At 54.7% G+C, this 82,636-nt stretch carries 73 protein-coding genes and 4 tRNA genes (1 of these 77 running past the window's edge); 27 read left to right on the top strand and 50 right to left on the bottom strand.

Annotated elements, in window-relative coordinates; translation table 11 throughout:
- Positions 1–340 precede the first annotated feature (340 nt).
- The 4 genes from HALTITAN_RS18750 to HALTITAN_RS18735 form a co-directional block, all read right to left on the bottom strand.
- Positions 341–2,146 (bottom strand): acyl-CoA dehydrogenase C-terminal domain-containing protein, encoded by a 1,806-nt coding sequence (locus HALTITAN_RS18750; RefSeq protein WP_027958464.1) that lies wholly within the window; start codon positions 2,144–2,146, stop codon positions 341–343.
- Positions 2,147–2,393: 247 nt separating this feature from the next.
- Positions 2,394–3,161 (bottom strand): SDR family NAD(P)-dependent oxidoreductase, encoded by a 768-nt coding sequence (locus HALTITAN_RS18745; RefSeq protein ID WP_022522939.1) that lies wholly within the window; start codon positions 3,159–3,161, stop codon positions 2,394–2,396.
- Positions 3,162–3,260: 99 nt separating this feature from the next.
- Entirely contained in the window at positions 3,261–4,931 is a 1,671-nt protein-coding gene (locus tag HALTITAN_RS18740) for an AMP-binding protein (protein ID WP_009288032.1), read from the bottom strand.
- A 186-nt stretch (positions 4,932–5,117) separates the two neighbouring features.
- Positions 5,118–5,687 (bottom strand): TetR/AcrR family transcriptional regulator, encoded by a 570-nt coding sequence (locus tag HALTITAN_RS18735; RefSeq protein WP_035537983.1) that lies wholly within the window; start codon positions 5,685–5,687, stop codon positions 5,118–5,120.
- 125 nt (positions 5,688–5,812) lie between these two features.
- Between HALTITAN_RS18735 and HALTITAN_RS18730 the strand changes: the two genes are divergently transcribed.
- Entirely contained in the window at positions 5,813–7,000 is a 1,188-nt protein-coding gene (locus HALTITAN_RS18730) for an acetyl-CoA C-acyltransferase (protein WP_022522936.1), read from the top strand.
- A 47-nt stretch (positions 7,001–7,047) separates the two neighbouring features.
- On the opposite strand, the gene HALTITAN_RS18725 is transcribed toward HALTITAN_RS18730, so the two are convergent.
- From HALTITAN_RS18725 to HALTITAN_RS18715, 3 genes are all read right to left on the bottom strand, one after another.
- The gene (locus tag HALTITAN_RS18725; RefSeq protein WP_255200419.1) at positions 7,048–8,109 is read right to left on the bottom strand and encodes an SLC13 family permease; all 1,062 of its coding nucleotides are present in this window, start codon (positions 8,107–8,109) and stop codon (positions 7,048–7,050) included.
- Positions 8,110–8,264: 155 nt separating this feature from the next.
- Positions 8,265–9,965, bottom strand: a complete 1,701-nt coding sequence (locus HALTITAN_RS18720) for a methyl-accepting chemotaxis protein (protein WP_009288029.1) — start codon at positions 9,963–9,965, stop codon at positions 8,265–8,267.
- A gap of 24 nt (positions 9,966–9,989) precedes the next feature.
- Positions 9,990–10,403 (bottom strand): arsenate reductase ArsC, encoded by a 414-nt coding sequence (locus tag HALTITAN_RS18715; RefSeq protein ID WP_022522933.1) that lies wholly within the window; start codon positions 10,401–10,403, stop codon positions 9,990–9,992.
- A 151-nt stretch (positions 10,404–10,554) separates the two neighbouring features.
- Between HALTITAN_RS18715 and arsH the strand changes: the two genes are divergently transcribed.
- From arsH to HALTITAN_RS18700, 3 genes are all read left to right on the top strand, one after another.
- Entirely contained in the window at positions 10,555–11,292 is a 738-nt protein-coding gene (gene arsH, locus HALTITAN_RS18710) for an arsenical resistance protein ArsH (RefSeq protein WP_009288028.1), read from the top strand.
- 13 nt (positions 11,293–11,305) lie between these two features.
- Positions 11,306–12,385: an ACR3 family arsenite efflux transporter gene (arsB, locus tag HALTITAN_RS18705; RefSeq protein WP_009288027.1), complete on the top strand. Its 1,080-nt coding sequence runs from the start codon at positions 11,306–11,308 to the stop codon at positions 12,383–12,385.
- Positions 12,386–12,460: 75 nt separating this feature from the next.
- Positions 12,461–12,754, top strand: coding sequence for a CC/Se motif family (seleno)protein (locus HALTITAN_RS18700; RefSeq protein ID WP_022522929.1), 294 nt, complete (start codon positions 12,461–12,463; stop codon positions 12,752–12,754).
- Positions 12,755–12,809: 55 nt separating this feature from the next.
- Here the strand turns inward: HALTITAN_RS18700 and HALTITAN_RS18695 are convergent, their stop codons facing one another.
- The 17 genes from HALTITAN_RS18695 to HALTITAN_RS18615 all read right to left on the bottom strand — a co-directional run bounded on the left by HALTITAN_RS18695 (position 12,810) and on the right by HALTITAN_RS18615 (position 34,446).
- Positions 12,810–13,961, bottom strand: coding sequence for a trans-sulfuration enzyme family protein (locus tag HALTITAN_RS18695; protein ID WP_009288026.1), 1,152 nt, complete (start codon positions 13,959–13,961; stop codon positions 12,810–12,812).
- A gap of 270 nt (positions 13,962–14,231) precedes the next feature.
- Positions 14,232–15,398, bottom strand: coding sequence for an organoarsenical effux MFS transporter ArsJ (gene arsJ / locus HALTITAN_RS18690; protein WP_101148356.1), 1,167 nt, complete (start codon positions 15,396–15,398; stop codon positions 14,232–14,234).
- A 52-nt stretch (positions 15,399–15,450) separates the two neighbouring features.
- Positions 15,451–16,497 carry an ArsJ-associated glyceraldehyde-3-phosphate dehydrogenase gene (locus tag HALTITAN_RS18685; RefSeq protein WP_009288024.1) on the bottom strand — a complete coding sequence of 349 codons (1,047 nt, stop codon included), beginning with the start codon at positions 16,495–16,497 and terminating at the stop codon, positions 15,451–15,453.
- Positions 16,498–16,656: 159 nt separating this feature from the next.
- Entirely contained in the window at positions 16,657–17,496 is an 840-nt protein-coding gene (pstB, locus tag HALTITAN_RS18680) for a phosphate ABC transporter ATP-binding protein PstB (protein ID WP_009288023.1), read from the bottom strand.
- A 26-nt stretch (positions 17,497–17,522) separates the two neighbouring features.
- The gene (gene pstA / locus HALTITAN_RS18675) at positions 17,523–18,689 is read right to left on the bottom strand and encodes a phosphate ABC transporter permease PstA (protein ID WP_009288022.1); all 1,167 of its coding nucleotides are present in this window, start codon (positions 18,687–18,689) and stop codon (positions 17,523–17,525) included.
- An 18-nt stretch (positions 18,690–18,707) separates the two neighbouring features.
- Positions 18,708–19,958 (bottom strand): phosphate ABC transporter permease subunit PstC, encoded by a 1,251-nt coding sequence (gene pstC / locus HALTITAN_RS18670; protein ID WP_009288021.1) that lies wholly within the window; start codon positions 19,956–19,958, stop codon positions 18,708–18,710.
- Positions 19,959–20,053: 95 nt separating this feature from the next.
- Positions 20,054–21,067 (bottom strand): PstS family phosphate ABC transporter substrate-binding protein, encoded by a 1,014-nt coding sequence (locus HALTITAN_RS18665; protein WP_009288020.1) that lies wholly within the window; start codon positions 21,065–21,067, stop codon positions 20,054–20,056.
- Positions 21,068–21,197: 130 nt separating this feature from the next.
- Positions 21,198–21,929, bottom strand: coding sequence for a sulfite exporter TauE/SafE family protein (locus tag HALTITAN_RS18660; protein ID WP_051052139.1), 732 nt, complete (start codon positions 21,927–21,929; stop codon positions 21,198–21,200).
- Positions 21,930–21,975: 46 nt separating this feature from the next.
- The gene (locus HALTITAN_RS18655; RefSeq protein ID WP_009288019.1) at positions 21,976–23,163 is read right to left on the bottom strand and encodes a multidrug effflux MFS transporter; all 1,188 of its coding nucleotides are present in this window, start codon (positions 23,161–23,163) and stop codon (positions 21,976–21,978) included.
- A gap of 140 nt (positions 23,164–23,303) precedes the next feature.
- A complete protein-coding gene (locus HALTITAN_RS18650; protein WP_022522924.1) occupies positions 23,304–23,822 on the bottom strand; it encodes an STAS domain-containing protein in 519 nt (172 codons plus the stop codon).
- The gene (locus HALTITAN_RS18645; RefSeq protein ID WP_027958456.1) at positions 23,812–25,005 is read right to left on the bottom strand and encodes a PP2C family protein-serine/threonine phosphatase; all 1,194 of its coding nucleotides are present in this window, start codon (positions 25,003–25,005) and stop codon (positions 23,812–23,814) included. Before HALTITAN_RS18645 ends, HALTITAN_RS18650 begins: the two co-directional genes overlap by 11 nt.
- Positions 25,006–25,013: 8 nt before the next feature.
- Positions 25,014–25,838 (bottom strand): MlaA family lipoprotein, encoded by an 825-nt coding sequence (locus HALTITAN_RS18640; protein ID WP_035537982.1) that lies wholly within the window; start codon positions 25,836–25,838, stop codon positions 25,014–25,016.
- Positions 25,839–25,880: 42 nt separating this feature from the next.
- Entirely contained in the window at positions 25,881–27,002 is a 1,122-nt protein-coding gene (locus tag HALTITAN_RS18635) for a beta-ketoacyl-ACP synthase III (protein ID WP_027958455.1), read from the bottom strand.
- 127 nt (positions 27,003–27,129) lie between these two features.
- Positions 27,130–31,164 carry an ATP-dependent RNA helicase HrpA gene (gene hrpA, locus HALTITAN_RS18630; protein ID WP_039860119.1) on the bottom strand — a complete coding sequence of 1,345 codons (4,035 nt, stop codon included), beginning with the start codon at positions 31,162–31,164 and terminating at the stop codon, positions 27,130–27,132.
- 130 nt (positions 31,165–31,294) lie between these two features.
- Positions 31,295–32,965, bottom strand: a complete 1,671-nt coding sequence (locus HALTITAN_RS18625) for an AMP-binding protein (protein WP_039860116.1) — start codon at positions 32,963–32,965, stop codon at positions 31,295–31,297.
- A gap of 212 nt (positions 32,966–33,177) precedes the next feature.
- Positions 33,178–33,957 carry a class II glutamine amidotransferase gene (locus HALTITAN_RS18620; protein WP_027958452.1) on the bottom strand — a complete coding sequence of 260 codons (780 nt, stop codon included), beginning with the start codon at positions 33,955–33,957 and terminating at the stop codon, positions 33,178–33,180.
- 63 nt (positions 33,958–34,020) lie between these two features.
- Positions 34,021–34,446, bottom strand: a complete 426-nt coding sequence (locus HALTITAN_RS18615; RefSeq protein ID WP_039860115.1) for a hypothetical protein — start codon at positions 34,444–34,446, stop codon at positions 34,021–34,023.
- A 62-nt stretch (positions 34,447–34,508) separates the two neighbouring features.
- On the opposite strand from HALTITAN_RS18615, the gene HALTITAN_RS18610 reads away from it, so the two are divergent.
- The gene (locus HALTITAN_RS18610; protein ID WP_039860113.1) at positions 34,509–36,611 is read left to right on the top strand and encodes a S9 family peptidase; all 2,103 of its coding nucleotides are present in this window, start codon (positions 34,509–34,511) and stop codon (positions 36,609–36,611) included.
- A 15-nt stretch (positions 36,612–36,626) separates the two neighbouring features.
- Here HALTITAN_RS18610 and HALTITAN_RS18605 read toward each other — a convergent pair whose 3' ends face one another.
- The 8 genes from HALTITAN_RS18605 to grxD all read right to left on the bottom strand — a co-directional run bounded on the left by HALTITAN_RS18605 (position 36,627) and on the right by grxD (position 42,694).
- Positions 36,627–37,082 (bottom strand): YcgN family cysteine cluster protein, encoded by a 456-nt coding sequence (locus HALTITAN_RS18605; RefSeq protein ID WP_027958449.1) that lies wholly within the window; start codon positions 37,080–37,082, stop codon positions 36,627–36,629.
- Positions 37,083–37,113: 31 nt separating this feature from the next.
- Positions 37,114–37,692 carry an acyl carrier protein phosphodiesterase gene (locus tag HALTITAN_RS18600; protein WP_009288012.1) on the bottom strand — a complete coding sequence of 193 codons (579 nt, stop codon included), beginning with the start codon at positions 37,690–37,692 and terminating at the stop codon, positions 37,114–37,116.
- 12 nt (positions 37,693–37,704) lie between these two features.
- The gene (locus HALTITAN_RS18595; protein ID WP_022522914.1) at positions 37,705–38,019 is read right to left on the bottom strand and encodes a YcgL domain-containing protein; all 315 of its coding nucleotides are present in this window, start codon (positions 38,017–38,019) and stop codon (positions 37,705–37,707) included.
- A complete protein-coding gene (rnd, locus tag HALTITAN_RS18590) occupies positions 38,019–39,152 on the bottom strand; it encodes a ribonuclease D (protein WP_039860111.1) in 1,134 nt (377 codons plus the stop codon). The genes HALTITAN_RS18595 and rnd overlap by 1 nt, the downstream gene beginning before the upstream one ends.
- 47 nt (positions 39,153–39,199) lie before the next feature.
- Positions 39,200–39,805 carry a recombination mediator RecR gene (gene recR / locus HALTITAN_RS18585; RefSeq protein ID WP_009288010.1) on the bottom strand — a complete coding sequence of 202 codons (606 nt, stop codon included), beginning with the start codon at positions 39,803–39,805 and terminating at the stop codon, positions 39,200–39,202.
- Positions 39,806–39,808: 3 nt separating this feature from the next.
- Positions 39,809–40,135, bottom strand: coding sequence for a YbaB/EbfC family nucleoid-associated protein (locus HALTITAN_RS18580; protein ID WP_022522912.1), 327 nt, complete (start codon positions 40,133–40,135; stop codon positions 39,809–39,811).
- A gap of 75 nt (positions 40,136–40,210) precedes the next feature.
- The gene (gene dnaX / locus HALTITAN_RS18575; protein ID WP_039860109.1) at positions 40,211–42,181 is read right to left on the bottom strand and encodes a DNA polymerase III subunit gamma/tau; all 1,971 of its coding nucleotides are present in this window, start codon (positions 42,179–42,181) and stop codon (positions 40,211–40,213) included.
- A gap of 162 nt (positions 42,182–42,343) precedes the next feature.
- On the bottom strand, positions 42,344–42,694 hold the full coding sequence (gene grxD / locus HALTITAN_RS18570; protein ID WP_022522910.1) for a Grx4 family monothiol glutaredoxin: 351 nt from the start codon (positions 42,692–42,694) through the stop codon (positions 42,344–42,346).
- A gap of 261 nt (positions 42,695–42,955) precedes the next feature.
- Between grxD and argF the strand changes: the two genes are divergently transcribed.
- Complete coding sequence (argF, locus tag HALTITAN_RS18565; protein ID WP_009288008.1) at positions 42,956–43,876, top strand: ornithine carbamoyltransferase; 921 nt, start codon at positions 42,956–42,958, stop codon at positions 43,874–43,876.
- Positions 43,877–43,949: 73 nt separating this feature from the next.
- Here the strand turns inward: argF and HALTITAN_RS18560 are convergent.
- A tRNA-Ala gene (locus HALTITAN_RS18560) sits at positions 43,950–44,025 on the bottom strand.
- 196 nt (positions 44,026–44,221) lie between these two features.
- On the opposite strand from HALTITAN_RS18560, the gene uvrY reads away from it, so the two are divergent.
- The 7 genes from uvrY to nadB all read left to right on the top strand — a co-directional run bounded on the left by uvrY (position 44,222) and on the right by nadB (position 49,650).
- Complete coding sequence (uvrY, locus tag HALTITAN_RS18555) at positions 44,222–44,872, top strand: UvrY/SirA/GacA family response regulator transcription factor (RefSeq protein WP_009288007.1); 651 nt, start codon at positions 44,222–44,224, stop codon at positions 44,870–44,872.
- Between the two features lie 41 nt (positions 44,873–44,913).
- Positions 44,914–46,728, top strand: a complete 1,815-nt coding sequence (gene uvrC / locus HALTITAN_RS18550) for an excinuclease ABC subunit UvrC (protein ID WP_009288006.1) — start codon at positions 44,914–44,916, stop codon at positions 46,726–46,728.
- Between the two features lie 95 nt (positions 46,729–46,823).
- Complete coding sequence (pgsA, locus tag HALTITAN_RS18545) at positions 46,824–47,372, top strand: CDP-diacylglycerol--glycerol-3-phosphate 3-phosphatidyltransferase (protein WP_027958445.1); 549 nt, start codon at positions 46,824–46,826, stop codon at positions 47,370–47,372.
- An 84-nt stretch (positions 47,373–47,456) separates the two neighbouring features.
- A tRNA-Gly gene (locus tag HALTITAN_RS18540) sits at positions 47,457–47,531 on the top strand.
- 11 nt (positions 47,532–47,542) lie between these two features.
- Positions 47,543–47,616: transfer RNA gene (locus tag HALTITAN_RS18535), tRNA-Cys, on the top strand.
- Positions 47,617–47,685: 69 nt separating this feature from the next.
- A tRNA-Leu gene (locus HALTITAN_RS18530) sits at positions 47,686–47,772 on the top strand.
- A gap of 270 nt (positions 47,773–48,042) precedes the next feature.
- On the top strand, positions 48,043–49,650 hold the full coding sequence (gene nadB, locus HALTITAN_RS18525) for an L-aspartate oxidase (protein WP_039860105.1): 1,608 nt from the start codon (positions 48,043–48,045) through the stop codon (positions 49,648–49,650).
- Here nadB and HALTITAN_RS26085 read toward each other — a convergent pair.
- Together HALTITAN_RS26085 and HALTITAN_RS18515 are read right to left on the bottom strand one after the other, a co-directional pair.
- Positions 49,647–50,075, bottom strand: coding sequence for a hypothetical protein (locus tag HALTITAN_RS26085; RefSeq protein ID WP_230805493.1), 429 nt, complete (start codon positions 50,073–50,075; stop codon positions 49,647–49,649). The genes nadB and HALTITAN_RS26085 overlap by 4 nt on opposite strands.
- Positions 50,035–50,328, bottom strand: a complete 294-nt coding sequence (locus HALTITAN_RS18515; protein WP_039860102.1) for an FAD assembly factor SdhE — start codon at positions 50,326–50,328, stop codon at positions 50,035–50,037. The genes HALTITAN_RS26085 and HALTITAN_RS18515 overlap by 41 nt, the downstream gene beginning before the upstream one ends.
- Positions 50,329–50,534: 206 nt before the next feature.
- On the opposite strand from HALTITAN_RS18515, the gene HALTITAN_RS18510 reads away from it, so the two are divergent.
- The 3 genes from HALTITAN_RS18510 (at position 50,535) to lapB (ending at position 52,432) form a co-directional block, all read left to right on the top strand.
- Positions 50,535–50,831, top strand: coding sequence for an integration host factor subunit beta (locus HALTITAN_RS18510; RefSeq protein ID WP_008959540.1), 297 nt, complete (start codon positions 50,535–50,537; stop codon positions 50,829–50,831).
- An 89-nt stretch (positions 50,832–50,920) separates the two neighbouring features.
- Entirely contained in the window at positions 50,921–51,226 is a 306-nt protein-coding gene (locus tag HALTITAN_RS18505) for a LapA family protein (RefSeq protein WP_027958442.1), read from the top strand.
- Positions 51,227–52,432 carry a lipopolysaccharide assembly protein LapB gene (gene lapB / locus HALTITAN_RS18500; RefSeq protein ID WP_009288003.1) on the top strand — a complete coding sequence of 402 codons (1,206 nt, stop codon included), beginning with the start codon at positions 51,227–51,229 and terminating at the stop codon, positions 52,430–52,432.
- Positions 52,433–52,462: 30 nt separating this feature from the next.
- Here the strand turns inward: lapB and pyrF are convergent, their stop codons facing one another.
- Complete coding sequence (gene pyrF, locus HALTITAN_RS18495; protein ID WP_009288002.1) at positions 52,463–53,164, bottom strand: orotidine-5'-phosphate decarboxylase; 702 nt, start codon at positions 53,162–53,164, stop codon at positions 52,463–52,465.
- Positions 53,165–53,435: 271 nt separating this feature from the next.
- Between pyrF and HALTITAN_RS18490 the strand changes: the two genes are divergently transcribed.
- The gene (locus HALTITAN_RS18490) at positions 53,436–53,717 is read left to right on the top strand and encodes a ComEA family DNA-binding protein (protein WP_039860098.1); all 282 of its coding nucleotides are present in this window, start codon (positions 53,436–53,438) and stop codon (positions 53,715–53,717) included.
- Positions 53,718–53,795: 78 nt separating this feature from the next.
- Here the strand turns inward: HALTITAN_RS18490 and prpD are convergent, their stop codons facing one another.
- From prpD to HALTITAN_RS18460, 6 genes are all read right to left on the bottom strand, one after another.
- Positions 53,796–55,280 (bottom strand): 2-methylcitrate dehydratase, encoded by a 1,485-nt coding sequence (prpD, locus tag HALTITAN_RS18485; RefSeq protein ID WP_009288001.1) that lies wholly within the window; start codon positions 55,278–55,280, stop codon positions 53,796–53,798.
- Between the two features lie 54 nt (positions 55,281–55,334).
- Entirely contained in the window at positions 55,335–56,534 is a 1,200-nt protein-coding gene (gene prpF / locus HALTITAN_RS18480; RefSeq protein ID WP_051052137.1) for a 2-methylaconitate cis-trans isomerase PrpF, read from the bottom strand.
- Between the two features lie 87 nt (positions 56,535–56,621).
- Positions 56,622–59,231, bottom strand: a complete 2,610-nt coding sequence (gene acnD / locus HALTITAN_RS18475; protein ID WP_039860097.1) for a Fe/S-dependent 2-methylisocitrate dehydratase AcnD — start codon at positions 59,229–59,231, stop codon at positions 56,622–56,624.
- Between the two features lie 67 nt (positions 59,232–59,298).
- Complete coding sequence (gene prpC, locus HALTITAN_RS18470; RefSeq protein WP_009287998.1) at positions 59,299–60,426, bottom strand: bifunctional 2-methylcitrate synthase/citrate synthase; 1,128 nt, start codon at positions 60,424–60,426, stop codon at positions 59,299–59,301.
- A gap of 232 nt (positions 60,427–60,658) precedes the next feature.
- Positions 60,659–61,549: a methylisocitrate lyase gene (gene prpB / locus HALTITAN_RS18465; protein ID WP_009287997.1), complete on the bottom strand. Its 891-nt coding sequence runs from the start codon at positions 61,547–61,549 to the stop codon at positions 60,659–60,661.
- A gap of 48 nt (positions 61,550–61,597) precedes the next feature.
- Entirely contained in the window at positions 61,598–62,341 is a 744-nt protein-coding gene (locus HALTITAN_RS18460) for a GntR family transcriptional regulator (protein ID WP_039860095.1), read from the bottom strand.
- A 233-nt stretch (positions 62,342–62,574) separates the two neighbouring features.
- On the opposite strand from HALTITAN_RS18460, the gene pabB reads away from it, so the two are divergent.
- The gene (gene pabB, locus HALTITAN_RS18455) at positions 62,575–63,930 is read left to right on the top strand and encodes an aminodeoxychorismate synthase component I (RefSeq protein ID WP_039860093.1); all 1,356 of its coding nucleotides are present in this window, start codon (positions 62,575–62,577) and stop codon (positions 63,928–63,930) included.
- 117 nt (positions 63,931–64,047) lie between these two features.
- Positions 64,048–64,668, top strand: coding sequence for a phosphoadenosine phosphosulfate reductase domain-containing protein (locus tag HALTITAN_RS18450; protein WP_039860092.1), 621 nt, complete (start codon positions 64,048–64,050; stop codon positions 64,666–64,668).
- Positions 64,669–64,682: 14 nt separating this feature from the next.
- On the opposite strand, the gene cysB is transcribed toward HALTITAN_RS18450, so the two are convergent.
- Positions 64,683–65,657, bottom strand: a complete 975-nt coding sequence (cysB, locus tag HALTITAN_RS18445; protein ID WP_009287995.1) for an HTH-type transcriptional regulator CysB — start codon at positions 65,655–65,657, stop codon at positions 64,683–64,685.
- A 391-nt stretch (positions 65,658–66,048) separates the two neighbouring features.
- On the opposite strand from cysB, the gene trxA reads away from it, so the two are divergent.
- Entirely contained in the window at positions 66,049–66,372 is a 324-nt protein-coding gene (gene trxA, locus HALTITAN_RS18440; RefSeq protein WP_007113240.1) for a thioredoxin, read from the top strand.
- A 68-nt stretch (positions 66,373–66,440) separates the two neighbouring features.
- Here the strand turns inward: trxA and HALTITAN_RS18435 are convergent, their stop codons facing one another.
- A complete protein-coding gene (locus HALTITAN_RS18435) occupies positions 66,441–67,544 on the bottom strand; it encodes an AI-2E family transporter (protein WP_009287994.1) in 1,104 nt (367 codons plus the stop codon).
- A gap of 204 nt (positions 67,545–67,748) precedes the next feature.
- Between HALTITAN_RS18435 and HALTITAN_RS18430 the strand changes: the two genes are divergently transcribed.
- Positions 67,749–68,606 (top strand): SIMPL domain-containing protein, encoded by an 858-nt coding sequence (locus HALTITAN_RS18430; RefSeq protein WP_027958434.1) that lies wholly within the window; start codon positions 67,749–67,751, stop codon positions 68,604–68,606.
- Here HALTITAN_RS18430 and serS read toward each other — a convergent pair.
- A complete protein-coding gene (gene serS, locus HALTITAN_RS18425; RefSeq protein WP_027958433.1) occupies positions 68,551–69,828 on the bottom strand; it encodes a serine--tRNA ligase in 1,278 nt (425 codons plus the stop codon). The genes HALTITAN_RS18430 and serS overlap by 56 nt on opposite strands.
- 419 nt (positions 69,829–70,247) lie before the next feature.
- On the opposite strand from serS, the gene HALTITAN_RS18420 reads away from it, so the two are divergent.
- From HALTITAN_RS18420 to HALTITAN_RS18410, 3 genes are all read left to right on the top strand, one after another.
- Positions 70,248–71,495: a dicarboxylate/amino acid:cation symporter gene (locus tag HALTITAN_RS18420; RefSeq protein ID WP_009287993.1), complete on the top strand. Its 1,248-nt coding sequence runs from the start codon at positions 70,248–70,250 to the stop codon at positions 71,493–71,495.
- A gap of 162 nt (positions 71,496–71,657) precedes the next feature.
- Positions 71,658–72,248: a DUF4202 domain-containing protein gene (locus HALTITAN_RS18415; protein ID WP_009287992.1), complete on the top strand. Its 591-nt coding sequence runs from the start codon at positions 71,658–71,660 to the stop codon at positions 72,246–72,248.
- Positions 72,249–72,338: 90 nt separating this feature from the next.
- Complete coding sequence (locus tag HALTITAN_RS18410; RefSeq protein WP_009287991.1) at positions 72,339–75,524, top strand: FAD-binding and (Fe-S)-binding domain-containing protein; 3,186 nt, start codon at positions 72,339–72,341, stop codon at positions 75,522–75,524.
- Here the strand turns inward: HALTITAN_RS18410 and trpC are convergent.
- Genes trpC through HALTITAN_RS18395 form a run of 3 tightly spaced genes read right to left on the bottom strand, consistent with a single transcriptional unit; the run spans position 75,521 to position 78,026 of the window.
- Entirely contained in the window at positions 75,521–76,324 is an 804-nt protein-coding gene (gene trpC, locus HALTITAN_RS18405; RefSeq protein WP_009287990.1) for an indole-3-glycerol phosphate synthase TrpC, read from the bottom strand. The two genes, HALTITAN_RS18410 and trpC, sit on opposite strands and share 4 nt — an antisense overlap.
- Before the next feature lie 9 nt (positions 76,325–76,333).
- The gene (gene trpD, locus HALTITAN_RS18400; protein WP_009287989.1) at positions 76,334–77,353 is read right to left on the bottom strand and encodes an anthranilate phosphoribosyltransferase; all 1,020 of its coding nucleotides are present in this window, start codon (positions 77,351–77,353) and stop codon (positions 76,334–76,336) included.
- A 37-nt stretch (positions 77,354–77,390) separates the two neighbouring features.
- A complete protein-coding gene (locus tag HALTITAN_RS18395) occupies positions 77,391–78,026 on the bottom strand; it encodes an anthranilate synthase component II (protein ID WP_009287988.1) in 636 nt (211 codons plus the stop codon).
- Positions 78,027–78,410: 384 nt separating this feature from the next.
- On the opposite strand from HALTITAN_RS18395, the gene HALTITAN_RS18390 reads away from it, so the two are divergent.
- Positions 78,411–79,325 carry a metal ABC transporter substrate-binding protein gene (locus HALTITAN_RS18390; protein ID WP_009287987.1) on the top strand — a complete coding sequence of 305 codons (915 nt, stop codon included), beginning with the start codon at positions 78,411–78,413 and terminating at the stop codon, positions 79,323–79,325.
- An 18-nt stretch (positions 79,326–79,343) separates the two neighbouring features.
- Here the strand turns inward: HALTITAN_RS18390 and HALTITAN_RS18385 are convergent, their stop codons facing one another.
- The gene (locus HALTITAN_RS18385; protein WP_009287986.1) at positions 79,344–80,087 is read right to left on the bottom strand and encodes a phosphoglycolate phosphatase; all 744 of its coding nucleotides are present in this window, start codon (positions 80,085–80,087) and stop codon (positions 79,344–79,346) included.
- Positions 80,088–80,190: 103 nt separating this feature from the next.
- Between HALTITAN_RS18385 and HALTITAN_RS18380 the strand changes: the two genes are divergently transcribed.
- Positions 80,191–81,489, top strand: a complete 1,299-nt coding sequence (locus tag HALTITAN_RS18380) for an NAD(P)/FAD-dependent oxidoreductase (RefSeq protein ID WP_009287985.1) — start codon at positions 80,191–80,193, stop codon at positions 81,487–81,489.
- Between the two features lie 21 nt (positions 81,490–81,510).
- Here the strand turns inward: HALTITAN_RS18380 and rpe are convergent, their stop codons facing one another.
- Positions 81,511–82,203 carry a ribulose-phosphate 3-epimerase gene (rpe, locus tag HALTITAN_RS18375; protein WP_039860090.1) on the bottom strand — a complete coding sequence of 231 codons (693 nt, stop codon included), beginning with the start codon at positions 82,201–82,203 and terminating at the stop codon, positions 81,511–81,513.
- A gap of 252 nt (positions 82,204–82,455) precedes the next feature.
- Between rpe and cysP the strand changes: the two genes are divergently transcribed.
- Positions 82,456–82,636, top strand: partial view of a thiosulfate ABC transporter substrate-binding protein CysP gene (cysP, locus tag HALTITAN_RS18370; protein WP_009287983.1) — the beginning only. It continues 830 nt past the right edge of the window; 181 of the gene's 1,011 nt are visible here — the first part of the coding sequence; its start codon is at positions 82,456–82,458; its stop codon lies off the right edge, out of view.

Below are 82,636 nucleotides of genomic sequence, written 5' to 3'. Positions count from 1 at the left end.
CCAACTGGGCCACACGGCTTGCCGTTGAACTGGCTTGCCTCAGCGAGGAAGGCGTATTCTACGCATTTCCTGGTGTTTGTCAAGGGCGTTGTTTTCGATGCAAACCTGACCACATCCAAAACCGCTAACTCTTTGACAAACCGAAGCTTTTACACTTCATTCACCGCTGGTAACGCTTGGCGTCCCCGGCAGCGGATGCGTACTTTAAGGCCTGACTAATAAGATAGCAAGTAAAAGAAGTTATTGCGTATAAAAAAGCGGCAGAAGGCTACCCTTCTGCCGCAAACCACCGATCAGAACGCCTGATCAGAGAGTGCTCTTTTCACATTTTAGCCGTTAATTAAATTTCAAATCCCAGACCAAAATCTTCGCTGGAGATGGCCATCAGGCTTGCAGCACCTGCTTGTATCATCTGCGCATGGGCCTTGGTACGCGGCAATAGACGCTGATAATAGAAGCGAGCAGTATTCAATTTTGCAGCGTAGAAGGCCTTATCGTCACCTTCTAAAGAAATAGACGCCTGTTTGGCCGCGCGTGCAAATAGGTACGCCAGGGTGACATAGCCTGAATACATTAGGTAATCAACACTCGCCGCACCTACTTCCTCGCGGTCTTGCATTGCCTTCATCCCCACGCCCATGGTCAGTTCGCCCCACTCTGCATTCAGCTTGGCGAGCGGCCCAACAAACTCTTTGAGTGCAGGGTTGTCGGCTTCAGCTTTACAGAACTTATGGATCTCTTTGGTGAATACCTTCAGCGATTCACCCTGACTCATTAGTACTTTACGGCCTAGCAGATCAAGCGCCTGGATACCGGTAGTACCTTCATAGAGTCGAGTAATGCGAGCATCGCGCACCAATTGCTCCATGCCCCACTCTTTAATGAAGCCATGACCACCGTAGATCTGTACGCCCTCGTTAGTGCTTTCAAAACCAACTTCGGTCAGGAAGGCTTTAACAATAGGCGTTAGCAAGCCAAGTAGGGTTTCAGCGTGATCTCGCTCTTCACCCGGCTCACCATGCTCCACCAAATCGAGCATTTGCGCGGTATAAAGCACCAACATACGCCCGCCTTCGGCGAAGGCTTTCTGGGTCAGCAGCATGCGGCGCACATCAGGGTGGACGATAATCGGATCAGCGGGCTTTTCAGGAGCCTGTTTGCCCGATAAGCCGCGCATCTGTAACCGGTCACGGGCATAGCTCAATGAATTCTGGAAACTGGCTTCAATCAACCCCAGCCCTTGAATCCCCACCCCAAGACGCGCAGCGTTCATCATGGTGAACATGCACGCCAGCCCTTTATTGGGCGGCCCTACCAAGTAGCCGGTTGCGTCGTCGAAGTTCATCACACAGGTGGCATTACCATGAATGCCCATTTTATGCTCGAGCGAACCGCAGGTGACGCCATTACGCTCACCCACATTACCTTGGGCATCGGGCAAGAACTTAGGCACTACAAATAGCGAAATACCTTTAGAACCTTCCGGTGCGCCAGGCAGTTTTGCCAATACCAGGTGGACAATGTTTTCAGCCAGATTATGCTCACCGGCCGAGATAAAGATTTTGGTGCCAGTAATCGCATAGGCATCGCCATCAGCGGGCACTGCTCGCGTCTTGATCAATCCTAGGTCAGTGCCGCAGTGCGGTTCAGTTAAGCACATAGTGCCCGTCCATACCCCTTCTACCAGCTTGGTGAGATACGTCGCCTTCTGCTCATCGGTGCCATGATGGCGAAGTGCGTCTGCCGCACCATGAGAGAGCCCTGGGTACATGCCCCACGCCAAGTTAGTGGCGCAGATCATTTCCGACAACAGCATCGCCAATGAAGGCGGCAGCCCTTGACCACCATGAGCAGGATCGGCGGCCAGACTCGGCCACCCCCCCTCTACGTACTGCTGGTAGGCCTCTTTGAAACCGTTAGGCGCTTTGACCTCGCCCCCTTCCAGTAGGCACCCTTCTTCATCGCCACTCTGATTGATCGGCAGCAGTACATCGCGGGCGAAGCGTGCCCCCTCTTCCAAAATAGCGCTGACAACATCTGGCGATGCATCGTCACCGCTTGGCAGGCGCGCGTAGTGAGCGGGGTAGTCAAGCATCTCGTCCATAACGAAACGCATATCACGAATAGGGGCCTGATAGCTGGGCATCACACTTCTCCTAAGAAAGGGGGGGGGTTGAAAGCCAAGCAACTCTTAATGGCAGAGAGCTTTCAAACACATGTTTGAAAATTAGCGCGGGCGCCCCTCAGAGTCAAGCGAGCGTTTGAATTTAGCCCAAAAACACTCTAGAACTTTGGTCGCCCAACCAGTAAACCCCTGGTGCAAATAATAAAAAAACTCGCCAACCAAAAGCCGACGAGTCGTTTTATTTTTCTTTTACCTACTGGCCATCTAGTTACTGCATGCGAATGCCACCGTCTAAGCGGATCAGTTCGCCATTGAGCATGGGGTTGGTAATAATCTGCTCGGCTAATTGAGCAAACTCATCTGGCTTACCTAAACGCTTAGGAAAAGGTACCGCCGCCGCTAGTGCCTGGGCCGCCTCGTCAGGAATTTCACTCATCATCGGCGTTTCAAATACGCCAGGGGCGATGGCCATCACCCGAATAGCATGGCGCGACAATTCCCGCGCCGCTGGCAAGCTCATACCCACAACACCCGCTTTAGAGGCACTATAAGCACACTGGCCTACCTGCCCATCAAAAGCAGCAATGGACGCAGTATTAATAATCACCCCGCGCTCACCACTCTCATTCGGCGCGTTTTTAGCCATGGCGGCAGCCGCAAGGCGCATGACGTTAAAAGTGCCGACCAGATTGATATTGATCGTTTTCATATAGCTTTCTAAATCAGCCGGGTTGCCTTCACGATCAACCAGCTTGGCCACGCTAACCACACCCGCGCAGTGAACTACGCCTGAAAGCCCGTGCTCGCCACCCAGCGCTACCGCCGCATCTACGGCCTGCTGCATCTGTTCGCCTGACGTAATATCCGCCAGAATGGCGCGTGCGCTTGCCCCCAGCTGCTGGGCATGGGCATTGACACTGTCGTTTAAGTCGCATAACACGACGCGAGCGCCTGCAGCGACTAAGCGCTCAGCGGTAGCCGCCCCAAGACCAGAGGCAGCCCCGGTAATTAAAAAGGTACTCTCCTTAACCTGCATTTCCGTATCCCTTTGGTCGTTATGTATGGTTGCTATATATCGTGGTGGGTTTATTCACTCGCTTTTTTATTCATTTGATTTGGCTACTCACTTGATGGGCTATTGACTTGCTTTGGCTTCTTCTACTGCCTGGGCACGTAATTTAAAGCGCTGAATCTTGCCGCTGGGGGTTTTAGGCAACTCATCGACAAACTCAATAATGCGCGGAAAAGCGTGGGTCGAAAGCCGCTCACGCACTCGCTGTTTGATTTCATCAGCCAGCTCGTCACTGGCTTCATAGCCTTCGCGGAGCACGATATACGACTTGATCACCTCGCCGCGGATCTCATCAGGCTGCCCCACTGCCGCCGATTCGGCGACTGCAGGATGCGTCATCACACTATTTTCAACGTCCGTTGGCCCCACCCGATAACCCGCGGTGGTAATAATATCGTCATCACGCCCGGCAAATTGAAAGGTACCGTCTTCATTGCGGATAACCACATCGCCCGTCAGGTAATAGCCTTCCACAAAGGGATTCTTCTCTTGCCAGGTGTAGCCCTGGAAGAAGTGTGCCGGGGAGTTCTTGATATCGACGGCGAGGACACCAGGCTCCCCGGCAGGCAGCTCTTTATACTCCGCGTCCAAAATTGCCAGTCGATAACCCGGCATCGGCACGCCCATTGCGCCCACATGCTTGAGATGGTCAAGGGCATGGTGGTTATTGCACGTCATGCCGGTTTCGGTCTGGCCGTAGTGATCCATAACCGGGCATCCCAACGACTTCTCAACCCAGGTCACTACTTCAGTATTTAGAGGTTCGCCCGCCGAGCTAGCCGCGCGCAGCTCAAGCGTTTCATGGGCGTCATCAAATAGCCCTGACGCTTTCATTAGGCGGTAAGCGGTCGGCGCGGCAGCAAAATTGGTAATGTGGTGGCGCTTCATAAACGCCAGCGCCCCCTCGGCGCTAAATCCTGCCTCACAAAAATGCGTCGTCACACCAAGCAGTAAAGGCCCGGCAATCGCATAGTAGAGACCATAAGCCCAACCGGGATCGGCCATATTCCAGAAGCGGTCATCGTCACGCAGATCAATGGCCAGCTCCATATAGATCGCAAAAGCGGTCATCCCTGCCAGTGGAACGGCAACGCCTTTCGGCTTGCCCACGGTGCCAGAGGTAAACATTTGCAGAAATGGTGCTTCAGGCGCAAGCCTCGGCGGCTTGTCGTTCATTGACGTATGCGTCAACGCCGCCTGCCAGTCGTGATCATCGGCATGCTCACTGGTCGCCCCGCCCACAGCCAGTACCGGAGGGCATTGGCTAAGGCCATCGAATTTATAGCGGTTAGCGTGATCAGTAATCACCAACTTGGTGCCTGCACGCCCTAGCCGATAGTCCACCGCATCGGGGCCAAAGGCGGTAAACAGCGGCTGGTAGACCGCACCAATACGCCAAGTGGCGAGCACTGCAATCAATAGCTGTGGTGACCGCGGCAGCATGCAGGCAATGCGGTCGCCTATACCCAACCCCTGGGCTTTAAACCACCCTGCCAACTTTGCGCTTTGCTCGTCTAGCTCGGCGTAGCTCAAGGTATGCATATCACCTTGAGAGTCCTCTTGAACCAGCGCCAGCACATCGCCGCGGCCAGCGCGCACATGACGACCACAGCAGGCCTCAAAGGCATTTAGCAGGCCGTCCCGGTGGTCATCCAGACGGGCAAGAACGCGATCAACGGAAAAGTTATCGAGGTAGTGGTAATAGTCGGGCAGTGATTGTGATGTCGCTGTCATGATGGCTCTCTTGTGTTATTGGAAATGAGCTCGTAGTGAGAATAAGCGCAAGCAGTGTTGTTATATTTATCCGTTGACGTTAACGTAAGCTAAAAGATAATAGCAACGCTAAAAGCAAACGACTCAGAGAGCAAGCACTGATATAAGCTGTAGCGTTAGACGTTGGTCGAGGCTGTTGTCAGAGTATTAAGCAGAGGTGGGCATAATCATGGCAACCAGCTCGTCAGCGAGGTCATCAGGCGAGCGTGGCCCGCTGGGGTCGTACCAGCGCACTGTCCAGTTCAGCGCCCCCAAAACAAAACGCGAGACAAGAAAGCGGTCGCCATGGATCAAGCCAGCTTCCAACGCATCGTCGATAACAGCGACCCACAGCGCCTCGTAAGCGTCACGCAAGTGGCTCAAATGAGCACTGGCCGCCGGGTCGAGTCGGCGCCACTCAAAGAGTGCCACCACATGGGCATTGCGATCGGTAAAGAGGGTTTCAAGATGGGCACGTGCCATAGCGCGCAGCCGAACTTCAGGCTCTGCAGCGCACTCGTCCAGCGCTTTTCGCGCAATCATCAAGGCATTTTGAGTGCCTTCTTCAATGACCGCAGCGAGGATTTCCTGCTTATCTTTAAAATGATGAAACAAGCTACCGGACTTAATACCCATTTCCTGCGCCAGCATTCGCACGGTCGTGCGATCAAAGCCCTCTTGGACGAATAGCTGAGCAGCGAGGCGCGTCAGTTCCTTGCGGCGAGGGGATGCATTCATTACATTCATGTCATTTACACTAGCGCTTGCTTGGTTACTCTGGAGAGAACCACAGCACCGCCTACGGGTCAACGTATCACCCACTACTCGTTATGATAATCACAATAAACTGAAGGAGATTGGCCATGAGCAACCCCACCGATGTTGTATTTCTCGCCGCCAAACGCACGCCGATGGGCGGCATGATGGGCAGCCTTGCAAGCATGACAGCGCCACAGCTTGGCGCAGTCGCCATCAAAGCGGCCATTGAAGAGGCGGGAATTGACCCAGCCCTGATCACCGAAGGCATTATGGGCTGTGTACTGCCCGCTGGTGTTAAGCAGGGCCCTGCGCGGCAAGCAATGCGCCAAGCGGGCATTCCTGATGCCAATGGCGCCACCACTATTAACAAGCTGTGCGGCTCGGGGATGAAAGCCACCATGCTTGCCCACGATTTAATCAAAGCGGGCAGTGGCGATATTTTGCTGGCTGGCGGCATGGAGTCCATGTCTAACGCCCCCCACGTGCTTACCAAGGCGCGGGGCGGCTATCGGCTGGGGCACGGCGAGCTTAAAGACCATATGTTTTTGGATGGGCTGGAAGACGCCGAAACGGGCAAACTAATGGGCGTGTTTGCCCAGGATGTGGCTACTGAGCGAGGCTACACGCGGGAGCGCCTGGATGATTTTGCTATTGCGTCCCTTGAGCGCGCCATGGCCGCCACCAACTCAGGCCACCTAAGCGCAGAGATCGCACCGGTGATGGTCACCTCTCGCCAGGGCGAAACCCTTGTCGAACACGATGAGCAGCCCTTCCAAGCTAAGCTCGACAAAATCCGCCAGTTGCGCCCCGCTTTTGCCAAAGACGGTACGATTACTGCCGCCAACGCCAGCTCAATTTCCGACGGCGCTTCGGCACTTATCTTGGCGAGTCAGGAAGCTGCAGATCAACAAGGTATTAAGCCGCTAGCGCGTATGCTAGGCCACACGACTCACTCGCGACACCCTAGTGAGTTCACCATCGCGCCAGTGGGTGCGATTGAAAAGCTGATGAAAAAGCTCGATTGGGGCGTGAATGACGTAGACCTATTCGAGATTAACGAAGCCTTTGCGGTGGTGACACTGATGGCCATGGATGACTTGGGCCTGCCCCACGACAAAGTCAATGTGTTTGGCGGCGCCTGCGCCCAAGGCCACCCGATTGGCTCTACCGGCTCACGCATCATCGCTACGCTAATTCATGCCCTACGTACCAAAGGCGGCAAACGCGGTATTGCCAGCTTATGCATTGGCGGTGGCGAAGCAACGGCTGTCGCCGTCGAGCTAGTTGATTAAGCTGCGCTATTACAAAATATAGCCTTTTGTGAAGCGCCCTGACCCTATTACCGCGCCAGGGCGCTGAGCCATACGGCGGCAAACAACCACCCCAGCCCCAACATGGGGAGCGACCAGCAATGAAACTCCTTCCAAATCCCAGGCTGGCGTGCCAAACGTAGCGCGATTAAATTCGCCATTGAGCCTACCGCCAAACCAAAGCCACCCACGCTAACGCCCCAAGCCAGCGGCTGCCACTCACTCTGCTGGGCAAGCAGTAGGGTCGCTGGCACGTTGGATACGACCTGTGAAAGGAGTGCGCCAGCACTAACATCGCCACCCGGCCACTGGCGCATTGAATGTATAAACTGCTGAACAACGCTCAGCTCACCGATGACACTTAGATTTACGAACATCAATACAAACACTATCAGCAGTAGCCAATCAATACTGAATACCGCCCGTCGAGCCACCCATAGCATCGAAAGCAAAACGCCAGCCAGCGCCGATAGCACCCACCCCATGTCTACCGCGACCAGAAAAAGTGGATAGCCAATAAGCGCCGCCCATAACGGCGCCTTTCGGCGCTCAGCCGTCATCGCAGAAACTGCTTCCAAGTGTATTGACGCTTTCGGAAATGCCAAGGGAACAAAAAGTAAGAGCAACAGCATCAAGCCCACCCCAAGCGGCAACATTACCCATAAAAAGTCGCCGAAGCGAATGCCTGAAAGCTGCCATAAATAGAGATTTTGCGGATTACCAATCGGGCTCAGCGATGAGCCTGCATTCACAGCCAGCGCCTCAAACACAATCAAGCGTTCAATCGGCAGTGTTGCCATTCCCGCCAGACTAAGCGTCAGTGGTACCACAATAAACAGCGCCACATCGTTAGTGACTATCGCCGAGAGAAGCCCCGAAAACAGAATCAAACCGACCGCAAGTCGGCGCTCACCACGCAGTAGAGCTAATAACTGACGACCCCAGAGCGTTAAATAACCACTCAGTTCTAACGCGCGACTGAGCAGCATTAGGCCGGTTAATACTACAAGGGTTGTCCAGTGAACCCGGTCAGCCATTTCACTCAGTGGTTGAGGCTCCAGCCAACACAAAACGACCCATAGGATACTCATTGAGAGCAGCATAGGGTCGTTCAGAAAACGCTGAAAAAACAAGCTAAAGGGTGTCACTAACCACTTTGTTGCTAACACGCTACATGACGCTCAGAGAAAATCGCATGATAGCGTTGTAAGCTCAGGAGTAAAGCTAAATTCCTTCATCCAGAATGCTAAGCCGAAGCCAATAATCCCGCCTGACGACGGGCTTGCTCATGGTCATCCGGTAAGGCGCCCTCTTGATGACTGAGCTGCTCCCATTCGGGATAGTCAGTTTGATTTTTATCAATACCAGACAAGCCTGGTTCAATGGCACTCTCCAACACACTAAATTGACCGGCATATTCACGCATCTGCAAAGCTTCTTGGGACAGCACCTCCGCGCTCTGGGCCGCCTGATTGACTAAGCGCATGGTGTCTTGGGTAGTGGTATCGATCTGAGCAACCGCGTGGTTGACCTCCTCAATGCCTCGCCGCTGCTCTTCAGAGGCATGGGTGATTTGCGTCATCAGCGTGTCCACATTCCTCGCTGCTTGCATGATCGCCCGTGTATGTTCACCAGCCTGCTGAGACAATATGCTGCCTTGCTGGACGCTCGCACTCGACGCTTCAATGCGTGAGCGAATATCACTGGCGGCACTGGCACTGCGCGTTGCCAGTGCACGCACCTCATTGGCGACCACCGCAAACCCACGCCCGTGCTCACCGGCACGCGCGGCTTCAACCGATGCATTGAGCGCTAAAATATTGGTTTGGAAAGCAATGCTTTCAATCATGCGAATAATGCTTTGAATCTCTTCGGAGTGACTATTTATCGCCTCCATGGTGGCGATAAACTGGGTAATCACCTCATCACCCTGCTGCGCTTTTTGAGACACATCTGCCGTTGACTGGTTAACATGCGCCGCACTTTCAGCATTCTGATTCACCGTGGCGGTTAGCTGTTCCAAGCTCGCTGCCATTTGCTGCAAAGCTGACACTTGAGTGTCGGTTTGGCTCGCCAAAAGCTGGTTCTGCTCAGTCATCTCCTGACTATTGCTATATACCTGCTGGCTGCTCGTATTAAGACGATTAACCGTGGCCGTCAGCGAGTGCTGCATCTTATCCAGCTCACTAAATAGCTGACCAATTTCGTTACTTGAGTGCGCCGTTACTGGCGCCGACAGGTCACCGTTAGCAATGCGCTGGAAGTGCCCAGTGATTTTCTTCAATGGGCGAAGCACATTTTTACGCACGCCCCATACCACTACCGTCACTACCAACAGCGCAGCGCCAAGCGCTGTAATCACTCCCCAAAAAAGTAGCGATGAAACCTGCTCAAAGCGCATAAGCAAGGTGTTACCCCGCTGAGTGGAAGCGCCAATAAAAGCCTCAGCGCTTGCCACAAAGTGCTCGCTACTATCATCCACTCGCGACTCACCCGAGAAAAAGCCTGATATGTCGCGCTCTTCAAGCATCATCATCTGAAGATTGAGATTATTGTTAACAAATGATTGAAAGTTCGAAGCTAACTGTTCGACAAACGACTGCTGATCCTGATCAAAATCACTCGCTGTAAATTGAGTGAAGTTCTCGGACGCCTCATCAAGCAACCGCTGGGCTTCTTCTATCAGAGGGTCAGGTCGATCAAACGAAGGGGTACGAATTAACTCCGCTGCACGGTTCATCTGAATACGCGCACGCAACAGCTGGGTATAGGCGCTATTGAGCTGACTAATTTGTGCCATGTCCCGTTCATGAAGCGACGTAAATGCCTCACGACCAAAATGGTTGGCGAACAAACCCAGTGCGCCAATGACGACGACCAGGCCGCTAAAGGCCACTAATACAAGCGTCCAACTTGCCTTGACGCTTAAGTTATTAATCCATTTCATCTCGACCCGCCCCTTTCAGTAAGGTTAATCAGATGTGTGGAGAGGCAGCCAGAGCTGTAGGCGCCGACGAATCTCTAATAATGCCTGCTCATAAGCATCTGACTTGCCGATCAAGCGAGGGTCACGAATATCCCAGGATAGAACTTCGCCCGCCTCCCCTTGCCAATCGCGGCAGGCTTGCTGGGATTTGTCGCACAGCACAATGACAAAATCGAAGGTCTCGCTTTCAAACTCATCCAACGACTTACTGCGCAGGCCCTCGGTGGGGAGCCCGTGTTTACGCAACGCTTCAAGTGTCAATGCATGGGGCTCATCCGGTTCAGAACCGGCACTAAACGCTTCAAAACGATCATCTGCCAAATGGCGAAGCAACGCCTCCCCCATCAGAGACCGTGCAGAGTTAGCATTGCAGAGGAACAACACGCGGCGCTTCGTCATAAATAAACAGCCTCTTATGTAGTTAGTGGCTGTCACTCTACGCCGGGTTCATGACGGCAATATTGCAGGCACACAGTTGCCCTAGAAATATACGAAAAAACATATATGATGGAATCATCAAGCTATTAAGACCCAATCCGAGTAAACCGCGATGATCTCACTGACTGATTTTTCCGACCTGAATGATCTGCCTAATATAGACGCTGAATTCTTTGAACCGCCCAGCAGCGAACGGCTGAGGATTCCACATAGCACTGAACACGCACCTAAAATATTGCTGCTATACGGCTCTCTGCGTGAGCGCTCTTTCAGCCGGTTAGCGGTTGAGGAAGCCGCACATTTACTCAATGCCATGGGCGCAGAAACAAGAATCTTTGACCCCAGGGGGCTGCCGTTACCGGATGCAGAAGATGCCAGCCACCCCAAAGTCGATGAGCTACGCCAATTGGCCCAATGGGCAGAAGGGATGGTGTGGTGCTCCCCCGAACGTCACGGCGCAATGACCGGCATTATGAAGGCGCAAATAGATTGGATCCCCCTTGCCCTGGGTGGCGTCCGCCCTACTCAGGGCAAAACCTTGGCGGTAATGCAGGTCTGCGGCGGTTCGCAGTCCTTCAATACGGTCAATCAGCTACGCATCTTGGGGCGTTGGATGCGTATGCTGACGATTCCCAATCAGTCCTCGATACCCAAAGCCTTTATGGAGTTTGATGATAAAGACCGGATGAAGCCTTCACCGTTTTATGACCGTATCGTGGATGTCATGGAAGAGCTGGTGAAATTCACTCTACTAGTGCGTGATCGCAGTGACGTGCTGACGGATCGTTATTCGGAGCGCAAAGAGAGCGCCGAAGAAGTCTCAAAGCGGGTTAATCAACGCGCCATCTAATCAGGAGCTTCACATGCCAGCACTGCAAGACAACGCCTCACCCTCTACCGCCGAAGGCATGGGATTTTTTGAGCGCTACCTCACGCTATGGGTAGCACTCGCCATTGTGGTAGGCATCTTAGTTGGGCAATTTATTCCAGCGGTACCGGAAACGCTGTCACGCTTTGAAGTGGCGCAGGTATCGATTCCGGTGGCGGTGCTCATTTGGGCGATGATATTCCCCATGATGGCGCAAATTGACTTCACCTCGCTACTGGGTGTGCGTCGTCAGCCCAAAGGTTTGATCATTACTACATCAGTGAACTGGTTGATCAAACCTTTCACTATGTTCGCCATCTCCTGGCTATTTCTGATGGTGATCTTTCGACCGTTTATTCCCGCCGAGCTAGCCAGCCAGTATTTAGCCGGTGCAATTCTGCTGGGCGCCGCGCCGTGTACCGCCATGGTGTTTGTGTGGAGCTACCTGACCCGCGGCGATGCCGCCTACACTCTGGTGCAAGTGGCGCTTAATGATCTAATTATGCTGTTCGCGTTTGCCCCTATCGTGGTCTTCCTACTGGGCATCTCCAATATTCAGGTGCCCTGGGACACCATCGCACTATCAGTGATCCTATATATAGTGATTCCCCTGGCGGCGGGCTATATCACCCGGCAGAGCTTGATTAAAAAACGCGGCGCCGAATGGTACGACAATGTCTTTATGAAGCGCGTTGGCCCGATCACGCCGATTGGTTTGATCATTACCCTAGTGCTGCTGTTTGCCTTCCAGGGCGAGGTCATTCTGAATAATCCGCTGCATATCGTGCTGATCGCGATCCCGCTGATTATTCAGACCTTTTTGATCTTCTTTATTGCCTATGGCTGGGCTAAGGCCTGGAAGTTGCCGCACAATATTGCCGCCCCGGGGGCGATGATCGGCGCCAGCAACTTCTTTGAACTGGCGGTGGCAGCGGCTATCGCACTGTTTGGCTTACAGTCGGGCGCTGCGCTAGCCACTGTTGTCGGCGTATTGGTCGAAGTACCGCTGATGCTCGCGCTGGTAAGAATTGCAAACAAGACCCGCCATCATTTTCCGGCTACTGTTAATCATTAAATTTTGAGCTAGGTCACCAGGTCATCATGCCTGTAGCCATCCCAAGCATTGGGCTCAATAACGATTGGATAGGCCATGGGTAATGTGATTGATATAGATAGCAAAGCACTAGACTTTATCAAGCAGCGAGGCGGCATCCTTACCGTACGCCTTTCCCCAAGACATGGCTGCTGCGGTGGGCTTGCCAAGGTCGCCATTGCCGAGGCAAACCCACCCGCAGACTCTTCGCTTTACCAATGCCATCGCTACCAAAATATAACGCTGTTCATTGACCCGGCGCTTATAGGGCAAGGGTTAAGCTTAAACGTTGAGGGATGGTGGAAGCTTCGCCACCTGTATATGGAGGGTTCACCCTTGTTACAGCCTTAGCTAAGAAGACGGTAACAAGGGTTAATGGTACGCGCGGCTTTACGTACATGAGCATTTACGCGTGAGCGCTATCAATGGATTGCTGCAAATCGGCCAGCAGATCGTCGGCCTTTTCAATCCCGACCGACAAGCGCAGCAAATCCAGCGGAACTGGCGAGTCAGAACCTTCAATACTGGCACGGTGCTCAATCAAACTTTCTACACCGCCTAACGAAGTAGCCCGACACCAGAGCTGCGTTTTAGCGGCAACTGCAATAGCGGCTTTTTCTCCACCGGCTAAACGAATAGACAACATACCGCCGAAACCACTGCTCATTTGCTTTTGAGCCACGTCGTGGCCGGAAAAACTTTTTAAACCGGGGTATAACACCTCAATTACATGCGGATGCTGCTCCAGCTGTCCAGCAATATATAACGCACTTTGACAGCTTTCCCGCACCCGTAAAAACAAGGTTCGCATTCCACGTAGTAATTGAGCTGCATCAGTTGGGCCAGGAACTGCACCAGATTGGGCGCGAATGGCAACCAGACGCTGCCAGAAGGCGTTATCTTCCCGTGCAGCCAATACTCCGGAAATAACATCAGAGTGGCCGTTGAGGTATTTGGTGGCTGAATGCATCACGATATCAGCACCAAGGTTCAACGGTTTTGTTAGCAATGGTGTAGCAACAGTAGAGTCAACAGCAAGCAGGGCTCTGCAGTCTTTTGCTAAATCAGCTACTGCAGCAATATCGGTAACGGTCCAGAGCGGATTGCCAGGCGTTTCAAGCCAAATAAGTGTGGGTGCTTTTTCATCAATGGCAAGGCGTAATTCGTCCAGATTTGTAGTGTCCACAAAACGAACATTCAGCCCGCTATCGACACCAAAGGTCTGCAGCCATTTACGCAACGCCCAGTACATCACTTTAGGAGCGATGACGGAATCGCCGGGCTTTAACGCCTGAAAAACAGTTGTTGCCGCTGCCATACCCGAGGCGAATAAACGGGCATCAACCGCATTTTCCAGCTCTGCCAAGAGTATTTCTGCAGGTCGGTACGTTGGGTTGTCAGCTCTGGAATACACTCGACCGCTGCGATATTGATTATCGCTGTCTCGAAGGTAAGTCGTTGATGTATATACTGGCGGGATGATTACTCCATATTCGTGCTCAAGGTGACTACCGCCCTGAGCAAGGAGTGATTGAGACGAAAAAGGATGGTCTGTCATATAAACTCTCGCTTAAGTAAGCTCAATGCAAGATATATCACATATACCATAAACCAATCCAATTCATACAGATCGGACAGTGGAAACTACGTCGCCTTTATATAGACGCCTCGCCCTTACAGTCGAAGCACACGAATACACAGAAGCTCAAATCCCGCTCGCGGGCCATGGGCACCACAAGGATAGCGGTCAAGTAATAGCTGGAGGCCCAGGCAAGAGTTTGTGCACTGCCTAAAGTGAGCGTTAAACCCAGCCTGGGCGAAGCGCGGATCATGCGACTTGCTTAGGCAACGCCAGCGCCATCAATGCGCTGGCAGCCACTAAGGCGGCGGATACCCACAGGCAAGCGCTCAGCCCATATGCCATATATAGCCAGCCCGACAGTAGCGTGCCCACTAAACGCCCCATGGCATTGGCCATATAATAGAAACCAACATCCATGGAGACGCCGTCAGCGCGGGCATAATGCACAATCAAGTAACTGTGCCAGCTGGAGTTAATCGCAAACAATACGCCAAAGGCGAGCAAACCGACGACTAACCAGCCTACCTGCGCCAAGGGCAGCATCGCCAACAAAATCGCCAGCACGCCCAATGCCGCCGCCCAGCCGGCGGTAAGTGCCCGCGCATCGCCTTTGATCAGCCGGGTTAATTTAGGTGCTTGGGTTTGCACCCCGCCATAACCGATCACCCATACCGCTAACAGCCCACCCACTGTCCAGTGTGTCCAGCCGTGCTGATCGTATAAAAACACCGGCAGCGCTACCACAAACCACACATCCCGTGCCGAAAACAGGCAAAAGCGCGCCGCGGAGAGCACGTTAATAGCGCGTGATTTTGAGAAGATTTCGGAGAACTTGGGCTTTACTTTTTGGCGGCCTAAATCCGCCTTAAGCCTCAACAGTGAAAGCAGTAACACGCTGCCAAGCATCACCGCCATGACCAACACAGCGGCCTGGAAGCCAATCAACGTTAGCAGCAACCCGCCAACAAAAAAGCCCAGCCCCTTTAACGCGTTTTTAGAGCCGGTCAGCATCGCCACCCAGCGGTAGAGTGAACTATTGGCGTTAGCACTCTCTTTTGGCACCAGCACTTTAACGGCGCTTTTAGCGCTCATTTTGTTGAGGTCTTTGGCGATCCCCGACAGCGCCTGAGCGGCCATCACCCAAGCAACTGTCAGCAGGCTAGCGGGTACCATCAGCATAGCAAGCGCAATAATTTGCAGCCCAAGCCCCACATTCATGGTGCGGTTGAGACCCAACCGCGCACCCAACCAGCCACCTACCAGGTTAGTCACCACACCAAAAGCTTCGTAAAACAGAAACAGCATGGCGATTTCTAACGGCGAGTAACCCAGTTGATGGAAGTGCATGACCACCAGCATACGCAGCGCGCCGTCGGTTACCGTGAAGGCCCAGTAGTTGCCGGTAATCAGCATATATTGGCGCACCTCGAAAGGTAGCGCCTTTACCCGCTTTAACAACGATAAATCAGCCACGGCCCACCTGCTCACCGCCTACCTGCCCACTACCTACCATCAGGGCCAACTCTGCCGTGCGGTTGGCGTAGCCCCACTCGTTGTCGTACCAGGCATAGAGTTTTAGCTGGGTGCCATTGATCACCATGGTGGAGAGCGCATCAATGATCGAGCTGCGCGGGTCGGTGCGGTAATCAATCGACACTAGCGGGCGCTCTTCATAGCCCAAAATACCGGCAAGCTCGCCATCAGCCGCGGCTTTTAGCGCCTGATTGACCTCTTCGACACTCACTTCACGCTCAAGCTCGAACACCATATCAGTCAGCGAAGCATTCGCCAGGGGTACACGAATCGCATGACCATTAAGCTTACTCGCTAACTCAGGAAAAATGGCTGTAATGGCTTTGGCCGAACCCGTAGTGGTGGGAATTAAGCTCATGCCGCAAGCGCGCGCCCGGCGCAGGTCTTTGTGCGGAGCATCTAGAATGGTTTGGGTATTGGTAATGTCGTGCACCGTGGTCATCGAGCCATGGCGGATACCGAAGGTTTCCTGAATGACTTTGACCACCGGCGCCAGGCAGTTGGTGGTGCAGCTGGCAGCGGTAACGATCTTATGTTGAGCAGGATCGTAAAGGTGGTCGTTCACCCCCACCACCACATTAAGCACGTTCGCCTCTTTCATAGGCGCACTCACCACCACATGACCGACGCCTTGATCAATGTATGCCTGCAGTTTATCGGTGGTTTTCATTACGCCCGAGCACTCGATCACGATATCGCAGTTCGACCAATCGCTATCGGCAATTGCTTTATTAGCGCTAAAGACGACAGTTTTTCCATCGAGAACGATAGCGTCATCGGTTGCCGAGATGCCCTTACCTGGTGCCCAGCGCCCATGAACTGAATCAAACTCCAGCAGGTGGGCAAAGGTTGCCGCATCGCCGCCCGGGTCGTTAATGCGTGTTATTGCTACCGCGCCAGCGTCTACCTGCCCCCACAAACTGCGCAATGCCAAACGCCCAATCCGCCCAAAGCCGTTAATGCCAATACGTAGTGCCATGAGTGCCTCCTAAGCTAACGGTTACACAATCTATTAAGAGAAAGCATAACGGCTATATACGTTAAAACATATATAAACACTTAAAAAAACGCCTACTAACAAACAGGCCCACCACCATGTAGTAGGCCTGCGTAGTAAGTATTAATTAGCAAGCATTAATTAACCATAACGACCAGAGATATAGTCCTCGGTCTTCTTCTGTGCCGGGGTTGAGAACATCACTTTGGTGTCGTTGTACTCAATGATTTCCCCCAGGTGGAAGAACGCCGTGTAGTCCGCCACCCGCGCCGCCTGCTGCATATTATGCGTCACGGTAATGATGGTGAATTTCTCTTTCAGCTTGTCCATCAGGTCTTCGATGGTGGCGGTGGAAATAGGATCAAGCGCTGAGGTTGGCTCATCCATCAAAATCACATCAGGCTGAACCGCAATAGCGCGGGCAATACACAACCGCTGTTGCTGACCACCGGACAGAGAGGTGCCTGGCTCATGCAGCTTGTCTTTCACCTCGTTCCACAACCCAGCGTCACGCAGCGCTTTTTCAACCAATTCTTCCTGCTCGGCTTTACGGCTGACCAAGTCGTGCATGCGTGGTGCGTAAGCGATATTTTCAAAGATCGACTTAGGAAACGGATTAGGCTTTTGGAAAACCATGCCCACCCGGCGACGGAGCGCCACTTCATCCATTTTAGGTGCGTTAACGTCCAACCCGTCCATCTCGACCAGGCCTTCGGTGCGTACGCTAGGAATCAGGTCGTTCATACGATTCAAACAGCGTAAGAACGTCGACTTACCACACCCCGAAGGGCCAATCAGCGCCGTCACATTTTTCTGAAAAAGATCAATATTTAGATTCTTCAGCGCTTGGTTTTTGCCATACCACAGATTCAAATCGCGAACCCGGAAACTCAGGTCGTGGCACGCAGCTTCATTTCGTGTATAGGGTTGCCCAACCGCAGGTGTCTGCTGGCCGTTCATTACAGTTGCATGGCTATTCATAGAAATGTCCTCTATAACGCACTGGCCTACCAGCGACGCTCAAATTTCTTACGCATCACAACGGCAAAAGCGTTGAGTGAGATGAGTATGGTGAGTAGCACCAAAATACCGCCAGCAGTTTTTTCCACAAACGCCTGCTCAGGTTCACCAGCCCAGGTGAATATTTGCGCAGGCATCACTGTTGCCGCGTTGGTAAAGGAAACGCCCACATCGGGGATAAAGGCCACCATCCCTACAATAATCAGCGGCGCCGTTTCACCCATCGCTTGCGCCAGGCCGATAATAGAACCTGTCATAATACCCGGCATTGCTAAGGGTAGAACGTGATCCCGCACTACCTGCCAGCGTGAACAGCCCACCCCAAAGCCTGCGTGACGGATGGATTCAGGCACGCTACGCAGTGCGGTACGTGTCGAAATAATGATCACTGGCAGCGTCATCAATGCCAGCGTCATACCGCCCACTAATGGAGACGACCGCGGCACCCCGAAAAAGTTAATAAAGATCGCAAGACCCAGCAGACCAAATAGAATCGACGGGATCGCCGCTAGGTTATTGATGTTAATTTCAATAATCTGGGTTAAGCGGTTATCCGGCGCAAACTCTTCAAGATAAATAGCTGTCATCACGCCGATCGGGAAAGATATCGCCAGGGTGACGATCATGGTCATAATGGTGCCGACCACTGCCGATAAAATGCCCGCGTTCTCGGCAATTTTTGAATCACCCGAACCAAAGAAAGTGGTATTAAAGCGTAGATCCACCTGTCCAGATTCGACTCGGGCATCAAGGGCTTCCTGCTCCTCGTCACTCAAGCGATGCCGGTGTCCCTTCAAGTATTGATCGACATCACTATTCGCTAATACCCACTCCGCTTTACTGGTGCCGATCATGTCAGGATTGTTGCGCAACTCTAATGGAATTGTACGCACCGCCGTACGGCTAATTAACGGCAACAGCTCTTCATCAAACGCCCGCCGCCCATCGGTTTCGGCTTCTTGTGTGTAGCTAATCTCGGTTTGTATATAGGCCTGCTGGAAAGCGGGTAGACCTTTACTCAGCATATCGGCAAAAAACAGCACCAGAAAAAGGCCCGCGAGACCTAACGATCCCATGGTTATCCATTTAAGGCGGGTAGACTTTCGGTGACGCCGCTTAAGCTGCTGGCTGATTTCGTCAAAAGAGTGGCTCATCGAAACAGTTCCTCGGCGTTACAGGTTATTCACGCGGTATTTTTCACGGAAACGACGGATCATCAATACTGACACCAAGTTGAGTGCGAGTGTGATCACGAAGAGCACGAGTCCAAGGGCAAAAGCTGATAATGTTTCGGCACTTTCAAACTCTTGGTCGCCGGTGAGCGCCGCCACGATACGCACAGTCACCGTGGTCATATCTTCCAGCGGATTAGCGGTTAAATTAGGCCGCATACCCGCCGCCATAACCACGATCATGGTTTCACCCATGGCACGAGACATACCCAAGAGCGACGCTGAGATAATCCCCGGCATGGCAGCGGGCACTACCACATCACGAATCGTTTCCCCTTTGGTCATACCGAGTGCCAGCGACCCCTGGCGCATGCTATCGGGCACCGAATTGATCACATCATCAGATAGCGATGAGATAAACGGAATGATCATAATGCCCATCACAATGCCGGGTGCCAGCGCATTGTTATAAGACGCATCGAGCCCCAGAAAACCGGCAATATTGACAATGATCGGCGCCACGGTGATGGCGGCAAAAAAGCCATAAACGACGGTAGGAATACCTGCCAATACTTCTAACACCGGCTTGGCGACGGTACGCACTTTGCGCGGTGCAAATTCAGACATATAAATCGCTGAAAGCAAACCGATAGGCACCGCCACCAGCATAGCGATGGCGGTAATCATAAAGGTGCCAGCAAACAGCGGTACCGAGCCAAACTCAGCGCCGCTACCATCACCGCGACCCGCGGATGCTAAAAAGCTCGCGCCTGGATTCCAAGTGGTGCCGGTGATGAACTCCCAGAAGCTGTGCATTTGGAAAAAGCGCAGCGCCTCGGAAATAATCGAAATTAAAATACCAAAGGTCGTCAAAATGGAGATTAACGCTGCCCCAGCCAGGGTCATGCGAATGACCCGCTCAATGGCTTGACGGGCATGAAAATCGGGTTTTACTTGATTAAGACTCACCAGTAGCCCGATGGCTGCTATCACTAAGCTCGCCGCCAGCAGATAAAGCGTAGGAATGTCGGCGCCCATTAGAAGCAAAACGAAAGCGCCCAAGGCACTCACTACCACGGCTGGCCCGGCGGTGGAGAGTACTGTAAACCAAGCGTATTGGTCAGGCTGGGCGAACATCGCCGTACCCGCGCTACGTAACCGAGTGGCTTTTGAACGGCCAGCAAAAAAAGCCAGCAGCCCCAGCAGCAATAATGCACTGCAAAAAATCAGAAGAAGCTGGTTGGTCTGCATCGCATCTCTCTCACGTGGTCACCGGTTAAGAAACCTATCAACAATAACGGGTCGGCAGCTTGCGCTGCCGACCACTTTTAATCTGACCTACCAACTTACTTAAGAACGTCTGCTGTCATTGAAGTGCGATCTGCAACAGCCTGGCGCCACTCTTCGCGCTCTTCTTCTGGCAGAACGATCAAGCCGATATCACGCAAGTAGCCGTCATCGCCAATCATCATTTCGCTCATAAACATATCGACGTAATCGTACATCGGCGGGACGTCTTCAGCGTGCTGGTTCTTCACGTAGAACCACAGTGAACGCGCGATAGGATAGTCACCGGAGCTGATCGCCTCAGCTTCAGGATCGACGCCATCAATACTGGCGGCGCTGATCGTGTCAGTATTCTCTTCAAGGAAAGAGTAGCCGAAGATACCAAAGGCACCGGTGTCTTCTGAAAGACGCTGAACGATTAGGTTGTCGTTTTCACCGGCATCGATGTAAACACCGTCAGAACGAATATCGGTGTAGCCTTCATCGCCGTAAACATCCATACCCTCAGACGCAGATTCCATTACCAGCTCTTCAAAAGCATCGCGGGTACCCGAAGTTGTCGGCGGCCCATAAATGGAGATTTCACGGTCTGGCAGCGAAGAATCGATCTCGCTCCAGTTGGTGTAGGGGTTTTCAACTAACTCGCCATCAACCGGCACCATGGCAGCTACCGCCATGAAGATCTGTTCGCGGGTTAAAGCAATGTCATCGTTTTCGCTTGATTGACCCAATACGATGCCGTCAGAACCGATTTTAGCCTCGGTGATATCGGTAACGCCGTTCTCTTCACAACGCTCAAACTCAGACACTTTCATGCGACGAGAAGCGTTAGTAATGTCGGGTGTGCCTTCACCAACACCATTACAGAACAGACGCAAACCGCCGCCCGAACCAGTCGATTCAATAACAGGCGTCGGGTTACCAGTAGTCGCACCGAACTCTTCCGTTACGTAGCTGGCAAACGGGTAAACGGTACTGGAACCAACGATTCGGATTTGATCACGGGCTTGAGCAACACCGGCAACGCTCATTACAGCAGCCGCGATAACGGTGGTTTTTAGAATACGGTTCATGCGAAATACTCCTGTTCATGTAGGGATCTGGCCTTCGCAAGGCATACCTTGCACTGGTTCCATGACAACTTCATGACAGCGAGCAAAACGTAGAAAATTTTTCGTTACATAGAGGCAACCCGACCTTACATCACCACAAAAGTCCTAGCGCCGCGAGGGTGCATAACGCCAGCGAGGCACCTTGCAGCATGCGTCGGTCTAAACGGTGGGCTACGGTATCTGCCAAGGCGTTACCTATTAATACTGCAGGTAGGAAGGTAAGCGCGACCTGGAAATGCCAAAGCTGAATCTGGTCAGCCAAGGCAAGGGTGATTAAGGTCAATAGAGAGGTCAAAATGAAAAAGGCGGCTAGATTGCCGCGCACACGATCAGTGGGTAAGCCGTGCATCAGCAGCACGATGGGTGGGCCACCAATAGCCGCAACGGTGCCAAAAATGCCAGAGAGCACCCCAGCGCCAAACAGCGTTATTCGGTTTACCGGCAACTGAAAGCGGCACAAGGTGACGAGTACCGCAAACAGGACGATGACCGCAATCAGCTTTTCTAACACAAACATGGGGGCGGCGAGTAGCAGCCAAATACCCAGCGCATTGCCGGGAAGGCGCCCCACTAGCGCCATGCCAATGGAATCCAGGCGCACCTCGTGCCAGTAATGACGCACCATCATCAGGGAGACGGTAAATCCGAACAGTACCAGAGTGACCGGCACCAGACGAGGCTCTAGCATCAACAGTAGCGGTGCGCCAATAATGGCCAAACCAAAGCCGGTAGCGCGCTGCACAAAAGCACCCATTAACAGTACGGCGGAGCAAGCTAACCAAGTGCTCATCGGCATATTGACCCAAGCCAGCATGCTATCCATTCAACTTACCCATTCAAACTATCCATATGCTCTATCCATTTGAAAACTATTCATCCGCAGCAGGTGCTTTAGTCAGTTTGCGCACACCGATATTGCCTAGCAACGCAGCGCCCAGCATGGTGAGTACCATGGGCCAAAGATGCTCTACCTCGAACAGCCCTACCATCACTCCCGCGAGGGCGCCGCAGGTAAACTGGATCCCGCCCAGTAGCGCCGTTGCCGTGGCGCTGATATGGCCAAAATGATCCAGTAACGACGAGATCGCGTTGGGTGTAATCAGCCCGATCATACCGGTAAACAGCATAATCAACGGCACCACGATCACTAGCGACGCGATGTCCAGGGCGGTCACCGCTACCAACCCAAGCGCGGCCACCAGTTGTATAAGCAACCCTAAACGCAAATTCTGCTGAGGAGTGCGCTTGCGGAGCAGATGAATATTGACCCGATTAGAGAGCGCAATAACGACCACGTTGACCCCAAACACTAGCGGATAAGTGCCGGGCGAGAGGCCAAAATAGTCGAGATAAAGAAACGGCGAAGCGGTCACAAAGGCAAACAGGCCCGCAAAGGAAGCCGCTACCGCACAGATATAGCCCATGCCTTCACGATGCTTAAGCACGCTGGCGTAGTTGCGTATTACCTGCCGTGGTGAAGCTGCCGGCAGCGACATATCGCGGGTTTCAGGTAACCGCGTTCCTAGCAGCCAGAGCAAAAAGCCTGCGTAAACGGCTAAGAACACAAAAATCAGCCACCAGCCGGCCACGTGCAGTAGCAAACTGCCCACTGCAGGCGCCACCAGCGGCGCCAGCATCATAATCATTGCCATGGTGGACATCACTTTGGCGGCCTCACGCCCGCTAAAGCAGTCGCGCACAATCGCCGCCGAGTTGACCACGCAGGCCCCGCCTCCCAGCGCTTGAATAAACCGCCAAGCCAGCAGCGTGGGCAAACTGTTCGCCATCGTAATAGCAAGACTTGCCAGCATAAACACCACCAATCCGCCCAACAGCACAGGCTTTCTACCCATCCGATCCGAAAGCGGCCCAAAGCATAGCTGGCCCAATGCAAAGCCGAACAAGAATACGCTGATGGAGAGTTCAGTACGGTGAATACTGGCGCCAATGCTTTCAGCAATGATACCCATGGCAGGCAAATAAGCGTCGATAGCAAAGGGTGCCAGCGCCGTATTGGCGGCAACCAACAGTGCTACCCGGCGAGGATTAAGATCCATGGGTCTCCTTAAGGCGATAATGTACGCACTGGAATAGATAGGCCGCTAATCATAGCTGATTTTAAGGCCTTTGTCGGGATTGGAGACTATCGGTAGATAGCCCTTGGGAGAGGCCAGGGGCTTATCAAGGAGAGGGGAGCTTAGTGATGCGTAGTGGCGTCTTGCGACTCAAGCATGTCAACCAGTGGCTGAAACTGCTCACGGTTATGCTCGTTCATATGCATTAAAATACGGTGGGCTTCCAGGATACGATCGCGCAGTCCCTCTTCGTCTGCCGGCTCTTGGGGCAGCTCTTCAAGCTCATTGTTGAGCGTACTCGTCTGTTGTAGCGGCGCTTCCATCAGCGTGAAGAAACGCGCAAAGCCCATCACGTCCAACATCTGCCGTACATCAGGATTATCGACAATAATCGTCGGCGGCTGCTCCAGGCGCCCTTTCACCGCCATCGCGACCTTGGCCAAAAAACCAAGCGCCGTCGAATCGACATTGGTGGCTTCACGCAGGTCAATCAATACGGCACGCAACCCCGGCGTCTCGGCAAGACGCTGGGCTTGAGTATCCAGCGTGGCGCAGAGCGTCAAACGCACATCACCACACAGTTTTAGAATAAAAACACCAGAATCGAACGCCGCTTTAATGCGGCCCTCTTCAATCAGCATGACCAAATCCGCTCACCATCATGATTGTTAGATCATCGGGTAAAGCATCGCGCTCTTGGTTGGCATCAAACTCTGCATCCCCTTCGGCAAGGAGTGCATTCGTTTCTGCTAGCCGGTCGCGCAACTGCTCAAGCGTTACACTCTCGCTTACTAATTGCTCAAGCTCCTTGAGCCGCGTGTCGAGCGTTTTACCCGGCAAGCATTCCAATACTCCATCTGAGCAGAGCCATAGACGAAATTTATTCGGCAATGCACAACTCAGCGAAGGATACTCCACATCGGGGAAAAGGCCTACCGGCATTCCCTCGCCTTCTAAACGGCGTAGCTCTCCTTCTGCTGCCAACAGGGGCATGGGAAGCTGCGCGCCGAGCGAATAGTGAAGAGTATGCGCCTCGTGGTCAATAACACCGACAAATAAGGTGGCATGTTTACCAATATCGGTGCCCTGCAGCTCGCGGTTCATCGCCTTTAACCAATCAGGCGGCAGATTTTCCGGATGCTGGCCATCCCACTCACTCAGCCAGCGGTTGCATAAATATTTGAGCAGCACGGTAACAAATGCCGACGAGGCACCATGCCCCGATACATCGGCGAAATAGAAGGCACTGTAGCGCTCGTTATAGCGTTGGTAATCGAGAAAATCACCAGACAAATAGAGCGAAGGAGCAAATACGTAGTCGTAATACACCCCGTTAATCACCTTGGGCCGCAGCGGTAACAAACGCCGCTGGATATGCCCTCCACTCTGCTGATCCATCCGCAGCAGCGCGAGATGGGTCTCTAGGCTCTCGTTTAACTCCGCCAGCCGCGCATGGTCACGCTCGCGCTCCAGCGCCAAATCGTTGAGCTTAATGGCCTTACGGATCATTCGTCGCAACAGCTCGGCGTGTCGCAGCGGATGGACAATATAGTCCACCAGCCCCACATCAATCGCTTTGATCAAGTCGGCGTCCTGACGCGAGTCACTGACTACCAGTGTCGGTAGGCGTCGCGTTAGGTGTGTCCATTGCTGCCGCGGAACTGCCCGAGCATGGGCAACAATGAGCGCCGTGTCAGCAGGCAAATGCGCGATATCCTCAGCGGCAAACACCCACATGCCATCGCAGGTAATCGCTTCAGCCAGCGCATCACGTTCACGACCAGGTTCGTCGATCACCGCGATCAACTGCTTAGAATGATCCATCATAAGCCTCAATCGGTGACTTCGTTGTCACCAAAGTCACTATCATCCTGACCGCTGTCATCAAAATCGCTGTCATCAAAGTCGAAGGTTTCGCTGGCAAAGGGGTCATCACCCAATTCTCCATCGCTCACCTCAAATTGGCGGTTCTGCAAGTAAGCGTCACGAATAAAACGGTAGCGATCACCACGAATTAATTCTTCCTGGTCAAGCAAACCCGCTCGAATATCGATCGCTTTGAGTGCGGTAAGGCCTACTCGAACAATATCGTCTTCTGCATAATTAACGGGGTTCGTTGCCATGTTCGCGGGCATACCGGTGGTATCCCGCAGCGTGCTGGGGCCAAAGAAAGGCAGCACCAGATAACGCGAATCTTCCCACCCCCACACCGCTAACGTTTGGCCAAAATCTTCTTCATCCGCAGTAATTTCCATTAGGGTGGCATAATCTAACAGTCCGCCAATGCCTACCGTGGAGTTAATTAAAAAACGTGACGTGGCGAGGCCCGCGTTTGACGGTTTGCCCTGCAGCACGCTGTTAAGCGCAGTACGCACTTCACCTAAGTTGGAGAAAAAATTACCTACGCCCGTTTCTACCGGGTCGGGGGTAATAGCACGATAGCCTGTTGCCACCGGCTTGAGCGCGTAGCGATCCAACACATCGTTAAACGCAAACACTTTGCGGTTAAAGCCTTCCCAAGGGTCTTCGGGAGCAGTATTTTCCGCCATTTGCGTACTGGCACAGCCTCCGGTTGCGAGTAACGTCACCAGTAGTAGTGGCAACCCTTTGCTACGCAGCGAAAGCGCAGGCTGCGCGTTATTAAACCACTGCCACATGACATTTTCCTTTTTCAATTCCCTTGCACCTTATACAGACATCTACAAACGACGAATAACCACACTGCCCGCGCTATAACCTGCTCCAAAGGAGCAAATCACGCCAATATCGCCCTCCACAAGCGCCTCGCGATGGAGGTGAAAGGCGATTATAGAACCCGCTGAACTGGTGTTGGCGTAACGATCCAAAATAATCGGCGCCTGTGTTTCACTCGGGTCATAGCCCAATACTTTGCGGGCAATCAAATCGTTCATATGCCGGTTAGCCTGGTGTAGCCACATGCGCTTCAGATCGCCACCGGCCAACTCTAAGGAGGCCAAATGATCGGTGATCAATTTAGCCACCATCGGGCAAACTTCTCTAAACACCCGACGCCCTTCCTGCACAAACAGCTTATCCAAGGCGAGTGGGTCACTGTCCGTTACGCGGTTAAGGAACCCTGCATTATTACGGATCGCGTTGGAAAACTGGGTAACCAGACGCGTGCCAAGAATTTCAAACTGCTCATCGGCCACCGCAATAGCGCTATTTTCTAGTACCACAGCGGTACAAGCATCGCCGAAAATGAAGTGGCTGTCACGGTCTCGAAAGTTGAGGTGCGCCGAGCAAATTTCCGGATTGACCACCAGGGCACGCTTCACACTGCCGGAGGCTATGGCGTTGGCAGCCGTTTCCAAAGCAAACGTCGCTGAACTACAGGCCACATTCATATCGAACCCGTAACCACTTGTGCCCAAGGCCTGTTGCACCTCGACCGCCATAGCGGGGTAGGCACGCTCCAGGTTTGAGCAGGCCACGATCACCAGCTCGATGTCAGCAGCTTCTACCTTGGCAGCGGCCAGCGCCTGCCGCGCGGCAGCGGTCGCCATCTCGCACTGAATAGAGGGTTCGTCATTGCCCCGCTGCGGAAGTTTAGGCCGCATACGCTGTGGGTCAAGGATCCCAGCTGCATCGAGCACATAGCGGCTCTTAATACCGGAGGCTTTTTCGATAAATTCGCTGCTTGAATGTGCCAGCGGTTCGCGCTCGCCGCGCGCAATGGCTCCGGCATGCTGTTCATTCTCGCTGTCTACCCAAGCATTAAATGCCGCCACCAGGGCCGCATTATCAATGGCGTGTTCCGGTGTATAGAGACCTGTACCGGTAATCACCACATGTGTCATGCCAATCTCCTCTAAGCGGCTTGCCGACGTGACCGGCCATCAATGTAGCGTGCGACTTACGGCGAACCCATCACGTTACTGTGTGCGTAAAATAGCGGTTTTTCCAGCAACTTTTTTCAACCCCTAGCTAAACGCTAGTGATCTCTTGCCAGCGTTTTTCCAATCGTTTTACCGACACCACCATGTTAGTCCCCAACTGCTGTGCAAATAGCGATACTCTAAGCTCCTGCAGCCACCAGCCAAAAGCGACCAATTCAGGATCTTCCACCCTTCCGCGTCGCTCGCTTTCGCGGCGGGCATCAAAGCGGGCCTCTAATGCCTGGACATCTTGCATCATCATTTGATCGCGACCGCGCTCACGGGCGGCTTTTTCAAGCCGAATGAGCGCCGCCTCGGTGTAGCGCGGGTATCCGTCCAGCCAAGCGCCCGCATCGCGAATAAAGCCTGGATAGACCAGACGCTGCATCTGCGCGCTAACATCGCTATACACCAGCGCCAGAGCAAAATTAAGCTTCCCTTTGAGCACCTTACTGACCGCCAGATGCCCTTTTAGCGCGGCCTCTACGCGTACCAGCAGTGCTTTCGCTTCGTCTACAAGCTGACCCTGAGTAGCGTTTAGTCGCTGGCTAAACTCGCCTTCCGAGCGCGGCAGGGGGTGCTGAGCAATCACCTGGGTAAACACCGCAAGCAGCAGATCGTCGATCAAAGCTTGTTTACTACCCACTTTGGCGAACAGTAGCGCGCACTTCTCAACACCCGGCAGTTGTTTAATCGCTTTAACCTGTTCAGGTAGCTTGGCAATTGCCAGCCGAGCGATGCCCTCCTGGTGGGCAGCGTCAGCTTTTGCAGGGTGATCAAACAACGCCACCTTGAACTCGCTGGCATCAAGACCGCTGGTTTTCGCAATCCTGCTTTCAGCGACCAGGGCAGGATACGCCTCTACGCGAATACCTGCCTGGGTGGTAACGCGCGAAGCGGGCAGCGGCGTCTTGGGTAGCCCGGCCACAGCGGGCTCTTGGCTAACCTGTTCAGCCAGTGCCTGGGCGCCTGCGCTGGCTGCCGCTTCAAAGCGCTGCTCTAAAGCACGCAGATCGCGCCCCTGCCCTAAGGTTTCGCCCGCGTGATCGACCACGCGAATATTCATGATCAGATGCGGTTCGAGCACGTCGAGGCGCCAGTCGTCGGGATGCACCCGCGTCGATGTACGGCGGCGAATGAACTCCCCCAAGGCCTCGGTTAACGGGCGCTGATCGGGCACCAGGGTTTCCAGCGCCGCATCCACCCAATCAGGAATCGGCACCACCTGGCGGCGGATGCTTTTCGGCAGTGACTTCAGAAGCGCAATACACTTTTCACGCAGCAGCCCAGGTACCAACCACTCCAGAGCATGCACCGGCACCTGGGGCAACATTGCAGCGGGAACGGTCAGGGTAACACCGTCATCCTCGGCTTCGGGGTCAAAGTGGTAGCTTACCGGATACGCGACGCCCGCCAGAATCAAATGATCAGGATACTGCGCCTGGGTAACGTCCTCCGCGTCGCGCGCTTTAAGTGAATCAATATCGAAATGCAGTAATTGTGGCTCTTGCTGCTCGGCCTGCTTGCGCCAGTGCTCAAAGCCCTTGCCGTTGACTATCTCCGCCGGGATCCGCTGGTCGTAAAAGTCATAGAGCGTGTCTTCATCGACCAGAATATCTCGCCGCCGAGCGCGATCTTCCAGCGCTTCGACTTCGTCGATCAACGCGCGGTTATGAGCAAAGAAGGCACCTTTGGTGTGAAATTCCCCTTCCACCAGCGCACGGCGAATAAACAGCTCCCGGGACTCCTGGGGCGCGATTGGCCCGTAATGTACCTTGCGCCGCGCCACAATCGGCAGACCAAACAGCGTGACCTGTTCAAAGGCCACTACCTGGGCGCGCTTCATTTCCCAATGCGGTTCGCTGTAGCTGCGTTTAACCAGGTGCTGCGCCTGGGGTTCAATCCACTGGGGATCGATTTTGGCCACGGTGCGGGCAAACAGCTTGGAGGTTTCCACCATCTCGAACGCCATGATCCACTTGGGCGACTTCTTGGCCAACCCTGAGCCTGGATGAATCATAAACTTGCGATTGCGGGCGCCGAGATACTCGCGGTTCTCCACCAACGTCCCCAGATTAGAGAGCAGCCCCGAGAGTAGCGCCTGATGCACCTTGCCCGACGTTTTACGCCGCGTTTGACGCGCCTGTTCTTCGCTCTCGTCTTCATTACGGGGCGGCGGCGCGGGCACGTCGATATCCATATCGCGCAGCAGTTGGCGCAGTTGGCGGAAGGTGTCGTGCCATTCGCGCATGCGCAGGTAGTTGATGTAGTGCTCGCGGCACCAGCGGCGCAGCTGATTACCTGAAAGCGCCTCACGGGCATTCTCAATGCCGTGCCAAAGGTTCAGCAAGGCGACAAAATCGGAATCCGGATCATGCCAGCGCTGGTGAGCTTGGTCGGCCGCCTGGCGCTTATCCGTCGGTCGGTCGCGGGGGTCTTGGATGGCTAGCGCCGAGACGACGATCAGCACATCGCGAAGGCTGCCGAATTCGGCACCCGCCAACACCATTCGCGCCAAGCGCGGGTCAATCGGCAGCCGCGCCAGCTTACGCCCAAGCGGAGAAAGGCGCTGCTTGTCGTCCACCGCCCCCAGCTCGAACAGCAGTCGAAAGCCGTCTTTAACAAAGCGGCTATCCGGTGGATCAACAAACGGAAAGGCCTCGATATCGCCGAGCTTGAGCCCCAGCATCGAGAGAATCACCGAGGCAAGGTTGGTGCGCTGGATTTCCGGGTCGGTAAAGCCGGGCCGGGATAGGAAATCCTCTTCGCTGTAGAGGCGAATGCACACGCCTTCGGCAATCCGCCCACAGCGCCCTTTACGCTGGTTGGCGCTGGCCTGGCTAACCGCTTCTACCGGCAGTCGCTGGATCTTGGAACGGTAGCTATAGCGGCTTATACGTACGAGGCCAGGGTCGATCACGTAGCGAATCCCAGGCACGGTCAGCGACGTTTCCGCGACGTTGGTGGCGAGTACAATGCGCCTGCCACGGTGCGGCGCAAACACGCGGTTCTGCTCTTCGTTGGAGAGCCTCGCGTAGAGCGGCAGAATTTCAGTGCCTTTCAGCTCGGCGCGGCGCAGGGTATCGGCGGTTTCACGAATTTCGCGCTCACCAGGTAAAAACACCAGCACATCGCGAGGGCCATGCAACCAGCCTTTTTCACGCTCAACGGCTTCAATCTCTTCCACCGCGTGTAGAATGCCCTCTTGCAGCGTGCGGTCTTCTTCATCGTCCTCATCGCGCACCAGCGGCCGGTAGTGTACTTCAACGGGGTAGGTGCGCCCGGTTACTTCCACCACCGGTGCAGGCGTCTTGGCGGTGCCGAAGTGTTTGGCAAAGCGCTCCACGTCGATAGTCGCCGAGGTAATGATGACTTTTAGATCGGGCCGCTTGGGGAGCAAACGTTTGAGGTAGCCGAGTAGAAAGTCGATATTCAGGCTGCGCTCGTGGGCTTCATCAATAATGATGGTGTCGTAACGCAGCAGCAGCGGATCATGCTGGGTCTCGGCCAGCAAAATCCCGTCGGTCATCAGTTTGACCAGGGTCGTCGGGCTGCTCTGGTCGGTGAAGCGCACCTGATAGCCCACCTGCTCGCCCAGAGAGACTTCCAGCTCTTCCGCCAGGCGACTGGCGACACTGCGGGCAGCCAAGCGACGCGGTTGGGTGTGGCCAATTAAGCCACGGCGGCCTCGGCCCAGTTCCAAACACATTTTAGGCAGCTGGGTGGTTTTGCCTGAGCCGGTCTCCCCCGCCACCACCACGACCTGATGATCGCGGATGGCGTTGACAATATCCTCCCGGCGTTCGACCACCGGCAATTCTGGCGGGTAATTGAAGGCGACCTTTTGGCTTTCGCGCTGACTGAGCTGCTGCTGGGCACGACCAAGCTCGCGCTGCACCTCGTCCAAGCCACGGCTAATCGGTTTGCTATCACGTAGGCGACGGTTTAAACCAGCCAGCCGGCGCTCCAGCCGCTCTGCATCGCGCAGCATCACATCGCCCGCGGCCTGTTTCAGCGACGCAAGACGTTGACTATCGGTGGGGGCTGGGGATGTGTCGGTGGTCACGATTGAGTCGGCTTCCATTCGCTTGGGCATTTAACAAGAGATATTAATAACAGATATAAAAAATCAACCCGCTCAATTGAGCGGGTCGTATAGTGTAACGCTTTCAGCTCCGCGACGCCTAACCACAGTGCCGAGTCATCATCTACAGTTACGTTTTTGAGGGCTCTTCGTCGCGCAGCTGGCGGCGGAGCACTTTGCCCACGTTGGTTTTGGGCAGCTCATCGCGAAACTCTATGAATTTCGGCACTTTGTAGCCAGTGAGCTCTTTTTTGCACCAGTCGCGTAGTGTTTTTTCATCTAGCTGGTCATTTTTACTTACCACAAACAGCTTGATGGCTTCGCCAGCATTTTCATCTGGCACACCGACCGCGGCAGACTCAAGCACATCCGGGTGGGCTGCCACCACATCTTCAACTTCGTTGGGATAAACATTAAAGCCAGAGACCAGGATCATATCTTTTTTGCGATCAACGATGCGGATATAGCCATCATCCTGCAGCACAGCGATGTCGCCGGTGCGAAACCAGCCATCCTCATCGATGGCGTCACGGGTTTCATCTTCACGCTGCCAGTAGCCTTTCATCACCTGTGGCCCTTGCACGCACAGTTCTCCCGGCTCGCCCAATGCCACGTCGTTGCCATCGGCGTCGACGACTTTTACCGCGGTGCCCGCCACGGGCTTACCGATAGTGCCCAGTTGGATCGAATCGGTCGGGTTGAAGCTAACAATGGGAGAAGTCTCGGTCAGACCATACCCCTCGGCAATTGGGCAACCGGTGGTTTTTTCCCAACGCTGCGCCGCTGCTTTGGTCAGCGCCATGCCGCCGGAGATCGTCAGCTTCAATTTGGAAAAATCGAGCTGCTTGAAATCGTCGCGATTACATAGCGCATTAAACAGCGTATTGAGGCCGATAAAAGCGCTAAAGGGCAGCCCCTTGAGCTCTTTGATAAAACCATCCAGGTCGCGAGGGTTAGTGATCAGCAAAGAGTGGTTACCGGTTTCCATTAGGAACAGGCAGTTAACCGTAAAGGTATAGATGTGATAAACCGGTAGCGGTGCGATAACCAGCTCTTCGCCATCGGTCAGATGAGTACCAATCGCTTCCCGCGCTTGCAGCATATTGGCGATGAGATTGCGATGGGTCAGCATTGCGCCTTTTGGCATACCCGTGGTGCCACCGGTATATTGAAGCGCGGCTAAATCGTCGGGGCTCCTCTTGACCTCGGTATGACTTAGCGAGGCACCTTTTTTTAGCGCATCACGGAAGCCAACCGCACTGGGCAGTGAATAAGCAGGCACCATTTTCTTAACGTGCTTGACCACTGCATTGATTAACCAGCGCTTGGGCACATCGTGCAAGTCAGCTAGCTGGGTGACGAGCACATGCTTGATATCTGTTTTATCGAGCACTTTCTCCAGCTTGTCCGCCATATTGGCCAAAATCACAATGGCTTTAGCGTTGGAGTCCTTGAACTGGTTGGCCATTTCCCGCCCGGTATATAGCGGGTTGGTGTTGACCACTACCAAGCCTGCGCGCAGTGCACCGAATACCGCCACAGGAAACTGCAGTACGTTGGGCAACTGGATGGCGATACGATCACCGGGAACGAGGTCGGTTTCATGCTGTAGCCATGCAGCAAAGTCTGCAGAGAGGCGGTCAAGATCAGCGAAAGAGAGCGTTTTTCCCATACAGGAAAAAGCTGGCTTGTCCTTAAAGCGTGTTACTGCGTTATGAAAAACATCCGTGACTGAATCGTACTGATCCAACCCTTCAAGCGCTGGGCCACGTAAAACGGCGGCGTTGGCGTGTTCGCTCATGGGCAATCTCCGCTATTGGCGTCGGCGTAAGTCACCGACCTTGTTGTTGTCGCTAGGCTCTATCTGAAAAAATAGTTTAAGAAGCCCAACGATATACGACCTCTAACAGGCTGTAAAACGATCGATTGAAACTAACGTTTCAACTTTAGCCCATAGTCGGGCTCACTTGATTTTCTGCTGCGTCCCTCATTCCAATTTAGTAGATCGTTTCTTTATGGACAGTAACGCGCCTGAATTTCTCCATCGCGCCAGACCAATAGCTCACCCGGCACCATGCGCTGCCAGGCTTCATTGTGCGTGAGCGGTTCAGTGGCAATCACTGAAACGATGTCGTCAGGCGTGGTATGTTCGGCAAAATTCACCGTCATCTCGGCGTCGGAGAGTTCCGCCTCGCCGAAGGGCGCGCAGCGGGTAATATGTGCAAGCTTCGTGGCGCAAAATGTATATAAATAGCCGCCATCGGAGAGCAGCATATTGAACACGCCCAGCGCTCTTAGCTGCTCACATAGCTGGTGCAAGCGCTCCCACAGCGTTGTGGGATCTGCTGGCGGGCAAGGAAATTCACGGCGAATCTCCCCCATTAACCAGCAGTAGGCGTACTCGCTATCGGTGCTGCCAACCGGGGTGTAGTTTCCTAACGCTAAACGCTCCCAGCCACTTAATTGCCCATTGTGAGCATAACACCAGGGTCGCCCCCACATTTCGCGCGTGAAAGGGTGGGTATTGGCAAGCTTTACGCCCCCCACGTTGGCCTGGCGAATGTGACTGATCACCACATTGGACTTAATCGGGTAATCGCAAATTAGCCGGGCGATAGGGGAATCGACGGAGGGATGGGGGTCGCGAAAATCGCGGTAACCGCCCTCTTCGTAGAAGGCAATTCCCCAACCATCGCGATGAGGGCCGGTGCCCCCACCGCGATGCAAAAAGCCCGAAAAGCTAAAACAGATATCGGTGGGCACATTGGCGCTCATACCCAGCAGTTCACACATACGCTTTACCAATACATAGACACCCGGCGCTCTCTGCAAAAGCATGGAACCTAAACACAGCCATTAACCAATCACCGGTTCGCGACGGCGTGGTGATTCGCTTTCATCGGCACTCTCTTCTTCCTGGGCGACATACTCATCGTCCCCAGGACGGCGCCACCACCACAGAGCAACGCCAATCAGCGCGCCTAATGCCATCCCCAACACCAGCCACATTAGCCCGCCACGAAGTGCTGCGCCGTTGTTTTCTAAAAACCCAACCGCCGCCACCATCGCCGAAGGTGCCCAACCGGTATAGAATTCACCCTCTTCTATTAACGGCAGCCGGAAAGTGGCGGGTGCCCATATTGCCCCTGCCACTATCCAGGTCAGCACAAGACGTGGCAAGCGAGGCAGAAAAGTGAACGCAAAATAGACCGCGACAATCACTAACAGCGACAGCCCGTAATAACTCAACCACAGTAGTGGCGTTGAATTTGCAAACAGCATAATACCCCTCATATGGGTGAACTCACCCGACGTTGATTTCCCGTTATGGTACCTATCAATTTATGAAAGCACAGCAAGGCATACCTTCAGGCTTACCCGCTGCACACTATTATCGCGCTAATGACCCGCAATGGCACTGGTTAGAAGAGCGCGACGACCCACAGGTCAGTGCCTTTTTAGAGGCCGCCAACCAGCAACAAGCCGATTGGTTTGCCCCACTTTCCCCGCTAGAGGAAGCGTTATACCAGAGTCACCTGGCGCGCCGCGAATTAGCCGTGACCAGCCTTAAGACAACGCTTGACCACTTCACGTTCTGGAACGAAACCAGTGCCGAAGATGATTACCCCTGCTGGTGGCGCCACCCCAATCGCCAGCCTGAACAACAGGAATGCTTTTTCGACGTTAGAGCCCGTGCCGCCGAGCAAGACTTTTACGACATGGGCGATATGGCGCTGTCACCCGATGAGCAGTGGTTGGCCTGGACAGAAGATACTCAAGGCGACGAGCGTTTTACTCTGTGGTTGAAAGCGCTGCCTAACGGGACGCCCGTGCAACTATTAAGCGATATTGGTGCGGGGCTTTGCTGGGCAGAAGATCAAACTGCCACTACAGCGACGCTGCTGTTCACGCGGTTTGACGACACTCAGCGCCCAGACAGCGTTTGGCGGCTTGCGCTTTCGCTGATGGAGCCTGACGCTTCAAATGAGCCAGTATTGGTGCTACGGGAAGAGGATCCTGAGTTTTGGCTCGGTATTGGCAAAACGCGCTCGCGGTCGTGGCTGCTGCTAGAAAGCGGCTCAAAAGACACCAGTGAAATTCACCTATTGGCCGCTCACTCTCCTGATTCAGCCCCGCTGTGTATTCAGCAGCGCCAGGCGGGGGTTGAGTACAGCATTGATCACCGACCAGGCAGCTTTTACCGCCTGCATAACCAGGCAGGTGCTCACTTCCAGCTCGACTTTCTGCCCGAAAGTCAGCTTGGTCAGCCCCAATTGAATTGGCAAACGTTAATCGCCCACCGTGAAGAAGCCACCCTGGAAGGCGTTGATGCGTTCTCTTGGGGGCTGATGCTGGCTGAGCGCGACCATGCCCAGGCGCAAGTGCGTTTGCGGCGTTTACTTTTCGATGCCCAGCATAGCTGCACCCTGGATGAGACCCTGGCACTGCCTGAACAACCCTGTTCGCAGATGCTTGAAGATGCCCCGCACTTCGATACCCAGGTAGTGCGCCTTCGCGAAGAGTCGTTTACCCAGCCGCCCAGCTGGTTTTCACTCGATCTAACCAGTGGCGAACGGACGCTACTGAAGCGGGTACCTGTTTACGGCAACTTACAGCCTGAACAGCTAGTCAGCCGCCGCCTTTGGGCAACCAGCAGCGATGGCGAGCAAGTGCCCGTATCGGTGGTGATGCGCGCCGACCTGGCGGATCAGCCCTTACCCACGCTGCTGTATGGCTACGGCGCTTACGGTGAGGCTCTCGACCCCTGGTTCTCGATCGCCCGGCTGGAACTGCTCGAGCGCGGTGCGGCCTTTGCCGTTGCTCATGTGCGTGGCGGCGGCGAGCGCGGCGAACCCTGGTATTTAAACGGCAAGATGGCCCACAAGGAGAACAGCTTTAACGATTTCCTGGCCGCCCGGGAAGCGCTTGTGGAGCAGGGTGTCAGTGATTCACAGCGCATAGCGGCCTATGGCGCCAGCGCTGGAGGGCTGCTGGTCGGCACCTGCATTAATCGTGCCCCGGAAAAGTTTTGCGCCGCTCTGCTAGACGTGCCCTTCTTAGACGTGCTGCGCACGATGCAGAACCCGGAGCTGCCTCTGACGACCGCGGAGTACAGCGAGTGGGGCAACCCTGAAGAACCAGAGGTCGCCGAGCGAATAGCCGCTTACTCGCCTATCGATAATATTAAAGCGCGGTCATACCCCGCCCTGTGGATTGAGGGCAGTTGGTTCGATACCCGGGTCAGCTACTGGGAGCCCGCCAAATTTTATGCCCAGGTGGCACAACAGCAGCTGGGGTCAGCGCCGATTCTGATGCGTACCGATATGAGCAGTGGCCACGGCGGCGCATCCGGTCGGTTCAAAGCCTGGCGCGATACCGCCCGCCAAGACGCGTTTATCCTCTGGGCGCTGGGACTGCACTCGCCAGCACCTTCAACTGCTGAGTAAAGTGCTAGAAGGGAACTACATCGGCAGCACGGCAATAATATGCGACTCCAATTGCTGCTCGGGCACCTCATCTTGGGACACCGCAAAGCTGCGTACGCTGACGCCTTTGCGGTGAACCCGCTCGGCATCATTGCTTAACAGCGGATGCCAACCCGCCAACTTGCGCCCTTCAGCCACCCGCCGGTAACCACAGCTCTGCGGCAGCCAGGTAAACTCTTTAACCAAGGCAGGCGTCAGTTGGGTACAGTCGGGAACGGTTTCAAAGCGGTTCGCATAATCGCTGCACTGGCAGCTGTGAATATCCAGCAAGCGACAAGCCACGTTCAGTACTGCTAACTCCTGAGTATCCTCGTCGTGCAACTTTAGCAGGCAGCACTGTCCACAGCCATCGCATAACGCTTCCCACTCCAGGGGCGTCAACTCTTCGAGGGTAAAGCGCTCCCAAAAACGTTCGCGCATTGCGGTCTCCATCGTCTCCTGGCTCATTATTACGAAAAACTCATTATGATGGGGGTGTATCTTGGTGGCTTAATTCAGCCAATAGTTCGGGCCATAGGGTCTGGAAATCGGCCTCTAACGCTTGATAATCGTCGTACAGCCAAGGCACTAAAGCAGCCAACTGATTGGGGCCAGACAAACGCCGCCCAATCCCGGCAACGGCCCGGCAGGTAAACGCAAAATCAGCATAGCCTCTTAGCCAGTCCTGCTCGACGAGAATCGGCATCATACCGGCCAGCCGGTTCGGCGCGGTACGAGCGGAGAGCAGTCGATAACAGCGCTCAACAATTGCTTCTTGATCCGCCTGCCCTGCCGTATCACGGGCCAGGAAATGATCCCACACCATATCCAGGGCTATCCCTGCATAGCGCCGCTGCCCCGTTGGCGCACGCCGCCGTGCATTAACAACGCTAGGGTGGTTATCTACCCAGGCATCCACCCGACGGTGATGGCGAATGCCCAGTGCAGTAGCAGCAGGCCAATCGGCCAAATTGCGCCCCTTAACGCCATCGGCAATTAAATTGCCGTAGAGGAAATCATCGCTACCAGCGCTCACCAACCACGCATGGGCAAGAAAATTCATAGCCGGATGGCGCTACTGTTCGTCAGAACGGGCATCAGAGCGCGAAGCCACATGGGCACGATGCACGTCGAGCAAATAGGCCTCTTTCGGCGGCGGCATTTGCAGGTAGAACCCTTTGTCTTTAATCCCTTCCACCACGTCTGCCGCATTAACCCGTGACAATTTTTTGTCAGCGGTCAACAGCATGGTAAACACCGGTACAGGCTTGCCGAAGGTTTCAAGTAATTGCGCAGGGACGTCTGCAAATCCTTGACGCTTATCGACATATAAATACATTTCATCTTTACGCGAGCTTTTAAAAACCTCGCAAATCAGCTTGTCGCTCATTATGCTCGCTCCTCAAGGGCCTGGGCCAACGCGCCATTCAGACATTCGCCACGCCAACCGGTCGGCCAGGTGAGAGGTCCCCCTGCCAAGTCCTGCATCACCAGTGTTTCAATATCACGGCGGCGCATGAGCATTTCCGGTGCCACACCCAAGTCATTAGCTTTAGCGGTTACCGCCTTCTTGAGTGCTTTAAAGCGTGATTTGAACGTCGGGTGCATGGGGTCTGGCCAACGCTTGGGCAGCGCCTCTTCATCACAGTGCTGGGCCTGTTTGACCATTGCCAGCAGTGCGTCACCCTCTTTTTTGATCAGCATCGGTTTAACGCCTTCCACCTCAGCGAGCTCGAAGCGATTACTGGGCATCTTTTCGGCGATCGCAAATAGCAGCTTGTCGCTAATCAACCAGTTGCGCGGCAAGTCACGACGGCGTGTCTCGCCTTCACGCCAGGTGGTCATCAGCCGATACGCTTCCATTTGCCGGGGCGTCAAGCGCCACAATTGGCGTTGACGGGTATACCACTGCTGGTCGTTATCGACGCTGCGGCCCGCCTGTTCAATTAAGCTAGCACACTCAGCGTCTACCCATTCACGCCGCCCCAACATGGCGAGTTTTTCAGCCTGGAGCGTCCAGACTTTTAACAAATAGATCACATCCAGAGCAGCGTACTGGCACTGCGCAGGCGACAGCGGGCGTAATAGCCAGTTTGAGCGGGTCTCTTCCTTAGGCAGGGTTTCGCCGACCCAAAATTCGACCAGCTTTTGATACCCCATTCCAGGATTTTCGCCTAAAAATCCTTGTACTACCTGAGTATCGATTAACGGTTCCGGCAATACACCTGCCCAGTGCTGGAAGACTTCTAGATCTTCGCTGCAGGCGTGCAGTAACTTGATAGCACTATTTTGCAGCAGGGCTCGGAATTTATCAGTACACGGGACGGCTACCGGATCAATCAGATAAGCCTCTTCCCCCGCGGTGAATTGAACCAACGCCGGCACTGGAAAGAACGTGTTCTCTCGGAAAAACTCGGTATCCAGAGCAATTACAGAAGCATCGGCTACTTGCTCACACGCTGCATCGAGCGCCTCTGGAGTATCAAGCCATTGATAAGAGGGGGTCAGAGAGGACAAAAGCATTCTTCCAGGTTGGCGCAAATACTAAAGCATTTGCGTTTTAGGTAGGCTTATTCACTGGCAAACGGCAAGCGACCATTAAATGCACGGCTCAAAGTGCCGCCATCTACGTACTCCAGCTCTCCACCCATGGGAACGCCATAGGCAAGCCGCGAGAGTTTGACACCGTGTTCTGCTAGTAGCGAAGCAATATAATGGGCGGTCGCTTCACCTTCGATGGTGGGGTTAGTCGCCAACACCACCTCTTCGATGAGCCCTTCTGCAACACGCGCTTCCAGTAAGTCTAAACCGATCGACTCAGGCCCCACGCCATCTAGCGGCGAAAGGTGCCCGTGGAGCACAAAATAGCGCCCCTTAAAACCACCGGCTTCTTCAATCGCCAATTGATCGGCAGGCGACTCCACCACGCAAAGTAGTGCATCATCGCGCCGCGGGCTTTCACACAGCATGCAGATCTCTGCTTCAGTGAGCGTGCGGCAGCGCTGGCAGTATCCAACTTCATCGATCGCTTGTTGAATAACCGCCGCCAGACGCTGCCCTCCAGGACGCTCACGCTCAAGCAAATGCATCGCCATGCGCTGAGCTGTTTTGGGCCCAACGCCTGGCAATACGCGAAACGCATCCATTAACTGCTCAACGAGAGGAGAAAAACGCATTGCTTAGAACGGCATCTTAAAGCCGGGCGGAAGGTTCAAACCTGCCGTCGCTTCTTCCATTTTCTGTTTAGAACTGACCTCCAATTTGCGCACTGCGTCATTGACCGCCGCGGCTAGCAAATCTTCCAGCAACTCTTTGTCCTCTTCCATGACGCTGGGGTCAATGGTCACGTTTGAAACGTCATGGCGACCGTTCATGGTGACCTTGACCATACCGGCACCCGCCTCACCCTGGACTTCGGCTTTGGCGACCTCTTCCTGGGCTTGCTGCATTTTTTCCTGCATCTCTTGGGCTTGCTTCATTAAGTTGCCCATTCCACCTTTAAGCATGGTCTGATCTCCAACATACGTAGTTAAAAGGTATAGCTAAAACGAGTGTTTCTATCACGCGTCTAGAAAATGAGCTTAGCGCATAGCGTTGGCAGGCTTTACGCTGGATTCTATCAGCTTTGCCCCAAACGCCTGCTGTAACTTTTGTACATGGGGGTCGTGATTGAGTAGATCAACCGCCTGGGCATGACGCTCTTTATTAAGACGCTCTTCGCGCTGCCGTGGCGTCTCAAGGCTATTAGACAACTCGGCAACGTAAAACGCTATTCGCCTTGGCATGCCCTGCTCTTTTAGCGCCCGCTCAATGCGGGTTTGATGTACTTCCGCCTGCATGGCCTCTTGGCTGGGGTCGAGGCGCAGCGTCAGCAGCGTACCGTCGTCACTCTCGACCAGGCAGTTGCCCGCCAAGTTACGGGTTAAGCCGCCCAAGCCAAGAGAATCAAAGCACTGCAACCACTGCGCATTATCCAGCTTGCCAGACTGAATGTCCGGCCGGCTTTCTGGAAAGGCTTCTGGCGCTAACACCGTTGAGGGCTCCACCGTTTGGGGCTCGGAATCGGGTGCAGGCGCTGAGGCTGGCTCTGGCTCAGTAACAGGCTTGGGCTCAGTAACGAGTTCTGATTCAGACATAGCCTCTGGCTCAGAGGCTTGCTGGGGAGCTTCCACCTCAGACGCTTGCGTATCCGCTTCGACTGCCCAAGGCGGTGGCTCTTGCAGCGGCGGCTCCTCTTCAGCGGCAGACGCTGTCTGCTCAGGGCTTGGCTCTAATGGCGTTTCAGGCTGAGCGCCTGGTGTGGAATGGACTTCTGGCTTTGCATCAGCTGCTGGCGAGGGCTGCGGCGCCGGTGATGGCGTCTCTGCTACTTGGGCACTCGTTTCGGTCGCTGCCGATTGAGAAGGCTCGCGGCGAAGCGGTAGCGGGGTACGCGGCGGTTTCGGTACACCCTGAGGGCGAAATGCCAACATACGCAGCAACGTCATCTCTAACGCGCTGCGCAAATCAGGAGCGTGCACCATGTCCCCACGCCCCTGAATACCAATCTGGTAATAGAGCTGAATGTCTTCAGCAGTGAAGCGGCTTGCCAGCTGCAGGATAGCATCACGATCACCGTGGCTGTTATCCACTGCATCCGGCACCATCTGCGCCACTGCCAAGCGGTGCAGTATGCTCGATAGCTCATCCAACACCGCGGCAAAGTCCGGGCCTTGCTCGGCTAATTCGGCCACTTCGGAGAGCAGGCGCTGTACATCCACATCGGCCAGAGATTCTGCCAGCCCAAGAATATGGCGATGATCCAGGGTGCCCAGCATGGCGGCCACATCCGCATGACGAACGGCCCCCTGGCCAAACGCAATAGCCTGATCGGTGAGGCTCATGGCATCGCGCATTGAGCCTTCCGCCGCCTTACCCAATAGCCACAAGGCGCTTTCATCAAAAGCGACGCCCTCTTCACCCAACACATAGGTGAGATGCTCCACCACGCGCTCTGGTGGCATATGTTTGAGGGTAAATTGAAGACAGCGTGAAAGTACCGTCGGCGGCAGTTTTTGCGGATCGGTGGTCGCCAACAGAAATTTAACGTGAGGGGGAGGCTCTTCCAGCGTTTTCAGCAGCGCATTGAAACTGCTGGTGGAAAGCATGTGCACCTCATCGATCAGGTACACCTTATAACGCCCTTGGGTAGGCGCATACTGGACATTGTCCAGCAGTTCCCGGGTATCTTCTACTTTGGTTCTTGACGCCGCATCGACCTCAATAAGATCAACAAAGCGCCCTTCATCAATTGCCTGACAGCTATCGCACTGCCCACACGGTGTAGAGGTAATGCCCTCATCACCACGTCCGTTAGCCGTGCAGTTCAAACACTTGGCAAGAATACGCGCCAAGGTGGTTTTGCCCACACCGCGAGTCCCCGTAAACAGGTAGGCATGATGCAAACGACCCTGATCCAGGGCATTGACCAAGGCGCGTTGAACATGGGCCTGGCCCACGAGTTCGTGGAATGTGCGAGGCCGCCACTTACGGGCCAGAACCTGATAACTCATGAAGCTGTACTTCCTTCGGCGGGCTGACTTGCCCCACGCTGTAGCCAGCGTGGGGCAAAGGCCACGATGCATAACAAAGACGATGCGAGAACAAACGCCATTCTAACGGTTGCACCGCAGCCCGCCAACCGCCTGAATAAAGCGGGCTATTTTAGACAACGCCTAGGCGTTATCACCACCTTCCGCCGCACCAGCACGCTCAGCAGCGGCTTTTACTAGCTTTTCCAGCTCGCCACTTTGATGCATCTCAACCACGATGTCGCAACCACCCACCAGCTCGCCTTCTACCCACAGTTGTGGGAAGGTCGGCCAGTTAGCAATTTTGGGCAGCTCGGCGCGAATATCCGGATTATCCAGAACGTTAACGAACGCAAAACGCTCGCCACAGCTCATAAGCGCTTGGACGGTCTGGGCAGAAAACCCACACTGAGGCAGTTGGGGCGAACCTTTCATGTAAATCAGGATCGGATTTTCGCTAATTTGACGCTGAATGTTTTCGGCAGTTGTGCTCATTCTATTTCCTCGCTTATTGATGACCGATGCCCTCTCACTCATCTACTAGGCTTAGCCCTTGAACCAGATCCTTGAACCTGATTCTAAAACCTAGCCCTTGTAATGGGTACTTGAGACTAGTACTTAAGAAATCGTACTTAGAATAGTACCTGAGTAGAGCGCTCGGCTTTAACGTGTATATGGCATTCTACGCATGCCGTTCGCGTTGCGCATCCCCTGCAGCATAGCTAGGATAGTGTTTTTGCGCGGAGAGAAGCCCTTATGGCGACACGCCATTTCCTGACCTTGCTAGATTTGACCCCAGATGAGCTGGACTATTTGATCCAGCGTGCCATTACGATCAAAACTAATCTAAAAGCCCAAGGTCCTGTTTACACACCCTTCCCCAACCGTACCCTGGCGATGATCTTTGAAAAATCATCGACGCGTACACGGGTTTCGTTTGAAACGGGAATGGCACAGTTTGGCGGCCATGCACTCTTTCTCTCCCCCCGCGATACTCAGCTGGGTCGTGGCGAACCAATTGAAGACACCGCTCGCGTACTGTCTGAAATGGTCGATGCGGTGATGATTCGCACCTTCTCCCACGCTGGGCTGGAAACCTACGCCAGCGCCAGCAGCGTACCGGTGATTAACGCCTTAAGCGATGACTACCACCCCTGCCAGCTACTTGCCGACGTGATGACCTGGACTGAGCTACGCGGCAGCGTAAAGGGACGCACAGCAGTGTGGATTGGTGATGGTAACAACATGTGCCACTCCTGGATCAATGCCGCTCGCCAATTCGGTTTCCATCTGCGCATTTGCTGCCCGAAAGGCTACGAGCCCCGAGCCGATATTATGGCGGCCGCTGGCGATCAAGTAACGCTGCTGCACGACCCTCAGGAAGCGGTAAAGCACGTCGACCTGATCACCACCGACGTTTGGGCTTCCATGGGCCAAGAGGAGGAGCAGGCGAAACGTGAAGCCGACTTCGCAGGTTTCCAAGTTACTGAAGCCATGCTCGATCAGGCAGACCAAGACGTCCTCTTCCTGCACTGCCTGCCTGCCCATCGCGGAGAAGAGATCAGCCACACGCTGCTCGACGACCCACGTGCCGTGGTTTGGCAGGAAGCAGGCAACCGCCTGCATGCACAAAAAGCGTTGATCGAGTTTTTGCTTCTGGGTAAGGTCACTGAATAAACGATTTACTGCAAACAAAAAAAGCCTCGTTTAAACAACGAGGCTTTTTTCTAATATTGGGTGAAATTTTTGTTGGTGGAGCCTAGCGGGATCGAACCGCTGACCTCAACACTGCCAGTGTTGCGCTCTCCCAGCTGAGCTAAGGCCCCACGTGCTGTCTTTCCAACAGCGAGGCGGATACTACGGTGAACATTTACCGCGGTCAAGTTTTTACATCAGCAGCGGACAACTAATTCTCCTTTGTCGTTAGCTGTGGCACTCTATATGCACATATAGTTAACAAGATAGAGTAGTGTCCAAGGCCAACGCCTGAGTCCATGATGTTTCCAAGCAGGAGCCTGTCCATTGATCAGTGTACTTATCGCCGATGATCATCACCTAGTAAGAACTAGCATTGCTCACCTGCTAAATGAAGAGTGTGACATTAAAATTGTGGGCGAGGTCGACGATGGCGAAAGTGCAGTAACACAGTGTCGCCATTTAAAACCCGACATCGTGTTGATGGATATTCGCATGCCGGGCATAGGCGGGCTCGAAGCCACTCGACGCATTCACCGCAACATGGAAGACGTGAAGGTCTTGATCTTGACCGCGCATATGGAAGACAGCGTGCTGCGCCGCATGCTTGAAGCAGGTGCTTCAGGCTTTTTAAGCAAAGGTGCAGATGCGATAGAGATGACCGATGCCATTCGCCAAGTGTTTCATGGCCGCCGCTATGTCAGTCAGGAAATTGCCCAACGCCTGGCGCTTTCGCACTTCACCGAGGAAGATAATCCGTTTAGCCACCTCTCCCACCGTGAGCTACAGATTGCCCTGATGATCGTTAACTGCCAGCGAGTGCAAGATATCTCCGATCGCCTGCACTTAAGCCCTAAAACGGTAAACACCTATCGTTACCGACTCTTTGATAAACTACAGGTTGCCACCGACGTCGAGCTTACTCACTTAGCGCTCCGTCACGGGCTGGTCGAGGGGTTTGACGCCACCCAAATATAACCCCTATCTTCCCTGCTGTTATCGGGTACCGACACGCTAATATGACCTTTGATTCAAAACAGTTCTTGAGCTCGGTAAGCTCCTCGCCAGGGGTTTACCGCATGCTCGACGAGCAAAGCAATACGCTCTATGTGGGCAAAGCCAAGCGCTTAAAGGCACGCCTAGCCAGCTATTTCCGTGGTCAACTGAATACCAAAACCCAGGCCATGGTGGGGCGTATCGCCGACGTTCAGGTCACCGTCACCCGCACGGAAACTGAAGCCCTTCTGCTCGAACAGACGCTGATCAAACAATTGCGTCCGCCTTATAACATTTTACTGCGCGACGATAAGTCCTACCCGTTTGTCTTTGTTACCGACCGCCATCCTTACCCGGCACTTGAGTATAAGCGCGCCCGTCAGCGCAGCGACGATGGTCGCTACCTAGGCCCCTACCCTAGCAGCGGAGCCGTGCGTGAAAGCTTGGCGCTGATGCAAAAGATATTTCATATTCGCAACTGCGAGGACAGCGTCTTTGCCCATCGCTCACGCCCCTGCTTGCAGTATCAGATTCATCGCTGTAGCGCTCCCTGCGTCGACTATATCTCCGCCGAAGACTACCGGCGCGACCTCGAACACGCAGTGATGTGCCTGGAAGGCAAAAGTGAGAGTGTTACTCAAGAACTGATGGAGGCGATGGAAAAGGCCAGCCAGGCACTCAACTTCGAGGAGGCCGCCCGTCTTCGCGACCAGGTTCAGCAACTGCGCCAGCTTCAGCAACGCCAGTTTGTCGACACCGGCGGCGGTGATGCGGATATTTTCGCCCTCGCCCAGCGCCCCGGTGCACTGGGCGTTTCGGTGTTGAGCGTGCGCGATGGTCGCCTGCTGGGGGCGCGTCATCACACGCCGAAAAACGATCTGGATCTACCGCTTGAAACGCTGCTCACCGAAGTAGTCAGCCAATACTATTTCGGTCAACCGCACAACGTGCCCAGCGAAGTGATTACCAGCCACCCGTTAGACGACAGCGAGCTGATTGCCGAAGCGCTGACCCAACAGGCGGGCAAGCGCATTCGCGTTACCAGCCAAGTGCGCGGCCACCGCGCCCAGTGGCAACAGCTCGCCATTACCAACGCTGAGCAGCAGCTAGCCTCTCAACTGGCCAACCAAACCCAGCTCACTCAACGCTTTACCGCCCTGCAGAAAGCGCTGGGCTTAGCGGACACACCGCAACGCCTGGAGTGTTTCGACATCAGCCATAGCCACGGCGAGGCGACCGTTGCCTCCTGCGTGGTGTTTGATCACCAAGGCCCACGCAAAAGCGATTACCGCCATTTCCGCATTGAAGGGGTAGCCGCCGGTGATGACTACGCTGCCATGCAGCAGGCCCTAACCCGACGCCTTAAGCGCGTGAAAAGCGGTGAAGCAGTCGCCCCTGACATCCTGATCGTCGACGGTGGCAAGGGCCAGCTCAATATGGCCCGCGAGGTGTTTAAAGAACTCGACATCGTCAACATCATTCTATTGGGTGTCGCCAAAGGCACCACGCGCAAGGCGGGGCTTGAAAGCCTGTTTGTGGAAACAGCGGACAATCCGCTAGATTTGGACCCTGCCTCCCCCGCCCTACACTTGATCCAGCATATTCGTGATGAATCACACCGTTTTGCCATTGCTGGCCACCGCGCTCAGCGCGATAAAGCGCGACGCACTTCAACCCTACAAGATATCCCCGGCATTGGCCCCAAACGTCGACGGGAATTACTGCGCTTTTTCGGCGGCCTGCAGGGCGTGCAAAAGGCCAGCCGCGATGAACTCGCTCGCGTACCGGGCATTAATGCGTCGTTAGCCGAGAGTATTTACCGAGCACTCAACGGATAAACGCCCGTTTGGCATGGATGCCATCGGCCAAGGGGGATAGAATGAGGCCAGACACTTCGAATCCTCTGATTTTCCGGCAAGGATCGCTCTCTGCGATGAATATACCCAACATACTGACACTGGCGAGAATCGCCTTTATTCCGCTGCTAGTGGTGCTGTTTTATCTACCCTTCAGTTGGAGCATGCCCGTGGCGGCCGGTCTATTTGGTCTGGCCTCCATTACCGACTGGCTGGATGGCTATTTAGCGCGACGCTGGAATCAGTCAACGCCTTTTGGCGCTTTTTTAGACCCAGTGGCTGACAAACTCATGGTGGTCGTCGCCCTAGCGCTATTGATCGAGCGTTACGACACCCTGGTACTGACGCTCCCTGCGCTGGTGATTATCGGCCGGGAAATTGTCATTTCGGCGCTGCGTGAGTGGATGGCTGAAATGGGCAAACGCGGCATGGTGGCGGTTTCTTGGATAGGCAAGCTTAAAACCACTCTGCAAATGGTGTCACTGCTGATCTTGCTGGCGCTTCCACCGACGCACGAATTTGCGCTGTTAGGCGTTGTAGTACTATATACCGCCGCTATCCTAACGCTGTGGTCGATGATTCAGTACCTAAAAGCCGCCTGGCCGCATCTTAGCCGCTCCATGTAAGCTGCTGATAAGTAAATAAGGAACACACGCTAATTCATTGATTGACAACGCGGTGGCGATCCGTATAATTCGCCCTCGAGTCGAGCGGGAATAGCTCAGTGGTAGAGCATCGCCTTGCCAAGGCGAGGGTCGGGAGTTCGAATCTCCTTTCCCGCTCCAACGACTTTTGAGGCTGGATGGCAGAGTGGTTATGCAGCGGACTGCAACTCCGTGTACGCCGGTTCGATTCCGACTCCAGCCTCCATCTTTGTGTAGCAATGGTGTTTTAAGTAGAACGAAACAGCATTGCGATGTGATCTTTTTGTGATGTATAGCCCGGATGGCGAAATCGGTAGACGCAAGAGACTTAAAATCTCTCGGGGGCAACCCCGTGCCGGTTCAAGTCCGGCTCCGGGCACCATTTCTGTTGTTTTACTTCCCCTCCAGCTTTTCTTCTTCAGTCATTTATTTCCTGTATCGGTTTTCTTTACGCGGCCTTTTACCGCGCCTATTCGCGTACTCGAACATCGCGCAATTGTCTCCCCGAATATCACTCATTTCTTAAGCCGAAGCATCGCTAAACGCTAATCGCCGCGCTATGATGCCTGCCTTCTAACTTTTCGCGCGCGACGAAGCTAGTGACGTTTAGGGTTTGCAATATTTCGGTCAGTATCAAGGGGGAGCGGGCACCATGAGCACGCCAACATCCGATGTACTTATCATTGGCGGCGGCGTCGCTGGGCTCACCCTTGCCTTGGAAGTGGCTGACCACAGGTCCGTGACGCTGGTTCGCCCTGCACAAGATGATCAAGGCGCCAGCCGCTGGGCTCAAGGCGGCATTGCGGCCGTGCTCTCGCCGGATGACGACCTTGACGCGCATATCAATGACACCTTGGTGGCTGGCGATGGGCTATGCGATATCGAGGCCGTTCGCTTTACCGTTACCCATGGGCCCGCTGCTATTCAGTGGCTGATTGATAAGGGTGTTCCCTTTACACCCGAGCACGACCCTGCCGCACGCTACCCATATCATCTAACCCGAGAAGGCGGCCACAACGCACGGCGGATCATACATGCTGACGACGCCACCGGCCGTGCCGTGGTGGATACGCTGGTAGACAAAGTAGCGCAGCACCCCAACATCACCCAGCGCAACGATCTAACGGTGGTTGGCCTGCTACAAGATCCCCAAGGTGCCTGCCGCGGCGCCTATGGCAGCGATGCCAACCACCAGTGGCACTCGCTCACTGCGCGCCATACTGTATTGGCCACTGGCGGCGCAAGCGGCCTTTACCGCCACACCACTACGCCCGCTCCTAGTAGCGGCGAAGGCATGATGATGGCTGCTGAGCTGGGTGCTCGGTTAATGAATCTAGAGTTTCAACAGTTTCATCCAACCTGCCTGTTTGACCCCGAAGGCCCGGCGTTTTTGATAAGTGAGGCGGTTCGTGGTGAAGGCGGGCATCTGCTCAATGAGGCGGGAGAGCGTTTCATGCTGGCGCTGGATAAGCGCGCGGAGCTAGCCCCGCGGGATGTCGTCGCCCGCGCCATTGATGCAGAAATACAGCGCAGCACTCTGGGCCACGTGTGGTTGGATATTCGCCATTTAGGTGAAAAGGCAATTCGCCACCACTTCCCCACTATTCTGGCGCACTGTGCCTGCCGGGGGATTGATATCACCCAGCAGGCTATCCCCGTGGTGCCTGCCGCCCATTATAGCTGCGGCGGTGTCGCCACCGACTTGCAAGGCGCCACGAACGTTGCCAACCTCTATGCCATCGGTGAAACCGCCTGCACGGGGCTTCATGGCGCCAACCGTATGGCCAGCAACTCGCTGTTAGAGTGCTTGGTATTTGCCCGCAGCTGTGCACAAGCGCTGTTAGCCGACGTGGAACAGCACGGCCAAACGACCAGCGGTAGCGGATTTCAGCCCCCGGCGCAGGCTGCGGCGACTGTCTTACCCAAGGCAGTACTCAGCGATATACGCCAACAAATGCGCACCACCATGAGCCAGCATGTCTCCATTGTGCGCAGCGCCACCGGGCTAAGTACTGCCCTGACGCACTTGAAGTCACTGCTAAACAGCGTGGAAGAGATTCAGGGAGCCCTAACAGCCCCGGAAGGCAAACGCCTGCACCAGACCCTACAGTTAGCACTATTGACTGTTCTCGCCGCTCAGCAGCGGCATGAGTCACGCGGACTGCATTACTCCACCGACTGGCCTAGCCGGCAGCCTGAAGCCGTTGCTTCTTCGCTTGCGATGAACGACTTAACAGACGCGTTAGCAACAAACCGCTAGCGGCCCGGACGATGAAAGAGCTTGCGCGCCTCACGCAAGCTTTGTTGAGGCGCGCTATCAGGCCAGAGCCAAACCCGCTGCTTACCCACATAAAGCCCTATTAACCAGGGCCCTAGATAGTCACAGCGTACTCGATCCGTATCGCCCAGAGCCTCATTTCGCGTGAGAGCCCCCTCTTCAGGCTGCGACTCGCGCAGCCAACGACCTTGAACTTGTGGCGCCGTCGACGTCAGCGAGAGCACGCCTTTGGGTTGACGAAGATAGCCGCGCCATCCAAGGACAACGCCTAACACCGTTATCGCCACCGCCGCTGGCATGCCCCCTACCCAATAGCTCAGCGCCACAATGCCGATCAACAATCCACATTGGGCTAGTAGCCAATACTTAGAGGGTACGATAGGCAGAATTATCGGTGGTTTCAGCATGTTCAACGATCATTTGTACGATACGCCGCTGGCTAGGCTCCTCGGGCCACTCTCGGTGCATCAGCCAGACAAAAAGATCCTGATCCTCGCCTTCAATGAGCTGCTGGTAGGCCAGTTGATCCGCTTCGCTAAGATGGTCAAAACGCTGTTCAAGAAATGGAATAAGCAGCAGGTCAAGCTCCCACATACCGCGCCGGGAGTGCCAGTAAAGCCGTTTGCGCAAAATGGCTGCTGGGGAATTATCGTCGTTCAACGTCAGCCGCTCCAGTTATATAAATGAAAGGCCAGTATACCTAAGCTGTGGGGTCGCGCCAGCGCCCTCCATCGCCTATGCTATTAAAGAGTGTAGAACCTTGTTTTATCTGAATTGTTTTATACTGAATTGCGCAGTATGCTGAATTTGATGTTAGCGAGGTCGAGAGCGCGTCACGGCCTTCAATGTTCGCAGGGAGCCAACCGATGACTAAATCTGAATTAATCGAACAAATTGCGATGCGTCAGCCGGAGTTATCCGCCAAAGATGTTGAAACGGCGGTGCGTATTATCCTGGACGACATGACGGATTCTCTAGCTAGCGGCGGTCGCGTTGAAATTCGTGGTTTCGGCAGTTTTTCACTGCACTATCGGGAGCCGCGGGTAGGGCGCAATCCAAAAACAGGCGATGCAGTCGATCTGGAAGGTAAGTATGTGCCGCACTTCAAGCCTGGCAAGGAGCTACGCGAGCAGGTAGACGCTAGTCGAGCACTAGGCTACTAAAACGCGACTATTAATTTCTGTGGGATGACGTCGCCGCTTGAGTCGTACACAATAGCGCTACCGTGAACGTCACAGACTAGGAAACTCACATGCGTTGGATCAAAGGGCTGATTTTAGCCGTTATTTTGCTGATAGTAGTGCTGGTAGGCATTCTGTTTGCCGTTAATAATCAGCAAACCATTGCCTTAAACCTTATCTGGCTGGAGCTGCCAGCGGTATCACTCTCGGTTTGGCTACTCGCTACCCTGGTGTTTGGCGTCATACTCGGCATGCTCGCCATGCTAGGTGTCTACGTGCGGCTAAAAGCCACCCTGGCCCGCAGCCAGCGCCAGAATAAGCAGCAGCGTAAAGAGCTCGATAGCCTACGCACTCAGGAGTTTAAGGAACTGGCATAAATGCTGGATGTCGCGCTGCTAAGCGTACTGTTGGTCGCCATTGCCATTGGTTACGGGTTAGGTTATCGCCAAGCCTTACGCCGCCGACATCGCACCCATCCGCCTGCGGCCTCGTCTCAAGGCCTCTCCCGGGACTACTTCGTCGGGCTGAATTACCTGCTTAATGAGCAGCCCGACGAAGCGATCAATACTTTTATCAACGTGCTAGCGGTCAACAGTGACACGGTTCACACCCATATCGCCCTCGGCAAGCTGTTTCGCGCCCGCGGCGAGGCCGACAAAGCCGTTAGCATTCACCAAAACCTATTGGCTCGCCCCGCCCTTTCGCAGCACACTAACGAACAGATCCAGCTTGAACTTGCTCGGGATTTTATGGCGCTTGGTGTTCATGACCGCGCCCAGCGGCTACTCAATACCCTGCTGGAGCATAGCGGTGATGATGATCACCGCTATGCTGCCAAACAGCTGCTCGTCGACTTATTAGAGCGTGAAAAAGCGTGGCAGCAAGCCCTTGACGTTATTCAGCCGCTGCTTAAACAGTATCCTAAGATGCGTCGCCCCGCGGCGCACTGGCTATGCGAGCTGGCACTGGAAGAAATTAGTGAAGCCAGTCGACCTCTGGCGAAAAAGCATCTCAAAAAAGCCCTGCAGCTGGATGAGAAATGCGTTCGCGCCACCCTGATGCTGGCCGAACTAGAGATGGACAACGGGCACTATGCCCGCGCTATTGAGCGATTAGACAACATCCCCGGCCAGGAGATAGCGCATATCCCCACCATGCTGCCTGCCCTTAAGCACGCCTATATGCGCAATAATGATGACACCGGCTACGAAGCGCACCTCTATCGCCTGCTTGAGCTAGCGCCTTACACCAGTACCATTATTGCCCTAGGTCAGCTCGTTCATCAGCGTGACGGCGTCGACAAAGCGATTGAGTTGATTGGTGAGCGATTGCGCGCCGTGCCGAGTTTAGGCGGGCTGGATTATTTGATCGATCTGTATATTGAAAGCCAGCGCCTTAGTGGAAAACCTTCCCCGGATACGCGCCTACTGTTACTAAAACATCATACCGATGCGCTGCTGCTTAACCGCACGCGTCATCGCTGCCAGCGCTGCGGCTTTGCTAGCGACGCGTTACAGTGGCAGTGCCCCAGTTGCCGCTTCTGGGGCACGATTAAGCCGGTCATTGGCGTGGAGGGCGAATAGTGTTCACAAAGCTAAGGTATGCAGAAATATTTAGTGCCCCTCTAGCTCCGCCTCAATCGCCTCAAGCGCTACCATGGGGTCGTCAGCCTGAGTAACGGGGCGACCAATGACCAGGTGGCTGCTTCCCGCTGCCATAGCCTCATTGGGGCCCATCGTCCGCTGTTGGTCATTAGCGACTGCAAAACTTGGCCGAATACCAGGGGTCACTTTCAAGAACGACTCACCGCATAGCGTTTTGATTCGCGCAGACTCCTGGGCCGAGCAGACCACCCCTTGCAAACCACTCTGCTTGGCCAGGAGCGCTAAGTGCTCCACGTGTTCTGCCAGTGGCGTTTTGATCCCCAGCTCTGCCAAATCATCGGTCTGCATACTGGTCAATACGGTAACGGCGATTAGATGGGTCGTTAAGGCGTTCTGATCCAGGCGTTGCATGGCCGCCTCCATCATCCGCCGCCCACCGCTGGCATGTACGTTGACCATCCACACGCCCTGCTCCGCCGCCGCCTGTACAGCGCTGGCAACGGTATTGGGAATATCGTGGAATTTAAGATCCAAAAACACCTCAAATCCGCGCCCATGCAGCGCCTCAAGCACTGCCGGGCCGCTACGGGTGAACAGTTCTTTACCCACTTTCACACGGCATCGGGTGGGATCCAACTGATCAGCCATGCACAGCGCGGCGTCTAGCGACGGGTAATCAAGGGCAATAATAATCGGGGAATCGGTGGCCACAACGTTACTCCAAGTACGTTTTTGACCATTATATCAGCCTCTCCCTACTCCTCGCGCCCTCATCATGTAAGCCATTTGCCATATATCCATAGCTAAAATCTTACAACTGCTGTCATATATCGCTGACATAAACACGCTTTAAATAAGGCTAAGTTAACAAGTGCAGCGGCGTTTATCTTGCCCACTGATAACGCGGGCACAGGTAGAAACCTCTACACGACGTCGCATGTGTAAACACAAAAAACCAACGCTATTAAAAGGATCATTGCATATGAAAATGACACTTAAAGGAATGCTGGCCGCACTACTGTTTAGCATTAGCTTAGGGCTTTCCAGTGGCGTGCTGGCACAAGATGTAGCCCCGATTAACGTCAATACTGCCGATGCTGAACTGCTGGCCGAACTACCAGGGATCGGCCCCAGCCGAGCCGACGCGATCATTGAAGAGCGCGAAACCAACGGCGTCTTTGAAAGCGCTGCAGATCTTGAGCGCGTCAGCGGCATTGGGCCTGCCACCATTGACCGCATGCGCGATCAAGTGACATTTGAATAGCCTCATTGGAGAGCATGTCGCTCGTTAACGCTACAGTGCCCGGTGTGCATAAGCACCGGGCACTGTGAAAAGCGCATGTTAAATCATCCACATATCCATAAATTTGTGTACAGGCATCGCTTCAAGCGTTGTTTGATGACTGCACAGCTCGGCGATTTTTTGGCAACGACTTGTCGGAAAGCGAGTTGCCAGATTGCGCTCAAACTTTTCAACCAATAGCGGCATCCCCTCTTCCCGACGACGTCGGTGGCCGACCGGATACTCCACTGTCACTTTATCGGTCGCACTCCCATCGCTAAAAAACACCTGCACTGCATTAGCGATAGAGCGCTTCTCAGGGTCGTGGTAATCCGCCGAATACTCGGCGTTTTCTTCTACCACCATTTTATTACGCAGCTCATCTATTAGCGGATGAGCTGCATGAAAGCTGTCTTCATAGTGCTCGGCGGTAAGCGCACCAAAGATAAGCGGCACCGCTGTCATGTATTGCAGGCAGTGGTCACGATCCGCCGGATTGGCGAGTGCGCCGGTTTTGGAAATAATCCGAATAGCCGAATCGTGGGTGGTGAGCACGATTTTCTCGATATCGGCCAAGCGGTCTTTCACCTGCGGATGGAGCGTCACGGCGGCTTCACAGGCGGTTTGAGCGTGAAACTCAGCGGGGAAGGAGATCTTAAACAGAATGTTCTCCATCACGTAGCTGCCAAACTCCCGCTGAAAGCGTAGGCGGCGGTCAGCTTCCGGTTTGAGGCTCAAATCTTTGTTGGCATGACTGAACAGCACATCGTAGAAGCCCCATTGGGGCGCCGAGAGCGCGCTGGGAATACCCATTTCACCGCGCAGGGCGATATCCGCTAAGCGCACGCCCCGTGAGGTGGCGTCCCCTGCGGCCCAGCTTTTACGTGAACCAGCATTTGGCGCATGACGATAGGTGCGCAGGCTCTGACCATCCACCCAGGCGTGTGAAAGCGCCGAGAGCAACTGTTCACGATTGGCGCCCAACAGCTTGGCGGCCACCGCCGTAGAGGCGACCTTCACCAGCACCACGTGATCGAGGCCAACCCGATTGAAGCTATTCTCCAGCGCCAGCACGCCCTGAATCTCATGGGCCATGATCATGGCGTTGAGCACATCGCGCATCGCAAGCGCAGCGTCGCCTTGTGCAACCCGCTGCTGGGAAAGGTGGTCAGCAACGGCGAGTATCGCGCCAAGATTGTCGGAAGGGTGCCCCCACTCGGCGGCAAGCCAAGTGTCGTTATAATCCAACCAGCGAATGATACAGCCGATATCCCACGCCGCCTTAACCGGGTCAAGGCGAAGCGAGGTGCCCGGTATCCGCGACCCAAACGGTACTACCGTGCCCTCCACTATCGGGCCTAAGTGCTTTGTGCACTCTGGAAAACGCAGCGCCAACAGCCCGCAGCCAAGCGTATCCATTAAGCAGTAGCGGGCGGTTTCCAATGCCTCATCGGACGCCACCTGATAATTGAGTACGTAATCGGCAATAGCCTGTAGCTCGGGGTCGTAATCGGGCCGCTCATTGGCTTCGGATGTGGCAGACATGGATCTATCTCCTACTGTTGAATCACCTACTCAGTATGGCCCAAGGAATGCGTCCTAAAAGCTGTCACCAGGAATTCTCACAAATCCTTCCATCAACACCCGCGCGCTGCGGCTCATCAGTGCCTGTTCGATATGCCAACGCCCTTCCACCAGGCTTGCCTCAGCTCCCACCCGCAGGCTGCCGGAAGGATGCCCGAAGGTGACCTCGTTTCGTTTACCGCCACCGGCGGCCAGGTTCACTAATGTGCCTTCAATGGCCGCCGCCGCAGCAATGGCAACGGCGGCGGTGCCCATCATGGCGTGGTGTAGTTTGCCCATGGAGAGCGCTCGCACCAGCAGATCGATATCCGCCGCCAGTACGTTTTTACCGCTCGATGATACGTAATCCGCCGGCGGCGCTACGAAAGCCACTTTGGGCGTGTGCTGTCGTTTACCCGCTTCGCTGACATCACTGATTAGCCCCATGCGCACAGCACCATGGGCACGGATAGTTTCAAACATCTCAAGCGCCCGGCTGTCACCATTGATGGCATCCTGCAGCTCGGCGCCGGTATAGCCAATGTCGGCGGCGTTAATAAACACGGTGGGAATACCGGCATTAATCAGGGTTGCTTTCAATATCCCCACGCCTGGCACATCAAGCTGATCAATGAGATTACCGGTGGGAAAAATGGCTCCCTCACCATCGGCCGGATCCATAAAGGCCACCGGAATCTCGGCAGCAGGAAAGGTCACGCCATCCAGCTCAAAATCGCCAGTTTCCTGCACTTCGCCATTGACGATAGGAACCCGTGAGACGATGGTTTTCTGTATATTCACCTGCCAAATGCGTACCTCGGCCACCCCGTTTTCAGGAATACGTGCAGGGTCAACAAGACCATTGCTAATCGCAAAAGGGCCGACCGCCGCGGAGAGGTTGCCGCAGTTACCGCTCCAATCCACATAGGGCTTGTCGATGGAGACCTGACCGAACAGGTAATCCACATCGTGTTCTGCCGATTCACTTTCAGACAGAATCACCGTCTTGCTGGTACTTGAAGTGGCGCCCCCCATACCATCAATCTGCTTTTCGTAAGGGTCAGGGCTACCGATGACACGCAGTAGCAACTGATCCCGCGCCACGCCTGGCTGCTGGGCCGCTTCGGGTAGGTCGCTTAGTTTAAAAAACACGCCCTTACTGGTGCCGCCGCGCATATAGGTGGCTGGAATTTTTATCTGCGGCACACGGTTGTTTTGAACTGACTCGCTCATCATTACCACTCCTAAAAATAACCCGGTGCTCCAAGCTTTATCTGAAAAGCTAAAGGCACCGGGTTCACTTGGTCAGCTAGGCCGTTTCAATTAAGCCGCCGTGGACTCAAGAAAGTCCTGGGCAAAACGCTGCAGTACACCACCAGCAGTGTAAATAGACACCTCCTCGGCGGTGTCCAAACGGCACTTCACCGTAACCCGCTCGCTTTCACCGTTTTGGCGGTGGATCACTAGGGTGAGCATCGCCCCTGGCGAAACGGCGCCTTCGACATCAAAGGTTTCAGTGCCGTCCAGGCCCAGTGTCATACGCGTAGTCCCGGGCTCAAACTCCAGCGGCATCACCCCCATCCCGATCAGGTTGGTGCGGTGAATACGCTCAAAGCCTTCGGCGGCGATCGCTTCCACGCCCGCCAGCGCCACGCCTTTAGCCGCCCAGTCCCGTGAGGAGCCCTGACCGTAATCCGCCCCGGCAATAATGATCAGCGGCTGCTTGCGGGCCATGTAGGTTTCAATCGCCTCCCACATGCGGGTGACTTGGCCTTCCGGCTCTACCCGCGCCAGCGAGCCCTGTTTAACGTTGCCGTCGGCATCGCGCACCATCTCGTTGAACAACTTCGGGTTGGCGAAGGTAGCGCGCTGGGCAGTCAGGTGGTCACCGCGGTGGGTGGCGTAGGAGTTGAAGTCTTCCTCCGGCAGGCCCATTTTGGCCAAGTACTCCCCTGCCGCGCTGTTCAACTGAATCGCGTTGGAGGGTGAGAGATGATCGGTGGTGATATTGTCCGGCAAAATTGCCAGCGGCCGCATGCCTTTCAGGGTGCGCACTTTAGCCATATTGCCCTCCCAGTAAGGCGGGCGACGGATATAGGTGCTCTGGGGCCGCCAGTCATATAGCGGGCTGACCTGAGCGCGGGCACTCTTATCCAGATCGAACATGGGAATATAGGTCTGGCGGAACTGCTCCGGCTTCACCGACGATTTAACAATCGCATCGATCTCTTCATCCGCTGGCCAGATATCCTTCAAAGTGACAGGATTTCCCGCCTGATCCACGCCCAGGACGTCTTTTTCGATATCAAAGCGAATCGTGCCCGCGATGGCATAGGCAACTACCAGAGGCGGTGACGCCAGAAAGGCTTGTTGGGCATGGGGGTGGATACGGCCGTCGAAGTTACGGTTGCCGGAAAGCACGGCGGTCGCATAGAGATCACGCTCAATAATCTCCTGCTGGATTTTTGGATCCAGCGCTCCAGACATGCCGTTACAGGTGGTGCAGGCATAGGCCACCACCCCAAAGCCGAGGCTTTCCAGCTCGCTCATCAACCCAGCTTCTTCCAGGTACATCTTGACGGTTTTCGAGCCCGGCGCCAGCGACGACTTCACCCATGGTTTACGCAGCAAACCCAACCGGTTGGCGTTACGGGCGATTAGCCCGGCGGCGACCATATTGCGAGGGTTAGAAGTATTGGTGCAGCTGGTAATGGCGGCGATGATAACCGCGCCATCGGGCATTTTGCCCGCTTTCTCTTCCGCCTGTGCCGCCTCAAGCCCAACAGCAATACCACGTTGGGCAAGCTCTGAAGTTGGCAAATGGGCGTGGGGGTTGGAGGGCCCCGCCAGGGTGCGGGTTACCGACGAGAGGTTAAAGGTCAGTACCCGCTCGTACTCAACCTCGGTCAAGCTATCCGCCCACAGGCCGGTGTGCTTGGCGTAGGTTTCGACCAGCGCCACCTGTTCATCTTCACGGCCGGTAATTTTCAGGTAGTCGATAGTTTGGCCATCGATGTAGAACATCGCCGCGGTCGCGCCGTATTCGGGGGTCATATTGGAGATAGTGGCGCGATCGCCGACCGTTAGCGCGTCGGCACCTTCACCGTAGAACTCCAGGTAAGCGCCCACTACCCGCTCTTTACGCAGGAACTCGGTAATCGCCAGTACCATATCGGTGCCGGTAATGCCGGGCTGCAGCTTGCCGGTCAGCTCCACGCCGACGATATCCGGCAGGCGCATCATGGAGGCACGGCCCAGCATGACGCTTTCGGCCTCCAGACCACCGACACCCACCGAGATCACCCCGAGGGCATCGACCATGGGGGTATGGCTATCGGTACCCACACAGGTATCCGGATAGGCAATGCCGTCACGGTTCTGAACCACCGGTGACATCTTCTCCAGATTGATCTGGTGCATGATGCCGTTGCCGGGAGGAATCACATCGACATTCTCAAAGGCCGTTTTAGTCCAGTTGATAAAGTGGAAGCGGTCATCGTTACGGCGATCTTCAATGGCGCGGTTTTTCTCAAAGGCGCCCTCTTCCGACCCTGCGTGCTCCACTGCCAGTGAATGATCGACGATTAGCTGGGTGGGCACTACAGGATTAACCTTGGCGGGGTCACCCCCCTTCTCGGCAATAGCGTCACGCAGCCCGGCCAAATCGACCAGAGCAGTCTGGCCTAGGATATCGTGGCAGACGACACGCGCCGGGTACCAAGGAAAATCCAGGTCACTCTTGCGCTCGATCAACTGTTTTAGCGCATCGGTAAGCAATTCAGGATCGCAGCGGCGCACCAGCTGCTCGGCCAGCACACGTGAGGTATAGGGCAGCTGCGCATAGGCACCGGGCTGGATATCTTCCACCGCCTCGCGAGCATCAAAAAACTCAAGCGCTGTGCCAGGCAGGGGTTTACGGTATTGGGTATTCATAGCAGATAGACTCACAAGAAGGGGGCTGAAAAAAGCCCGGTGTCCAAATCACCGGGCAGCAGGCGGTTCAGTCTCGCGCTTCTATCGGCACCCACTCGCTCTTCTCAGGGCCAGTGTAATCGGCGCTAGGGCGAATAATGCGGTTATTGGCGCGCTGCTCAAATACGTGCGCCGCCCAGCCAGTCAGCCGTGACATCACAAAAATCGGCGTAAACAGCTTGGTGGGTATATCCATAAAGTGATAAGCGCTGGCATGGAAGAAATCTGCGTTACAGAACAGCTTCTTCTCACGCCACATGACCTCTTCGACCCGCTCAGAAACCGGGTAAAGCACCTTATCACCCACATCGTCAGAGAGCTTCTTGGACCAGTGCTTGATAATCGCGTTGCGCGGGTCGGACTCGCGATAAATCGCATGCCCGAAGCCCATAATTTTATCCTTACGCTCCAGCATGCCCATGATCTTGCTTTCTGCTTCTTCCGGCGACTGCCAATCCTCGATCATCGCCATGGCCGCTTCGTTGGCGCCGCCATGCAGTGGGCCGCGCAGCGACCCAATCGCACCGGTCACGCAGGAGTGCATATCGGAAAGCGTCGAGGCGCATACTCTTGCGGTAAAGGTAGAGGCGTTAAACTCGTGCTCGGCGTAAAGAATCAGCGATACGTTCATGACCCGCGCATGCAGTTCAGAGGCGGGCTCGCCGCGCAGCATATTAAGGAAATGCCCGCCTACTGAGTCATCATCCGTTTCGGTATCGATGCGCACACCGTCGTGGGAGAAGCGGTACCAGTAACAAATAATCGAGGGCAGCACCGCCAGCAGCCGATCAGCAACGTCTTGCTGCTGATCAAAATTCTCCTCGGTTTCTAGATTGCCCAGCATTGAAGTGCCGGTGCGCATTACGTCCATCGGGTGAGCGTCTTTGGGGATCTGCTCAAGTACCGTTTTTAATGCATCGGGCAAGCCGCGCAGACTTTTGAGCTTGCTGATGTAGTGGTCTAGCTCACCCTGATTAGGCAACTTGCCTTTTAACAGCAGGTAAGCGACCTCTTCGAATTTGGCTTTTTCAGCCAGCTCTTTAATATCAAATCCGCGGTAGGTCAGGCCTGAGCCTGTTTTGCCTACCGTACACAGCGCGGTGGAACCAGCGCTCTGGCCACGCAGTCCTGCTCCTGTTGCGGGTTTATCAGCCATGGTGTGTCTCCTATTACTGCTTTTATTTTTACTATCGATTTATGAATAAGGTCGTTCATTAAACTTTCGGCAAAGCTATCTTGGTGAGAGGACAGGTTTCCGCGAGGGCGCTGTGAACCCCTCCCTGGGCGCTACTTTTGTCATCCATGACAAAAGACCCTCGCTTCAACCTGTCCTCTCACCAGTTTGCAGAAGAAATCATTTCCAACTGCGCTTCATCTTAACTGGCGGTTTATTGGTCATCGCCTTTCTCGGCAAACAGCGCGTCCAGCTTCTGCTCAAAGTCGTGGTAATTGAGAAAATCGTAGAGTTCGTCGCGGGTTTGCATCAGCGGCACCACGTCTTTTTGGTGGCCGTTGTCGAGGATGCTTTGATAGACCTGCAGTGCCGCAGCGTTCATGGCGCGGAAGGCCGAGAGCGGGTAAAGCACCATGCGGCAGCCAACCTCGCCAAGCTCCGTTTGAGTAAACAGCGGAGTAGCACCGAACTCGGTGATGTTAGCCAAAATGGGTGCATTGACCCGTTCACAGAAGGCTTTGTAATCATCCAGGGTATGAACCGCTTCAGCGAAGATGGCATCTGCACCGGCTTCAACGCAGGCGTTGGCACGCTCAATGGCAGCATCAAGCCCCTCTTTTTGAAACGCATCGGTGCGAGCAATCAAATAGAAGTCGGGATCGATCTTGGCATCCGCTGCCGCTTTAATGCGGTCGACCATCTCCTGCTGGGAGACAATCGCCTTATTGGGGCGGTGTCCACAGCGCTTTTGAGCCACCTGATCTTCCATATGTATCGCGGCCACGCCAGCGCGCTGCATCTCTTTGACAGTGCGGGCGATATTGAAGGCGCCGCCCCAACCGGTATCGATATCTACCAGCAGTGGTAGCTCGGTAGCGCCGCAGATACGGTGGGCATCTTCCACCACATCATTCATGGTCGTCATGCCCAGATCCGGCAAGCCGAACGAGGCGTTAGCTACGCCGCCACCAGAGAGGTAAATGGCTTGATGGCCAACCTTGTCGGCCATTAGCGCTGTATAGGCATTAATGGTGCCTAAGATCGGCAGCGGACGGTTAGCCTCAAGCGCGGCTCGAAACCGGGCGCCGGGAGTCATCAGGGACATGGGGCGTTTCTCCTATTGCTAATTTCTAGTTATGTTTTAGCTGCGTGATTAAGAGCTTTGCGATTTAGATGCTGACTCTTCGAGGGTCGCTGCATAGCGATCCGCCACATTCGCGCGGGAGGCGCTGACATGGCGGCGCATGAGCAGCTCGGCCAGCTCCGGATCGCCAGCTTCAATGGCATCAACAATGCGATGGTGCTCGACAAAGGCGCGCTGCGGTCGCGTGCCGCTGGCACTGAACTGGGTGCGGTAAAGGCGCACAAGGTAGTAAAGGTCATCACAGAGCAGGTTCATTAGCATTTTGTTGTGGCTGCCCTGAACGATGCAGTAGTGAAAATCGAGATCGCCTTCGCGCTGATAGTAAGCTTCGCCACGCTTTAAATCCGCCTGACCTTCGTGCAGCGCTAGCACATCCCGTAAACCCTGAACCTCTTCCGGCGACATATGCTCTGCCGCCAAGCGCGCTGCCATACTTTCCAAGGCTTCACGCAGATCAAACAGCTCTAAAAGCTCTTTCATCGAGAGCTTAACTACCCTTGCGCCCACATGGGGAACCCGCTCGATGAGGCGGTGTGCTTCCAGGCGGCGCATCGCCTCGCGCAGCGGCCCACGTGAAATACCGTAGGTTTTAGACAATCCCGGCTCGGTGATCTTACTGCCGGGAGCAAGCTCGCCGCGTACGATGGCATCCTGCAACTGATGAAATACCCGCTCGGCGAGCGTGCGTACTTCAGGGGCTGCCATTTCATGCGGCGAGGTGTCGGAATAAGAAGAAGAAATGGGTAAGCTCATGGCGAATTGTCGACAATTAGAAATATAGCGAAACTTTAGCCCCGCGAACCACCGCCGTCAACCTGCTTATAAAGCGACTTTATACATCTTTCGTTGTAGGCAAAAAGTCTATCTGCAAAAACAGTGTCAACAATCCTCTTCCGAGCGTGAGAAATGCGTCAATCGTGCGACTGGTGCCGATCTTCAACGACCTCTAACATATGCAGCCCTTTTACCGGCCAGGCGTTTGCTTAATGAACCAGGCGTTGACGATAACTGCCCTGCCCTATTCACCCGACCCATTGGGAATATTCGCCTGCCTACGTGCCAGGCCCGGCGCGGTGCTGCTCGATAGTGGCCGCCCTATCGCCACTGGTCGCTTTGATATTATCAGCAGCGACCCGCTTGCCACGCTTGAAGTTGCTCATCATGGCGAAGCAAGCATGGCGTCAGATCAGCTTAGCCCACCGGCGCACATAGCTAACGATGCGTTTGCCCTTCAGCAGTGGCTACTGGATCAACTGGATATTCCTAATGAAACCAGTGAACTCCCTTTTCTAGGCGGGCTAATAGGTTACTGGGGTTACGATTTAGGGCGTAAAACCTTATCGATCAAGAGTGCTCAGGCAAGCCCTGTCACGTTACCGCAAGCCCGTTTGGGGCTTTACGACTGGTGTATCACTCTGGATCACATGGCCCAGCAGGCGTGGTTGATCGCACCCCCTCAGCGCCGTGAGCAGGTGGAAAGCTGGCTTACCCAGACGCCAACGCCGAATAGCGCGTTTACATTGACGAATAGCTTTAAAGCAGAACTTAGCCACACCCAATACGTCGCACGCTTTAACGCTGTGCAGCGCTATATTCGCGCGGGTGACTGCTACCAAATCAATTTGGCTCAGCGCTTTTATGCCGACTACCAAGGGGATGAGTGGCAGGCTTACCTGCAGTTACGCAAAGCGACCCCCACACCCTATTCAGGTTTTATGGCCTGGGGCGATAAGGCCGTACTGTCACTTTCACCCGAACGGTTTATTCAGTGCAGCAACGGCGAGGTCGAAACACGACCGATTAAAGGTACCCGCACGCGAGGGGCCACGCTTGAAGAGGATCAGGCGCTGGCGGAACAGCTATTGCGCAGCACTAAAGATCGCGCTGAAAATGTGATGATCGTTGACCTGCTGCGCAATGACCTGGGTCGCGTCTGCCAGCCAGGCTCTATTCGCGTTCCGCAGCTATGTCGCTTAGAGAGCTACCCTAACGTGCACCACCTAGTTAGCGTGGTGCAGGGAACGCTGGCCGGCAACTACACCCCGCTGGCACTGCTTAAGGCGGCCTTTCCCGGCGGCTCAATTACCGGTGCACCTAAAATTCGTGCGATGCAGATCATTGATGAACTAGAACCCTGCCAACGCAGTGTTTATTGCGGCAGCCTTGGCTATGTCGATGTACGTGGCAGCATGGATACCTCCATCGCTATTCGCACTATGGTTGCCGAGGCGGGAAGACTGCATGTATGGGGCGGAGGGGGCTTAGTAGCAGACTCTCAAGCGGACGAAGAGTACACCGAGACTCTGGATAAAATTCGCCACCTTATTGGCGCTTTGGAATAAGCAGTGCGAGCTCTATATCAAAAAGGAATATAAAAGCCAAACTAAACGGTATTGGGGTTCGCTGCCTCCTGTTTGGTAGCCTAGTCAGTATTATTTAATTTCCGATTAGGAGGCAGTATGTCCTCAGAGCTTGAAGCGATTAACAGAGATTTCGCAAATAATCCTCAAGGGTTAGTTGAGTGGGCGCTGACCCAGGGTGCACGACCTATTTGCACCACCAACTTTCGCCCTTTTGAGGCGGTGATTCTTCATATGGTGACCCAGGTGCGCCCGGATATACCCATTGTGTGGATGGACAGCGGCTACAACACCGAAGCAACTTATCAATTCGCTGACGAAGTGATTCAACAACTCAACCTGAACATCGTGAGCTTTGTACCCCGGCGCACGCGCGCCCACCGCGAGGCGCTGGAAGGCCCCATGCCGGGTATCGACGACCCGCGCCACGCAACCTTTACTCAGGAAGTTAAAATCGAGCCCTTCGAGCGTGCGCTGCGTGAAATGCAGCCCGACGTATGGTTCACCGCACTGCGCGCTGAGGACACCCCCGAGCGCGCAAAAATGCAGCCGGTTAGTCGCAACAGCGATGGCCTATTGAAAGTTGCCCCGTTGCTGCAGTGGAGCGCCAAAGATATGTACCAGTATCTACAGGCGCATAATCTGCCCAATAACTTCGATTACTTCGACCCTACCAAGGTGGAAGAGAAGCGCGAGTGCGGGCTACATTTGCAGCACTAACTCCACACTGCGGGTTAATACTCCGGCAGGTCCAGGTCGTCAAACAACGACTGCTCATGGCGCGGGCCTGCCGTTAATGCTTCATCAACCCGGTCGCGGGTTAAATGAGGCGCAAAGCGCTCCAAAAAATCATACATGTAACCGCGCATAAAGGTGCCACGACGGATACCAATTTTTGTCGTAGAGCTGGCAAACAGGTGGCTTGCATCCAGTGCCACCAAGTCATCATCAAGCGCCTCGTCCACAGCCATATGCGCCACAATGCCAACCCCCATGCCCAGCCGTACGTAGGTCTTGATCACGTCGGCATCGGCGGCGGTTAGCACCACATTGGGCGTTAACCCTTTCGCTTTAAAAGCATCGTCTAACTGCGAGCGACCGGTAAACCCGAACACGTAAGTAACCAATGGATGCTCACCGAGAGCCTCCAGGGTCAACGGGCCCTGATGAGTGGCTAGCGGGTGCCCCTTGGGCACCAGTACGCAGCGGTTCCAGCGATAGCAGGGCAGTAATACTAAATCGGTAAATAGCTCCAGCGACTCGGTCGCGATGGCGAAATCGGCCTGGCCTTCACTGACCATCTGTGCGATCTGCTTGGGCGTACCCTGCTGCATATGCAGCGCCACATCAGGATATTTAAGGGTGAATTCGCTGATAATGGGCGGTAGCGCATAACGGGCCTGGGTATGGGTCGTAGCAATGGCCAGGCTACCGCGGCGCTCATCACTATGCTCTTGAGCCACCTGCTTGATGTTTTCGGTGAGACGCAGCACCTGCCCGGCCAGGTCAATAATTGACTGCCCGGCAGGCGTCACACGTGTCAAATGCTTGCCACTGCGCGCAAAAATCTCGACGCCAAGCTCATCTTCTAACAAACGTATCTGTTTAGAGATCCCCGGCTGTGAGGTAAATAGACTTTGAGCCGTGGCCGAGACGTTCAGGTTATGTCGATTGACTTCCCAGATATAGCGGAGCTGTTGTAGCTTCATATCCTCACCTTATTTATTCTCTATACAGATCTATGTAGACCGTATCTTGATGTAGGCCGAATCGTTAAGCACACACAGGCGCTGATGCCACATCACGTCTGACGGATCGTGTCGTCACACTCGGCACTCTACAGCACCATATAGAATAAAAAACACCAAAATAATACTTTTATATTATAAAAAAAACGCCCTACCAGCACCCTTTAATTTCTGCTATTTAGTTAACTCACTGTGCAGGAAATTTGCCAGCAACCTTCGCGCCCGCTAACATCTGCCCACACTTATCGCGATAGACACGAGGCGCGCTGAAAGAGCACCGATGGATCGCGTAATGACCGTTGCTCCATTTGAGGCAACGAAACAGTAAGAGCAACGCAAACGGGAGAAGCAAATGGCTAATAATGTTGATGTCACCAACGCCAATTTTGAGCAAGAAGTCCTCAACGCTGAACAGCCTGTGCTAATGAAGTTCTGGGCGCCTTGGTGTGGCCCATGCAAGGTCATGGCCCCGGTCGTTGATGAAGTAGCTGCAGAACGTCAGGAAAGCCTGAAAGTTGTTAGTGTCAATGTAGACGACGCACCAGAAATTGCTGCCGAGCAAGGCGTCCGCGGTGTACCTACCGTCATGCTGTTTAAATCTGGCACCAAAGTCGCTTCACTTGTTGGCGCACAATCTAAGTCACAACTGACGCAGTTCATCGAACAAAACGCCTGATGAATGTGTAGCACTTGTAATAGCCGCCGACTCTGTCGGCGGTAACACGCCTTCGCTAAATTTCCTGCCTAATTTTTGCGTTTCCACGGCGGCAGACTCGCATCGCTTACCCGAATATCTTTTACACGACGCCTTCCAGGCCCTAACAGCCTAGCGATCCACCGTGTTTGTGGGTGACTATCAAGCGCGATCTTCAACGTCATCGTTAGTACCACCGAAAGTAGCATCCCCGCCGCACCAAAGATCCACCCCCATACCACCAGCGATAAAAACGCCACAAATGTAGAAAGCCCCAACGCCTGCCCCATTACCCGCGGTTCAATCAGATTGCCGAGCACAAAGTTGATGACCAAATAAGCAGAGGCTAGCAGTAACGCCTGAAAAGCACCGCCGTCTTGGGCGACCAACAGCAACAACACGGGGGGGATCGCCGCCAGCGCGGAGCCAATATTGGGAATAAAGTTGAGTGCAAAGGCCAACACGCCCCACAACAGCGGAAAATCCACGCCTACAATCATGCAAGAGAGCCATACCAGCGCCCCAGTGGCCAGGCTAATCATGGTTTTTACGGCTAGATAGCGCTTCAGCGTTAAGCTGAACTCACTAAAACGCTTCAAGCTAGGCGCCGGATTTTCCAGTGCGCGGGAAATTTTATCGCGCACGTTCAACGTCTCGAACAGCATGAATATAACCAGCAGTCCAACAATGATGCCCTGCATAAAGAGGTTGCCTAGCTGACCCAGTAAGGCAGGCATCCAAGAGCCCTCATCCTCCATTTCAAACAGCGAGTTAATCTGGTCGGGATTAATTGCTAGCCCGCGTGAAGAGAGCGCATTAAGTAAATTCCAATACTGTTCATAAAGCCGCGACTCAATTTCCGGCAACGCTGCCACGAAGGTACTGAAGCTATTGACCACCAGCAGGCCAATCAGCGATATAAACGCCAGCAATACCATCAATGTTAGAAATGCCGACATTCGCATGCTTAAGCCACAGCGATGCAGCCACTGCACCGGTGAAGTACACACTACTGCGATAAATATCGCGAGCAGCAACGGCACTAACAAATCAGCACCTGCTTTCATTCCAGCGATGATCACTACCAACGCAGCGAGTGCCAAGGTGGCATTGAGGGGAATACTGCGGTAATCCTCGTCCGACAAGTTCGACATAATCCATCCCTAGCTTGTTGTCCATATATGATGGCTGCATTCGGCGTATTGCACAAACCGTGCAAATAATAAGCAACTGTTTTGCGTCCACTCTTCCGTACTGAACTTTCTTTTCTACTTCGCTTCAAAGCTGCGTCTACTTGAATGATTTATACCCGGTTTTAACTTGGCGGCGCCACTGCCCGCTCACTAAGGAAAACATTTATGCAAGCCATACCAGCTAACCTTCAAAAACCAGGCTCTAAACGTTTACGCAATGGCCTACTAGGCGGCGCTCTATTGGCACTCCTTAGCGCTCCTTTTGCACACGCTTCACCGTCAACACCGCCCCAGCCAAGCTTGCATGTTCAAGCGCAGTCTTGGGTTGAGGTAGAACCCGACAAGGCCACCCTGAATGCACGATTGTGGGAAAACACACCCGCCCTTTCCACCTTGGAAGAGAGCGATAGTAGCGCACTTAGCGATGCCCGCGAGCGCTTAGAGACCCGCGCCAGCGAATTAATCGAACAAATGGAAGCCACCGGCCTTGAACGCAATGCCATCAATGCAGGCTCGCTAAATGTCTATCCTGAGCATATTCAAGGGCCACGCAATGAAGATGGCGAGCATGAGACCCTGCAGCGCACACGTCTTGAGCGCCCGATCACCGTCGAACTCACCGACCTTGGTCAGTTAAGCGAGGTGTTAGACGCGCTAATAGCCGCTGGTGTTAACTCATTGGATGGCGTGCAGTTTGACCTACAAGACCGCGACGCTGCCACTGACGAAGCGCTGGTCAAAGCGCTGGAGAAAGCGCAACACAAAGCAAACCTGATGGCCGACAGCTTAGATGCTGAGCTTGGTCATGTGCAGCGCATTGAAGAGACGCAATCACCTATCTTCCAGCCGCGCATGATGGCGATGCGTGCAGAAAGCGATGCCGCTGGCGCCAGTCAATCCAGTGCCGCCAGCGATTACAGCCCCGGCACCATCCGCATTGATGCCGGGGTTAGCGTTGAGTGGGCGCTTAAAGGGCCAGACACTCCACGCCGCCCAGATAGCGACGTAGCGGCTCAGGAATAATCACCGAGCCATCTGCCTGCTGGTGGTTTTCAAGCACCGCCAGCAGGCAACGACCAACCGCCAGCCCTGAACCGTTCAGCGTATGTAGCAACTGCGGCTTTTTGGAATCCGGATGGCGATACCGCGCTTGCATACGCCGGGCCTGGAAATCCTCGCAGTTAGAGACAGACGAGATCTCCCGGTAAGTCTCCTGGCTGGGCAGCCACACTTCCAAGTCGTAGGTCTTCGTGGCCCCAAAGCCCATATCCCCAGTGCATAGCGTCACTACGCGATACGGCAACGCCAGTGCCTGCAGGATCGCCTCTGCATGACCACGCATCTCTTCCAACGCTTCGTAGCTCTTCTCCGGCTCCACAATCTGCACCATCTCGACTTTATCGAACTGATGCTGGCGGATCATTCCGCGGGTATCGCGCCCGTGCGAGCCCGCCTCGGAGCGGAAACAGGGCGTATGTGCGGTAAGCTTCATCGGCAGCGCTGCCTGCTCGACAATTTCATCGCGTACAAAGTTGGTCAGCGGTACTTCTGAAGTGGGAATCAGGTGGTACTCGCGCTCATCGTCCAACTTGAACAAATCTTCGCCAAACTTCGGCAGTTGGCCGGTGCCCATCAGCGAATCGCGGTTGACCATATACGGCACGTAGCACTCTTCGTAGCCGTGCTGTTCGGTTTGGGTATCCAGCATAAACTGCGCCAACGCCCGGTGCAGGCGCGCTATCGGCCCGCGCATGACCGCAAAGCGAGCGCCAGTGATTTTAGCCGCCAGCTCAAAATCGAGATAACCCGACTGCTTACCCAGATCAACGTGATCCAACACCTCGAAATCAAACTCCCGCGGCGTGCCCCAGCGGTGCAGCTCGACATTCTCGTCTTCGCTTTTGCCTTCCGGCACGCTTTCATGGGGCAGGTTGGGAATACCGCTGATAGCGTCGTCCCACTCTTCCTGGACGTCGGCTAGCTCGCGCTTGGCTTTATCCAGGCGATCGCCTAAATCGCTGACTTCATCCAGCAGCGGCTGAATATCTTCACCGTTGGCTTTGGCTTTACCAATCGCTTTGGAGCGCATATTGCGCTCATTTTGCAGCTGCTCGGTTTGCGTTTGCAGCTCGCGGCGACGCGACTCCAGCGCCTGCAATCCCGCTTTATCAAGCACAAAGCCCCGCCGGGCCAGTTGTTGAGCAACCGTGTCAAGATCACCGCGCAGCAGTTTCGGATCGAGCATGAATCCTGTCCCTTGGCCTGAAAACAATAAAAGCACCGCGCCAATGCGCGTGCATAAAGGAGTCTATTGTAGGCAAAAGCGCGGCGAGGAGCTATGGCCGGTATCACCAGACGCACGTTTAGCTACGCTAAAAGGCTCCAGCACCAGAGAAGTCAGTACTAGCTAACGCCACACTCCAGTAGCGCGTGGTAAGCCTACGGCGCACCCGCGAATGCAGCGCATAGCGCTGCTAGAAGGTAGCGGCACGTAATAAGTTTGCACTATCGCTAAGCAAGGTTCAGTTATCGAATCGACTGTATGTGCTATGACCACTCGGCATATCCATCCCAGCCCGTTAGCCAAAAGTGATAGAGTGCCCGCCGATTCGTCTAACGAATCGATAAATAATAGGTTTTAACACTTTTGACAGGAGAAGCGCAGTGCAGGAGACAGCACAGCAAGGAAAGTTTGCCTGGTGGCGACGAATTGCCCTATGGAAGAAGATTCTCGCCGGCTTGGCGTTGGGTATTTTGGCAGGCGCGCTATTAGGTGAGACCGCCAGCGTGTTTAAACCGCTGGGCGATATTTTTATTAACGCCATTATGATGCTGATTGTGCCACTAGTGTTTTCCACTCTGGTGGTGGGTATTACCTCAATGCGCGACCCCCAGAAAATGGGTCGTATTGGCGCGCGTACCATTACGCTCTATTTGGTCACCACCGCCTTTGCTATCTCCATTGGTCTGGTACTTTCCACCCTGCTGCAGCCGGGCGTGGGCGTTGATTTAAGTTTTGACTCTGAAGTGGCCGCTAACGAAGCGCCATCGCTGGTCTCTATTCTGGTTAACTTAGTGCCGCGTAACCCGTTGGACGCCCTGGCCAACGGCAACATTATGCAGATCATTGTGTTTGCCATTGGTTTAGGTATTTCGCTGACGTTGATCGGCGATAAAGGCGAGCCGGTCATGAAGGTCTTCGATAGCTTTGCCGAGGCAATGTACAAGCTCACTGGCATTGTGATGGCGTTTGCGCCCTTCGGCGTATTTGGCTTAATCGCCCACGTCTCCGGACAGTACGGTTTAGAGATATTGCTGCCGCTGGCCAAGTTGATTGGCGTGGCGTACCTGGCCAGCATTCTTCACGTGCTGGTGATCTACTCGGGTTTGATCTCGCTACTGGGGCGGCTAAACCCCATGCGCTATTTGCAGGGCAGTCTGGACGCTATTGTTGTGGCGTTCTCGTCCGCTTCTTCTGCGGGCACCCTGCCGGTCTCTATACGTTGCGCGCAGAAGAACCTGGGCGTTTCCGAAGGGGTTTCAGGGTTTGTGTTACCGGTAGGCGCCACCATCAATATGGATGGCACCGCGCTTTACCAGGGCGTGGTCGTGCTATTCATCGCCCAAATGACTGGCACTGATTTGAGCATGATGGATTACGGCATGATTGTCGCCACCGGCACGCTGGCCTCCATTGGTACCGCAGGCGTACCAGGCGCTGGCCTGATTATGCTCTCGATTGTGATGGCCCAGGTTGGTCTGCCGCTGGAAGCTATCGCCGTGGTCGCGGGGATTGATAGGATCCTTGATATGGCACGCACCAGCGTCAACGTCGCGGGCGATTTAATGGTCACCACGCTGGTAGGTAAAAGCGAGGGTGAGCTCAACGAAGAAATCTACAACCGTCGCTAACTTTAACGCTAGCATTTATAGCGTATGAAAAGGCGTCCGCTGTGCTTAGCAGCGGGCGCTGCGCTTTACCGCCTTTCATAACCTCCCCTCCCATACAGCAGTTGTGATTCGCACGGTTTCTCGGCAACCTATTAGCATCATTTTTAGCCGAGCAACGCTGCTATGCCTACCGCTTTTGATCAAACGCTCATCGCCATCGATGCCCTGCATGCCGAAGACCCGCGCTCCACGACGCTTGCCGATGGCACATCCATGCCCCAGGAACTGGCTTATGCCCAGCGCATGAGCGACTGGCTAGACCGCGTGCATGACGCTCCAGATGAGGTGCTGCGCTTAGCCGTACGCGCCCAGCACTTACAGCGCTGGTTAGTGCCGCGTGAGGAGTACCCCGAAGGGCGCGTAGGCTACTTAACCTGGCGACGCGACCAGGGCAAGCGCGCAGGCGATACCACCGCCCAGCTAATGCGCGACGCAGGCTATGCAGACGAAGATGCCGCCCGAGCCGCAACGATTATCGGCAAGAAAGGCCTGGGCCGCGACCCCGATGTACAAGCGCTGGAAGATTGCGCCTGCCTGGTGTTTCTAGAGAACTACTTTGCCGATTTCTCGCGCAAGATCGAGCACGACCATATGGTGCGCATTGTGCAGATGACCTGGCGTAAAATGTCACCCCGCGCCCATGCACTAGCCTTGAAGCTACCGATGTCGGATGCCTCATTAGCGCTGGTAAAAGAGGCCCTGGGAGCAGAGTAAAGCGCTACAGTGAGATGCAGCGAGGCAGCCGCTGCGGTAAAGTAGCGGTCTTCTTTTATTGCGCCCCCGGCACTGACGGCTTGATCAACTATGATTGCATCCTTGGACACCCGTACCGCCCCGTTCGCACGCTTGGGCAATGAGTATGTACGTTTTTTACAGGCTCTTAAAACGCGCGGTTTTGAAGGCGAAATTGCTCCCGATTACGCCAACCGCACGGTGCTGGCGACGGATAACTCAATTTACCAGCGCCTGCCCCAGGCGGCGGTCTACCCCAAGCATGCCGAAGACCTAGAGCGCCTTACCCGGTTGGCCGCGCAAAGCACTCACCGCAGCATTGTATTAACGCCCAGAGGCGGCGGCACCGGCACCAACGGTCAGTCGCTCACCGATGGCATTGTGGTGGATGTCTCCCGCCATATGAATCAGATCCTAGAGATCGATGTGGAAGCACGGCGGGTGCGCGTTCAGGCGGGGGTGGTGAAAGATCAATTAAACGCCGCGCTCAAACCCCATGGGCTGTTTTTCGCCCCGGAGCTTTCGACCTCCAACCGCGCCACTATAGGCGGCATGATCTCTACCGATGCCAGCGGCCAGGGTAGCTGCGAATACGGCAAAACCCGTGATCATGTGCTGGAGCTCGATACCATTTTGATCGGTGGAAAGCACCTGCACAGCCGCGCTTTAACATCGGACGAAGAGCAGGCTGAGTGCCAGCAGGAAGGTATTCTGGGCCGCGTACATGCCACCGCCGCCAATATCATCGACCAACAGCGCGAATTGATTGCAGCCAAGTTCCCGCCGCTCAACCGTTGCTTGACCGGCTACGATTTGGCCCACCTGCGCGATAGCGAGGGGCAGCTCAACCTTAACAGCCTGCTGTGCGGCTCGGAAGGCTCGCTGGGCTTTTTGAACGAGGCGGTGTTGAATGTGCTGCCGATTCCCAAGCACTCCACTCTGGTCAATGTGCGCTACACCAGTTTTATGGATGCACTGCGGGATGCCAAAGCGCTGATGGCCGCTAGCACTTCACAAAACCAGCCGCAGGCGCTGCGCCCTACTTCCATAGAGACCATCGACGACACCGTGCTGCAGTTGGCCATGGAGGACTTCGTCTGGGACAGCGTGGCGGAGTTCTTCCCGGCGACCGCTAACACGGCGATTCGTGGCATTAACCTGATCGAATTTAATGACGACGATGAGAGCGCCCTCGCCAAGCGGGTTCGCGCCTTCACCGACCACCTAAGCCAAGACACCACCGTTGAGCGCCTAGGCTACACCTTGGCCGAGGGGCGCGGGCAGATCCAGAAAGTCTACGCCATGCGCAAGCGCTCGGTGGGTTTGCTCGGCAATGTGCAGGGCGAGAAGCGGCCCATTCCGTTTGTGGAAGATACCGCCGTGCCGCCGGAGCACTTGGCGGACTTTATCACCGAGTTCCGCGCCGCGCTGGATGCCAGAGGGCTCGCCTACGGGATGTTTGGCCATGTCGACGCCGGTGTACTGCACGTGCGCCCCGCCATCGATATGAAAGATCCCGAACAGGAAAAACTGATTCGCGCGGTGTCCGATGAAGTGGCGGCGCTGACCCAGAAATATGGCGGCCTGCTGTGGGGCGAACACGGTAAGGGCGTGCGCTCGGAGTATTCACCTAAATTCTTTGGTGAGCTTTATCCCAGCCTACAGCGGGTAAAAGCCGCCTTTGACCCCTATAACCAGCTAAACCCTGGCAAGATCGCCTCACCTCTCTCTAACCCGCCCGGGGCCGCGGGCATTTCCACCTCGCCCGACGCTGCGAGTAAGCCTCAAAGCAGCGAGCTAATCGCCAAAGATAGCGACCCCGATCTGTTGACGGTGGATGGCGTGCCCATGCGCGGCCAGTTTGACCGCACCATCGATGAGCGCGCCTGGCAGGCCTACGACGCCGCGGTGTACTGCAACGGTAACGGCGCTTGCTACAACTACGACCTTGATGACCCCATGTGCCCGTCGTGGAAAGCCACCCGGGATCGCCGCCACTCGCCCAAAGGCCGCGCCAGCCTGATCCGCGAGTGGCTGCGCCTGCAGACCCAGGCGGGAATCGATGTTGTTGAGGAGTCGCGCAAGAAAAAAGCCGAAGGCGGCTGGGGCTTTATTAAACGCTTTCCGCTGCGGGTGGCGAATACTCTAAGCCGCAAGCAGCACCACGACTACTCCCATGAAGTTTATGACGCCATGGCGGGTTGCCTGGCGTGTAAGTCCTGCGCGAGTCAGTGCCCGATCAAGGTCAACGTTCCCCAGTTCCGCTCCCAGTTCTTGGAGGTCTACCACGGCCGTTACCTGCGCCCGCTGCGCGACTACGTGATTGGCGGCACCGAGTTTATGCTGCCTACCCTGGCCAAAGCCGCACCGCTGTATAACGCAGTGATTGGCCAGAGCTGGGTAGAGCAACTGATGCGCCGTACGCTGGGCATGAGCGACTCCCCGGCGCTTTCACGGGCCAGTGTTAAAAAGCAGCTGAACGCCTGGGGCGTTGCCGAGGCAACACCGCTCTCACTGGCCCTGTTAACCGAACAGCAGCGTGCCAATAGCGTGATTATTGTCCAGGATGCCTTCACCACCCACTTTGAAGCCAAGCTGGTGATGGACGTGGTGGAACTGCTCTCGCGCCTCAATCTACGCGTGTTTGTGATGCCCTATTCGGCGAACGGCAAGCCACTCCAGGTACAGGGTTTCTTGGGCGCCTTCGAACGTACCGCCGCCAAGCAGGCCGAGCGGCTACGCACCTTGGCCCGCTTTGATATCCCCCTGGTGGGTATCGACCCGGCGATGACGCTCACCTATCGCCAGGAGTACGTCAAAGCGCTAGGTAATGAGGCGGTGCCGGAGGTGCTGATGCTGCAGGAGTGGCTCACGACCCGCATCAATACGCTAGCGCCCAACCAACTTAAGCTAACCGACCCTGGCTTTAAGCTGCTCTCCCACTGCACCGAGAAAACCAATGCACCGGGTAGCCCTAAAGCATGGCAGCAGGTATTTGCGGCGTTTGGGTTAGAGCTTGAGCTGATGGCCACCGGCTGCTGCGGTATGTCTGGCACCTATGGCCACGAAACCCGCAATGCCGCTACGTCCAAAACGATCTACGCCCAGTCGTGGCAGTCCCAGGTGGAGGCCGAAGAAAACACAGGCAAGCTATTGGCCACCGGCTATTCCTGCCGTAGCCAAGTGAAGCGTTACTCGGAACAATCATTACCGCACCCGCTTCAGGCACTGCTTGTGTGCCTAAAGCAAGCAAGTTAAAAGAACAGCCTTTTCAGCGCCAAGCCTGGATCACTTTCGCGCATAAAAGCTTCGCCAACCAGAAAGCCGTTAACATTGTGGTCACGCATTAGCTCAACGTCATCGCGGGTATGAATACCCGATTCGGTAATCACCGTGACGCCCTCAGGAATGCGCGGCAGCAGATCCAGGGTGGTATTCAGGCTGGTTTCAAAGGTATGCAGATTACGGTTATTGATGCCGACCAGCTTTAGATCCAGTGTCAGGGCACGCTCAAGCTCGTTGGCGTCGTGTACCTCGACCAACACATCCATACCCAATTGATTGGCCTGCTGGTGCAGGTCGCGTAGCTGTGCATCGTCCAGGGCAGCAACGATCAGCAGAATACAGTCAGAACCAATCGCCCGCGCTTCACAGACCTGATAGCTATGGGTGATAAAGTCCTTGCGAATCACCGGCAGCGTGCAGACGTCCCGAGCGGCAATTAGATAGTCTTCATGGCCCTGGAAAAAGTCGGCGTCGGTAAGCACAGAAAGACAGGCAGCACCGCCCTGGGCATAGCTTTTGGCGATATCCGAGGGGTGAAATTCTTCGCGAATAACGCCTTTTGACGGTGAGGCTTTTTTCACCTCGGCGATAATCGCCGGATCACCCGTTGCGATGCGCGTATTAAGCGCCTCAATAAAGCCACGCGGGGTGCTCTGCTGCTCTCCTAACGCGAGCAAATCCGCCTCTGAAACGGCCTGACGGCGCTCTGCCACTTCCTGGTCTTTGCGAGCAAGAATGCGCGTTAAAATAGTCGGCGTTGCCTGTTGAGTCATGGTGGTCTCTTACTGTTTAAAAACGCTGGTGAAGTGCGAAAGCTCTCTAAGCTTCTCAAGCGGCAATTTAGAAGCTTGCGCGTCCTGGGCTACCATCACACCCTCTTTTAACGTATCCGCGACGCCCGAACAGTAGAGCGCGGCCCCTGCATTTAGCGCGACCATATCGGCAGCGGCACCTTCACCGGAAAGCGCGGCCTTAACCAAGCGCAGGCTGTCTTCGGCGCTGGCGGCTTTCAGCGTTGCCAAGCTTTGGCGCTCAATACCCAGCTCTTCGGGTGTAATAGTGTACTGGGTAATCTCACCCGCTTTAAGCTCGGCTACCAAGGTGGGGCTGGCCAGAGATATCTCATCCAGGCCGTCCTCGGAGTGAACGACCATCACGTGGCGGCTACCCAAGGTTTGCAACACTTCCGCCATCAGCGGCACCAGCTCCGGCGCGTAAACACCCAGTACCTGATTGGGAGCACCAGCAGGATTGGTCAACGGGCCCAAAATATTAAACAGCGTGCGCACGCCCATTTCACGGCGGGGGCCAATGGCATAGCGCATGGCCGGATGATGATTAGGCGCAAACATAAAGCCTACACCCACCTGCTCGATACAGCGCGCTACCTGGTCAGGCTTGAGATCCAGGTAGATACCCGCCACATCGAACAGATCCGCACTACCCGATGAAGATGAAACGCTTCGGTTGCCATGTTTGGCCACATGGGCACCAGCAGCAGCGGCGACAAAACTGGCGGCGGTGGAAACGTTAAACAGGTTGGCACCATCGCCACCGGTGCCGACAATGTCCACAACGTTTTCAGCACTCAGTTCAACGCGCTTCATCAACTCGCGCATTACTTGAGCAGCGGCGCTAATTTCCTCGGCACTTTCACCTTTCATGGCGAGGCCTACTAACAGGCCACCAATTTGTGCATCGCTTGCATCGCCGGTCATGATCTGACGCATCAAAGCGTGCATGGCATCGAAAGAGAGGTCTTCGCGGCGCATCACCGCATTAATCGCATCTCGCATTTGCATGAGCAGAGGGGCCCCTAAAAGCGTGTGAAACCGGCTATCAGCCGCGTTTTAAAAAGTTGGCCAACAGCTCATGGCCTTGGCGGGTAAGAATCGACTCGGGGTGAAACTGCACCCCTTCAATATCCAACTCGCGGTGACGAAACCCCATGACTAAACCGGGGGTTACGTCATCATCACCTGTCCAGGCAGTGATTTGTAAACAGTCAGGCAGGCTCGCTTTATCGACCACCAGGGAGTGATAGCGGGTAACCTCAACCGGGTTATCCAGCCCTTCAAACACGCCTTGGTTAGCATGCAGCACAGCGGAGGTTTTACCATGCATCACCTGTGGCGCGTGCACGACCTTGCCACCATACACTTGGCCAATCGCCTGATGGCCCAGGCAAACGCCTAAAATAGGCAGCTTGCCTGCAAAGTGTTTGATGGCGGTCATGGATATGCCCGCCTCGTTGGGAGTGCAGGGCCCAGGCGATACCACCAGGTGTGTCGGCGCCAGCATTTCGATCTGCTCAATGGTGATTTCGTCATTGAGGTGAGTGATGACTTCGGCACCAAGCTCACCCAGGTACTGGACAATGTTGAACGTGAAACTGTCATAATTGTCCAGCATCACCACTTTTTGCGCTGACTGTTCCTGTGATGGCTGTTTATGCACCGACTGAGCTTGCGCCATTGCCCCACTTACTCCGTTGTGTCATTTCGACCACAGATTAAACCGTTGATGGAGTGATGATACCGCAACCGAGCACTCCCTTGCAGGGGTTAAGTGTCAACCAGCCTCTTCCCCTTTAGACCACCAGTGCTATGGGCGATAAATCACAGCTTTGGGGATGCCACGCCGATGCCGCGAATAAGAAACCGTTCAGACAGCCATAAGGCACGCTATGCTTAGGAGTGTAATACTATTCAGCATAGTGGCACTTTTCACTTGAGGGAATCCTCCCTTGGGTAATACTTCTTGCGGCCTCGCATTGCAGTGGAACTGGCAACGGGCCACCGCAGTCTTTATTATCTGCCGTCTTTTTCGATAGTTTTTTTAGCCAGTTAGGAGCGTGGGATGTCAAAGTGGTTTACCTGGGTGTGGGCGCTCTTATTCGTCGCGCTGATAAGCGCTGCGCCAGCTTATGCCAACACAACGCTGCGCGTAATTGCCTCCTTTTCAGTCATGGAGGAGCTGGTCAAACGAGTGGCGGGTGACACTGTCAGCGTCAATGTCATTGTGCCACGGGGAGAAGATGTTCACCGCTGGGAGCTAACCCCACCCAACGTACTGGCGTTAGAAGAGACGCATATTGTGTTTTATAACGGGCTTGGACTAGAGCCTTGGATACGCCATGTTGAGGCGATGTCTGACGACCAGCTAACGCTAGTGGAAGTGGCTAAAAAGGCCGACTATACGCCGCTGACGATTTCCACCGGACAGTATAAAGGCGAGCCAGACCCGCATATGTGGATGGATCCAGAGGGCGCTGCAGCCTACATCGATGTCATTGCTGAGACCCTGGCCGAGCATCTACCCGAGCAAGCCGATGCGTTTTATGCCCGCGCTGACGAGGCACGCAGGGCGCTGAACAATCTTAACCAAGCGGTAAAAGAGCGGCTTGAAGGTATTCCACAAACTAACCGCACATTACTAACCAGTGAGGCAGGTTTTGGTTATTTTGCCCGCGCCTACGCCTTTGATGCTCAAGGGGTGTGGGGGGTTAACCACGAGACCCAAGGCAGCGCCCAGGCAATGGCCAAGATCAGCGAACAGCTTGCCGAGAAACGCCCCCCTGCGCTGTTTTTTGAAAGCACTACACCTAGTATCCATATGGACGCCCTGTCCCGGGAGGCTTCACTGCCCCTAGCAGGTCCGCTGTATGTCGACTCGCTGAGCGGTGAAGATGGCCCCGCTGCCAACTACGCGGACATGCTGCGCCATAACGCTGAAGTGATGCATACCGCGCTAGGGGGCGCCACGGCCGAGTAAGTAAGCGACCGACCAAGCCTAGTCAATGACCTTTGTGGGTCGAGGCGCGTTCAACAGCAATTCAGTTAACGAACTGAGCACTAGGTCGGGATGGCTATTCTCTATCGGCTCCCCATGGTTATAACCATAGGGCAGCGCCAGAGTAGTAAAGCCTGCCGCCTTTCCAGCCGCCATATCGTGACGTGAATCGCCGACCATCACACATTCAGTTGGCGGTATTTGGCAATAGTGCGCAGCGTGAAGCAGCGGCAATGGGTGGGGCTTCTTTTCGGCCAAAGAATCACCGCCGAGACATAGGGTAAAATAGTTCAGCAGCTCGAAGTGATTTAACAGCGGCTCAATGAAGCGTTCGGGCTTATTGGTAATCAGCACCAGGGTCAGACCTTGCTGGTACAGCGCCTCTAGGGCTTGCTTTACGCCAGGGTAGAGCGTTGTCAGGGCATTAGGTGCAGCGCCGTAGTGCCCCATAAACGCATCATAGGCGCGCTGTTGCAGGCTAGGTTCTGGCGGGGCTTGCAACGCCCAGGTCAGAGCTCGTTCCACTAATACCGGCGCGCCATTGCCCACCCAATCCCGCACCTTTGCCTCATTCGGCTCGGGTAAATCCAGCTCGCTTAACGTGCGTGCCACGGCGGCGGCAAGGTCGGGTACTGAATCGATCAGCGTTCCGTCCAAGTCGAAGGCAATTAGCCGTTTTCCCTGTAGCACTGGGTGTCGTTCTGAGTAGTGGCTTGGATGTATTTTCAATGCGCTCTGCCCCATTTTGATTTAAAAACCATTTTACCTGCTCAAAGCAAACGTTCGCATTAGTCAGACGCATCAGAACCTTCTATGCTGGGGCTAATTTAGTTAAGGAGGTAGTGATATGCCCACTCCCAGAATCGTGGTTGTCGGCGCCGGTGCTGGCGGCTTAGCCCTTGCCACACGATTAGGCCGCACCTTGGGTAAGCGCAAACGCGCAGAAATTGTGCTGCTAGACCGCAATACCACCCACGTATGGAAACCGCTGCTCCACGAACTGGCCACCGGTGTACTGAACTCCAGCATGGACGAGGTGGATCTTCGCGGGCATTCATCGGCTCACTTCTACCGTTATCAGCGCGGTTCGCTAACCGGCATTAATCGCGAGCAACAGACGCTGCAATTAGCGCCGATTCATGATGAAGATGGGCAAGAGGTACTACCCGCCCGCGAGCTTGCCTATGACTATCTGGTCATGGCCATAGGCAGCGTTTCCAACGATTTCGGCACGCCCGGCGTGACAGAGCACTGCCACTTTATTGATTCACCCGAGCAGGCCAAGGCGTTCCAGCGCGATATGATCAACACCTTTCTGCGCTATACCGACCCCAACCTACGCCAACATACTCAGTTAACCATTGGCATCGTCGGCGGCGGTGCAACAGGGGTAGAGCTTGCGGCCGAATTATTTGACGCTTCGCGCATGCTCAATGCCTATGGGGTGACGTCCGTGGATCACCAGCAAATCAGCGTACACCTACTGGAAGCGGCGCCGCGCTTGCTTCCAGGGCTTTCTGAGCGGGTCAGCCAAACTGTCAAAACAGAGCTTGAGAGCATGGGCGTAACCGTCCATACCGATACCGCCGTTAAAGAAGCTCAGGCGCATCAGTTGATCACCGGTGACGATGAAGTGATCAAGACCGATATCAATGTGTGGGCAGCGGGTATCAAAGCGCCGCCGTTTTTGGCGGAGCTAGGCCTGACAACGAATAAGAAAAACCAAATTGAAGTAAAAAGCACCCTACAAAGCGTCGATGATGAGAAAATTTTTGCTCTAGGCGACTGCGCCAGTTGCCCGATGGGTGAAAGCGGCACGGTGCCTCCTCGCGCCCAGGCTGCTCACCAGCAGGCTAAGCTGCTCGCCAAAAACCTGGTCAATAAACTGGAAGGCAAACCGCTAGCCGACTTCCGCTACCGCGATCACGGCTCACTGGTATCGCTGGCCCGCTACGATGCGGTAGGTAATTTGATGCGCAGCTCCGCCTCCCGCGGCCTGTTTTTAGAGGGCTGGCTGGCTCGCCAAGCCTATGCATCGCTCTACCGCATGCACCAGCTCTCTATTCATGGGGCGCCGAAGACGGGGCTGGCCTGGCTGGTCGATAAGCTTAATCGTTACTTAAAACCGCGCATGAAATTGCACTAAACGACACTTGACACTGACTTTTTACTTGGCCAGCGCCGCTCGCATCTGCTTGATCACCGTGTCATAGCCGTGCGGGTCGCTGGCTTGGTGGGCGCTGAAAATGGCGGAACCTGCCACAAAGGTATCGGCGCCCGCTGCGGCGATCTCGGCGATGTTATCCACTTTCACCCCACCGTCGATTTCCAAGCGAATAGGCCGCCCTGACGCATCAATACGCGCCCGCGCTTCGCGCAGCTTGTCCAGCGTGCCGGGAATAAAGGATTGCCCACCAAAGCCTGGGTTGACGCTCATCAGCAGCACCATATCGACTTTATCCATCACATAGTCGAGATAGGAGAGCGGCGTGGCCGGATTAAATACCAGGCCGGCTTTGCAGCCACCATCACGGATCAACTGCAGCGAGCGATCAACGTGCTCAGACGCTTCCGGATGAAAGGTGATATAGCTGGCACCCGCCTCAATAAAGTCGTTGATCATGCGGTCTACCGGCTTAACCATTAGATGCACGTCGATGGGCGCCGTGACGCCATGGTTACGCAGCGCCTTACACACCATGGGCCCAATGGTCAGGTTGGGCACATAGTGATTATCCATGACGTCGAAATGCACCACATCCGCGCCTGCAGCCAGCACGTTATCCACCTCCTCACCCAGCCTGGCAAAGTCAGCCGATAAAATAGAGGGTGCAATCAAGAAATCCTGCGCAGCGGTCATATTCCATTCCTGCTTATCAATCAGTAGACGAAGGGTAGTCACTCGATATACCTGCGAATGTGCAGGCAAGAGAGCAAAGCCAGGCCGCTATCTTAGCAGAGCTGCTTAGCAGAACCACGTATCAGCTCTTTGCATGGCATCACACATATATTCTTAAATAGAATATAAAACATGATTGTAATTCCACATTGATAGATTTAATCTTGCCAATATTGCGACACTAAGCGCCTACTGTTTTTAAGGAGTTTCTCTATGGCACTGCCAACAATTTTCCGCCGCAGCCTGATTGCTATTGCGTTAGGCGTTACGGTAAGTGGAACCGCCGCCGCCCAAGAGCGGGAGCTACTTAACTCATCTTACGATATCGCTCGCGAGCTGTTTGCTGCGATCAACCCCGAGTTTCAAGCCTGGTGGCAGGAAGAACACGGTGAAG

Source organism: Vreelandella titanicae BH1 (assembly GCF_000336575.1).
In the GTDB taxonomy this organism is placed as follows: Bacteria; Pseudomonadota; Gammaproteobacteria; order Pseudomonadales; family Halomonadaceae; genus Vreelandella; species Vreelandella titanicae.
Note: the sequence above shows the minus strand (reverse complement) of the source record. Positions and strands in the feature narration are given on the sequence as shown.

Bases quoted from the DNA above. Each gene is read 5' to 3' on its own strand.
- trpC (WP_009287990.1), bottom strand. From the start codon at position 76,324: ATGACTCAACAGGCAACGCCGACTATTTTAACGCGCATTCTTGCTCGC.
- HALTITAN_RS18735 (WP_035537983.1), bottom strand. From the start codon at position 5,687: ATGAATGCATCCCCTCGCCGCAAGGAACTGACGCGCCTCGCTGCTCAG.
- prpF (WP_051052137.1), bottom strand. From the start codon at position 56,534: ATGATGAGCGAGTCAGTTCAAAACAACCGTGTGCCGCAGATAAAAATT.
- lapB (WP_009288003.1), top strand. From the start codon at position 51,227: ATGCTGGATGTCGCGCTGCTAAGCGTACTGTTGGTCGCCATTGCCATT.
- nadB (WP_039860105.1), top strand. From the start codon at position 48,043: ATGAGCACGCCAACATCCGATGTACTTATCATTGGCGGCGGCGTCGCT.
- HALTITAN_RS18600 (WP_009288012.1), bottom strand. From the start codon at position 37,692: ATGAATTTTCTTGCCCATGCGTGGTTGGTGAGCGCTGGTAGCGATGAT.
- HALTITAN_RS18410 (WP_009287991.1), top strand. From the start codon at position 72,339: ATGATTGCATCCTTGGACACCCGTACCGCCCCGTTCGCACGCTTGGGC.
- grxD (WP_022522910.1), bottom strand. From the start codon at position 42,694: ATGAGCACAACTGCCGAAAACATTCAGCGTCAAATTAGCGAAAATCCG.
- prpC (WP_009287998.1), bottom strand. From the start codon at position 60,426: ATGGCTGATAAACCCGCAACAGGAGCAGGACTGCGTGGCCAGAGCGCT.
- prpB (WP_009287997.1), bottom strand. From the start codon at position 61,549: ATGTCCCTGATGACTCCCGGCGCCCGGTTTCGAGCCGCGCTTGAGGCT.
- dnaX (WP_039860109.1), bottom strand. From the start codon at position 42,181: ATGAGTTATCAGGTTCTGGCCCGTAAGTGGCGGCCTCGCACATTCCAC.
- hrpA (WP_039860119.1), bottom strand. From the start codon at position 31,164: ATGGAAGCCGACTCAATCGTGACCACCGACACATCCCCAGCCCCCACC.
- pabB (WP_039860093.1), top strand. From the start codon at position 62,575: ATGAACCAGGCGTTGACGATAACTGCCCTGCCCTATTCACCCGACCCA.
- HALTITAN_RS18505 (WP_027958442.1), top strand. From the start codon at position 50,921: ATGCGTTGGATCAAAGGGCTGATTTTAGCCGTTATTTTGCTGATAGTA.
- trxA (WP_007113240.1), top strand. From the start codon at position 66,049: ATGGCTAATAATGTTGATGTCACCAACGCCAATTTTGAGCAAGAAGTC.
- pstA (WP_009288022.1), bottom strand. From the start codon at position 18,689: ATGAGCCACTCTTTTGACGAAATCAGCCAGCAGCTTAAGCGGCGTCAC.
- HALTITAN_RS18725 (WP_255200419.1), bottom strand. From the start codon at position 8,109: ATGAGTATCCTATGGGTCGTTTTGTGTTGGCTGGAGCCTCAACCACTG.
- HALTITAN_RS18700 (WP_022522929.1), top strand. From the start codon at position 12,461: ATGGGTAATGTGATTGATATAGATAGCAAAGCACTAGACTTTATCAAG.
- HALTITAN_RS18720 (WP_009288029.1), bottom strand. From the start codon at position 9,965: ATGAAATGGATTAATAACTTAAGCGTCAAGGCAAGTTGGACGCTTGTA.
- trpD (WP_009287989.1), bottom strand. From the start codon at position 77,353: ATGCAAATGCGAGATGCGATTAATGCGGTGATGCGCCGCGAAGACCTC.
- HALTITAN_RS18615 (WP_039860115.1), bottom strand. From the start codon at position 34,446: ATGCTGTTTGCAAATTCAACGCCACTACTGTGGTTGAGTTATTACGGG.
- HALTITAN_RS18435 (WP_009287994.1), bottom strand. From the start codon at position 67,544: ATGTCGAACTTGTCGGACGAGGATTACCGCAGTATTCCCCTCAATGCC.
- HALTITAN_RS18415 (WP_009287992.1), top strand. From the start codon at position 71,658: ATGCCTACCGCTTTTGATCAAACGCTCATCGCCATCGATGCCCTGCAT.
- arsH (WP_009288028.1), top strand. From the start codon at position 10,555: ATGATCTCACTGACTGATTTTTCCGACCTGAATGATCTGCCTAATATA.
- HALTITAN_RS18380 (WP_009287985.1), top strand. From the start codon at position 80,191: ATGCCCACTCCCAGAATCGTGGTTGTCGGCGCCGGTGCTGGCGGCTTA.
- recR (WP_009288010.1), bottom strand. From the start codon at position 39,805: ATGCGTTTTTCTCCTCTCGTTGAGCAGTTAATGGATGCGTTTCGCGTA.
- HALTITAN_RS18460 (WP_039860095.1), bottom strand. From the start codon at position 62,341: ATGAGCTTACCCATTTCTTCTTCTTATTCCGACACCTCGCCGCATGAA.
- HALTITAN_RS18390 (WP_009287987.1), top strand. From the start codon at position 78,411: ATGTCAAAGTGGTTTACCTGGGTGTGGGCGCTCTTATTCGTCGCGCTG.
- HALTITAN_RS18395 (WP_009287988.1), bottom strand. From the start codon at position 78,026: ATGGCGCAAGCTCAGTCGGTGCATAAACAGCCATCACAGGAACAGTCA.
- rpe (WP_039860090.1), bottom strand. From the start codon at position 82,203: ATGACCGCTGCGCAGGATTTCTTGATTGCACCCTCTATTTTATCGGCT.
- HALTITAN_RS18430 (WP_027958434.1), top strand. From the start codon at position 67,749: ATGCAAGCCATACCAGCTAACCTTCAAAAACCAGGCTCTAAACGTTTA.
- pstB (WP_009288023.1), bottom strand. From the start codon at position 17,496: ATGAATAGCCATGCAACTGTAATGAACGGCCAGCAGACACCTGCGGTT.
- HALTITAN_RS18510 (WP_008959540.1), top strand. From the start codon at position 50,535: ATGACTAAATCTGAATTAATCGAACAAATTGCGATGCGTCAGCCGGAG.
- HALTITAN_RS18665 (WP_009288020.1), bottom strand. From the start codon at position 21,067: ATGAACCGTATTCTAAAAACCACCGTTATCGCGGCTGCTGTAATGAGC.
- HALTITAN_RS18660 (WP_051052139.1), bottom strand. From the start codon at position 21,929: ATGGATAGCATGCTGGCTTGGGTCAATATGCCGATGAGCACTTGGTTA.
- HALTITAN_RS18740 (WP_009288032.1), bottom strand. From the start codon at position 4,931: ATGACAGCGACATCACAATCACTGCCCGACTATTACCACTACCTCGAT.
- pstC (WP_009288021.1), bottom strand. From the start codon at position 19,958: ATGCAGACCAACCAGCTTCTTCTGATTTTTTGCAGTGCATTATTGCTG.
- rnd (WP_039860111.1), bottom strand. From the start codon at position 39,152: ATGCTTTTGTCCTCTCTGACCCCCTCTTATCAATGGCTTGATACTCCA.
- arsB (WP_009288027.1), top strand. From the start codon at position 11,306: ATGCCAGCACTGCAAGACAACGCCTCACCCTCTACCGCCGAAGGCATG.
- HALTITAN_RS18610 (WP_039860113.1), top strand. From the start codon at position 34,509: ATGAAAGCACAGCAAGGCATACCTTCAGGCTTACCCGCTGCACACTAT.
- HALTITAN_RS18385 (WP_009287986.1), bottom strand. From the start codon at position 80,087: ATGGGGCAGAGCGCATTGAAAATACATCCAAGCCACTACTCAGAACGA.
- HALTITAN_RS18625 (WP_039860116.1), bottom strand. From the start codon at position 32,965: ATGAGCGAACACGCCAACGCCGCCGTTTTACGTGGCCCAGCGCTTGAA.
- HALTITAN_RS18715 (WP_022522933.1), bottom strand. From the start codon at position 10,403: ATGACGAAGCGCCGCGTGTTGTTCCTCTGCAATGCTAACTCTGCACGG.
- HALTITAN_RS18490 (WP_039860098.1), top strand. From the start codon at position 53,436: ATGAAAATGACACTTAAAGGAATGCTGGCCGCACTACTGTTTAGCATT.
- HALTITAN_RS18745 (WP_022522939.1), bottom strand. From the start codon at position 3,161: ATGCAGGTTAAGGAGAGTACCTTTTTAATTACCGGGGCTGCCTCTGGT.
- HALTITAN_RS18645 (WP_027958456.1), bottom strand. From the start codon at position 25,005: ATGGATCATTCTAAGCAGTTGATCGCGGTGATCGACGAACCTGGTCGT.
- HALTITAN_RS26085 (WP_230805493.1), bottom strand. From the start codon at position 50,075: ATGCTGAAACCACCGATAATTCTGCCTATCGTACCCTCTAAGTATTGG.
- HALTITAN_RS18640 (WP_035537982.1), bottom strand. From the start codon at position 25,838: ATGTGGCAGTGGTTTAATAACGCGCAGCCTGCGCTTTCGCTGCGTAGC.
- HALTITAN_RS18695 (WP_009288026.1), bottom strand. From the start codon at position 13,961: ATGACAGACCATCCTTTTTCGTCTCAATCACTCCTTGCTCAGGGCGGT.
- pgsA (WP_027958445.1), top strand. From the start codon at position 46,824: ATGAATATACCCAACATACTGACACTGGCGAGAATCGCCTTTATTCCG.
- HALTITAN_RS18650 (WP_022522924.1), bottom strand. From the start codon at position 23,822: ATGCTGATTGAAGAGGGCCGCATTAAAGCGGCGTTCGATTCTGGTGTT.
- HALTITAN_RS18750 (WP_027958464.1), bottom strand. From the start codon at position 2,146: ATGCCCAGCTATCAGGCCCCTATTCGTGATATGCGTTTCGTTATGGAC.
- HALTITAN_RS18620 (WP_027958452.1), bottom strand. From the start codon at position 33,957: ATGTGTGAACTGCTGGGTATGAGCGCCAATGTGCCCACCGATATCTGT.
- HALTITAN_RS18730 (WP_022522936.1), top strand. From the start codon at position 5,813: ATGAGCAACCCCACCGATGTTGTATTTCTCGCCGCCAAACGCACGCCG.
- HALTITAN_RS18450 (WP_039860092.1), top strand. From the start codon at position 64,048: ATGTCCTCAGAGCTTGAAGCGATTAACAGAGATTTCGCAAATAATCCT.
- serS (WP_027958433.1), bottom strand. From the start codon at position 69,828: ATGCTCGATCCGAAACTGCTGCGCGGTGATCTTGACACGGTTGCTCAA.
- HALTITAN_RS18635 (WP_027958455.1), bottom strand. From the start codon at position 27,002: ATGACACATGTGGTGATTACCGGTACAGGTCTCTATACACCGGAACAC.
- HALTITAN_RS18685 (WP_009288024.1), bottom strand. From the start codon at position 16,497: ATGGCACTACGTATTGGCATTAACGGCTTTGGGCGGATTGGGCGTTTG.
- HALTITAN_RS18605 (WP_027958449.1), bottom strand. From the start codon at position 37,082: ATGGAGACCGCAATGCGCGAACGTTTTTGGGAGCGCTTTACCCTCGAA.
- prpD (WP_009288001.1), bottom strand. From the start codon at position 55,280: ATGTCTGCCACATCCGAAGCCAATGAGCGGCCCGATTACGACCCCGAG.
- cysB (WP_009287995.1), bottom strand. From the start codon at position 65,657: ATGAAGCTACAACAGCTCCGCTATATCTGGGAAGTCAATCGACATAAC.
- uvrC (WP_009288006.1), top strand. From the start codon at position 44,914: ATGACCTTTGATTCAAAACAGTTCTTGAGCTCGGTAAGCTCCTCGCCA.
- acnD (WP_039860097.1), bottom strand. From the start codon at position 59,231: ATGAATACCCAATACCGTAAACCCCTGCCTGGCACAGCGCTTGAGTTT.
- HALTITAN_RS18595 (WP_022522914.1), bottom strand. From the start codon at position 38,019: ATGAGCGACAAGCTGATTTGCGAGGTTTTTAAAAGCTCGCGTAAAGAT.
- argF (WP_009288008.1), top strand. From the start codon at position 42,956: ATGGCGACACGCCATTTCCTGACCTTGCTAGATTTGACCCCAGATGAG.
- arsJ (WP_101148356.1), bottom strand. From the start codon at position 15,398: ATGCTGATTACCGGCAACTACTGGGCCTTCACGGTAACCGACGGCGCG.
- HALTITAN_RS18655 (WP_009288019.1), bottom strand. From the start codon at position 23,163: ATGGATCTTAATCCTCGCCGGGTAGCACTGTTGGTTGCCGCCAATACG.
- HALTITAN_RS18580 (WP_022522912.1), bottom strand. From the start codon at position 40,135: ATGCTTAAAGGTGGAATGGGCAACTTAATGAAGCAAGCCCAAGAGATG.